The following is a 94929-nucleotide window of genomic DNA, read 5'->3' on the forward strand; positions in this document are numbered from 1 at the left end:
GAGCCGCGACTTCCTTTCGGACGCGATTGCGGACTATAATGCGCGTTTTTCTACGAATTTTTCGACGGACGGGGATTCCTTTCAGAATTATTACAAGGATCTTTCTCAGCGCATGAAGAAGCGCGAGATCGATTTGCTCATCGTCGTCAATATGTTCCTCACGGGCTTTGACGCGACGACGCTCAACACGCTTTGGGTGGACAAGAACCTCAAGTACCATGGGCTGATTCAGGCGTTTTCACGCACGAACCGCATTTTGAATTCGGTCAAGACGTTTGGCAATATCGTCGCTTTTCGCAATCTGGCGAAAGCGACGGACGATGCGATCTCGCTTTTCGGTGATGAGAATGCCGAGAGCGTCGTGCTGCTGCGAGGTTTTCGTGACTACTACGACGGCTATGACGATGCGAGCGGCCGTCATCACAAGGGCTATGCGGAGCTTATCCTAGAGCTGCGCGAGAAGTTCGCTGTCGGTGAGCCGATCTTGGGCGAGCAGACGCAGAAGGATTTCGTGCGCATCTTCGGCAACATTCTGCGCCTCAGGAACATTCTCACGGCGTTTGATGATTTCGAGGAGAATGATCCGCTCCTGCCACCGCGCGATTCGCAGGATTACCAGAGCATGTACTTGGACATTCATCGCGAGATGACGGGCGCGGGAAATGCGGAGAAGGAGAACATCAACGACGATGTCGTGTTCGAGCTGGAATTGATCCGGCAGGTGGACATCAATATCGACTACATTCTGCTGCTTGTGGAGAAGTATCATGCATCGAACGGCATGGATCAGAGCATCATCGGCGCGATCGACCGCGCGGTCGGCGCAAGTCCCGAGCTTCGGAGCAAGAAGGAGCTGATCGACGGCTTCATCAAGACGGTCAACACGAGTACGAAGGTGATGGAGGACTGGCGCACCTATGTCGATGCGGAGAAGGAAAAGGCGCTCGAAAAAATCGTGCAGGAGGAGAAGCTGAAGCCCGAGGAGACGGAGAAGTTCGTCCGAAGTGCGCTGCGCGACGGCAGGTTCAAGACGACGGGCACGGCGATTGATACGATCCTGCCGCCCGTTCGCCGCTTCGGCGGCGCTCGCGCCGAGAAGAAGGCGGGCGTCATCGAAAAGCTCAAGGCGTTCTTTGCGACTTTTATGGGGCTGGTGGAGGAGTGAGGGAACCGTCTGCAAAAAACAGGTGCGGTCTGTATTGAAACCATACAGACCGCACCTGTTTTTTATTTTTGTCCGTTCGTCAGAACAGATCCTCCATCAGGCGGATTTCGTAGATCGTGCCGTCTTCGTAAGTGTAGAAGATGAGGGTGGAGTCTATGCCTTCATAACTATAGGCATAGTTCATAGGGGTGCCGTTTCCTTCAAGTCCCTCGGGCAGCCAGCCGAAGGCGCGCTCGATGTCGGCTGTGGTGCTGCCGACGTGCAGGCCTTGCGGTGTTTCGATGCCGTTGTTGGCGGTAGTGTTGATATCCATGACGCTGTCTCTGTCCGTGCGGATGAGGATTTTGAATGAGTTGCCGTAATAGTAATAGAGAACTTTTACGTCGGAATGGTTGGGTCCGATGTTCGTATACATGCTGCTTTCCAGGCGGTCGGGTGTGCCGTAGATGCTTTCCACGTAGGCGCGGGAGCTGCCGATCTTGAGGCCGCCCAGAGAGAGTGCTTCTTCGGGCAAAGCGGTTGCCGAAGAGAGGTGTGTAGGGAGCAGCAGGGCGACGAGGAGCAGGAAGCGAGCGAGTGCTTTTGCTTTCATGAGAAAGATCTCCTTTTATCAATCTATAGAATACGCGTCGATGAAAAGCTGCGGAGCGTCCGCGCGCTCGATGGTGAGCGTGAAGTCGCCGGAGGCGTAGGGGGCGAGAGCGTAGGGCGAGTAGAGGAAGACGAGTTCGCCGCGCGTGCCCATGTACCAAGAGAAGGTGTCGAGAGCTTTTTCTGCGGGGTGAATCCGTTCGAGCTGCTCGCGGATGTCGAAGGCGAACAGTTCTTCCTCACGTCCTGGGTATTGAGCATGGAAGGCGGCAGCAAGGGCTTGGAGCAATGCTTCGCGGTTCGTGACGAGGGCGGCGAGGGGGACTTTTTTTCCCGTTCGTGTATCGAAGGTCGTGCCGCCTTCGCCGTGCATCGGGTGTATGCCGCCCGAGTAGGTGATAGCGAAGCTGCAGAAGCTGATCATCTGTTCGTCGACGCGCCCCCACTTCGTGATGACAGAGTAGTCGAAGTAGGAAGTCTCTTTGAGAACGCCGTTATCACGATCCTCTTTCTTGTATTCGTAGGCGAAATCGAAACCACGCTTCGCATCTTGCGCTTCCTGCCTGTTCCAAGCGTCGAGACCGCGTGCGAGCGGGGCGCGTGCACTGCCTTTGATGCGCAGCAGGGGGTGACTGCTGTAGGTCACGCACTTACCGTTGGCGTCGTAGGCTTCGATGCGATGGTCTTCGACGAGGAGCCACGGCACGGGAGCCTCGACGGAGCGTTCCTCGTCTTTGTCGTCGGCGGCCTTTGCCGGGAGCGTGGATTCTTTGATCGTATCCTGCTGCGCTGCCGCATGGACAACGGATGCAAGGGGCAAGTTGTCTGAGACAGGCGCAATGGGAGCGAGCAGGAGGACGGCTGCGAGGGAGAGTGCATGGATTTTCTTCATGGGATGAACCTCCTTTTTGATGGCTCTGCATATACTTTGCTTTTTCTCGTGTGCAAAATCGTGCGCGAAGTTGCAGCAAGACTTCGTTTAGGCTGCTGTTTATCGGTTGACAAGCCATCGGGAATGTGTTAGTCTCCCCTAGAACAAGGGGGTTGAATATGCAAAACAACGGTTTGCCAGTTGATCGCTCGCGCAGTTTGCTGCATCGCGCCAATCAGGCTTTTTTCTTTGTCGGCGGCTTCGGCGTAGCATCTTGGGCGCCTCTCGTGCCGCTTTTGAAGGCGCGACTCGGTGTCGCTGAGGATGTACTTGGACTCTTGCTTCTTTGCATCGGCGTCGGCTCACTGGTGACGATGCCTTTTGCAGGAGTATTGGCCGGGCATTTCGGCTGCCGCCGCGTGATCGCTGTCGATTCGCTCGTCTTTGCGGCGCTTCTTGTGGCTCTTGCCATGGTGGACAATATCGTTCTAGCTGTACCGACACTCCTTTTGTTCGGCTCTTCCATGGGAATTATTGATGTCACAATCAATATCCATGCCGTGCGCGTCGAGCAGCTTTTGAAGAGGCGCGTGATGAGCGGCATGCACGCGCTTTGGAGCGTGGGCGGCTTCATGGGGGCGGGACTTTTCGGCGTTTGGATGGCGCTCGGATTCACGCCCTTGGGCGCGACGGCGTGTTCGGCAGGCATCATCGTGCTCTTGGTGCTCGCCTTCGCGCGATTTTTGCTCGCGGGCAGGAGTGCGCCCGAGGGCAGGGCGCTCGCCGTGCCGCACGGCATCGTCGCCTTTGTCGCGGCGGTCGCCGGTATATCCTTCCTCGTCGAGGGCGCTGTCATGGACTGGTCGGGTGTGTTTCTCACGGAGGTGCGCGCGATGGACATGTCTCTTGCGGGCACGGGCTTCGCTGTCTTTTCTGCGGCGATGCTTCTCATGCGGCTCTTGGGTGATGCGATTGTCAATCGCCTGGGTGCGCGCCGCGTCGTATTCTTCGGTTCGGTCATCGCCATCGCGGGTTTCTTGCTCGTGATCGTTTCGTCCTCCGCGTGGCTCATCTTCCCCGGCTTCTTCGCGATCGGTTTCGGCTGCGCGAACATCGTGCCGATTTTCTTCTCATTGATGGGAAAGCAGCAGGATATGACGATCAATGCGGCGGTCGCGGCGGTGTCGACGTGCGGTTACCTCGGCGTGCTCATGGGGCCTGCCGCCATCGGTTTCATCGCGCACAGTACGAGCCTTCTGGCGTCGTTCGTTCTCTTGGCCGTGCTGCTCTTCGTGCAGCTCCTCATTGGGCTGCATGTGTTCCGCAAGGTGGCGTGAGAAAAAATTCATCGGCGCGTGCCTATAAAGGCGGCGCAAGGGCAGCAGAAAAAGCTCTTGCGCCGCCTTTTCGCTTATGTGCGATGCTCTTTGATGCATGCGAGGAAGGCTTCGCCGTAGCGCGCGCACTTTCTTTCGCCGACGCCCTTGACGTGCAGGAAGTCGTCGAGCGTTTCGGGCAGAATGCGGCACATGTCGCGCAGCGTCGCGTCGGAGAAGATGACGTAGGGCGGCACGCGGTCGCGGGCGGCGAGTTCTTTTCTGAGCGCCCTTAGGTAGTCGAAGAGCGAGATGTCGACGGGCTTTTCCTTCTGCTTCTTTGGGAAGTTTTGGAAGACTTGCTCCTTGCCGCGCAGTACAGCGTAGGCGGGTTCTGCGAGCTGCAGCACGGGGTATTCGCTCTCGGTGAGAGAGAGATACCCCGTGGCGATGAAGCGTTGAATCGAGCGCTTGATCTCGGCGAGCGTCTGCTCCTGCATGATGCCGTAGGTCGACAGTTCGTCGAGGTGCAGCGTGCGCACGCGCTGCTCGGCGGAGCCTTTGAGCACCTGCGCTGTCAGCGTCATGCCGTAGCGTCCTCTCATGCGGTAGACGCACGAGAAGATTTTCTGCGCATCAAGCGTCACGTCGCGCCGCTCGAAGTCGCCCTTGCAGCTGCTGCAGTGATCGCAGGAGGCGGCGGGAGCGCTCTCGCCGAAGTAGCGCAGGATGAAGGCGCGCAGACAGTCGGGCGTGTGGCAGTAGTCCGACATCTTCTGCAGGCAGCCAAGCTCGTGCGCCTTGTGCGCCGCGTCCTCGGTCGAAACGTCGATCAGATACTTCTGCGTCATGACGTCCTGCGGCGAAAAGAGCAGGATGCACTCGCCCGGCTCGCCGTCGCGCCCCGCACGGCCCGCTTCCTGATAGTATGATTCGATGTTCTTCGGCATGTTGTAGTGGATGACGAAGCGCACGTTCGACTTGTCGATGCCCATGCCGAAGGCGTTCGTCGCGACGATCGCCTGCACGTTGTCGTAAAGGAAGTCGTCCTGCGCCTTTGAGCGCTCTTCGTCGATGAGCCCTGCATGGTAGGGGCGCACGGCGAATTTTTTTTGCTGCAAGAAGCGGCTGACGGCGTCCGTCTCCTTGCGCGTCGCGCAGTAGATGATGCCGGCTTCTTCGCGATGCGTGCGCAGGTAGTTCGCGATGAAGTCCTTGCGGTCGACGCCTGTGAGGACGCCGAAGAAGAGGTTCGGCCGGTCGAAGCCTGCGACGTGCACGGCGGGGCGGCGAAGTGCGAGGAGTGAGATGATGTCGTCTTTGACGCGCGGCGTCGCCGTCGCCGTGAAGGCGCCGATCAAGGGACGCTTCGGCAGACGTTCGATGAAGGGCGCGATGGCGCGATAGCTCGGGCGGAAGTCGTGCCCCCACTGCGACAGGCAGTGCGCCTCGTCGATGGCGATGAAGGAAACGGTCTGCTCTTGCAGCAGGGATTGGAAGAAGTCGGTTTCGAGCCGCTCGGGCGCGACGTAGACGATCTTGTACGCGCCTTGCGCGATGGCGCGAAACCTTTCGCGAGCCTCCGCCTGCCCGAGCGAGCTGTTGATGAATGTCGCAGGTGCGCCGGCCTCTGCGAGTGCGTCGACCTGATCTTTCATCAGCGAGATCAAGGGCGAGATGACGAGCGTGACGCCCGGGAGCAGCAGGGCGGGCACTTGGAAGCAGATGGACTTTCCCGCGCCCGTGGGCATGATGGCGACGGTCTCGCGGCCTTCGAGCAGGCTCTTGACGACCGTCTCCTGCGCAGGGCGGAAGCTCTTGTAGCCGAAGGTCTGCTGCAGGATCTGCAGCGCACGGGCGAAGTTTTGCTCAGGCATTGGGGATACTCCCTTTCCTTATCCTTTATTCTACACCTTTCGCGAAAAATCGTTAAATCCCTTTAAAGCTCAGCGATTTCTTATTGTTAGACGAGGGAACGGGCAGTATAATAAGCAACATAAGTGAAAGTATATCCCTCGGGGAGGAGAGAGACGATGAAGAAATGGTGCAGGAAGCCTTGGTCGCTTTTATTGGCGGGAGCTTTCCTTTACAGCGTGTCATCCGTGGGAGCGGCGGCTGACCTTTCGCTTGCGGGCGCGGTCGAACTTGCGCTTTCGCAGAATGCGGATCTGAAGATCACGAAGCAGGCGGAGGAGTCGGCGCTTGCTTCGCTCGGCGAGGCGAAGAGCGAAAAGGGCTTTTCCGTCAGCGCTTCGGGCGGCTATTCTGTCGGCAGAAATTGGAATGATCGCGGCAACACGACGTCGTCGGGGCTTCAGGCGTCCGTCAAGAGCGGCATCAATATCTGGGACGGCGGCAAGGCGAGCGGCGGCATCGACAGCGCCAAGATCGCCATCTTGACGGCGCGCCTCAAGACGGCACGCGCCGAGGAGAAGCTGCGTCTTTCCGTCATTGAGGCGTATTACAACGCGCTGCAGGCGAAGAAGACCGTCGGTGTGAACAAGGCGTCCGTCGACAATTATCAGGCGCATTTGACGAACGTCGAACAGCTTTTCTCGGCGGGCAGCAAGGCGCGCATGGACGTGCTGCGTGCCTCCGTGGAGCTTTCCGATGCACGCCAGACGCTCATCAAGTCGGAGAACGACTATGAGATCAGTCTGGCGAAGCTTAGGAATCTTGTGAACATGGACAGGGATGAGCCGCTTCGCCTCACCGATGATGCCGTATACAGCCCGTTCGCCCCTGCACTTTCCGACTGTCTCGCCTTCGGCGCTGAAAATCGCAAGGAGCTTTGGATCGACAGCTACGACGTCGCGCGCAAGGAGCTCGACATTGAGGTGGTCAAAGCGGGCTATACGCCGCAGATCGACTTCTCGCTGAGCGCGTCGGCAAACAAGGATTTCGAGCCGACTTCATCGGACAGCCGCGGCGTGACGGCGGGCATCAATATGAACTGGAACATCTTCGACGGCGGCAGGAAAAAGGCGCGCATCGAGGCGGCGGAAGCGGCGCTCGATGCCGCGCGGCTGCAGCTGGAAAAGGACAGGAACGATGTGGACTACGACATCCGCGCGGCGTACTTTTCGATGAAGGAGGCGGAAAACCGTCTGAACTCGACGCAGGACGCCGTAGACAAGGCGAAGGAGGACTACTTCATCGCACGCGAGAAGTACCGCGCGGGTGAAGGCATCATGCTCGACGTCATCGACGCGCAGCTTGCGCTCTCGAAGGCGGAGATGAACCACATCAGCGCACAGTACGACTTTGCGCGCGGCAAGGCGCAGGTGGAAAACGCCATGGGGCAGAGCCTCACGGAGAGTGAGCAGCGTGCGGCGGACGCCATGGACGCCGTGCCGCTGGCGAGAGCTGAGATCAGCCGCAAGGATGCGGTGCACGCCTATGAAGAGAACGAGAAGGCGATGAAGGAGCGTCAGGACAGGACGGTCATTCCTTTCCCCGCGTCTGAGGCAGCGGCGGCGAAGCAGTCTGCCGTGCAGAAGGAAAGGGCGGCAGGCGCGAAGGTTTCGAATACAATGAATACAGCGAACGCGGCAAATGCGACGAATGCAGCTGATACGGACAGTGCAGCGAATGCGGCGGCAGCGGCAGCCGGAAATGGAGGGCGGGCATGAAGATTTTCGGCAAGGACATCACCTTCGGCACGAAGGCGAAGATAGCAGTGACCGCGCTCGTCCTCGCTGGCTGCGCTTTTGGCGGCTACAGCTACTATGAGGTGCAGCAGGCAGAAAAGGCCATGCGAGAATCTGCGGGCGAGACGGCGACGGTCGTGCGCATGGAGATGAAGTCCACCGTGTCGGCGACGGGCACGATCATTCCTGTCGATTCCGTCGAGGTCAGCTCGAAGATCACGGCGCGCATCAAGAATGTGCTCGTCAAGGAAAACGACATCGTGACGGCAGGCGAGACGGTCGCGACACTCGATGCCAAGTCGCTCGCAACGAAGCGCGATCAGGCGCAGTTCAAGGTCACGAACGCCAAGGCGAAGTACGACCGCGAAGCCTACCTCTACAGCATCGGCGCGAATCCGCAGACGACGTTCGAGGACGCGCAGTACAACTACGATGCTGCCAAGAGCGTCTTGGAAGAGACGGAGTCCGATCTCGCTGAGACGATCATCCAAGCGCCGATCAGCGGCATCGTCGTCGGCAAGCCCAAGACGGCGGGTACGATGGCGACGGCGGGCACAGACTATCCGACTGTCATCATGCGCATCGCCGACCTCTCGAAGAAGCAGATCATGGCGAAGGTCGATGAGACGGACATCGGCAATATCAAGGTCGGCCAGCAGGCGACGTTCACGGTCGATGCGCACTCGGGCAAGACCTTCACGGCACGCGTCGCGAAGATCAGCCAGACGGACACCGCGAATACGTGGCAGACCGTGTCCTCGTCGAGCACGACGACGACTTCTACTGCGAGCGTCATTTATTACTATGTGACGCTCGATGTCGACGACCCCGAGAACCTGCTGCTGCCGGCCATGACGGCGCGTCTTGAAATCGAGACGGCGACGAAGCCCAGCGCGCTCGCCGTTCCCATCGCCGCATTGAAGACGGACGCCTCGGGAACATACGTCGTCGTCGAGATGCCCGACGGCACGAAGGAGAACCGCCCTGTCAAGACAGGCATCTACAGTGATGACTATGTGGAAATCCTCGACGGTCTCATCGAGGGCGAAACCGTGTCGATTTCCTACACGGCGACGCAGCCGCAGGTCATGATGATGGGCGGCGGCGGCCACCCGCCGATGTAAGTGCGGAAAGGAACGATCATGGAGCAAAAGGCGAAGGAAGAGCGAGCGGCGCAGGAAAAGGCGACGATCGAGCTTCGGGGCATCAAGAAACTCTATCCGATGGGCGATCAAATCGTCGCCGCGCTCGCGGGCGTTGATCTTACGATACGAAAGGGCGAGTTCGCCGCCCTCATGGGGCCGTCCGGCTCGGGCAAGTCGACGCTCATGAACATCCTCGGCTGCCTCGACCGCCCGACGGAAGGATCGTACAAGCTCGACGGCGAGGAGGTCGCGCACCTCTCGGACGACGCGCTCGCGCTCACGCGCAATAAGAAGATTGGCTTCGTATTTCAGAACTTCAACCTGCTCTCGAAGAGCAGCGCAGCTGAAAACGTCGCCCTGCCGCTCATCTATGCGGGCGTCGGAAGAGGCGAGCGGCGCGAGCGCGCCATGCACCTCTTGGAAGCCGTCGGTCTTGCCGACCGTGCCGACCATCAGCCCAACGAGCTTTCGGGCGGTCAGCGCCAGCGCGTCGCCATCGCGCGCGCCCTCGTCAACGATCCGCACATCGTCATGGCAGATGAGCCAACGGGCAATCTCGACACGAAGTCGACGCATGAGATCATGGAGCTCTTCGAGAAGCTTCATGCCGCCGGGCGCACGATCATCCTCGTCACGCACGAGCCGGACATCGCCGCTTGCGCGAGCCGTCAGCTCCTCGTGCGCGACGGACTCATCACGCGCGACGAGGGCAGGGGCGTCAAGATGGATGTCGTATAGGAGGGAAGTCGCTTGTTGATTTGGGAAAGCATCACCATCGCCCTGCATGAGCTCTTTGCGAACAAACTGCGCTCCGTCCTCACCATGCTCGGCATCATCATCGGCGTCGCCGCCGTCATTGCGATGGTCTCCATCGGCATGGGCGTCAAGAGTAACGTCGAGGACTCGATGGCGAGCCTCGGCAGCAACATGCTCATCGTCACGCCCGGCGCGGCGAACTCGGGCGGCATTCGCGGCGCGGCAGGATCGCGCGAGTCGCTGAAGTACGACGATGCCATGGCGATCAAAAAGAAGATCAAGAACATCGACCACGTTTCGCCCATCGTGCAGCGCTCCTATCAGATTGTCTACGGCAATCAAAACTGGAATACCGTTGTCATGGGCGTGACGCCCGAGTACATGGCGATCCGCTCGCTCACGCTGACCGTCGGCACCTTCATCTCGCAGACGGACAACGACAAGCGCCAGCGCGTCGCCGTCATCGGCCCGACCGTCGCTAGGAATCTCTTCGGCAGTGAGAACCCCATCGGCAAGAACATTCGCATCCACAATCAGCCGTTTAAGATCATCGGCGTCCTCGCGAGCAAGGGACAGTCCTCCATGGGCCAAGATCAGGACGATGTGGTCATCGTTCCTCTGATGACGGAGCAGGAGCGTCTTCTCGGCATCACGCACATCCAGATGATCAACCTGCAGGTCAGCGAGGCCTCGAAGATCGTCCAGGTACAGAGCGAGGTCGAAACGCTGCTGCGCCAGCGTCACCACATCCTGAATGGCAAGGATAACGACTTCACCGTCAACAACCTCACGAGCCTCGTCGAGACGGTGACGCAGCAGACGACGATGCTGACGATCCTCCTTGGCAGTATCGCGGGCATCTCGCTCCTCGTCGGCGGCATCGGCATCATGAACATCATGATGGTCTCGGTCACGGAGCGCACGCGTGAGATCGGCATACGGAAGGCGCTCGGCGCGACCTTCGGCAACATCATGCTGCAGTTCCTCATCGAATCCGTCGTCATGGGCGTCGTCGGCGGCATCCTCGGCATCTGCCTCGGCTGCGCCATCTCCGTTGCCATCTCTCATGTCGGCGAATTCAAGACCGTCATCACGGCGACGCCGATCCTCGTATCCTTCTCGTTCGCCGTCGGTATCGGTCTCTTCTTCGGCATCTATCCGGCAAGAAAGGCCGCGAAGCTCGACCCGATCGACGCGCTTCGCTACGAATAAAGTGAAGTGATCTGCATGCGTTCGTTATTATCGCGCGATGTGTGAAGAGCGGCAGAGCGTTGCTGCATGAAGAATCCCCCGAGAAATCTTCTCGGGGGATTCTTCATGCAGTCAAGGATGCGTCCTACACTTGGATCTTGGCGACTTCGCCTTGCAGACTTGTGGCGATTTCGGCGAGACCTTCGCTTGCATCGGCGATATTCTGCAGGGACTGCGTCTGCGTCTCCACGGCGCTGTTGCCCTCCTCACTCGTCGCGGCGTTTTCCTGTGCGAGCGCCGAAAGGCTCTCGATCACTTGGGAAACGGAGTGGCTTTTGTCCACGATATTCCGCGTCGAGTCGTTCATCCTCTTGACGACCTGCTCCGTCTCTTCGACGGCTTCGTCGATGCGGCGGAATTTTTCCTGCGTTTCATCGAGACTCGTGCGCGTTTCGTCGACGAGATGCCGGGACACTTCCATCGTGTCGACCGCCTCTTGAGATTTCTCTTTGAGTCCGCCGATGATGGCGCTGATTTCGTCGGTGAAGCTGCGGCTCTGCTCCGCGAGCTTGCGGATCTCGTCCGCGACGACGGTGAAGCCGCGTCCTGCCTCTCCGGCCCGTGCTGCTTCGATGGCGGCATTCAGGGCGAGAAGGTTCGTCTGCTCGGAAATCGACTGGATCATCTGGCTGGCCACTTCGATCTTTTCCGCGCTCTTGTTCGTCTCGATGACGACGCGAGCCACTTCTTCGGTCGCTCGGGAGGTTTCTGCCGATTTCTTCATGACATCGGCGAGGATGGCGATACCTTCATCCTTGCGCTGGCGCACGGCGGCGGTTCCTTCATTAATTTTTTCGAGAATTTCCTGATTGCCGTCGAGCAGGGTCTGGATTTCGTCCAGGTGATCGGAAGCCTCCTGCGTGTCCTGCGCCTGCTTCGATGCACCGTCGGCAATGTTGTGGATGGCCGTCGTCACGTCGCGTGCGCTGTTGGCCGTGCTTTGCGTCGTAGCGGTCAGTTCCTCGCTCGTGGCGGCGACGGATTGGGAATTGCCGTTGATCTTTCCGACGATGTCGCGCAGGCTGTTCGCCATTTTGCCGCAGGCGCGTGTGATGATGCCGATCTCATCGCCGCGCTCCAGGTATTTCGCGAGGTGCATATTTTTCTCTTTCTGCAGATCGAGTCCTGCAAAGCGCTCGATCATGCCCGCCATATCCTTTAGAGGTGCGGAGACGCGCTTGTGGATGAAGAAGCTCATGAGCGCGATGAGACCTGCACCGCAAGCTACTGCAATCAGCAGCGATATGAGGACGAGTGCCTTTGCCTCATGCGTGAACATCTCGTTGGAGACGGCGACGAGCGCCCCCCAAGGCTGTTCGATGCCCTTGAGCTTGATGGGGTTGAAGATATAGGTGGTAGGAAGCCCCGTGGATTCGGAGGTGCGCTCCATGGAGAAGAGCTCCTGGCCGAAGAATTTCTGTCCTTCGCTTTCGCTTACGCCCAGCATTTCATAGACGTTCTTGGAGACCGCGTCATCTTTTAGACCGTGGGCAAGCAGCGTTCCCTGCGGGGTAAAGACGGCGAAGAAATTGTTCGGCGTGCTGATCGCCGCCATGTCGCTCTGGAAAGGGGCGGCGTCGAAATCCACCGTGACGGCGCCGACGAAACGACCGTCCTCGATGAGAGGGAAGGCGATGGTCAGCATGTAGGTGCGCTGGGTCGGCGTGACATCGTACCAGTAGGGATCGGTCAGCGTGATTTTCTGCGTCTTGCGCGGGGATTGATACCACTCGTCCGTCTCATAGCCGGCGAGCGGCGTGATCACGATGTCGGAGCCTTCCTTGCCCGCATAAGGGATGGCGCGCCCCGTGGCGTCGGAAGCGGGGGAGTTCACGAATGCGGCATCTTTGCCATCGAAGGCGTTTGGCTCGAAGCAGATGCCTGAACCGACGATGTCGTCATTGGAAGCGACGGTCGAGCGCAGGGCGGTGATCAGATCGTCACGATTGCGCTGCTCGGGCGGCAGAGACAGAATCTGTTGGACGCGCGATCTCAGATCCTGTCCCGATTGATAGATGGCAGTGTAGCGCGTCTCGATGGCGGCCGTCTTCATGCCGACCTCATTGTACTTTTCCCGTATGCCGTCTTCAATCATGGTGTTGTACGAGCGATAGCCGATGAAGCTCATGAGAATGGCGATCATCAGTGTGACGCCGAGGAAGATGACAACATTGACTTGCAGTCCGATGCCGTAGCCGCCCTTTTGTGGGGTTTCCTTTGTTTTGTTCATGTTGTACAGCTCCTTTTCGGGGAGGCGCGTGCATTTTTCGTCAAGAAATGCGCCTCCTAATTTAGTTGATTTCGTCTACTACTTTACAAAGACGGAATCTGGAATCTTTTAATATTATATCATATTTTTCAAAAAAGTGGCACTTGAATATAATTTAATAATAAACTTTAGCGATACGAAGCGCTCCTACCCGAGCAAGGGGCTTTCGCCAAGCTTGTCGAGCAGCAAATTTGTTTCCATGACGCTCTTCTTGTGCGTGAGCGCGAAGATGAGGACGCTGTCCCAGCTATTCTTGGCGTAGAGCTGCGGCAGATGAGCCGCGTGCAGCAGACGGCTCGTTTCCTTGAGGTCGAGTCCGAGCGCGAGGGCGAGCGCCAGAAGTTTTGCGCGCGAGGGATTCTTGTCGCCGGAAAAGATATGGTAGGCGTATGTGGCTTCGAGTCCCGAGGCGCGGATGACATCGCTTTTCGTTCGATTCTTCTGCGAGAGAAGCTGCGCGAGATAAGGCTCCTCTTTTTCGTTGGAAAAGCACTATTGACAACTTAGCGAAAAAGGTTTACATTGAATCCGTAAATGTATTTCAACAATAGTCCGAATATTGCCTATATGAAGGAGAGGAGGGGCGGTACGGCGGTCTATAGACTGACGGACAGAAGGAGAGTGATTTGCGATGGTTACATTTTTGGTGGCATTGCTTGCTTTGATTCTGGGCTACGTCATCTACGGCAGGGTTGTCGACGTGATTTTCTCGCCTACGGACAAGCCGACGCCTGCATTGGTGCACGATGACGGTGTGGATTACATTCCTCTGCCGACGTGGAAGGTCTTCATGATCCAGCTTTTGAATATCGCTGGTCTCGGACCGATTTTCGGCGCTTTGCAGGGGGCGCTTTGGGGGCCGTGCGTCTACTTCTGGATCGTTCTCGGCACGATCTTCGCGGGCGGTGTGCACGACTATATGTCGGGCATGATTTCTCTGCGTGAAGATGGCAAGAGCATCTCGGAGGTCGTCGGTAATCACATGGGCAAGACGATGCTCTTCATCATGCGTATCTTCTCGGTCGTGCTTCTCGTCCTCGTCGGCACGGTCTTTGCGACGGGGCCTGCTATGCTCATCGACGGCAAGCTGTTGTCGCTCGGTTCTATCGGCGCGATCAAGATCTGGCTCATCATCATCTTGATTTATTACTTCCTTGCTACACTTTTGCCGATCGATACGTTGATCGCGCGTTTCTATCCGCTTTTCGGCGTCTGTCTCATCGTCATGGCGTTCGGCATCATGGGGGCGATGCTTGCGGGCGTCGGCGGTCACGTCATGCCGGAGATGGTCTTGGCGAACCTCCATCCGAAGGATATGCCGATCTGGCCGCTGATGTTCATCACGGTCGCCTGCGGCGCCATTTCGGGGTTCCACGCCACGCAGTCGCCCATGATGGCGCGCTGCCTGAAGGATGAGCGTCTCGCGCGTCCCGTTTTTTACGGCGCGATGGTTTCTGAGGGCTTCATCGCTCTCGTCTGGGCGGCGGCAGGCGTGACCTTCTACGAGAGCACGGGCGGCCTCGGCGCCGTGCTTGCCTCGGCAGGTCCCGGTGGCGTCGTCTACGATATCTGCGTCGGCTTCCTCGGTCCCGTCGGGGCGGCTCTCGCGTTGCTCGGCGTCGTGGCCTGCCCGATCACTTCGGGCGATACGGCGTTCCGCTCGGCACGTTTGACAATCGCCGACTGGTTCGGCCTTGAGCAGAAGTCGACGAGCAGACGTCTCGCGCTTGCCGTGCCGATCCTTGGTGTCGGTGCTGCTCTTACACAGATGGACTTCTCGATCATCTGGCGCTACTTTTCATGGACGAACCAGACGCTCGCTATGATTGTCCTGTGGACGGGATCTGTCTACCTCTATCGTACGTTCCGCGGCAAAATCTACTACATCATCGGCATGATTCCTGCGACCTTCATGTCGGCTGTCACGGTGACGTACATCCTGCAGGCGAAGGAAGGTTTCGGCCTTTCGACAGATGTTACATATCCCGTCGGTATTGCCACCGCTGCGCTCTTCTTGTTCCTCTTCCTGCGCACGACGGTGCTGCGGCATGAGTGAAGAAATTTTCTGTCTGTGCGGCAGACGAGGACGAGTCGTGGAATGCTAAAGACGAACAGCAAGCCGAAAGTTGCCGAATCGCCCGAAAGATTCGGCAACTTTTTTCGCGCTCTACCCAGAATTTCTCGCGCGGTGTATAATAGGGAGGTAGATTTCTTAGTTGATTTACAGTCGAATGGAAAAGGAGAGCGGCGAATGAAGCGAGATGTGATACGGGAAAAGGCAAAGGAAACGCTGGCGCTGGAAGCGGCGGCGGTGAAGAAACTGACGGAGAGTGTGGATGAGGAGTTCTGCCGTGCGGTTGAGTGCGTGCTGGACTGCACGGCTCGCATCGTCGTCACGGGCATGGGAAAATCCGGGCATATCGGACGCAAGATTGCCGCGACGCTTGCGAGCACGGGAACGCCTTCGTTCTTCATGCATCCAGCGGAGGCGTTTCACGGCGACCTCGGCATGGTGACGGACAAGGATGTAGTCTTGGCGATTTCCAACAGCGGCGAGGTGCAGGAGGTCGTGAAGATCCTGCCCGTCATCCATCGCATCGGTGCGACCATCATCGCCATGACAGGCAACCGTGCTTCGCAGCTCGCCGAGTACTCGGACTACGTCATCGACATCGGGCATGAGCCAGAGGCTTGCCCCTTGGGACTTGCGCCGACAACGAGCACGACGGCGACGCTCGCCATGGGCGATGCCATCGCCGTCGCTGTGATGTCCGTGCGGAATTTCAAGAAGCAGGATTTCGCGCTCTTCCATCCGGGTGGCGCACTCGGCAGACGGCTTCTCCTCAAGGTGCAGGACGTCATGCACACGGGCGAGGAAAACCCTGTCGTCTCGGGGGAGAAGACGGCGAAGGATGCGCTCTTTGTCATGACGGAGAAAGGCTTGGGCGCTGTCTCTGTCACGGATGCAGCGGGCAAGTTCATCGGGCTTCTGACCGACGGCATCATTCGCCGCGCACTCGCGAAGGACTATGCTTTCCTCGATGAGCCTGTGCACGAGATCATGTTTACTGAGCCGCTGACGATCCATGCCGATGAACTGGCGACGGCGGCGCTCTCCGTCATGGAGAAGCACGAGCCGCGCCCCGTGACGGTGCTGCCCGTCATCGACGAGAAGGGGGCGCCGGTCGGCATGATCCATCTGACCGATCTTTTGAAGCAGGGTGTGGTTTGAGCCGCATCCTGCCGTTGGGAATGGATGTGCCATAAAGTGTCGGGGCGTGTCGCTGGTACGTTGAGAGAATGGGTTCGTAGCGCGAGAATTTTTCGATAAATTCAGGATATGATAAGTTCTGCCTATGATAATATTTCTAAGAAATCACTAGACAAATGAGCAAAAAAATTATACAATATAGTTGTTTATGGGATGAAATCAGAGGAAGTAATATCCTCGTCCCGAGAACCATCAACAGGGAGGCATGGTTATGAATATTCATGAGTACCAGTCCAAGCAAGTCCTGCGGGAATTCGGCGTCAATGTGCCGAACGGCCTGCCGGCGTTCAGCGTGGAAGAGGCGGTCGAGAACGCGAAGAAGCTCGGCGCCGCTGTCACGGTCGTCAAGGCGCAGATCCACGCGGGTGGCCGCGGCAAGGCGGGCGGCGTCAAGATCGCCAAGTCCGTTGAAGAGGTCGAAGGCTACGCGAAGGAGCTGCTTGGCAAGGTTCTCGTCACGCATCAGACGGGTCCTGAGGGCAAGAAGGTCGGTCGCCTCCTGATTGAAGAAGGCTCGAACATCAAAAAGGAATACTATCTGAGCTTTGTCGTTGATCGTGCCACGGCGAGGATCGTCATGATGGGTTCTGAAGAGGGTGGCGTCGAGATCGAGAAGGTCGCTGCCGAGACTCCGGAAAAGATCATCAAGGAGTATATCGATCCGGTCATCGGACTTGCTCCGTTCCAGGCGACGCGCATGGCGTATGCCATCAACATCCCGGCTCCTGCGATTCGCAAGGCGGCGGCTCTGATGGAGAAGCTTTACAATGCGTTCATTGGCAAGGACTGCTCGCAGGTTGAAATCAATCCGCTCGTCGTCACGGCCGAGGATGATGTGATCTGCCTCGATGCGAAGCTGAACTTTGACGACAGCGCATTGTTCCGCCATCCCGACATCGTCGAACTGCGCGATGAGACGGAAGAGGATCCGAAGGAGCGTGAAGCTGCGGCTGCCGGCCTCAACTACGTCAACCTCGGCGGTGATGTCGCATGCATGGTCAACGGCGCAGGCCTTGCCATGGCTACGGTCGATATCATCAAGCATTACGGCGGCGAGCCCGCCAACTTCCTCGATGTCGGCGGCGACTCCGAGCCTGAGAAGATCGCGAAGGCGTTCAACATCATGCTCGAAGGCGGCCAGGCGAAGGGCATCTTTGTCAACATCTTCGGCGGTATCAATCGCTGCGACAACATCGCGAACGGCATCATCGAGGCTGCGAAGATCATCTCCAAGGACGGCAAATCCCTCCCGGTTCCTGTCGTTGTCCGTCTTGAGGGCACGAAGGTCGAAGAAGGCCGCGAGATCCTGAAGAACACGCCGATTGCCAACGTCTTCCCCGCACCTACGATGGAGGGCGGCGCCGAGCAGATTGTCAAACTCGTTGCTGAGGCGAAGGCTTAAATCGAAAGGGAGGTCAAACACATGTCAGTTTTGATTGATAAAGATACAAAGGTCATCGTGCAGGGCATCACGGGCAAAGCGGCGACGTTCCACACGAAGCAGATGCTCGACTATGGCACGAAGATTGTCGCAGGCGTAACGCCGGGCAAGGCGGGTCAGAAGGTCGAGGGCGTTCCCGTGTTCAATACGGTTGCGGATGCTGTGAAGGCTACGGGCGCGACGGCTTCGGTCGTTTATGTTCCACCTCGTTTTGCGGCGGACAGCATCATGGAAGCGGTTGATGCCGGTCTCGATCTCGTCGTCTGCATCACGGAGCATATCCCTGTCCTCGACATGGTGAAGGTGCGCCGTTACATGGAAGGCAGGAAGACGCGTCTTGTCGGCCCGAACTGCCCGGGTCTTCTGACATCCAAGCAGTCGAAGCTCGGCATCACGCCGGCTACGGTCAGCAAGCCCGGTCATGTCGGCGTCATCTCGCGCTCCGGTACCTTGACGTACGAGGCTGCTTTCCAGCTCACGAATGCGGGCATCGGTCAGACGACGACGGTCGGCATTGGCGGCGACCCCGTCAAGGGCACGGACTTCATCGACGCTCTGCAGCTCTTCAAGGATGATCCCGAAACGTTGGCCGTTCTGATGATCGGCGAAATCGGCGGCACGGCGGAAGAGGACGCTGCGAAGTGGATTCAGGCGAACATGAAGGATAAGCCGGTTTCTGCCTTTATCGCAGGTCGTCAGGCGCCTCCGGGCAAGCGCATGGGTCATGCCGGCGCGATCATCTCGGGCGGCAAGGGCACGGCGGCTGACAAGGTCGCGGCTCTGAATGCTGCGGGCATTCCCGTTGCCGATACGGTCGCCCACATCGGCGAGACGATGGTCAAGCTCCTCAAGGAGAAGGGTCTCTTCGAGAAGTGCCATACCTGCTGAGTTTTGGCGGGATAAATAGCGAGACGCCACTGCGGTTTGCGGTGGCGTCTCGTTCTTGTTTTGGGCGGTCGTCTCTGTCGACGTTTGGTGTGACGGGGTTCGTGGCATGAAAAAGCCCGGGATGTGCATAGAGAGCATGCACATCCCGGGCTTTTCATGTTTCTTGCTTAATAGTAGTAGCCATCCTCGTCGTAGGTGCTGCCGTCTGCACCCTCGGCGCTGACGGAGTAGTTGCCGTCCGCATCCACGGCTACGGCAGCGACGTTGCCCTCTTCGTCCGCTACGGCGTAGACGTAGTTGCCGTTCTCATCGTACCCTTCATACTCGTATTCGTCCGCCGAAGCGACGCCTGCCGTGCCGAGCATGATGGCGCAGGAAGCCATGACTGCAAAAGCTTTGAACCAGTTTTTCATAAATAACATCCCCTTTTTATGTGTGCCTTGCTCTATTCTTTTTCTAGTGTAACAGGAAGGTGGATGCTTTTCAACGAATGGGAAAAAAGTGTCGAGATCTTGCATGAAAGTGGTCATTTGCCTCATTTTTCCATGCGCTCGACCTGCGGCACATGCAGCAGGATGCTGAACCAGCCGTCCTTTTGCTCCGTGAAGAACTCGGCGCCGTACTTTTCCGCGAAGAGCAGAAGGGAGCGCGTGCCGTAGCCGTGGCCAGGCAAGGAATCTCTGCTTCTGGGCAGGCCGTTTGCGGCGAGTGGTACGGGCGTGCTGCGGCGGTTCTCAATGGAGAAGAAGATACTGGCACCCTTGGTACGCGCGAGGAGACGGATGGCTCGCTGCTGCTGCGGCTCTTCCTCTTCGGCATGGATGGCGTTTTCAAAGAGATTGCAGAGGACGAGCGAGAGATCGACTTCCGCGGCAAAGGAGGCGGGGAGGTCGATTCGAGCCTCGACGGCGATGTCCTTTTGGCGCGCTTGCCGCACATAGACGGAGAGCGCTGCATCGATCAGGGGATTGTTGGCGAAGTGCTCGACGCGCGTCGCATCGATCTGCCCGCTCATCCTTTGGACGAGACGCATGGCGGCATCATCTTCGCCGCGCGAGATGAGGTCGGCGAGCATCTGCGCATTGTGTCGGAGGTCATGGCGCACGATGGAGAGGCGCGCCTGCTTTTCCTGCAGGGTGCGCGTATACTCGCCGATCGAGTTCATGCGCGTCAGGAGCGCGAGATTTCGTTCCGTCGTTGCTGCCTGCTGGAGGATGTACTCAAGGCCGCGCCATGCGGCGAGAGCGATGAGCACGCCGCAGACGAACAGCAGAACGCGAGGGAAGAGGTAGCGGGAGGCAAGGACCTCAGGCGAGGTGGAGAAGTAGACATCGTGAACGAGCATGAGAAGCGGCAGCGGGCAGATGTAGAGCCAGAAGCGATCGGTGCTGATCGTGGAAAAGCGCAGGAAGATTTGTCGGAAGAAGGGGCGCACGACAGGCAGTACGGTGAGATAGATCGTGAGATTCAAGGCGCAGTAAGTGGCGAAGTGGTCGAAAAAGTCGCTTTCGCTGCTGAACGTCAGCACGAGGAGAATCGCGATCGTCGAGACTGTGCTGCTGAGAATGAACTGCGTGCCGAGGATGAAGATATGCTGCGCGGCGTACGGTCGGATCATGCAGAGGTTCAGCAGAAAGTAGGGAAGAAAGCCGAAGAAGATGTAAAAGAGTTTGAACGTATGAAAGCTGTAGGACAGAACGCCGGAAAAGAAGAGCAGCAGAGAAGCGGCAAGCTCCGCAAAGAAGATAAAGGCATAACCCTGCAGCAGCCGTCGCCGTGCCTTCGGCGCAAGGATGGTGCGAAATGGCAGGTAGCGCAGGTAGACGGCCGGCAGGAGCGAGAGGAGGAACAGGAAGGTGTTGAAGACGACGGCAAGATTGTTTTCGTTCAAGACAAACCCTCCAGACTGTTTGCTTATGTATGGTTTTGTGGTATTATACGATAGAAGTCGTACTTCGTCAAATGAATGACGGAGTCATACGGAAACAGAAAGGCGGGAAAGGATGCGCATTGCTATTGTCGATGATGAGGAAGAGGTGCGCGAGGTGGCGCGGCGCTATCTGGCGAAGATGCTCGCGCGATATTGGTCGAAGGAAACAGCCGTCGTGCAGCTTGACCTCTTCGATTCTGCCGAAGCGCTTCTGGAGTGCCTTGATCGACAGTCCTACGATCTCGTGCTCCTCGACATCTGCATGCCCGGTCTTGACGGCATGGAAGCGGCGCGTCGCTTGCGTGCCGAAAGTGCCGACATCGGCATCATATTCCTCACGACGAGCGAGGAGCATCTGATGGAGGGCTATCGCGTCTTTGCTGACGGCTACTTCCTCAAGCCTTTGGGGTCCGATGAGGAGGCTTTTCAGGCCTCCCTGCGTCATGTCTTCGCACGCCGCGATCAGTCGGCGCACGTTCTCAGCGTGGAATACAACGGACGCGCCTTGGAGATCCCCTTCCAAAAGATTTTCTATGCGGACATCGAAGGCGGCAGGCTGCACATCGTCCTCGAAGAGCGCGATTTTCACCTCTCGCGCCCTTTCACTTATGAGTGGAGCGCGGAGCGGCTGCTGCGCGACAAGCGCTTCCTTGAATGTTACCATCGCATCATCGTCAATATGGACAGAATCGAGCGCATGGAAGAGGGGGCGTTCGTGCTCACGAGCGGCATGAAATTGCCGATCAGCCGCAGGCGGTACGGTGCGGTCAAGGTAGAGTATATGCAGTATATGCTGAATAAGTAGCAGCAAGTTGGGGGCTTAAGATATAAGTTCCATGGGTCTTTCTACTGGCATATCTGTGACCACTTTCGTGCAAGAAAAAGCCACTTTCTGCAGATTCTTTGCAGGAGGTGCTTTTTTTTTGCTACAATTTAAGCGAAGGGGAAATTCGGCAAGGATGTTCGATAGCGGGCTGAGGGTTTCATCTCCTTGCCCATTGCCGTACTTTTCCGAAAAAATATAAAAGGAGAGGGTAATATGAAGAGGAAGATGATGTTGACAAAGAGGTTACTGCTGCCGTTCATCGCCGTTCTGGCGATGTTCCTCGTCGCGGGCTGCGGCGACAAGCCAAAGGACACGGCGGACAAGGCTGTCCTCGCTTATGCGGAGCTTTACGCTTACGGTGACACGGACAAGACCGAGGCGGCGGGCTTGACGAAGGAGCAGAAGGAGAAGATCAGTGAGGCGCTCCTGACTGAGGTCGATCAGCAGTTCCAGAGCATGATGCTTTCCGAGGACAATGCGGTCGCTGTCACGAATTACTATATTGCCGATCGCAAGGCGAACATCACGCTCAAGGCGAAGGTCAAGAAGGACGACAGCGAGCATCCCGTTGTCGAGCTGACGGCTACGCCGGTCGACAAGGCGGAGTTTGACAAGATCATGCAGACGAACGAGGATCTCGTCGCCTTGGGGGTTGTCCTCGGTCTTGCACAGCAGCAGGGCGTCGACGTCCGCAAGGATCCCTCTTATCAGCAGGGAGCGATGGACGTCTTGCGCAAGTTCATCGACGAGATTCCTTACGACGATGAAAAGACGCTCGATGTGCCGTGCGATATGGTGAAGAGCGACGACGGCAAGACGCTGCACTGGGCGCCGAAAGATCCGAAGGCGATCCAGAAGTTCCTCGACGGCGAGAAGTAAGGCGCTCGTATCTCCGTGAGGGAAGAGCGGTTGCTTTGTATGAGCAATATGCAGCAAGATAAAGGGAATCGCGAAGGAGGGAATATGATGATGAATCGTTTTTGCCGCATACTGCGACAGGCTTTCGCGGTTCTTTTACTGACACTCATCCTTGCGGGCGGCTATGGTGAAGCGGTGAAATCGAGATGGTGTTTTGCCGCTTCCCATGACCTTGCAGGACTCGAAGATCGCGCCGTCGATATTGAGCCGTCGGATGGAAGCGTTTCCGTTACGCTCAGTGAAAGCGAAATGGAACTCCTCTCGTCCGTGCGCTGCAACCTGCTCTATCTCGACGAAAATGTCGTTATCCACCTCGGCAGCGATGCGAACATCGACGCCGATTGGGACACGGGCGTCTTTCGTGACAACTTCGACGGTACATGGCCGATGCTCGACGGGCACCCTGTCTACATCGAGCTCACCGAAGAAGGCGACGATTACAACCTCTATTCCATACCCATCAAGCTCAACGGCGAGGAGTGCATCCTGCAGGTTTCCTACAACTACAACGATGAGACGTATCACATCCTCGGCGCGTACCGCGAGCTTGAGGAAAGCGGCATGAGCGATCAAGAGCTGATTCCCTTGAGGGAGGGCGATATGGTCACGACGATCCATTTCGCGAAGCCCGTTTCCGACAATGATGATGATGAACTCGCTGCTGTCGAAGCCGAGACCTTCCAAATCGGCAGTCATCCTGCGGTCGAGGACGAAGAACTCGGCGACGGCACATACGGCTATATATTTGAGTTTCTTGCGCCGACGGGTGAAAGCGCCCTTTCGGAGATCGCCGTATTCAACATCGAAGGCGGGAACATCACGACATTTGATGAATGAGCGGCAGACCTTCTGCCGCCAGTATTATTCCAGTATATAGATCATATAACATCCTAAGGAGAGATTCATTATGAGCAAAAAAAGTCCAATTCTTGCAGCGATTCTTGGCTTCTTCGTTCTCGGCATTTTCTACAGCACGGGCTTCAGCAAGCAGGGCATCATTGCCGTTGTCGGAATGATTGTCGTCAGTTGGCTTCTCAGTTTTTTTGTCAGCCCGGAAGTCTCTGTGATTGTCAACCTCGTCGGTGCGTTCCTCGGCTACAAGTGGGCGAACGATCACAATGCATCAATCGAGGGCGGCGGTGCGATGTAAGGAGACGCAGCATCCAGTTTGCGTCTTTTGGCGCATCTTTTGCATCGTTTCGAGCAATCTCGAAACGATGTGCTTGTAACCGAGTCTGGTCGATAAAAAGCGTGCAGCGGAATCGAATCTGCTGCACGCTTTTTGCATGTTGATTTCATGGGAGCATCGCTCTGTCAGTCTTCCTGATCGACGAACCTCGACGCGAGCAGCTTCTTCTCCTGTGCGATTTTGTTGCGTTGGATCTGGCGCGACCAGAAGATACTGGGAATAGCGACACCGATGGCGATGCCGGCGATGATGCTCGCGGCTTCGACGCCGTTTCTAAGCGCCGTGAGCAAGAGCGAGGTGCTGACCTCGTTGATGTTTAAGAGTGTGAAGAAGAAGCGGTAGAGGAGGACACCGGGAATCAAAGGAATGGCGGAAGGGATCGTCAGCACGATGTTCGGCGTGTGAAACCAGTGAATGGCAAAGAGTGCGAGAACGCCGACGAAGGCGGAGGCGAGGAAGGTGCCGGCCGCTTGGCTCATGCCAAGTTCGAACATACAGATGTTCCGAAGGAGGATCGTGATGATGCCGCCCGTGGAGACGACCCATAGCAGCCGGCGCGGCACGCTGAAGATCAGGGAGAAACCACCGGCTGCGATGGCGGCGGCTAGCGGGTGGTAGAGGTAGATCTCGCCGGGACTGAGGCTCACGGTCGTGAATGAACTGACGTGTCCAAGGCGCAGGGCGATCGCCATGCCGAATGCCGTGCTGCAGACGATGAGGAGCGTGTCGAACGCCCGCGTCATGCCCGAGGTGATGAAGTGGTTCAGAAGGTCATTTGCCGCGTTGATCAGAGGAACGCCGGGCACGATGAAGAGCGTGCAGGCGACGATGGGCAGCATAGGCGTCGCAGACAGATTGAGGTTTTGCAGCAGCACGGCGGCGAGCGTCGCAGTAAAGGCGGCGATGGCGATGCCGGCGTAGACGTTGAAGCCGTGCTCGTTGCAGAAGCGCCGTGCATAGAAGCCGAGGAAGGCACAGAGCGCCGTGATGAAGAAGGCGGCGAGGTCGCAGCCGAAGAGAGCGCACGAGCCGGCGCACGCGAAGCCTGCACCGAGCGCCGTCAAAAAGCCGCTGTAGGGGGATTTTCGTTTTTCCAGAGCTTCCATCTCGCGTTCGAAAAGTTCGAGCGACCAGGCGTCGCGCATGGCGCGCCAGATCATGCGGCTGACGGCGGAGAGAACGAGCATGTTCACGCGGTGCGTGCGGCACTTGCTGAAGCGCGTGTAGGTGCGCTCCTCGTCCTTGATGTTGAGCATGATGGTCGTGTAGGCGATGTGGCAGCTGACGTTTTCCGCAGGGATGCCCATGTATGCCGCCGTGCGCATGATATACTGCGAGGTGCGGTCGGAATCGGCGCCGTTTTCCATCATCGTGCGTGCGACGAGGAGGATCAGATGCATCTTGTAGATGATCTGGGAGAAGGGGTGCGTGAGAACATGTTCTTTCGTTTCTGCCATGGGAAGACTCCTTTCCTGTGCAAGGGGTGGTGCAAAAGCTGCTATGCCTTAAAGGTATTTTATGATAATGGTTTGGAATATTGTGACGATTTTTCATAGACTGCCCAGCGGGCAATCTATGAAGCGGTCAGTCCTCCTGATCGACAAATCTCGACGCGAGCAGTTTCTTTTCCTGTGCGATCTTGTTCTTGCGGATCTGACGTGACCAGAAGATGTTTGGTATGGCGACGCTGACGGCGATGCTGATGATGATGGTCGCCGCCTCGATGCCGTTTCTGAGTGCGCCCAAGAGGACATCCGTGCTGACATCGTTGATGTTGAGGAGCGTGAAGAGCAGGCGGTAGAGCAGGATGCCGGGCACGAGAGGGATGGCGGACGGCGTCGTGAGGACGACGTTCGGCACGTGAAAGCGATGGATGGCGGAGAGCGCGGCGATGCCGACGACGCCGCCGCCGATGAGCGTTCCCGTCGCCTGACTGAGGCCGAAGTCGAACATGCAGATGTTTCGGAGCAGGACGGCGACGGCGCCGCCGACGGATACCGCCCAGAGGACGCGTTTCGGCACATTGAAGAGCAGCGAGAAGCCGCCCGCCGAGATCGCTGCGGCAATCGGATGGTAGATGTAGATGTCGCCGGGACTGAGGCTGATCGTCGTGAATTCGGTGATGCGTCCGAGGTGCAGTGCGATCGCCGTGCCGAACGCCATCGAGCCGATGATGAGCACGGTGTGGAAGGCTCGTGTGATGCCCGCCATGATGAAGTTGTTGAGCATGTCGTCTGCTGCATTGATCAGCGGCACGCCGGGTACAATGAAGAGGGCGCAGGCAACGATGGGGTGCATGGGCGTCGCGGAGTGGACGACGCTCTGCGAGAGCGTCGCCAAGGAGGTCGCGACGAAGGCGGCGATGGCGATGCCCGCATAGTTGTTGAAGCCGCGCTTGTTGCAGAGGATGCGTGCGTAGAAGCCGAAGAAGGCGCAGACCGCCGTGACGAAAAAGGCGATGAAGTCGCCGCCGAAGAGCAGGCACGAGCCGCCGCAGGCGAAGCTGGAGCCGATGGCGGTCGCAAAGTTCGAGTAGGGATTCTTGCGGCTTTCGACGGTTTCCAGTTCCTTTTCAAAGCGTTCGAGCGACCAGTTGTCGCGCATGGCGCGCCAGATGACGCGGCTGACAGCGGCGAGGACGGTCATGCTCACGTTGTGCTTGCGGCATTTTGTGAGTTCCGTGTAGGTGCGCTCCTCGTTCTTGACGTTGAGGAGAAGCGACGTATACATGATGTGGCAGCTGACGTTTTCGGCAGGGATGCCCATGTAGGCCGCCGTGCGCATGATGTAGCGCGTCGTGCGGTCAGAGTCGGCGCCGTTCTCCATGAGGAGTCTGCCGACCGTCAAGATCAGGTGCATTTTGTAGGTGATCTTGTAAAATGGGTCTTTGAATACTTGTTCAAGGGATGATTGCATAGTTTGTTAACCTCTTTGTTTAGGAATGTTCGTGTGCTTTATTTTTGTATGTGGGTATAGCTTATTTTGTCGTTAGCGTGTTAGACGAAATCGTACTTCTATTTTGCCTTAAATCTTATTCAATAGCAAGGAAATATGATATTATTTCTAAAAAAAGGGGGCGCAAGCGCCCCCTCATCGTGTTCATGGCAGAAGATCTGCCGCGCTGTCTTCGTTATTTTCCTGCGCCCGTGAAGTCGTAGAGTTTCTCCGCCTTGTGAAAATGGGTGTGCAGCAGTTCGTGCGCTTTGCCTTCCAAGGGTGCGCCGAGGAATTCTTTGTAGATGTGCACAACTTCGGGATTTTCATGCGATTTTCTCACGGGGAGATTCTTGTCGATCTCGTAGAGAGCCTTCATGCGTTCGGCACGGCGTGCATTCGTCGTATTGAGCGGCTGTCCGCCGCCGCCTTGGCAGCCGCCGGGGCAGGCCATGACTTCGATGAAATCGTAGGGGCTTTTGCCGGCCTTGAGTTCATCCATGATGTGCTTGGCATTCTTGAGCGTGTGCGCGACGGCGACGCGCACCTTGCGCTCGCCGAGGTCGACGGTCGCTTCCTTGATGCCGTCCATGCCGCGCACGGCGAGAAAGTCGATGGAGGGGAGCGTCTTGCCCGTCGCCTTTTCGTAGACTGTGCGCAGCGCGGCTTCCATGACGCCGCCTGTCGTGCCGAAGATCGCGCCCGCGCCCGAGCATGTGCCGAGCGGGCTGTCGAAGTCCTCTTCGGGCAGATCGTGGAAGGTGATACCGATGTAGTGGATGAGTTTGGCAAGTTCGCGCGTCGTGATGACGATGTCGACGTCCTGATGGCCGTCCCTGCCCATCTCGGGACGCGCGGCTTCGAACTTCTTCGCCGTGCACGGCATGACGGAGACGGTCACGATGTCTTCGACGGGGATGCCCGACTGCTTCGGATAGTAGGTCTTGGCGACAGCGCCGAAGATCTGCATGGGCGACTTCGCTGTCGAGAGGTGGGGCAAGAGGTCGCTGTAGTGTTTTTCGACGTAGTTGACCCAGCCGGGGCTGCACGAGGTCATCATGGGAAGCGTACCGCCGTGTTCTAAGCGATGGATGAATTCATGCCCTTCTTCCATGATCGTGAGGTCGGCGCCGAAGTTCGTGTCGAAGACGCGGTCGAAGCCGAGGCGCTTCAAGGCGGCGACCATCTGTCCTGTGACGATGGCGCCGGGCGGCAGGTGGAATTCGTCGCCCAAGGAGACGCGCACGGCGGGCGCGACCTGCACGATGACGTGCTTCTTCGGGTCTTGCAGGGCGTCGAGGACGCGCTGCGTATCGTCTTTTTCCGTGATCGCTCCCGTCGGACAGACGAGGCTGCACTGGCCGCAGAGGATGCAGTCGGTCGCTTCGAGCGGGCTGTCGTAGGCGGTCGTGACGGTGATCTTGTCGCTTCGTCCAGCGAAATTCAAGGCTTCGATGCCCTGCACGTCCTTGCAGGCACGGATGCAGCGGCCGCATTTGATGCACTTCGTCGGGTCGCGAGCGATGCTCGGGTTGTTCGCCGCGTCCTCTTTGCTTTCGACGACGATGGGCAGTCCCGTATGGCCGATGTTGAAGCGACTGCAAAGCTCCTGCAGGTCACAGCGGTGGTTGCGCGGACAGTTCAGGCAGTCCTGGTTGTGGTTGGCGAGGATGAGCTGCAGGATGGCGATCTGCGTGTCGCGCACGATCTGCGTGTCCGTATGGACTTCCATGCCTTCCCAGACCTCGGTCGCGCACGCTGCCATGAGGCGGCGGCTGCCCGTGACCTCGATGGAGCAGATGCGGCAGCGAGCCTTGACGCGCTGATCGGGGTGGTAGCAGAGATGCGGGATATTGATGTGCACCTTGCGTGCGGCATCGATGATCTTCGTGCCCTTGGGGACTTCGACGGGGATGTTGTTGATTTTCAGGTGTACGAGTTCTCTTTCTTCTGCCATCAGTGTACGCCTCCGATCCGGAATGTTTCAGGGAAGAGCTTGAAGGCGGCGGAAAGGGCGTTTTCGGCGCTTTCGCCTAGGCCGCAGAGGGCGGACATGGGCATGATGCGCGCGATCATCTTCATGTTTTCGAGATCCTTTTCCGTCGCTGTTCCTTGCGCGAACTTTTCCAAGATGAGCTTGATGTGGAGGACGCCCTCGCGGCACGGCGTACACTGGCCGCAGCTCTCGTGCGAGAAGAACGCCTGCGTCATGCGCAGAAAGTCGAGGACGCTCGTGCGCTCGTCGACGACGAGAATCGCGCCCGAGCCTACGGTCACGCCGGCCGCCTTGAGGTCGTCGTAGGTGTAGGGGACGTCGAGGATGGATTCGTCGGCGATCTTGCCCGACGCGCCGCCGAACTGGATGAGGCGGATTCGTCGGCCGCCCTGGATGCCGCCCGCAAGGTCATAGATGATTTCGCGCACGGTCGTACCGAAGGGGATCTCAAAGACGGCAGGACGGTTGACGTTGCCGCCGACGGAGACGAGCTTCGTGCCGAGGGATTCGCCCGAGCCGTAGCTGATGTATTCCTTCTTGTCGTCGAGGAGGAGATGCGGCACGATGGAAAGGCTCTCGACGTTGTTGACACACGTCGGCAGTGCGAAGAGACCGCTCTGCTTGATGAAGGGCGGCTTCATGCGCGGCCGGCCCGCCTTGCCCTCGATGGAGCGGATGAGAGCCGTGCCCTCGCCGCAGACGTAAGCGCCCGCGCCTGAGCGGAGGTGGATGTGAAAGTCGAAGCCTTCCTTGCCGAGGATGTTCTTGCCGAGGAAGCCGCAGCGCTCCGCCTCTTCAATGGCGTTCTTGAGGCGCGAGCGAAGGTGCGCGTATTCTTCGCGCAGGTAGATGTAGCCATCCTGTGCGCGGATGCTCCAGGCGCCGATCGTCATGGCCTCAATGAGGTTGAAGGGGTCGTTCGTGATCAGTTCACGATCCTTGAAGGTGCATGGCTCGCCCTCGTCGGCGTTGCAGATGATGACTTTGTGCTCGCCCTTGACGGCGCGCGCCTGCGACCACTTGCGTCCCATGGGGTAGGCGGCGCCGCCGCGCCCCTTGATCTGGGCTTCGGAGAGAAGGGAGGCGATGTCCTCGCCGTCCATTGTCACGGCCTTTTTGAGGGCGTTGAAGCCGCCAATCGCCAGGTAGGATTCGATGGACATGGGATCGTAGCGGTGGAAGTTCTTTGTCATGAAAGAAACCTTGCTCATATAGTCTCCTTTCGTGTGGATGTCGTTTTGTTTCCGGTCCTTTTTGTGCGCCTCGCAGAGAAAAGGCGCGGCTGCAAGGGGTGGAGCGCTCTTGCAGCGCAGGTTCGGTGAAGATGTGCAGGCCGCTTACTGCAGCGTGTGCAAAAGTTCCTCGATCTTCTCGCGGCTGTCAAGATGCCCGTAGACTTCGCCGTTGACGCGCACGGCGGGCGCGATGTCACAAGCGCCGAAGCACGGCGTCTTTTCGAGCGTGAAGCGTCCGTCGTAGGTGACTTCGCCGATGTCGATGCCGAGGAGGCTCTTGAGCGCAGAGAAAAGCGTTTCGTTCTCGTTGATGCGACAGACGACAGAGTCGCACACTTGGATGGGGTATTTGGCGCGCGGCACAGGCGACAGGCTTGCGTAGAAGGTCAGACAGTCGTAGATCAGAGAGATCTTCAGCGGCAGTTTCTCCGCCACGTAGTAGGCGGCAGGCTCGGGCACATAGTGGCGCTCGAAGAGGTCCTGCACGTCGAGCAGGATGCCGACGATCTGCGTCGGGTCGTAGGAATGAGCCTCAAGCACGCGGTCGATCTTCTCGCGCGTCGCGAGTTCGAGACTCTTGGGGTCGGCGTTCATGGCAGCATCTCCTTTTCTTGGAAAATATGTTTTCTTTTATCATTATAGAGGAGAACGGAGATTCATTCAAGAGAAAGGGGTACATGAGTATGTTTCTCCGTCCGTTTGTGCTATAATGTCTGCGATATCATCTGTTTGACTTTCGGAGGTGCAGCTTGGTCTCCTTTCTCATCATTTTGATCACCGTTCTTGCAGTGTTCACCGTGGCGGCGCTTTGGGCGCTGCGCTATCTTCTCGCCGAGCGTGCGCTGTTTATTTGTCGCGTGCTGGTCGGCGTCGTGTTCACCGTCGCGTCGGCATCCTTCTTCTTGCGGCGCAATCCGCTCGCGGCGTTTCTTTCGGACGGTGCGACGATTTCTCTGGCTTCTGTCTTCTTCCTCTCTTTGATGTTCTTGTTTTTCTTTGTGTTGGCAGCCGTCGTCCTTCGTGCCGTCTATCGCAGGACGCTCGCCGTTCCCGAGGATGCGGGGCGGCGCAGGGTCTTGAAGGCGGCGGGCGCGTATCCTGCGGCGGCGCTCGGTGCGGCGCTCTACGGCAATCTCTACGAGCGGAATGCGACGGTTGAGCGTCGCTACGACATCCCCGTTGCGGCGCCGGCACTCGCGGGCTATACGGTCGCCCAGCTCAGCGACGTGCATCTCGGCATGTTTTTCTCGCTTGAGCGGCTGAAGAGCCTTTTGCAGCAGGTCGCCGACGCTGCTCCCGACGCACTCTTGCTGACGGGCGACATCTTCGATCATCCCGATTGGACGGTGGACGCCGTGCGCCTGATCGACGGCTTTGCCGCCGCCTTTCCTGACGGTATATGGTACTGCCACGGCAATCACGAGCATATACGCGGCATTGCGCTCGTAGAAGAAGCGCTGGCGACGTCGAAGATTCACTTTTTGAAAAATGAGGCGCAGTGCGTGAGGCAGGGAGCGCAGCCGCTCTACTTCGCGGGCGTCGACTACCCGATGTCGGAGTACAGGAAAAGGCTCGATGCCGAGGCATTCCAGCGCGAGAAGGCGATGTACGCGAAGGCGGCGCTCGAAACGATTCCAGAAAACGCCGTGACCGTGCTGCTCGCGCATCATCCCGAGTTCATCGATGATGGCGCTGAGTACGGCGCACGTCTCGTGCTCACGGGGCACACGCACGGCTCGCAGTTCGGCATCTTCGGCCTGCCGCTCTTCCCTGTGTTCAAGTACACGCGCGGCATCGTCGAGAAGGGGAAGACGACGGGCTACGTCCACTCAGGCAATGGCAGTTGGTTTCCGTACCGCCTCGGCTGCCCGCCCGAGATCGCGTACTTCGTCTTGCGCGCTTAGGAGGAAGCAATGAAAATACTCGTGACAATACCGCATTACTATGCACATGACCCACAAGGCATCTATGCTTCGAACGGCGACCCTGAGCGCAAGGCAGGGAATCTTCGTAAACTCATCGTTCATCTGAAAACCCTGTTTGAAAGTCCGCAGGCATATTGCCGCTACGATCTGCAGAATGCAGACGGCTCGCGCTTCACGGATGCCGATTTGCAGGCGGGCAGGCCGATTGCACGCTCTTTGGCAAACTACTATGCAGCGAACGAGGCGCTTCATACCAGGGTCGATATCGTGCTCTCGACGGCGGGCGAGCGTCATGTGCTCGATCGGCTTGGCTTGCCGCAGGGCATGTACGAACGAAGGGATTTTCCCGATGTCGATCCGAAGCTCCTGGGGTTCACCTGTCAGGATGTACTTAAGGAGAGACGCGGCGAATACGACTACTACTGCTACATGGAGGATGACCTCGTCGTGCACGATCCACTGTTCTTCCAAAAGCTCGCGTGGTTCGATGCGCTCTTCGGTGCGGAAGCCGTGCTTTTGCCGCATCGCTTCGAGTACAATGAGCAGTGTGTATTTCCCAAAGGGTATGTGGAGACAGACGGTTTTGAGGCGGGAAGCGAGCTTGTGGAGCGTCTTTCCTTCGCGCAGAAGTACATCGACTTTGCCGAGCGTCCCGTCTTGATGGCTTCCATGCCCGGTGGCAACGTGCGCTTCGTCAAGGCGCGCAATCCACATTCAGGCTGCTTCTTCCTGACGGCGGAGCAGTTCGAGCACTGGCTGAGCCGTCCTTACTTCGGCGAGCGTACGGGGGAGTTTTCCTCGACGTTTGAGAGTCCCGCGACGTGGGGGCTCATTCGCACCTTTGGCGTCTACAAGAGCGATTTTCCCATGGCGGCATTCTTTGAGATCGAGCATGCGGGTGCGCGCTTCCTGGGGCAGAGTCTTTCCAAGGAGCCGCAAAAGCGCATCAATGAGGAATCGTTTGCGCGGGAAGGCATCCATTTTTCGTTTTGATGCAGGAGTAAGACAAAGGAAAAGCCCGCTTTCGCGGGCTTTTTTTATGTCAATATTTCCCGCCACCACCGCCGTGGCTTTCATCGCGGCTCGAAGTGTCTTTTCCTTGCTTTTTGGGCTTTTCGTGCCGTGTGACGTTCATGTAGAGGAAGGAGTCGCGGTTTTCTGTCAGATGCAGTCCTTCGTGACTCAGATAGGCGTCGGCTTCCGTTGCCGAGGTGACGTTGCTCATCGAGGCGATGAGGCTGCTGCGCACGAGGTAGAATACACCGCCTGCGAGCACGACGGCGATGCCTAGGGCGATGAAGCTGAAACCTGCCTTGGGGTCGAAGGGTTTGCCTTCCTTTTCATAGTAGGTGAGCATTTCATCAGCTGCAGCGGCGTAGGCTTTGAATCCCGCCGCATAGTCGTCCTTCTTGAACGACGGCAGGACCTTGCCCGAAAGGTAGTCCGTACCGATGTCGTCGGTGATGCGGCTCTTCATCTTCTTGTCTGTCGCGAGATACCAGTCGCGCTCTTTCGGCGCGACAAGGAGAACGAGGGCGCCATTTTCCGTGCCTACTGCGAATTTGTCAGCGAATCTGTTCGCGACTGTGCCCGCTTTCTCCCCCTTGAGGTCTTTGACTGTGTAGACGACGATACGCGCTTTGTGTGCCGTTCCGATGTCGGCAAGCGTCTTTTCGAGTGAGGATTCGTCCGCATCGCTCAAGAGTCCCGCATCATCCATGACGCATGCGTCCGCCTGTGCGCGACTCTTTTCAGCCGCCTCGCTCAAGGCGGGGGCGGCGAGTGCGAGCAAAAGGATGAGGGAGAGGAGGACGGCGCTGAAGAAGTTTCTTTGTTCACGTTTCATGTGCAGCCCTCCTCATATTGTTCCCAAAAGGAATTTCGCGATGAAGTAGAGAATCGGCACGCTGATGAGTGAGGCGGCGAGGGGATAGAGCGTCGCCTTCCGCTTGTCGATGGGCAAGGAGCCGATGACCTTGCCTGTCTGTCCGTTCATCATGAAGGTGTAGGGCTTGCCCTCGTACTTCGTTGTGAGAATCCAGACGGGCACCATAGCGTAGCTGACGGTGCCGTCCTCTTTGATGATGCACGGCTCGCCATCGAGCGAGCAGCGGTCGTAGCCTTCGACGGTGCTTTCGAGGACGCCGAGGGCGCTTTCCGTCACGCGCTTGTCGGCGCGCGGCGCGGAGGCCTCGGCGTCGACGTCGTACTTCTCAGCGAGGAAGCCCGTGAAGTAGGCGGCCGAGAAGGGCACGAGTTCGCTGTAGTTGAATGGTTCGATGCTCTCCATGTAGGTATCGTCCATGCGTTCGCTGCCGTCGACGGGAATGCGCTCGAACTTCATCGAGCCTGTGCGCTCGCAGTCGTAGACGCTCGTTTCCGTGATGATCTCGTCCGCCGTCTCGTAGATGTTGTCCCTTTCCGCGCGGAAGGAGGCGCTTGCCATGATGGCAGAGTCGAAGAGCCAGAACGGCACGTACATCGCCTGGATTTCTTTGATGCGGTTGTTCGATTTGAAGGAGTCGGGCAAGAGGTAGCGCTTCTCGTAGAACTTTTTGAGGGCAGCGATGGCTTCGTCCTTCGTTTTCTTGAATGGGATGACGAAATCGGGGCGCAGCATGCCGGAGAATTGCTGCGGCAGCATGTTTGGGCTGCCGCAGTAAGCGCATTCCGTCGCCATCGTGTTGCCGTCAGAGACCAGCTCCGCGCCGCACGATGAGCATGTCTGCACCTTCATGGTGGCGGCGTCCTGCTCATCCCATTCGCCGCCTGCATTCTCTGTGTTCCAGCGCGAGTCGCGCGCTTCTGCGGCAAGACGCGCCTTTTCCTGCTCGCGCTCGAAGAGCGCTTCGACGGTCGCGATCTCAAGCTCCGTCGAGCAGTACTCGCAGGTCACATGGTCGTGACCGGGCAGGAGGGAGAGCGGTGCGCCGCAGTTGGGGCATTTGTAGCTTACCGATGTATCGGGCATTTGCTTCACCTCACTTACTCGTTGGAATATTGCTTACTGCAAGTCGTTCTCGTCGAAGGCGTCGCCGCACTCGGGGCAGAACTTCGGCGGATTCGTTGGATCTTTGGGCTGCCAGCCGCATTTGTCGCAGCGGTAGAGCGGTGCACCTGCGGGTTTCGGCTTGCCGCAGTTCGCGCAGAAGCGGCCCTGGTTTGTCGCGCCGCAGCTGCACTGCCAGCCGTCTGCTGCCGGCTGAGGCTTGCCGCAGTTCGCGCAGAACTTGCCCGTATTGCCCGACTGGCCGCAGCTGCAGTTCCAAGAGCCTGCAGGCGCGGGCTGTGGCTTGCCGCATCCCGCGCAGAACTTGCCCATGTTGCCTGTCTGACCGCACGAGCAGTTCCATCCGCCGGTGGCGGCTTGTTGCTGCGGCGGCTGCGGCGACTGCTGTGGCGCGAGCGGGTTGCCCTGCGGCGCTTGGCCGCCCGCAGGGCCGAAAGCACCCATGGCTCCGGCGCCGGCGTTTCCCGCCATGCCCATGCCCATGAAGCCGAAGGCGCCGCCCATGCCGGCTTCGTTGCCCGCTGCCGTGCGCATGGCATCCGCCGTCGCCGTCGCGAGGCGGCCGGCACGCAGGTTTGGGTCACTCATGATGGCGCTGTCCTGGATCTCCTTGATGCGCTTCTCGTCCTCTTCGTCCGCCTTGACGCTCGACACGCCGAAGGAAACGATCTCGATGCCGCGCTTTTTGCCCCAGTCCTCGGAAAGCTCTGCCGACAGCTCGTTCTTGATGTCGCGTGTGTAATTGATGAGCTGCGTGTAGCGGATTCCTTTGGCGGCGATGCGCCCGAAAGCGGGCTGCAGCGCCGTCAGAAGTTCACTCTTGAGCTGGGAGTCAATTTCGCTTTTCGTGTAGACGTCCTCGACGTTACCGCAGACGTTCGTGTAGAAGAGGATGGGGTTTGTGATGCGGTAGCTGTATTCGCCAAAGCAGCGGATGTTCACGTTCATCATGTACTGGCCGATCATCGTCTCGAACTGGATGGACTGCGGCGTGCCGTACTTGTTGCCCATGATCTCTTTCGTATTGAAGTAGTAGATGCGCTGGTCTTTCGGCGCATCGCCGCCGAAGGTGAAGCGCTTGCCAATGTTTTGGAATACCGCTTTGAGGTCGCTTGCGAGGTCGCCGCCGAAGATCGTCGGCTCGGTCGAGTTGTCGTAGGTGAATTCACCGGGCTGTGCGCAGACCTCGACGACCTTTCCCTGCTCTACGATGATCATGCACTGGCCTTCGTTGACGGCGATGATGGAGCCGTTCGAGATGATGTTCTCCTCGCCCGAGGTGTTGGAGCTGCGCCCGCGTGCGCTCGCACGCTTCTGCCCCTTGGCGACGAGCGAATCTTTGTCGAGGCTGTCGCAGTAGAAAAACTCTTTCCATTGATCGGACATGACGCCACCGGCGGCGCCCATAGCAGCTTGGATCAAACCCATGATGCATCTCCTCCTTCGTATGACTGTACAACTATACAAGTGTATCTATGAAACTAATTCTATTGTGTGAACAAGAAATCCTTGTGGAAAGGTCGGTTTTACTCTGGGTATTTTGGTGGAATTTTCTGATGTTTATTCTTTTTGCAAATGTAGAAGAAATGGATATAATATAGAAGAGACGACGTGTTTCGTCGTGGGATTTTTTGTCGGACGAAAAGACTCTTTAAGGGAAGGCGGTCATTCGATTGAAGAAGATTACGGTGCTCTACATGGAAGGTTGTCCGTATTGCCGCAACGCGGCGCGAGCGATGGACGAATTGGAAAAGGCGTATTCGGCCTACGAGGCGGTTCCCGTCGAATGGATCGAGGAAACTCGTGAGAAAGAGAGGGCGCTGCCTTTTGCCAAGGATTATTACTATGTACCTTCGATGTTCGTAGATGGTGTGAAGCTTTATGAGGCGAAGCCCGGCGAGAGCTATGAAGAGTGCAAGCGTTGTGTCGAGGCGGTCTTTCAGGCGGCTGTAGATTGATGAGTGGAAATGGGGCAGTGTTTTTTACGCAATGTTTCGGGCATAGAAAAATCCCATCTCCATAAGCAATGCGTTTTCGCGTTGCTTATGGAGATGGGATTCTATCGTGTCGCTGGTGAGTCTACGCCATGGCGTTGACCTTGCGGGCAAGGCGCGACTTCTTGCGGGCAGCGCAGTTCTTGTGGAACACATGGTTCGCTGCAGCCTGATCGATCGTCTTGCAGGCAGCCTTCAGGAAGGACTTCGCTTCATCAGCGTTTCCTGCCTCAACGGCGTCGAGTACATGGCGGGAAGCCGTACGAACGCGGGACTTCTCCGCAGCGTTCTTGGCGCGGCGCTTCTCATCCTTCTTGACGCTGCGGATGGATGCTTTGATGTTCGGCAAATGTTTCACCTCCCTTGAAGGAAATTATACTGTAGTATATTAGCATGGATGGGGGGAAAATGCAATATTTAATTTTGTGGCAGGGAAATTGGAAATAACTGCGAATGAATAAAAGGGACTCAATAGCCGGATCAAGGGAGGTACTTCGATGAAGAAAACAATCGTCATAGGCGCAGATCATGCGGGCTATCCCATGAAGCAGTTTTTGCTGCAGCAGTTGACGGAAGCGGGCTGCAGCGTCGAGGATGCGGGCACGTATGATGAAGCGTCCTGCAACACGCAGCCTTATGCGCAAAAGGTGGCGGAAGAGGTGGCGAAGGGCGAAGGGAAGCTTGGCATCCTCGTCTGCGGCACGGGTGCGGCGATGTGCATCATGGCGAACAAGGTCAAGGGAGCGCGTGCCGTCGTCGTGCACGACCTGTTTACGGCTCGTATGACGCGTACGCACAATGACGCTAACATCCTCTGCATGGGGCAGCGCGTCATAGCGAACCATATGGCCTGGGAGATAGCAAAGACGTGGCTCTCCTATGAGCCGCTTGGAGGCAAGTATGCTGAGCGGCGCGAAACCATCGCAAGGTATGAGGAAGAGCATATGAAATGACGAGGGTCTGTGCGCATTGCCGGAAAAAGTGGGAAGTTGTAAAAATAATGCTTGCGCCCCCTTTCATAATCGTGTATAATATCCCTTGCTGGTGCATGAGCACCGCATGATTCCTCGATAGCTCAGTAGGTAGAGCGCCTGACTGTTAATCAGGTTGTCGCAGGTTCGATCCCTGCTCGAGGAGCCATTCTCGGCGCGTTGGTCAAGTGGTTAAGACACCGCCCTTTCACGGCGGCTTCACGGGTTCGAATCCCGTACGCGTCACCATAAGGCAGAAGCAGCACCGTCCAGTCGGGCGGTGCTTTTTTGTGTGCTTCCTTGGATGATTGTTGAAAAAGATAGAGAAAAGCATGCGTTAATTTTAATGAAGAGGATGCTCGCCTTTTAGGAAGGATTTTTTCTTTCCGCGACGAAGTGTTTCAGCGAACAGAGAAGATTTGACATTTTTTGAGAGAAATTCGCGAGGAGGGTGAGGAACTGCTATGCTCGTCGGTAGTGTTGTTTGTTCTATGGCGTTTTATTGTCAGCGCTGCGGCAAGATTCATGTGCACGATGTGCCGTATTTTCTCGGCGTAAAGCGCTTCTCTCTTCGCTGTGCAGGCTGCGGGCACGAGCAGGCGCTGCTGGTGCGTGGGGACAAGGGCTGCTTTGAGGTCCATGTGCCGTGCGTCGCCTGCAATAAGGAGCATGTGATTGCCTGCAGTCTCGCGCAGCTCAGGCACATGGATCTTGAGAAGGTCTATTGCAGTCGAGATCGCTTCGAACTGGGCTACATCGGAAAGCGCCGTCGCATCGAGGAACTTTTGGCGTTCAATCAGGCAGAGTTTGACAGGCTTCATCCTGCTGACGGCGCAAATTTCATCGGCAAGCAGCAGCTTCTTCTTGAGGCGGTCAACCGTGTGCATGAGTTTGTCGCTGCGGGCGATGTCGTCTGCCCGTGCGGCAGTCATGATTTCATCGCACAGGTCGATGGCGCGTCCGTGTTCCTAGAGTGTAGGAATTGCGGCAGCAGCGCCGTGATTCCTGCTGAGAGCGCGGCCGATCTTCGCCGTCTCCTGTGCGGTTCATCGATCCGTTTCCTGGCGCCGACGGTGCACAACAAGCGCTAGAGAATCAGAGACCTCGCAGAGACGAAAGGTATGTTTGTGAAGATAGAGACTTGCGGTGCAATCTTTGCAAAAAGATGGTCGCAGGTCTTGTTTTTTTACCGAAAAAGGATTTTCATCGAATATCGTCGAAAAGGTGTTAAAGAGTAAACTATTGTTTATGGGTTTATGCGTAGCCGCTTCTTGATGAAAGCAAGGGAGATGATGAAAATGAATACTTGGAAAAAACGTGTGGCAGCCGGACTCGCAGCGGGCGTGCTCGCCTTCGGAGGAAGCTTCGCCCTGCAGCCTGCTCCTGTGGCGGATGCGGGTTGGGGCGATCTCATCGGTACGGTCATAGGCGGCTTCCAGGCAAAGGCTGAGGCGGAGAATCAAATCAAGGAACTCGACCAGACGGAGGAGGGGCGGCAGGCGCTTTTCGCCTCGTACCAAGAAGAGCTTGGCGTAGAAGAATATTCTCCGTGGGAGGGACTTTGCAGCCGTGCGATTGAACGCGTTTCGGCTGGTATCGCTAAGAGCGATCCTTCTGTCCGCGACAAGCCGTTTCTTTGGTTCATTAATCAGGACGACACCTTCAATGCCTTTTGTTCGCTCGGTCATGTGATGTCGATCAACCGCGGACTTTTCTATTATCTGCAGAATGAGGACGAAATTGCCGTCGTCTTGGGGCATGAGATGGGGCATGGAATGAAGAACCATGTGGCGGATGGTTGGCGCAAGAAGATCGACGTGGCGATCGGTGCGCAGGTTCTTGCCGATATGACGAATGCGTCGGCGGTTAGAAACGTCGTGCTCAATACGGTTGTCACGCAGATCAACCAGGTGTCGATCGGCCGTGCGCACGAATGGGAAGCAGACGGACTTGCACTCAAGTACATCACGGACGCGGGGTACAATCCCGGTGCTGCAGCCGCCGTCTGGCAGCGCTTCATGGAGCAGATGGGCGACAATCGGCAGAATTTCGTCAGCGAGATGTTCGATCCGTCCGATCATCCGACGAACAAGGAGCGCCGTGACAAGTACATGCAGAGCGTCAAGGAGTACAGCGGCGGTCATGTCGAGGTCAAGGACGGCGTCGTTTATGTCAAGGGCAAACAATTCGTCGTTCCCGCTGAGACCGACAATATGTCGAGCGCCGAGCGCGCCTACTTCGTGCAGGGAAACTTGGCGGCGGCATACCACAACGGGCATAACAAGGAGAGTGCCTATGCGGACGGAAACGTCGTCATGCTCGGCGCACAGCCGGTCATGACCTGCCTTAGAGGCGACGACTCCGCAGCGGTGCTCGCCGAGAAATTGAATCAGGTAAAGTGAGGAAGATGTATGGATTTCAAGCGTTATCTCAAGGAATATCCGAACAAGGAGGGGCGTTTCGGCAAGTTCGGCGGCGCCTACCTGCCAGAAGAACTCGTGCCTGCTTTTGCGGAAATCAACGAGGCGTATCTGACGATTTGCCATTCTTCGCAGTTCATCAATGAGCTGCGGCGCATACGCCGCGAGTTTCAAGGGCGGCCGACGCCCGTCTACCACTGCGAGCGCCTTTCGCGCAAGATCGGCAATTGCCAGATTTATTTGAAGCGTGAGGATTTGAACCACTCGGGTGCGCACAAGCTCAATCACTGCATGGGCGAGGGGCTTCTGGCGAAGTTCATGGGCAAGAAGCGCATCATTGCTGAGACGGGCGCGGGACAGCACGGCGTGGCGCTCGCGACGGCGGCGGCCTTCTTCGGGCTCGACTGCACGATCTACATGGGCGAGGTCGACATCAAGAAGCAGGCGCCGAATGTGGCGCGCATGAAGGTGCTCGGCGCGAAGGTCGTGCCCGTCTCGCGCGGTGCGAAGACGCTCAAGGAAGCTGTCGATGCGGCTTTTGAGGATTATCTGGCGAACTATAAGGAGACGATCTACTGCATCGGCTCTGCTGTCGGACCACATCCGTTCCCGATGATGGTGCGCGATTTCCAGACGGTCGTCGGCATCGAGGCGCGCGAACAGTTCAAGGAGATGATGGGGTTCCTGCCCGATGTCGTGACGGCATGTGTGGGCGGCGGCAGCAACGCTATCGGCATGTTCGTGCCGTTCCTCGACGATCCTGTGGAGATCGTCGGCGTCGAGCCTCTGGGGCTTGGCAAGAAGCTCGGCGATCATGCGGCGTCCATGTCGTATGGCGAAGAGGGCGTCATGCACGGCTTTGACAGTATCATGCTCAAGGACGCGGCGGGCGAGCCGGCTCCTGTGTATTCGGTAGCAAGCGGACTCGACTACCCATCCGTCGGCCCCGAGCACGCCTTTTTGCGCGAGATTGGGCGCGTCAAGTACGATACGGCGACGGACGAGGAGGCGATCGGCGCCTTCTTCAAACTTTCGCGCTACGAGGGAATCATCCCCGCGCTCGAAAGCTCTCATGCGGTCGCCTACGCCATGCGCCGCGCCAAGGAGATGGATACGGGCTCGATCCTCGTCAATCTCAGCGGCAGGGGCGACAAGGATCTCGACTACGTCATTGAGAAGTACGGTACGGGCGAGAAGTATCTGGAATTTGCTTGAACGCTTGGATGAAGGAACATTAAGAGGCCTTTGGGAATTACCCACAGGACTCGCATGCAAAAAGGAGCTGCTTTACGGCAGCTCCTTTTGCATGCGGGTCCTGTCTATGCTCTTATAGTATACTTCTTTCTATACACATGCTTTTCTGCTGGAAAAGTTAGATTGTACGACTTCTTACCGGGCTGACGGTTTTTGAGCTGGGAGGTTCGATATGATGGTGAAGGGCTCGAAAATATTCATGAAACATGGTATGCTTCTATATAATGAAAGTATCCCGATGCCCAGACGAAGGAGATGGTTTGTTTGGTTTGGAATAAGCTGAAAGATTTTTTTGATTTGCATGGCGACATCGCGTCGATACGGGAAATTACAGATCGGATCAACGCCGGCGTGCGATTTCGGGGGACGAATCTCTGTGTGCTGATATTGGCCATCTTTATCGCCTCCATCGGACTCAACATGGACAGCACGGCGGTCGTCATCGGCGCGATGCTGATCTCTCCGCTGATGGGGTCGATCTTGGGTATCGGCTATGGCCTTGCCCGGTATGACAGCACATATATCCGCTCTAGTGCAGGCAGTCTGTTGGCCCAAGTGCTCATTTCGGTTGCCACATCGGCACTTTATTTTTCCCTTACGCCCATAGCTACACCTTCGTCGGAACTGCTTGCACGGACATCACCGACCATCTGGGATGTTTTGATCGCTGTTTTCGGTGGACTGGCAGGCATCATCGGTATAACACGTAAAGAAGGTGGAAATGTCATCCCCGGCGTTGCGATTGCGACGGCTCTCATGCCTCCTCTCTGTACCGCAGGATACGGCATTGCTACGGGTGTGACTGCATATACCGTAGGTGCGTTATATCTTTTCTTCATCAATAGTTTCTTTATCTGTTTGACCGCATTCAGTGTCCTGAAAATCATTGACATTCCATCCAAGATCAAGCGGGACTCCGTGGAATTTTCAAGACAGAAACGCTACCTGCTGACATTTGCCATACTTGTCACATTGCCCAGTTGTTTCTTTGCGTATCAGAGCGTGCAGGAAAATCTGGAGAGCGAGCAGGCGAAGATTTATATCGAGGAGAATTTCAAAGTGCCGCCTCATCTGGCGATCTCCTATACCTTGGATAGTGAGAAGAAAATATTGACGGTATTTACGATTGCCGGAATATCGGAGGATGATTTGACGGTATTGACGGAGAAACTGCATGAAAAGGCATATCTCAAACCTTTCCGTCTGGAGGTTTTTTCTGCAGAAACGGTGGAAGAGCGGGAAAAGATGGAGGCGATGATCGATCAGAGACTCAGCGAGGTTGAAAAAAGAGCCATTCCTTCCGTACAGGAACAACAGACAGTGACCGCACTCAAATCTGCTCGAGAGGAAAGTGAAAAGCAGGGCACTTATATATTGGACTGGAATCGTGAGGCACGTATCGTGTTCCCGGAAATCTCCCGCATCGCCGTTGGGAGTGTGCGCGGCCCTGCTGCGACTGCAGATCCATCGGATTCTCTGAGTGAAATGCCGATTGCTTTTATATACTTGAAGGCCAATATGGACGAAGCGTTGCGTGCTCGTTTGACCGAATGGATTTCCACTAAGGCGCAGCGCCGTGTACAGGTGCAGTTCTTCCCCGAATCCACACAGGCAGAGGGAAAAACGTAACGATATTGCCGAGTCAATGTTCAACGAGTCGTTGGGCAGACGCCAAAAAAGCCCGCCCAGTCCCCGTGAGTAAGAGGAATGGGTGGGCTTCAGTTTGTGAAATCTCGTGTTCGTTTCGACGGTGCGGTGTGAAGAAGGTCGTGTACTGCAGCTTAGAGCAGCTCGTCCTTGGCGACGTCGTAGAAGGCGTGCTCCGCCTTGATCTCGCGCTTGCCTTGGCGAATCCTCACGTTGTCGTCGAACTGTGCGACCTGAGTGTCCCAGTTGAAGAGGCCGCTGTCCGACTGAATCGTGACCTTGGGGCGCTCAAGGAAGACGTTGCCTTCGACGACAGCCTCGTGCGTCTTGCCGATGACATGAGCCTTGTCGCCCGTGAGTTTCAAGCCGTCCTGTGAGACGCTGACATTGCCCTCGCACCAGACCTCGAAATCGGGGGAGTTGACGCCGCTCTGGGCATCGAAAGCGCCGTTTTTCAGGTACTTGAGCGCCGTCGCAAGGTCGACCTCGGCATGGTCGGCCTGGAAGGTGCAGCCGTTGGCAACGATGCGGATGTTGCCGTCGAAGACGCAGCGTCCCGAGGAGAAGTCGAGACGGTAGGAATCAAAGGAGAAGTTCGGTGCGGCAAGAGCCGTCGCGCTCAGGGTGAGCAGAACGAACATCATGAGAACCGAAACAAGGTTTTTTTTCATAAAGACGCTTCCTTTCATGGGCGGGAAAAGTATTTTCCATGCAGGTCCTTTTTCTATCATACAGCATGAAGGCGGGTTTTTCCAGCGAATTTTCCTTAAAGGCTAAGTTTCAGCAGGATAAAGCAGTGTTCTTGCCGTATTATTTCATCATATAATGGAGGAGAAGCAGGAAGAGGAGGCGGACAAATGACGATACGGGAAAAACGTGAGGCGTTGGAGTATGAAATACTTTCCCCCCTTGCGGCGAAGAGCAGGGAGAGCCGGCGGCGAGCACCGATCGTACCGTGCCCTTTCCGCACGGACTTTCAGCGCGACCGCGACCGCATCCTGCACTCGAAAGCGTTCCGGCGTCTGAAGCGCAAGACGCAGGTTTACATCGTCTCGGGTGATCACTACCGTACGCGCATGACGCACAGCTTGGAGGTGTCGCAGATCGCCCGCACGATCGCGCGAGGGCTTTGCCTCAACGAAGATCTGACGGAGGCGATCGCACTCGGTCACGATGTCGGTCATACGCCTTTTGGTCATGCGGGCGAGGCAGCGATGGCGGAGATCATCGGACACTTCGCGCACAACGAGCAGAGTCTGCGCGTCGTCGAGTATTTGGAGCGCGATGGCGCGGGTCTCAATCTGACCTTCGAGGTCAAGGACGGCATCGTCAACCACACGGGAAAGCACTTGCCGAAGACACTTGAAGGGCGCATTGTGCGCATTGCCGACCGCATCGCCTACCTTTGCCACGATTACGACGACAGTCTGCGCGCGGGTATGCTTGAGGCGGGCGATCTGCCGACGCTCGTTTACGCGAAGCTCGGGCATACGACGTCGGAGATGATCACGGGCATGGTCTCCGACCTCATTGTGCATTCAGAGAAGCGGGAGGACATTGCGCTCTCTCCTGCCATGCAGGAGATCATGGATGCTTTTCGGGCCTTCATGTTCGAGCATATCTACCATTCGGAGCGGCTGGCGCGTGAGAGGAAGCAGGCGGTATTCGTGCTGCGCGAGCTTTACGCGCACTACATGGAGAATTTCGAGGAACTGCCCGAGGAGTTTCGCCGCTATGAAACGCGCTGGGGCAGGCAGCAGACCGTCGTCGACTATGTGGCGGGACTCAGTGACAACTATGCCGTGCATACGTTCGCACGCATCTTCATGCCACCCGTCGGCTTTTCCGTGCCGGGCGATGCGTGATTTTCAGGACGGAACTTTTGTGGTTTTTGGTGCTTGTACCGCTGCAGCAGATTTCGGCAAAATTTTTTGGCGTAACGGAAAAAAAGAGGATATTTTCAATTTATAGGGAATATAAAATTTAGTGGAATTTGAGTGGATGTTCCGCGTGGCTCGTTCGTTTCAAGACGGTAGAAAAATCACAGAAAATCAAGGAGAGGGAGCAGCGAAGGGTGAAAAAGCATGAGGAATGAGGCGATGGACGCCTTTGTCGAGCGCGTACGCGCAGATTCCGACATCGTTGCCGTCGTTTCCTCCTATGTCGCGTTAAAGAAAAAAGGAAATCGTTATTGGGGCTGCTGCCCGTTTCACCACGAGAACACGCCGTCTTTTTCGGTAGTTCCCGAGCAGGGATTTTTTTATTGTTTCGGCTGTCACGTCGGAGGAAACGTATTCAAGTTCCTCTCGCTTATCGAGAACATCCCCTATTTCGAGGCAATCAAACTGCAGGCGGAAAAGCTCAATATTCCTTTGCCCGAGAGAGAGAGAAGCGCAGCGGAAATCGCGCGTGACAAGAAGGTGGAGGAACTTCGCCGCGTGCATGAGATGGCGCAGGCCTTTTTTCACAACTGTCTGACCAAGACGCATTACGGCGAGGCGGCGAAGGCTTACCTCGCGGGGCGCGGCATCGGCGAGAGCGTCATCGAAGCTTTCGGCATCGGCTATGCGCCGCCCGCGTGGGACAAGCTCGCCGTCGCCTTCGAGAAGCGCGGCGTGTCTGCCACACTCCTTGAAGAGAGCGGCTTGGCGGCGAAGCGGCAGAAGGGCGCGGGTCATTACGACCGCTTCCGCAATCGCGTGATCATCCCGATTCGCGACGCGCGAGGGCGCGTCGTGGCGTTCGGCGGACGCATCTTGGGAGACGGCGAGCCGAAGTATCTGAACTCGCCCGAGACGCTGATCTTCAACAAGCGACGTCTGCTCTTCGGTCTCGATCGCGCGCATCGCGCTATCGCGCGCGCGGGATTCGCCGTCGTCGTCGAGGGCTATATGGATGCGATTTCCGTCGCGGCTGCGGGCATAGAGAACGTCGTTGCCTCCCTCGGCACAGCTTTTACTGCAGAGCAGGCGAAGCTTCTGCTGCGCTATGCGCCGGAACTGCGCTTCTGCTATGACAGCGATGCGGCGGGACAGGAGGCGACGCTTCGCGCGCTTTCCGTCGCGCGCGCGGCGGGGGCGATGGTCAAGGTGCTGCGCGTGCCCGACGGCAAAGATCCCGACGAATACATCCGAAAACATGGCGAGGCGGCTTTTCGAAAACTCGTCGAAGCGGCGCTTCCCTTCATCGAGTACCGCATGGTGCGCGTATTGGAGACGGCGGACAAGGAGAGCCTGCAGGGCAGGCTCGATACACTCGCGGCGCTTCTGCCCGTGCTCGCCGAGGTGAAAAGCCCTGCGGAACTTGATGGCTATATCGTGCGCACGGCGCGTGAACTGACGCTCGACGAAGGGCTCATACGCGCCGAGCTTGGCCGGGCGGCAGGATCTTCTGCGCCGCCCGCTGCCGTGCGAGAGACGACGCGACGCGCCTTCAAAAAGGCGGACGATATTCTGCAGCGTGCAGGGCGGATCGTGCTTCGGACAGCGTGGCATGATCCGGCTGTCACGGAGCATATTGTCTCCCTCGTGCCGTTCGAGGCTTTTTCGACAGAGGAACAGTCAAAGGCACTCGCGTGGCTCTATGGACTTCATCTTGCGGGCGAGAGGCCGACGGATGCGCGTGCGCAGGCGGAGCTTTCCGAGGCGGTCGCGACGGAGATCAGTCGATCGCTTGCCGAGGACACGGGGACGATGGACGCGCTGGAGGCTTACGATGACTCCATGAGACGCTTGCGCAGGACGTATCTTGCGCAGCTCTTTGAGGAGCATACGCGGCGCGCTGATCGATGGGAAAAGGAAAATGATGCGCGGTTCTTGCAGGAATTAGCGCAGATTCAGCGAATAAAGAACGAAATGGAAGGGCTATGAGCAAAACAAAGGCATTTTCCCAAGCGGGCGTCCTTGCCCGACATGACGAAATGAGCAGCAGAAAGGAGGCGCGATTCCATGGCTGAGAAAGCGAACAAGACGGTTCTCGACGTGGAGAAGAAGCCGACGCAGAGCTCTGCCATCGTGTCGAGCCTTCTCACAAAAGGGCGGGGCAACGGCGGCGTGCTGACTTACGGCGAGCTGATGACGGCATTGCAGGAGCAGGAACTCACGCCGGATGAAATCGACGACCTTTACGAGACGTTCAGCAACAAGGGTATCGAGATTGTGGATGATTCGAACCGTGCACAAGCGGAGGTAGACGAGGACAAGGCTGAGGAAGAAGTGGATATCGATCTCAGTATTCCCGAGGGCATCAGCATCGACGATCCCGTGCGCATGTATCTGAAGGAGATCGGCCGCGTGCCTCTCCTTTCCGCAGATGAGGAAATCGCTCTTGCCAAGCGCATGGAAGCGGGCGACGAGGAAGCGCAGAAGGAATTGGCGGAGGCGAATCTGCGTTTGGTCGTGAGCATTGCCAAGCGCTATGTCGGCAGGGGCATGCTGTTTCTCGATCTCATACAGGAGGGGAATCTCGGCCTCATCAAGGCGGTCGAGAAGTTCGACTACAACAAGGGCTACAAGTTCAGTACCTATGCGACGTGGTGGATTCGGCAGGCGATCACGCGGGCTATCGCCGATCAGGCGCGTACGATCCGCATCCCCGTCCACATGGTCGAGACGATCAATAAGCTCATTCGCGTTTCACGCCAGCTCCTGCAGCAGCTTGGCCGGGAGCCGTCGCCCGAAGAAATCGCCGAGGCTATGGAGATCAGCGTGGAGCGCGTGCGCGAGATCATGAAGATTGCGCAGGAGCCGGTTTCCTTAGAAACGCCGATCGGCGAGGAAGAGGACTCCCATCTCGGCGACTTCATCGAGGATCAGGACGCGCCTGCGCCGGCGGAGGCCGCATCCTTCATGCTCCTCAAAGAGCAGCTCGAAGAAGTCCTCGACACGTTGACGGAGCGCGAGGAACGCGTCCTGCGCCTGCGTTTCGGTCTGGACGACGGCAGGGCGCGCACGCTTGAAGAGGTCGGACAGAACTTCGGCGTGACGCGCGAGCGCATCCGTCAGATCGAGGCGAAGGCTCTCCGGAAGCTGCGGCATCCGAGCCGCAGCCGCAAGCTCAAGGACTTTCTCGATTGATTGGATGCCGAAAAAGATGAAAAGGGGCGGTGACGGTGCCAGAACTCGATGAGCGTCTTGCGGCCGTCGCCGCTTTCGTGCCTTTGGGTGCACGCCTTGCCGACATCGGCACCGATCATGCGAAACTGCCGCTCGCTCTCGTCGTTGCGGGAAAGATTGTACACGCGATCGCCGTCGATGTGAACGAGGGGCCTTTTGAGGCGGCGCGGCGAGCCGTGCGGACGGCAGGGCTGGCGCAAATGGTCGAGGTGCGCCTCGGTGATGGTCTTGCGGCGCTTGCACCTGGCGAGGTCGACAGCGTCGCTGTCGCGGGCATGGGAGGCTCGCTGATCGCGCGCATCCTCACGGACGGTGCTGCCGTGCTGCAGACGCTGGAAACCCTCGTCCTGCAGCCGCAGAGCGATGCGGCGGAGCTTCGCACCTGGCTCTATGACAACGGCTGGCACGTCGCGGAGGAAAGCCTTGTGCGTGCGGGCGGCAGGCTCTATGAGATCCTTCTGGCAAGGCGAGGGAAAAAGGAGAAGCCAGAGCCGATCCTCTTGGAGATCGGCCCTTGCCTTTGGCAAAAGAAGCCGCCGCTCTTGAAAGAACATATCGAGCAGCTGCTTTCTCGTGTGTGCCGTGCGAGAGAAGGCATGGGAAAGAGTGCGCGTGCAAGGGAAGGGGCGGCGTATCGCGCGCTTGGAGAAAAGGCCGCCGCATTGGAGGAAAAGCTTATATGGTAAAGTTGCAGGACGTCATGCAGGCGATGGAACGCATCGCGCCGCGCCGCTTGGCAGAGGAGTGGGACAACCCTGGCCTCCTCGTCGGCTCGCCGCACGATGAAGTGAGGAAGATCCTCGTCGCGCTCGATGTGCGCGAGGAAACAGTGGAACGTGCAATCGAGGATGGCTGCGATCTGATCGTCGCGCACCATCCTCTTATTTTTCGTGGACTCAAGGCGGTGCGCACGGACGATGCGACGGGACGCAAGATCGCGCGTCTGATCAAGGCAGACATCGCTGTCTTTGCCGCGCACACGAACCTCGACAGTGCGGCGGGCGGCGTCAACGATGTGCTCGCTGAAAAGCTGGAATTGAAGGGAGTTGTGCCGCTTGCCGAAGGCGCGGCAGACGGCGAGCCGGGTCTTGGGCGCATCGGCTCGCTCGATGCGGAATTCTCCTTGGATGATTTTGCTGCACGCGTCAAGGCGAAATTGGGGCTTTCGTCGATGCGCATTGTGCGTGCAGGTGCTCACAGGATTTCCCGTGTCGCCCTCTGCGGCGGCAGCGGTGCAGAGTTCATCGGCAGGGCGGCGGCCAAGGGCGCCGACGTCTATGTGACGGGCGATGTCAAGTATCACGATGCCGAACGCGCCATAGGTCTTGGGATCCATATTCTTGATGCCGGGCATTTCGCGACGGAGCAGCCGATCGTTGCCCGTCTTGCTGAACGGTTGAAGAAGGAACTTGGCGATGGTGTGGAAATTGTCGCCGAAACAAAATCTAGTGATTTTTTCAAGTTTATTAACTAGATGTATGATAAATGGAGAAAATAGAATTAGTGTTCTCTTATAATAATTGTTTGCATGTGCCTCGAATCGTTTGACAAATCCTTGGGCAACTGGTATAATGGTCACGTTGTGAGTTTGCTGAGCATCCGGGCAATCGCGGGCGTTTCGCCTGAGGAAAGTCCGGGCTTCAGAGGGCAGCGTGCTGGATAACGTCCAGCGGGGGCAACCCTAGGGAAAGTGCCATAGAGACTTAGACCGCCGCACGGCATAGCCGTGTTGGCAAGGGTGGAAAGGTGCGGTAAGAGCGCACCAGCAGTCAGGTGACTGGCTGGCTAGGCAAACCCCACGCGAAGCAAGACCGAATAGGGAAGGGATGAGGCGGCCCGCCGACCTTCCGGGTAGCGTCGCTTGAGCCGTCCGGCAACGGGCGGTCCAGATAAATGATTGCCACTGCCGTAAGGCAGCACAGAACCCGGCTTATAGGACGCCCAGCGAGCAAAACAACGAGGAGCTAATACGCATCAGCGAAGAAAAGCCGAATCCAGCTCAGGAGCGGGGGAACCATAGTTTTTGGGGTGAATGATGAGGCGGCAGAAGGACGGCAGGGATAAGGTTGCTTTCCAGTCGCGTCAAAAAGGGTGTTCTCTTCCCTAACCCGGCAGCTAACCTCGTAGGCGAAATCAGAGAGGGAGTGTCTATTTGAGTAGAGTAATGCGTATTTTCGTGCTGACCATGGTTTTGATGTGTGGGTTTTCTGTTGCGGGGGCTTCGGCTTTCCGGATCGGAGACCAGGGAAGCGATGTAGCGGAGATTCAGGGACGGTTGGCGAGCCTTGGATATGACGTGGCGGCGGACGGCGATTTCGGCCCCGCAACGGCAGAGGCGGTCAAGGCTTTCCAGAGTGCGCATGGCCTTGAGGCGGACGGCCTCGTCGGCTCAGCGACGTACTCGGCGCTTCTCGGCAAGGGTATGCCGGAAGTGAGCCGCGGCTCGAACTATATTTCGCGCCGTATCATCTCGGATTCGATGCAGTATCTCGGCGTGCCGTATGTATTCGGCGGCACGACGCCGAGCGGTTTTGACTGCTCGGGCTATGTGCGTTATGTGTTCGCCAACGCCGGCATCTATCTGCCGCGCATGGCGGATGAGCAGTTTGAGGTGGGTACTCCCGTTTCGACCGACGAGCTTATCCCTGGCGATCTCGTGTTCTTCACGACGTACACTTATGGTGCATCGCATGTCGGCATCTATCTCGGTGACGGCAACTTCATCAACGCATCATCGAGCCGTGGCGTGGCGATTGATTCGCTTTACAGCTCGTACTGGGGGTCCTGCTACATCGGGGCTCGCAGGGTAATGTAATCTTTTTTGGGGGAGGCTGCAAGCCTCCTTCTTTTTTTGTGCGCATATATAGGATGTCCGGCGTCTCAGCCTATGAACTTGACAAATATCCTAGTCCTATGGTATTCTTTCTAGCAGAAGAGCAGTCTTTGGGGCGGGGTGGAAGTCCCCACCGGCGGTATAGCCCGCGAGCCTTTTGGCAGATTCGGTGTGATTCCGAAGCCGACAGTATAGTCTGGATGGGAAAAGACGTGCAAGTTGCGTTACGGAGACTGTGAAAAGAGTGTTCTTTTTGCGGTCTTTTTTTGTGCAAAGAACAGGAAGGAGGTGGAGAGATGCAGCAGGACGAGGACTTTATGCGCGAGGCGCTCCTGCTCGCTGCGAATGCGCGTGGCCGCACCTCGCCCAATCCGCTCGTCGGTGCTGTCATCGTGCGTGAGGGGCGCATCGTCGGCGCAGGCTGGCATCGCAAGGCGGGCACGCCGCACGCTGAGGTGCATGCGCTCGCCATGGCAGGCGATCTCGCGCATGGTGCGACTGCCTATGTGACGCTGGAACCATGCTCGCACCACGGACGCACGGGACCGTGCGCCGAGGCGCTCGTCAAGGCAGGCGTCAAGCGTGTCGTCGCAGCCATGCTCGACCCGAATCCGCTCGTTGCAGGCAAGGGCAAGGCGATGCTCGAAGCGGCGGGCGTCGAGGTGACGGTCGGCGTGCTCGCCGAGGAGGCGCGGCGGCTCAATGAAGCATATCTCAAATGGGTGACAGAGAAACTGCCGTTTGTCACGCTCAAGACGGCGATGACGCTCGACGGCAAGATCGCGACGGCAACGGGGAAGTCGCAGTGGATCACGGGCGAGGCGGCACGTCAGCGCGTGCATGAGATGCGCGATGTGGCGGACGCCATCGTCGTTGGCATCGGCACGGTGCTCGCCGACGATCCATCGTTGACGACGCGTCTGGCGGACGGTACGGGCAGGAATCCCGTGCGCGTCATTGTCGACAGCCGCGCGCGCACGCCGCTCGCAGCGAAGGTCGTACAGGACGGTGCGGCGAAGACGCTCATCGCCGTGACATGCGCCGCGCCCGAGGAGCGTTGTGCAGCTTTGGAAGCGGCGGGCGTCGAGATCGTCCGTGCGGGCGAGGGTGAGCGTGTCGATCTTGACGCGCTTATGCGCCTGCTCGCGGCGCGCGACCTGACCTCTGTATTCGTCGAGGGCGGCGGCACGCTGAACTTTTCGCTCTTGGCGGCGGGTCTTGTCGACAAGATTCATGCCTTTATTGCACCGAAGATCGTGGGCGGCAGGGAAGCTCTGACGCCCGTCGAGGGCGCGGGATTCGCCGAGCTTGCCGATGCCGCACTTCTGACAAGACTGACGGCGGAGCAGGTCGGTGCGGACATCCTCCTCACGGGCTATGTGGCGAAGGGAGCGAGGTAGCCTTTGTTTACAGGAATCATTGAAGAGGTCGGCGCATTGGAGAGCCTTGCGGGCGGTGAGATCACCATCCGCGCGAAGAAGGTACTCGAAGACGTCGCGCTCGGCGACAGCATCGCGGTCAACGGCATCTGCCTGACGGTCACGCACTTCGATGCGGCGCACTTCACGGCGGACGTCATGCCCGAGACGGTCCGACGCACGTCGCTTGCAGAGCTGAAGCGCGGCAGCCGCGTGAACTTGGAGCGCGCCCTGACGCTTCGAAGCCGCCTTGGCGGTCACATCGTCAGCGGCCATATCGACGGCGTGGGCACGATCGCCGCCATGCAGGAGGAGGGAAATGCCATCCTCTTGACGGTACGCGCAGGTGCCGACATCCTGCGCTACATTGTGGAGAAAGGCTCAGTTGCGCTCGACGGCATCAGCCTTACGGTCGCGCGCGTGAGTGCGGCGGATTTCACGGTCAGCCTCATTCCGCATACGCGCGAGATCACGAACCTACGCGAAAAGCGCAGCGGCAGTCGCTTGAACATCGAGACGGACATCCTCGGCAAGTACGTGGAGAAACTTTTTCCGGGAGTGCGCACACAGGGAGAAAGCGATGCGCCGAAGAGCGCGGGCAAAATAACTATGGATTTCCTGCGACAGCAGGGATTTTAAGGGAGTGCGGAATTTATCCGTACTTCCCAGAGATAAGGAGATGCAGCAATATGTCAGATTTTGCAACGGTGGAGCAGGCAATCGAGGATATCAAGTACGGCAAGATGGTCGTCGTCGTAGATGACGAGGATCGCGAGAACGAGGGCGATCTCATCGTCGCGGCGGCGACGGTCACGCCTGAGGATATCAATTTCATGGCAAAGTACGCGAAGGGCCTGATCTGCACGCCGATCGACGGTAAGCGACTCGACGAGCTGAATATCGGACAGATGGTCGTGAACAACACGGACAATCACGAGACGGCGTTCACGGTTTCCATCGACGCCTACAATACGGATACGGGCATCTCGGCTTTCGAGCGCTGCCAGACGATCAAGCTTCTGCTCGATCCGAAGGCAAGGCCATCGTCCTTCCGTCGTCCCGGCCATGTGTTCCCGCTGCGCTCCGTCGAGGGCGGCGTGCTGCGGCGCACGGGCCACACCGAGGCGACAACGGATCTCGCACGCTTGGCAGGATTCTATCCCGCGGGGCTTTGCTGTGAGATCATGGCGGACGACGGGCACATGATGCGCACGCCCGAGTTGAAAGAATTTGCGAAAGAGCATGGTCTCAACATCATCACGGTCAAATCGCTCATCGAGTACCGCAAGCGCACGGAGAGTTTCGTCAAGCAGGTTGCCGACGTCGACTTCCCGAGTCGTTACGGTCACTTCCGCATCAAGGCGTATGAGAGCACGCTCGACGGCAAGTGCCACATCGCTGTCGTCAAGGGCGATGTCGCGGGCAAGAAAAACGTGCTCGTGCGCGTCCACTCCGAATGCCTGACGGGCGACGCGCTCGGCTCGCTGCGCTGCGACTGCGGCGACCAGCTCGCCATTGCCTTGAAGAATATCGAGAAGGAAGGCGAGGGCGTCGTGCTCTACATGCGCCAGGAGGGGCGCGGCATCGGCCTCGCAAATAAGATGCGTGCCTACGAACTGCAGGACAAGGGCGCGGATACGGTCGAAGCGAACGTCGAGCTGGGCTTCGCGCCCGATCTTCGCGACTACGGCATCGGCGCACAGATCCTCTCCGACCTCGGCCTCACGAGCATCCGCCTCATGACGAACAATCCCGCCAAGCGCGCGGGACTTGAGGGATACAATCTCGAAATCGTCGAGCGTGTGCCGCTCGTCGTCAAGGCGAACAAGTTCGACAAGCGCTACTTGAGCGTCAAGAAAGTCAAGATGGGACACCTTTTGAACGACGAAGATCTGGCGAAATGATAATGACTTCGTGGTTTGAATCATGGGAGAAAAATAATGGAAACAATTCTATTGGTGCTTCTTGAAGAATATGCTGATTGGGAAGCTGCGTATATCTCGTCGGGGGTTCACCTGCTTGGTCAAGGAAAATTTGAAATCAAGACGGTTTCGCTTTCGACACAGAGTGTGCGTTCCATCGGTGGACTTCAGACGATACCAGACTATACGATAGATACTGTGCCAGACGATTATGCGGCATTGCTTTTGATTGGAGGAATGCGGTGGCGTGAAGAACGCGCACGGAAACTGTTTCCTCTGGTAACGCATTGTTCGCAAAATGGCAGATTGTTAGGCGGTATTTGTGATGCAGTAGGATTTTTAGCTGCGGCGGGTGCTTTGGATGCTGTGAAGCACACGGGAAACAGTTTGTCTGAGCTTCAGTGGGGAGATTCGCAGTATAAAGGTGCGGCGCATTTTCAGCCCAAACAGGCGGTTTGTGACAAGAATACGGTTACAGCCAATGGTTCTGCACCGTTGGAATTTGCCCGAGAAGTTTTGCTTGCATTGCATGTTGCGGATGAGGCTCTGGTTGAGGACTGGTATGCTCTACATAAATTAGGGTACTATAATACGGCTATGCATAATCGTTTTGTAACGATGATGCAGAATTAAGGAGAGATAATCATGGCAAAGACGATCGAAGGTTTCATTACAGGCAAGGGACTTCATATCGGCATCGTGGCGGCGCGTTTCAATGAGTTCATCACGAGCAAGCTCTTGGGCGGTGCGCTCGATGCGCTGCATCGTCATGAGACGAAGGAGGATGACATCGACGTCGCCTGGGTGCCGGGCGCGTTTGAGATTCCGATTGTTGCCAAGAAGATGGCCGAGAGCGGCAAATACGATGCCGTGATTTGTCTCGGTGCGGTCATTCGCGGCGCGACGACGCATTATGATTATGTCTGCAATGAAGTGTCGAAGGGTGTCGCGCAGGTCGGGCTTTCGACGGGCGTGCCGACGCTCTTCGGCGTCCTGACGACGGAGAATATCGAGCAGGCGATCGAGCGCGCGGGCACGAAGGCGGGCAACAAGGGCGCGGACTGCGCCTTGGCGGCGATGGAGCTTGCAAGCCTGCTGAAGAAGATCGGCTGAGGGGGCGAGGTCATGAAAATCGGCATCATCAGCGATACGCACGGCTGCGAGAAGCGCTGGCAGCTTGCCTACGAGAAGCACTTTTCCGACGCCGACCTCATCATCCACGCGGGCGACGTGCTCTACCACGGCCCGCGCAACCCGATGCTCGAAGATTATAACCCCGCCGGGCTTGCCGATAAGATCAACGAGAGTGTGCCGCCCGTCCTTATCTGCCGCGGCAACTGCGATTCCGAGGTCGATCAGCTCGTGCTCAAGACGCCGATCCAAGCGCCTTACGCCTATGCTTTTGCGGGCGGCAAGCGCATCGTCGCGACGCACGGGCATCTCATCGAGAGCGACGCCGCCAAGGATGAGGCGGCACAGACGATGCGCGCCGACGTCTTCATCACGGGTCACATCCACACGAACGTCCTCGAAAAGCGCGGTGCGACCGTGTTCGTCAATCCCGGCTCGCCGTCTCTGTCAAAGCGCGAGGACGGCAGGGCGACCATCGCTTTAATGACCGATGAGAAAATCACGATCCTCGACCTCGATACGGATGAGGTGCTGATGGAATTGAAATTTTAGATATGTGCGCCGATAATCGGCGATGTTGTCTGGGAAATGTGCACATTGTGGTGTAGAAAGCTTGTCATGCCGCACACAAAAGACGCTCCGTTGAGGAGCGTTTTTGTGTGCGATTTTTGTTGCCTTGAAGCGAAAAAATTCGTACAATGGAGAAAAGGGGTGAGAATATGGGCGACTACAAGATCAAGCCGTGGGAAGAGTTGACGATTCGTGATGATTACATGTTCAAACTCGTTATGAGGCGCAGGCGCATTTGCAAGAAGATGCTTGAAGGAACACTTCGCATAAGGATTGAGAAGATTCGGTATCTGGAAACGGAAAAGTCTATAACAGCACCTTATCGAAGCAAGGGAATACGCCTGGATGTCTACGTCAAGGATGAGAGAAATACAGTCTATAACATTGAGATGCAGATTCGGCGACTGGAAGGAGATGCGCTTTTCAAAAGGACACGATATTACCAGTCCATGATGGATGCCGATCTTCTCGCGGCGGGAGCGGATTACGATGAATTGAATAAAACAATCATCATATTCATCTGTCCCTTCGATCCCTTTGGTGAAGGGCGCTATATGTATACGTTTGAAAATATTTGTCTGGAAAATAAGAACCTCAATCTACTGGATGGTGCGACGAAGATTTTTCTCAATACGAAAGGACAGATCGGCGATATTGATGATACGATTCGCGCATTTCTGCAGTATGTTGACGGTGTAGTCACAGATAACAGCTTTGTGCAGGAGGTCGAAGAGGAAATTCGAAGAGTCAAGCTTGAAGAAGGAGAGAGGGTGAATTACATGACATTTGCCATGAAGATGATGGAAGAACGCAAAGAAGGACGCAAGGAAGGACAGCGGGACGAGCGTGTGGCAATTCTACGGCGACTTGTTACGCAATCTCAAATTCCTGTCGAACAGGCTCTTGAGATGATTGGCATACCGCAGGCGGAGCATCTTTCGTATAAGAAGATGCTCCATGCGAAGCTGTGACAGCAGTGTGCGGACAGGTGCAGCGGCACGGTTCTCGTGTGCATTATGGACCGTATCCGGGCTATGCTCGAAAGTGAAAAGCCACCAGCTGTACGGGTGGCTTTTTTCATGCGGATTGTCTCGGCTTGTGGAGATTTTCCTGAATATTTGTGCAGACTTCTCGCTTTTTGAGAGGATTTCTTTCTCTAAAAGCGAATTAGATAAATACGACGGAAATTAGAAAAAGAGGCAAGGGGGAAGGATGGATGGCAATCAAATTGCAGGCGATTCTTTTTGATACGCGCTCGATTCAGAAGTATATCTTCGCGAGCAACCGCCTCAAGACGAATATCGGGGCGTCGTTCTTGGTGGAAAGCGCCTTTTCTCGCGAGTTGCTTCATGTCTTGCGCGAGCGTTTCGGCGAGGGTGAAGTCGATGATGTGACGTGGCGCGAGGTGGAGTCTCCCGATTGGACGAAGATGGAGCAGAAGTGCCGCATCGGCTATATCGGCGGTGGCAACGCTCTCGTGCTGTTTTCTGAGGGAACGACGGATGAAGAACTCGTCGAGGTGATCAAATCCTTCACGAAGCGGCTGCTGTGGACGACTCCAGGACTGCGCACGGGAGCGGCGCGCGGCGAAATGGTGCTCGAAGCGGACGGCGCCTATCGCGTGACGCGCGTGAAGCGTGCGGATGGCGAGGAAGAGGCGATCGACGATCTCACGCATCTCGTCCGCAAGCTCAGGGCGCAGCAGAACTTGTTCTTTCCTGCCGTATCGCTCCCCTATACGGGATTGACGCTTTCGTGCGAGGCGAGCGCGGAAACGGCGAATGCCTACGATGTGGACGATGTGCGCAAGGAGAGCCGCTTCCTTTCGTGGGAAGTGAAGAGGAAGCTCTTGGCGGCACGTCAGAAGGGGGGCGTCATCGCACCCGCTGAGGAAGCGCTTCTCGACAAGCTGCGCAGCATCCTGAGGACACAGGCCTTGGCGGGTGAGACGTTGCCGCCGTCGCGAGTCCGCGCTATGAGTGATCCCGAGGAATTGGCACGAGAGCTGCAAAAGTATGCGTTTCCTTCCGAGTTCGAGAAGCTCGGGCAGAGGGAGACGGAAGACTACATGGCGATTGTCCATATCGACGGCAACAACATGGGCGAGAAGTTCCGTGACTGCAGCACACTGACAAAGCGCAAGAACATGTCGCGCGCCGTGTACTGGAAGACAGTTCTGGCGTTCTGCATGCTCCTGGCGGACATCTTAGGCGATTATGCGGCGATGCAGAAGCATCTCTCACTGGAAGAAGCTGACGACGGCAAGATGCTTCTGCCGATCCGCCCCATCGTGCTCGGCGGCGACGATATGACCTTCGTCTGCACGGCGAAGTACGCGCTCTCCTTCACGCGTACGATCATGGAAGCGCTCAATGACCTTGGCATCGACACTTGCGGCGGCGTCAGCATCCTGCCGACCGCCTATCCGTTCTTCCGCGGCTACGAGATTGCCGAGCAGCTTTGCGGTGCGGCGAAGTCGAAGATGCGTGCCATGCGCACGGAAGAAAGCTCGTGCTGGCTCGACTTCGCCATCCTGCACGGCGAGCAGCCGCCGACCTTGGAGCAAATCCGCGAGCAGCAGTACAGCGGCAAGTGCGGTGCGATGCACTTCGGCCCCTATCGCGTCGACGGTGATGCATCGAAGCCCGAGTACGTCGGCAATCTCATCGAGGCCGTGCGTCAGCTCGTGCAGGGTGAGGGACGCATGCCGATGAACAAGATCAAGGAACTGCGTGCCGTATTGGCGGCGGGCAGACATGAACATGCGCAATTCATGGCGCAGTATCACCGCTTGATTGCAAGTGGCGGAGCGATGCGCCTGCCCGAGATCGCGGCTTGGTCGTCGTACCGCGAATCCTTGTGGCAGGAGGGAAGGACGCCTTACGTCGACGCCATCGAGATGATCGACTTCTATGTGCCCGAGGAGGTGCAGCATGGCTAAAAAGAAGAACGCAAAGGAGGCGCGCGAAAACAAGAAGAAAGAGCTGCTGGTCAAACATGCCGAGAGTCGCAGACAGCAGATGGAGATGAACCAGCAGAAGCAGCAGAAGCAGCAGGCAGCGCAAAGGCTCGCTCCGAGCGAGAGCAATGCGGCGGACGATGGCATGCCGACGCTGGAAGAACAGCTCAAGCGCGTGCCCAGGAACGTGCAGTCGTTTCCTCCCGTGCGACTCCCAGAGCATCCCCTGGTTAAGTCCAAGGAGATTCGCTTCGACGAATTTACGCTGGAAGTCACGGCGCTTTCACCGCTGCATCTCGGCTCGGGTCGCGCCGATGTCAACGTCGATGCTGAGGTCGTGCATGACCGGGCGGGACTGCCCTACTTCCCCGGAAAGCGGCTCAAGGGGCTCATTTACGAGAGTGCGCTGGAAGTCCTTGAGATGTCCGAATTGGCGGGTTTGAACCTCTTTACAGAAGAGGAAATGGAGGAGCTTTTCCAGCATAACGTGCAGAGCGATACACAGCTGACGATACCGAACCTTCAGCTTGCGTCGGAGGAAGCAGCGCGGCAGATGGAAGAAGACTGGCTTTACCTGCAGCAGCACTATCCCGACCTCGTCTCTGCGCAGGATGTTCTTTCGCTCTATACCTCGCTGCGCTATCAGACGATGATTGACCGTGAGACAGGTACGGCTGCCGAAACGTCGCTCAGGAACATCCGCGTCGTCGATGAAGGCCTCGTTTTTTGCGGCACGGTACGCCTCAAAGGAGGAACGCGGAAAAAGCTCACGATTCTTGCGCTGGCGCTGCGCAACCTCTCGCAGGCGGGCATGAAGCGCAATCGAGGCTTCGGCCGCATATCGTGCGCGATGCTGCAGCATGGGAAAGATATACGGAGCGTCCTCGTCAATGAAGCGCTGAAAGGGGGCAAGGTTTGAGATGAAAAAGATCCGTGTAAAAATAGAGACCCTTTCGCCGATCGTGCTGACGACGCGCACCAATACGACCGTCATGACATCGTCGCACGATTTCTTCAGCGGCACGCTCGTGCGCGGTATGCTGGCCGAGCGCTACATTGAAGCGAAGAATCTTGGCAGTCAGGCGCAGGAGGACGAGAATTTTCTCGGACTCTTCTTCGACAAACTGCGCTTCGTCGCCGCCTATCCCGTGCGTGCGTTGGATGGAAAGCGCGCCTCCTTTGTGCCCGCTTCGGTGCAGCGCCTCAAGGACGGAGAGGCGGTCAGGGACTTGCTCGCAGATGCTCCCGAGGCAGGGTACAAGACATTGCGCGGCTTTGCCGTGATCGAAGACGGCGGCATCGAGAAGGTGGATGTCGCAAAGAACATATCGCTGCACATGAGCCGCAGTAACGTCAAGGAACGGCAGGGCAAGGAGAGGGGAAGCTCGTCCTTGGAGCGTCTTGCGGGACGTTCGCGCGACGGCGCGATCTACAACTATGAAGCTGTAGAGAAAGGCGTGCGCTTCGAAGGCGAAGTCTTCGGTGAGGATGCGGCGTTGGAAAGCTTCATGGACGCCTTGGGAACGGCTTCATGGACGGCGCAGGCGGGGCGTGCGCGCCATGCGCAATACGGCGCCTGCCGCGTACAGCTTGAGCCGGTGGAATTCATGCCTGAAAGCGTCGAGCCGGATGCGGACAATCGCATCAATTTGCGCCTCGAGACGCCGCTTCTCGCGGCGGATGACCTCCTGTCGAGCGCTGCTGCGGCTCTGCAGCAGATCGTTGATCGTCTCAACGAGGGCACTGCGGGAGAGTTTTCCCTCCACGTCTACGATCCAAAGCGGAGCGCAGCACAGGGAGATGTGGAAAACACGGTCTTTGCCGATTTTGTCGAGGTGGACAACTTCGTAGGCATCTGGGGAATGAAGCGCCCGCGCGCCGTTGCCCTTGCGGCAGGAAGCGTCTTTGCCGTAGAGAAGGAGAGCGTGTGGACAGAGAGCGACAAGGAGCGACTGCAAAGACTGCTGTACGATGGCGTCGGCGCACGCACGGAAGAGGGCTTCGGTCAGCTTCGCCTCTGGCATCTGCAGCCGCTTTCCCTCGCGAAGAGGATGCAGCAAAAGGAACGGCGTGCAGTCAAGTCGCCCGAGGTGCGCAGGCGGGCGAAAGAACTCCTCCTCTGCGCGGCGCAGCGGAAGATGGTCGTCTATGCGGCGGAAGATGTGCAGAAGCTTACGGGGGGTAAAGGGGTATCGCACTTTTTCGCACGACTCGATTCGATGTGGATGCGTGGACGGGCAAACATGCAGGGAGCATTGCGCGAGAAAATCCGCAGTCAGAAAAGCAATGCGTCGACGCCCTTTGCCAGGAATCTAGAGGCGATCAAGTTCAACGGGCGCTCCTTGGAGGAACTTTTGATGAAGGCGAATCTCGCCGACATGCCCTACAACAAGGAGCGCCGTTGGAAAAAAGAACTGGGCGAAGATCTCGAGGCATTCCTGGAAGATGTAGGCGAGCCGGACTTCCTGACGAGCGACACGGCGAAGAACGCGCTCTTCTATGCTTACTGGCACAATTTCTTCCGCTTCGCGAGAAAGGCAGCGGCAGGAAAAGGAGGCGAGGAATGATGACGGTGAACGAAGAAAGCGTCAAGGGCAAGATCATCCTCGAAGGCACGCTCGTCCTCGCTGCGCCGCTCCTCATCGGCACGGGCGGCAATGGCGCAGGGCAGGATGTCGATGATGAGGTGCTGAAGACGAAAGGCGGGCAGCCGTTCATCCCCGGCACATCGCTTGCCGGGGCGCTGCGAGAGTTCATGACAGCGGAAAATGCGCTCGGCATGCGTCTGCTCTTCGGCACAGAAGCCGCGTATGAAAGACAGCATAATGCGGCTTGGCAAAGCTCCATCCGCATCGACGACGTCAAGCTGAACAACGTGGAAATCGTCGTGCGCGACGGCGTGAGCCTCGACGAGATCACGGGCACGGCAATCGAGCATCATAAGTTCGACTACGAGGCGGTGGGCAGCGGCGCGACGGGGAAGTTCTTCGCCGAGATCACGCAGCGCGGCATCCATGAGAGGTACGAGGACGCTATGAAGGAGGCGGTTGACCTCTTGGCGCATAGGCTCGCGGCGGGGTTCTCCTTGGGCGCACATACGGCGAAGGGGTTCGGCGAAGTACATGTGAGGGATTTGAAGGTCTATCGCTACGATTTCAAAAATCCCGCTCACGTCAGAGCTTGGCTTGGCTCAGAGGGAAAGAGCGAAGCTCTCGTCGAGCCGGAAGTATACGAACGGCAGAAGGGCTTCTATGCCAAGGATGACTGCGTGCTCGAAGCGAAGTTCGCCTTGAAAAGCTCGCTTCTCGTGCGCGACTATGCGCGTGCTATGGAGGTGAAGACGGCAGAGCGCATGGATGATAAGGGGACGTCCGTGCAGGCGCTCATGCTGCGCGAAAACGATCATTGGCTGATTCCCGGCGCGAGCATCAAGGGGGCGCTGCGCCATCGTGCGGCAGAGATCCTGCGAAAGCTCGATATCGACAGCACACTGCTCGACCGCATGATGGGGCCGTCGATCGATCGCATCAAGGAGAAGCCTGACGAGAAGTGGAAGAGCCGTCTGCTCGTTTCGGAAGTGCGTCTGGAAGACGGTGTTGCAGCAAGACTGCAGACACGCGTGCGGATCGACCGCTTCACGGGCGGCAAGATTCCTACGAGCCTCTTCACAGAGGCTCCTGTATGGCAGACAGAAAAAGAGCGCGCGGTGCTTTCCATGCGCCTTGTCCTGCATGAGCCGAAGGAAGAGGAGCGCGCCTGGCAGATCGGCCTTCTGCTCCTTTTGCTCAAGGAATTGTCACTCGGCAGACTGGCGCTCGGCGGCGAGAAGGGCATCGGCCGCGGTGTGCTTAAGGGAAGAGGCGCCGTCCTGCATTATCATGGTGAGAAAATTTCCTGGGATGCGACGCCCGGCGCCTTGACGGATGAAGAGCGGCGGAAATTGCAGGGATTCGTCGAAGCCCTGCTGAAAAAGAGGGAGGCGAAAGCTCTATGAGCATCGAACTGGCATTGGAAGATCAGATGTGCATACAGCAGGGAAGCTCAGAGAGGCTCGCCGTAAGTCTCGAGAGGAATGAAACCGCCCTCTGCGAAAAGCTCGAAACGCTCGGCATGAAGGAAGCGAATGTCGTCGTCTGGCAGGTGCACGGCATCACTTGGGGACGCTGGCAGAACGGCTCGCTCAAGCTGGCAGGCGATGCGGCGAAGAAGTGCAGCCTGTGGCTGGAACTGCGCGTATTCAACGAGGAGGAAGAGCTTCATTTGAAGAAGAGCGGCGACATGTGGCTCGGGCGTTGGCGCAAGGACGGCGCGGGCGAGGCGACGGAATACGTTGACAGCATCTCACGCTTCTGGGGCGAGAGAGTAGAGGCAGCGGATGCGCCCGAAGGATATATGAAGCTCGAAGATGCAGCGCGAAAGCTCAAGCAGATTTTGCCGCAGGCCGAAGAGCATGCGAAATACTACGGTCTGGTGATGCGCAGCTATATTGGCTACGAGGCGACGGGGCAGGCTGGCTATGCGGACTATCGCTATGTGCGCATAGCGGCGGCGGATGTGGAAGGAGGTATGGAAGATGGCAATGCGAGATGAAAAAGCCACGGCATCGTACAACTTCGTGCCGCTGCCAGCGACGGTCATCCGCTCGCCCATCGACGGCGGTGCGAAGAATGATGCAGAACGGCAGGAAAACTACAAGAGATATGTGAAGGAACATGGCAGGCTCAGCGGCTATATTGAGCTGAGCTGCCGCACGATGACGCCCGTTTTCATCGGCACGGGCGACAAGGAAGGCGCCTTCTTTGCGCCTGTCGGCAAACCCGTCCTGCCGGGCAGCACGCTTCGCGGCATGGTCAAGAACATCTTCAAGATCGTGACCTGCGGCGCGATGCGCATGATGAAATCCGATGTTGTGGGCGGTCAGCGTCAAGATTTCGATGTCGACAATCGGAGACTCTATTTTCGCACTGTAGCTGCGAAAAAGAACAGTCTCACGAAACTCTATGATGAAGAATTGCTCGAAAGGACTGATACGGATGAAGATGGCGAGCGGATCAGCATAACGAAGGCAGAAGCAGCGTTTCTCGTCCATGACAGCCAAGATGGAAACCATTACATGTGCCGTGCCGAATATCGCCATAAGAAGGTCGAAGATAAAGGTTTTCTTAAGCACAATGCAGGAAAGATTCTTTGGGAAACGTACGAAAGGACGGGAGAACTTCCCTGCTTTACCGGCGCGATGTTTTCCAAGAAGCGCTATACCGTGCATTTCAATCCAGACTGGAATGACCGAGTGCTTGTCACGCCGGAGGTTATAGCGCAATACAAAGAAGATCTTTTGCGCAGCGATGTCTTGGATTTGTTCAAGCTGGCGCGCAAGAATGAGGAGGCAAGGAACTTTACGGGAGATGATCGCTATGATTTCGTTGTGCCTTGCTTTTACAAGAATGAAAATGGCACGGTGAAACATTTCGGGTTTGGGCAGTTCTATCGTATTTGCTACCCTTATCGGCTTGGTGAGGCAGGGCATATTCCCGAGATCCTTCAGTCGAAAGCCGTTGATTATGCGGATGCTCTTTTTGGTCGCACGGAGCTTTGGGGCAGCCGTTTGTTCTTTGAGGATGCCGTGCTCAAAGAAAGCAAGGGATTTGAAGGGCAGCATTACTCGAAAACCTTGGGCGAGCCGAAACCCACGTCGTTCCAGCTCTACATGGAGCAAGAAGATGGAAAAAATCTCAATCACTGGGACACGGAAAATGCTGCGATTCGCGGCTATAAGCTGTATTGGCATCAGAAGCCGGGTTTTCGCTGGCAAAAGAGCGGCGAGGTGAAGGAAAATGTCGACCGCAAACTGCGCCCCTTGAAGGCGGGCAATGTGTTCGAGGGTAGAATACGCTTCAAGAACCTCAGCGAAGTGGAGCTTGGCGCATTGCTCAAGGTCTTTTCGCTCGCGGCAAAAGATCGCGAGCTTTGCTTCAAGATCGGACAGGGCAAGGGCATCGGGCTCGGCAGCGTGCGCATCGATGCGAAGCTCGTTCTCGTGGACGAAGTGCATGGCTATGAGCAGCTTTTTGCGGCGGACGGCGACTGGAACAAGGCGGAAAAAGAAACTTCGATGGAAGCATATCTGAAAGCCTTTGATGATGTCATCGCACAGCTCGGCAAAACGGAGCGGGCGCGCTATGAACTGTCACAGCAGGCTCTGCTCGATCTCCTCGATTGGAAAGCTGTAGAGCAGAAAGATTGGGCGGCAAGGACGCGGCAGATGACCTTGGGCAACAGGGATTCTTCTGATTGTGACGAAGTTTCCGACGCTGAAAAAAAGCAATTCCGCAATCGTTGGGTCTTGCCGATGGCGAATGAGGTATACAATGAAGGGATAGGCAAATGATCGGTGCTGTTGTCTATCGGCTGCGGGCAGAAGATACTGCCCGTGTGCCAGTTTTTCACGGACGTTGGCTGCATGGGCTGTTCTTCAAGATTATGGAAGGATATTCGGCGGAGCTTTCCACCTATGTCCATGAGACGCTTAACGTAAAGCCGTTCACCGTGTCGCTCCTCAAGTGGCGGCAGGAAAAAGACGAGGGCGGCTATCGTGTGGTTACCAGGGGCGAGAGCCTGAGCTGGCGCGTCACGGCGCTTCGGGAGGACGTATTGCAGGCGGCGCTCCATGTTCGCACGGGCGAGGTTCTGCAAGCGGGGAATTTGCCGCTTCGCGTCGAGAAAGTCAAGGCGGACGGCACAGAGGATTCGGGCGTCGTCGATGAGATGGAGCTTGTCGGTGCGGCGCTCCAAGCAGGACGCATCGCGGAGATCCGTCTGCGCTTCCTCTCGCCCGTCGCCTTTCGCCGCGACGATAAGGACTATCCGACGCCTGATCCCGTCTTCATCTTTTCGTCGCTTGCCGACAAGTGGCAGCAAGCCGCCATGCCCGTGGAGATGGATCGCGCCTGGGTTCGCGAGGCGGCGGCGAGGGCGCTTCTGGCAGAATGGCACGGCAGCTCGCGCCGCGTCTACTTCGGCGGCGACCGCGGCATGCTAGCGTTCTCGGGCAGGTTTAGCTACGATGTCACGGCTTTGAATGAAGAAGAGCAGCACGCACTCCTTCTCCTCGCCCAATTCGCCAACTTCTCCGGCGTCGGCAGACTCACAGGACAGGGATTCGGCGAGACGCGGGCGCTGTATCGGCTCTTGAGATGATCGGCATACCGCAGGCGGAACTAAAGAAGAGGCTGTAGGCGACGCTGTAAGAGCGGCAGCAAAAGCGGGAACGCTCTCTATGAGTCTTCCCGCTTTTGCCGTTTGCGGAGGAAGGAATTTCTTAGGCCATTGACAGCATTTCAATTTCATGCTATACTTCGTTACAGTGAAGTCCGAGATTTGCGAAAAGATTCCATGAGTTTTAGATTTTTTTCGTGGACAAAAGTTTCCTTGATATAGCTGGCTTCGCACCCATTTTAAGCCACTTTTTGCGACAAAAAAATTCCCTGAGGTTTGGGGAAAAGTGCAAAAGGGAGGGCGTACTAGAAAACCACCTTTTGGGTTCACTGTTTTCAAGGGTTCTGGGAGACAGTATTGCATGCAATCCATACCGCTTGCGGTATTGAAACCGCTGAACGCTTCGGACTGAACCGTAGCGCCAAAATTGCATGCAATCCATACCGCTTGCGGTATTGAAACGTTCCCCTCCATCTCCAAAGATCCGTCTTCGTGGGCATTGCATGCAATCCATACCGCTTGCGGTATTGAAACAGCAACTGCGCTCTCACACAGCAGTTTACGAACATATTGCATGCAATCCATACCGCTTGCGGTATTGAAACAAGTCGACGTCCGCAGGGCTGACGTTTTCCAGCAATTGCATGCAATCCATACCGCTTGCGGTATTGAAACTTCCCCTTGCGGGGCTTGTGCTCGTAGTAACGGCATTGCATGCAATCTATACCGCTTGCGGTATTGAAACACTTCAGTAACATCCTCAGAGAGACGAATCGTCCATCATTGCATGCAATCCATACCGCTTGCGGTATTGAAACATTACGAAGATACCCCAATGCTTGAAACACCAATTATTGCATGCAATCCATACCGCTTGCGGTATTGAAACTCCACATTGAAATCGACCCTGAAATTGAACTTGAATTGCATGCAATCCATACCGCTTGCGGTATTTTTTTTATTTTTAGCGCGTTTTTTCAAACGCGCGCTTTTTTTATGGCATAATGGAGTTGTTGGAAGATTCTTTTTGAGGAGGGATAGCAATGTGTGTTATTTATATGATGTCGAAGGATACGAAAGCAATCAAAGACCATGGCAGGCTGCTTCTTTATCGCAAGAATGAGAAGATCGCGAGTCAGCCGATTTCGCGCATTTTTAGGGAAACGCTGATAAAATGAAGTTGCCCAGATTTGCACAGATGCGCTGTGCCTATGGCGGTCAACGTCAGCCAATCATGCGGCGCACTTCGTGCTTGCATTCTTGGGACGTTTTCGCATACGAGCCGTTGCCCAATCACCTGCGTCCTTCGGACTTGGCTCTTGGACGGCTCAGCAAGGAGACAAACCGCAGGCGTAGCAGAGCTACGTCGAGGATTTGTCGACGACGAGAGGACAGCGTAGATGTGTGAAGATGGGCGGCTGAATTTATCAGTGGTTCCCTATCGTTATGGTCACGAAGCAGGCGCATATGACGATGCCGCTGGTCTATGCTCTGATGGAGGAAGGCGTCCCTATTTCTTATATGCGACACACAAGGCGCAGTGTACATGGAAACAGCGATAAAATAAAGTGTTGACATAGTTTTTCCCTTTTGTTAATATATATAGGTGCCTGACACTGAGCAGGAATCGTGCGTTGGGAGGGAAGCTGCATGACGTTGAAATCGCTGAGGGACGCGGAGCGGGTCATCGGGGTTAAGCAGGTCACGAAGGCCGTGCAGAAGAGCCGTGCGGATGCCGTTTTTTTGGCGGACGATGCGGACGAGCGCGTGACGCAGCCGCTTCTCGATCTCGCGAGCGAGATCGGCGTGCAAGTCGTGCATGTTCCCACGATGCAGGAGCTTGGAAAGGCTTGCTCCATCGAGGTCGGCGCCGCTGCGGCAGCCGTACTGAAGGAAACGATGATAAAATAAAGTCCCCCAGATTTGCACAGATGCTCTGTATCTATCGAGGAGACAAACCGCAGGCGTAGCTGTGCTACGTCGAGGATTTGTCGACGACGAGAGGACAGTGCAGATGTGTGAAGATGGGTGGCTGAATTTATCAGTGGTTCCTCGAGAGCGATGCCTCAGGTCGGTAAATGCTTCGCCTGCCGCAAGGCGAGCGGCTCAAAGAGCTGCGGCGGAGTAATTATAAATAATAAATTCTCAATATGAAGGAAGGAGGTGCATCAAATGCCTACAATTAATCAGCTGGTTCGCAAGAGCCGCAAGAGCATGCAGGAGAAATCGAATGCACCGGCACTGAAGAATTGCCCGCAGAAGCGTGGCGTCTGCACGAGGGTCTACACGACGACCCCGAAGAAGCCGAACTCGGCTCTCCGCAAGGTCGCCCGTGTTCGCTTGACGAACAGCATCGAGGTGACGGCATACATTCCCGGTATTGGCCATAATCTGCAGGAGCATAGCGTTGTCTTGATCCGCGGCGGCCGTGTCAAGGATCTGCCTGGTGTTCGCTACCACATCATCCGTGGTTCGCTGGATACGGCAGGCGTTCAGGATCGCGGTCAGGCGAGGTCGAAGTACGGCGCGAAGCGCGCAAAGAAGAAGTGAGACGCTTTTTCTGAGAAGAGATTATAGCCAGGAGGGGTAAGTATGCCAAGAAAAGGTGCCGTACCCAGACGTGACGTGTTGCCGGATCCGGTATACAAGTCCAAGACGGTTACAAAGTTTATCAACAAGGTGATGCTCTCGGGTAAGAAGAGCGTTGCCGAACGCGTCGTTTACGATGCGTTTGAGACGATCCGCGCCAAGACGGGCAAGGATCCTCTGGAGGTCTTCGAGACGGCTCTGAAGAATGTCATGCCGGTTCTCGAGGTGCGCGCACGCCGTGTCGGTGGTGCGAATTATCAGGTGCCGGTTGAGGTTCGTCCCGATCGCCGCATGACGCTCGGCATTCGCTGGCTTGTGAACTACGCAAGACTGCGCGGCGAGAAGACCATGGACGAGAGGCTTTCGGGCGAGCTCATGGACGCAGCGAACAATACGGGCGCGGCGATCAAGAAAAAAGAAGATACGCATAAGATGGCTGAGGCTAATAAGGCATTCGCTCATTATCGTTGGTAATCCCAAGCAGTATCTCAACTAGTTAAGGAGCGATAATAAGTGGCAAGAGAGTTTTCTCTGGAAAAAACTCGCAATATCGGCATCATGGCTCACATCGATGCCGGCAAGACAACGACGACAGAGCGTATCCTCTTTTATACGGGCATTACACATAAGATCGGTGAGGTTCATGATGGCGCTGCCACGATGGACTGGATGGCACAGGAGCAGGAGCGCGGCATCACGATCACGTCGGCTGCGACGACCTGCCATTGGAAAAATCATCGCATCAACATCATTGATACGCCCGGTCACGTTGACTTCACAGTCGAGGTGGAGCGCTCGCTGCGCGTTCTCGATGGCGCTGTTGCCGTCCTGACGGCCAGAGGCGGCGTCGAGCCTCAGACGGAGACGGTCTGGCGTCAGGCGGAGAAGTACAATGTCCCGCGCATGGCTTATGTCAACAAGATGGACATCACGGGCGCGGACTTCTTCAACGTCATCAAGATGATGCAGGAGCGCCTGCAGGCAAATCCGGTGGCAATCCAGCTGCCGATCGGCTCGGAGGATACGTTCTCCGGCATCGTCGATCTCATCAAGATGGAAGCGATCATCTATGAGGACGACCTCGGAAAGGTCGCCGATGAGGTGGCGATTCCCGATGATATGAAGGATATGGCCGACGAGTACCGCGACAAGCTCCTCGAAGCCGTCGCCGAAGAGGATGACGACCTCATGGAGAAGTACCTCGGCGGTGAGGAAATCTCGGAAGATGAGATCCGTAAGGCCATCCGCAAGGCGACGATCGCCTGCAAGATGACGCCGGTGACGTGCGGCTCTTCGTACCGCAACCGCGGCGTGCAGCCGATGCTCGATGCGATCGTCGACTTCATGCCCGCGCCGATCGACATCCCCGCGATCAAGGGTGTCAACCCTGATACGGGCGAAGAGGATCATCGCGATTCGACGGACGACGGCCCCTTTGCGGCGCTCGCGTTCAAGATCATGGCCGATCCTTACGTCGGCAAGCTCGCGTTCTTCCGCGTCTACTCGGGTACGCTTTCCTCTGGCTCTTATGTCTTCAATTCGACGAAGGGCAAGAAGGAACGCATTGGCCGCATCCTGCAGATGCACGCGAATCACCGTGCCGAGTTGGATACGGTCTACAGCGGCGACATCGCTGCCGCCGTCGGCTTGAAGGACACGACGACGGGCGACACGCTGTGCGACGAGTCGAAGCCGATCATTCTTGAGTCGATGGAGTTCCCCGACCCGGTCATCTCGGTCGCGGTCGAGCCGAAGACGAAGAACGATCAGGAGAAGATGGGCATCGCCCTGCAGAAACTGGCGGAAGAAGATCCGACGTTCCGTGTGCGCACGGATCAGGAGACGGGTCAGACGATCATCTCGGGCATGGGCGAACTTCATTTGGAAATCATCGTCGACCGCATGCTGCGCGAATTCAAGGTCGACTGCAACGTCGGCAATCCGCAGGTTGCGTACCGCGAGACGATCCGCAAGTCCGCGAAGGCGGAAGGCAAGTTCGTCCGTCAGTCGGGCGGTCATGGTCAGTATGGCCATTGCTGGCTCGAGCTCACGCCGCAGGAGCCGGGTGAAGGCTTCACATTCGAGAACAAGATCGTCGGCGGCGTCATTCCGAAGGAGTTCATCAACCCGATCGAGAACGGCGTGCGCGAGGCTATGGACAACGGTGTCATTGCGGGCTATCCGATGGTCGACGTCAAGGTCACGGTCTACGACGGTTCGTACCACGAGGTCGACTCTTCGGAAATGGCGTTCAAGATCGCCGGCTCAATGGCGTTCAGGAATGGTGCCGAGAAGGCGAATCCGGTGCTCCTTGAGCCTTATGTAAAGGTCGAGGTCATTGTGCCGGAAGAGTATATGGGCGATGTCATGGGCGACATCAATTCACGCCGTGGCCGCATCGAGGGCATGGAAGCGAGAAATGGCGCTCAGGTCATCAATGCGTTCGTTCCGCTGTCCGAGATGTTCGGATATTCGACGGATCTGCGCTCCAAGACACAGGGTCGAGGGAACTACTCCATGGAAGTTTCTTACTATGATGAAGTTCCTAAGAATATAGCCGAGGCTATCATCGCCAAGAACAAGGGCGAGTAACGAGGGAGGAAAAAACAATATGGCAAAGCAGAAGTTTGAGAGAACCAAGCCGCATGTCAACATCGGTACGATCGGCCACGTCGATCACGGCAAGACGACGCTGACGGCAGCAATCACGAAGGTTCTGTCCAAGAAGGGCATGGCGCAGTTCGAGGACTACGCGGACATCGACAAGGCTCCGGAGGAGAGGGAGCGCGGCATCACGATCAACACGGCGCACGTCGAGTACGAGACGGACAAGCGTCATTACGCGCACGTCGATTGCCCGGGCCACGCCGACTACGTCAAGAACATGATCACGGGCGCTGCTCAGATGGACGGCGCGATCCTCGTCGTCAGCGCCGCCGACGGCCCGATGCCGCAGACGCGCGAACACATTCTCTTGGCTCGCCAGGTCGGCGTTCCGGCGATCGTCGTCTTCCTCAACAAGGTTGACCAGGTTGATGATCCTGAGCTTCTTGAGCTTGTCGAGATGGAAGTCCGCGACCTCCTCACGGCTTATGAGTTCCCCGGCGACGATATTCCGGTCATTGCAGGTTCTGCGCTCAAGGCTCTTGAGGACGATGCAGAGCAGGAGAAGAAGATTCTCGAACTCATGGATGCTGTTGATGAGTACATTCCGACGCCGACGCGCGATACGGAGAAGCCCTTCCTCATGCCGGTTGAGGACGTCTTCACGATCACGGGCCGCGGCACGGTCGCAACGGGCCGCGTCGAGCGCGGTGAGCTGAAGCTCAACGATACGGTTGAGATCGTCGGTCTCGAAGATAAGACGAAGCAGACGGTTGTTACGGGCATCGAGATGTTCCGCAAGATGCTCGACACGGCTGTCGCCGGCGACAACATCGGCGCTCTCTTGCGCGGTGTCGATCGCAAGGACATCGTCCGCGGCCAGGTTCTCGCGAAGCCCGGCTCGATCAACCCGCACACGAAGTTCAAGGCTCAGGTCTACGTTCTCAAGAAGGAAGAGGGCGGTCGTCATACGCCGTTCTTCACGAACTATCGTCCTCAGTTCTACTTCCGCACGACGGACGTCACGGGCGTTGTCCGCCTGCCCGAGGGCACGGAGATGGTCATGCCTGGCGATAATGTCGAGATGGAAGTTGAGCTCATCACGCCGATCGCCATCGAGAAGGGCCTGCGCTTCGCGATCCGCGAGGGCGGCCATACGGTCGGCGCCGGCCGCGTGACGGAGATCGAGGGCTAAGGCAAAGGTTTCCAACATCATAAAGGCTTTTATAAGGGCTGCGGTCTCGCAGCCCTTTATAAAGGCTTTGTGTATTTATCTCATTTCCGGAATCACTGACAAGTTCAGCGCTTCCTTATTGCTCCCATGCGATGACGCGGCAGATGGCTCGGCAGAGCCGAGGGAACTGTTGCGGAGAAATGTTTGGGCCATGGAGTCCGGACGACAAGGAGGAAAAAACATTGTCGAAACAGCAGAAAATCCGTATTCGTTTGAAGGCCTACGATCACAAGGCTCTCGACCAGAGCGCGGTTAAGATTGTCGATACCGCGAAGAGGACGGGTGCTCGTGTGTCGGGTCCGATTCCGCTCCCCACGGAGAAGAACATCTACACGATCCTGCGCTCCCCGCACGTCAACAAGGATTCGCGCGAGCAGTTCGAGATGCGCACGCACAAGCGCCTCATCGACATCCTCGATCCTTCCAACAAGACGGTGGACGCACTGATGCGCCTTGACCTGCCGGCCGGGGTGGACATCGAGATCAAGCTGTAAGGGGAGGTGGAATTTATGTCGAAAGCTATTTTGGGAAGAAAACTTGGCATGACGCAGATCTTTACGGAAGAGGGCACTGTCGTCCCTGTCACGGTCGTCGAGTCAGGCAACAATGTTGTCATCATGAACAAGACCGTGGAGAACGACGGCTACAACGCTGTCCAGATCGGCTTCGGCGAAGTCAAGGAGAAGAGGGTCACGAAGCCTCTGAAAGGTCACTTCGCCAAGGCGGGAGTCGCGCCTGTGCGCTTCATCCGCGAGATGCGTCTTACTGATGCTTCGGAATATAACGTCGGTGACACCATCGGCGTTGACATATTTGCTGCCGGCGACCTCGTCGATGTGACGGGCACCTCGAAGGGTAAAGGTTTCGCTGGTACGATCAAGCGCCACAACTTCGCGCGCGGCCCCATGGGGCACGGTTCGAAGTCGCACAGAGAACCCGGCTCGACGGGCGCGATGATCAGCGGTCATGGCGGCCGCGTCTTGAAGGGTAAGAAGCTTCCTGGCCAGATGGGTCATGCGAGGGTCACGGTGCAGCGTCTTTCCGTCGTCCGTGTGGACGCGGAGCGCAACCTCATCCTCATCAAGGGCGCAATCCCGGGCCCGAAGAAGGGTCTTGTCGTGGTTCGTGCCACGGTCAAGCCGGACAAGCCGAAAAAGGCGGAAAAATAATCTGGAAGGAGGATTGCTAACTTATGCCAAAAGTAGCAGTTTATAATAGCGCAAACCAGCAGGTTGGCGATATCGAATTGAATGACAGCGTCTTCGGCGTGGAGATGAATGCCGGTCTCGTGCATCAGGCCGTCGTCATGCAGCTCGCATCGCGCCGTCTCGGCACGCATGCGACGAAGACGCGCGGCCTCGTGAGGGGCGGCGGAAGGAAGCCGTGGAGACAGAAGGGCACGGGTCGTGCGAGAAGCGGCTCGACGCGCTCGCCGCTGTGGGTCGGCGGCGGCACGGTCTTCGGCCCGCAGCCGCGCTCGTATGCTTTCCGCATGCCGAAGAAGCAGCGCCGCCTCGCGATCAAGTGCGCGCTCTCGGACAAGGTGGCGAGCGGTGATTTCATCGTCCTCGACGACCTTCAGTTCGATGCCCCGAAGACGAAGAGCGTCGTCAAGATGCTCGGCGATTTCGGCGTCGATGCGAAGAGCCTCATCATCACGCTCGATGAGAACGAGAACGTCGAGCTTTCTTCGCGCAACATCCCCGGCGTCAAGGCGATCAACACGATGGGCCTCAACGTCTACGACATCCTGAACCACACGAAGCTCTTCATCACGAAGGCTGCGATAGAAAAGATTGAGGAGGTGCTCGCATAATGGACGCACGCGATATCCTCATCCGCCCGCTGATCACAGAGAAAAGCACCCAGCTCATGGAGGAAGGCAAGTATGTCTTCGTCGTCGCCAAGAAAGCGAACAAGATCGAGATCGCCAAGGCGGTCGCTGAGGTCTTCAACGTGAAGGTCGCAAACGTGAACACGGTCAACGTCAGCGGCAAGATGAAGCGCATGGGTCGCTTCGTCGGCAAGCGCTCGGACTACAAGAAGGCGATTGTGAAGCTCGCTCCGGGCGAGACGATCGAGTTCTTCCAGGCATAAAATCGAGCAAAGGAGGTAAAAAGAAGTGGCAATCAAAAGTTTCAAACCTTATTCCGCAGGCCGCAGGTTCATGACGGTCGCGTCGTTTGACGAAATTACGACGGACAAGCCGGAAAAATCCCTCGTCGAGAGCCTCAAGAGTCATGGCGGACGCAATCAGCAGGGCCGCATGACGGTTCGCCATCAGGGCGGCGGTCACAAGCGCCGCTACCGCATCATCGACTTCAAGCGCACGAAGGACGGCATCCCCGCCCGCGTCGCGACGATCGAGTACGATCCGAACCGCAGCGCACGCATCGCTCTTCTGAACTACGCGGACGGCGAGAAGCGCTACATCCTCGCACCGAACGGCCTCAAGGTCGGCGACAAGGTGGAGTCGGGCGCAGAGGCTGACATCAAGGTCGGCAACGCGCTTCCCATCAAGAACATTCCTGTCGGCACGATGATCCACAACATCGAGCTGAAGATCGGCAAGGGCGCACAGCTCGCAAGAAGCGCCGGCAGCGCCGTGCAGCTCATGGCGAAGGAGAACGACTACGCGCTCCTGCGTCTTCCCTCGGGCGAGCTTCGCAAGGTGCACATCAACTGCCGCGCGACGATCGGCCAGGTCGGCAACCTCGAGCATGAGAATATCACGATCGGTAAGGCGGGGCGCAACCGCTGGCTCGGCAAGCGTCCGGAGAACCGCGGCGTAGCGATGAACCCGAATGACCATCCGCACGGCGGCGGCGAGGGGCGCAGCCCGGTCGGCCGCAAGCATCCGGTCACGAAGTGGGGCAAGTGCGCGATGGGCGCCAAGACGCGCCGCAAGAAGGCGTCGGACAAGCTCATCGTGCGTGGCCGCAAGTAATTCGTGGGGGAAGGCAGCTCAGGCTGCCTGAGCGGAAGGAGGATATATTTTGTCGAGATCAGTCAAGAAGGGGCCTTTCGTACAAGAAAGTCTCGTGAAGAAAATTGACGCGCTCAATGCGGCGAACGACAAGAAGGTCGTGAAGACGTGGTCGAGGAGTTCCACGATCCTGCCGGATTTCGTGGGTCACACGATCGCCGTGCACGACGGCCGCAAGCACGTTCCTGTATATGTGACGGAAGATATGGTCGGACACAAGCTCGGAGAGTTCGCTCCGACGCGCACGTTCAAGGGCCATGCCGGCGAAGAGCGCAAGACTTCGCTGAGATAAGAGCGAAAGGAGGCATTTCCCCTTTGGAAGCAAAAGCTACAGCCAAGTATGTACGGATTGCGCCGCGCAAGGTGCGTGTCGTCATGGATCTCATCCGTGGCAAGAACATCGCCGAAGCTTTCGCAATCTTGAAGTTCACGCCGAAAATCGGTGCGGACGTCATAGAGAAGGTATTGAAATCCGCCGTTTCCAATGCCGAGAACAACTTCGACATGAATGTCGACAAGCTCTACATCAAGACGGCTTATGTCGATCAGGGCCCGACACTCAAGCGCATCCACCCGCGTTCTCGTGGGCAGGCGTTCAAGATTTTGAAGCGCACGTCCCACGTTACCGTCGCCGTGGAAGAAAGATGAGGAGGAGGGAAAAGGTTTGGGTCAGAAAGTAAATCCGAACGGCATCCGCATCGGCATCGTCAAGGATTGGGATGCAAAATGGTACGCAGATAAGGACTTTGCAGACAACCTGCATGAAGATATCAAGATCCGCAAGTATTTGAAAGACAGTCTCGGCGCTGCCGGCGTCTCGAAGATCGAGACGGAGCGCTCGAAGAACCGTCTGAAGCTCACGATCCATACGGCGAAGCCCGGCATGGTCATCGGCCGCGGCGGCTCGGGCATCGAGCAGATCAAGGAAGGCCTCAAGGGCAAGACGGAAAAGACGGTCGACATCAACATCTCCGAGATTCGTCAGCCTGATCTCGACGCGACGCTCGTCGCCGAGAACATCGCGCAGCAGCTGGAGCGCCGCATCGCGTTCCGCCGCGCCATGAAGCAGTCGGTCGGCCGCACGATGCGCCTCGGCGCCAAGGGCATCAAGGTCAAGGTTTCGGGTCGCTTGGGCGGCGCGGAAATCGCCCGAAGCGAGGCATATCGCGAGGGCAGCATTCCGCTGCACACGCTGCGCGCCGACATCGACTACGGCACGGCGGAAGCCCGCACGACGTACGGACGCATCGGCGTCAAGGTCTGGATCTTCAAGGGCGAAATCCTTCCAGAAAAGAAGCAGTCCAAGAGGGCTGCCGCTGAAGGGAGCGAAGCTTAATGTTATTACCGAAGAGAGTCAAATACCGCAAGCAGTTTCGCGGACGCATGAAGGGCAAGGCACATCGCGGCAACACGGTCAGCCACGGTGAGTTCGGCCTTGTGGCTCTGGAGCCGGCTTGGATCACGAATCGTCAGATCGAAGCCGCCCGTATCGCCATGACGCGCTACATCAAGCGCGGCGGCAAGGTCTGGATCAAGATTTTCCCCGACAAGCCGGTCACGGCGAAGCCGGCCGAGACCCGCATGGGCAGCGGCAAGGGCTCGCCCGAGTACTGGGTGTGCGTCGTCAAGCCCGGTCGTGTGCTCTTCGAGATGGACGGCGTGTCGAAGGAAGTCGCCATGGAGGCCATGCGCCTTGCAGGCCACAAGCTGCCGATCCGCACGAAGTTCGTCACGCGCGAGGAGTCACTGAAAGCAGCAGAGGGCGGTGAAGTAAATGAAGGTTAATGAGATACGCGACTTGAATGCCGGGGAGCTTGTTGAAAAGCTCGCTTCGCTCAAACAGGAGCTGTTTAACCTCCGTTTCCAGCACGCTACCGGCCAGCTGGAGAATCCGATGCGTATCAAGGAAGTCAAGAAGTCGATCGCGCGCGTCAAGACGGTGCAGCGCGAACTTGAGAATCAGGACGTTTGCTTGGCGAAGAATTGATTGATATGCAGAGGAAGGAGGCTCTTTGATGAGCGAGAGAAATGAACGCAAGACGAGAGTCGGCAAGGTCGTAAGCGACAAGATGGACAAGACCGTCGTCGTCGCCGTTGTCGACATTGAGCAGCACAAGCTCTATAAGAAGGCCGTCAAGAAGACGGTGAAGTTCCAAGCGCACGACGAGAACAACGAGGCGCATGTTGGCGATACGGTGGCTCTGATGGAGACCCGCCCGCTCTCGAAGCACAAGCGCTGGAGAGTCGTGAAGATCGTCGAGAGGGCGAAATAATTTCGCCACGATCTCGAAAGGGAGGTTCATACATTGATTCAACAGCAGACCATGCTGAATGTTGGCGACAATACGGGCGCGAAAGAGATCATGTGCATCCGCGTGCTCGGCGGCTCGTACCGCAAGTATGCCAACATCGGTGATGTTATCGTGGCTGCCGTCAAGGCAGCGGCCCCCGGCGGCACGGTCAAGAAGGGCGATGTCGTCAAGGCTGTCGTCGTTCGAAGCGTCAAGGGCATCCGTCGTCGGGACGGCTCTTACATCCGCTTTGACGAGAACGCCGCCGTGCTCATCAAGGAAGACAAGACGCCGAGAGGAACCCGTATTTTTGGCCCCGTGGCCAGGGAGCTGCGCGAGAAGGATTTCATGAAGATCGTTTCCTTGGCTCCTGAAGTTCTTTGATAGGAGGCGCTATTTTGTCACAGGTGAAACTGCACGTAAAGAAAGGCGACACGGTCGTCGTCCTCGCAGGCAAGGACAAGGGCAAAGAGGGCAAGATCGTCGAGGCTCTGCCGAAGAAGGGCAAGGTCGTCGTCGAGGGCGTGAACAAGGTGAAGCGCCATACGAAGCCGAGCCAGAAGTACCCGCAGGGCGGCATCATCCAGAAGGAAGCCCCTCTGAACGCCTGCAAGGTCATGCTCGTATGCCCGGCCTGCAAGAAGGCGACGCGCACGGGCAAGAAGGAAGTCAACGGCAAGATGGTTCGCGCCTGCAAGAAGTGCGGCGAAGTCATCGACCAGACGAAATAATTGAGGAAGGAGGAGCACGGTTTGGATAGATTACAGGAAAAGTACAAGAACGAAGTTGTGCCTGAGCTCACGAAGAAGTTCGGCTACAAGAACATCATGCAGCTTCCGAAGATCGAGAAGGTCATCATCAACATGGGCGTCGGCGAAGCCGTCGGCAATCCCAAGGCTCTTGACTCTGCGGTCAACGATCTGACGATCATTGCGGGACAGAAGCCCATCCTGACGCGCGCGAAGAAGTCGCTTGCCGCCTGGAAGCTCAGGGAAGGCATGCCGATCGGCACGAAGGTCACGTTGCGCGGCACGCGCATGTACCAGTTCCTCGACAAGTTCATCAACGTCGCCCTGCCGCGCGTCCGCGACTTCCGCGGCGTGAGCAGCACGGCTTTTGACGGCCGCGGCAATTATGCGGTCGGTCTCAAGGAGCAGCTCATCTTCCCCGAGATCGAGTACGACAAGATTGACAAGCTGCGCGGCATGAACATCGTCATCGTCACGACAGCAGAAAAAGACGAAGAGGCGCGCGAGCTCTTGAAGCTCATGGGCATGCCCTTCAAGGCTTGAAGAAGGAGGTATGAACTGTGGCTAAGAAATCGATGATCGAAAAGTGGAGCCAGCAGCCGAAGTTCAAGGTGCGCCAGCACAACCGCTGCAAGATCTGCGGTCGTCCGCATGGCTACATGAGGAAGTTCGACATGTGCCGCATCTGCTTCCGCGAGCAGAGCTACAACGGCGCCATTCCCGGCGTGACGAAAGCCAGCTGGTAAACTACGAAACGTATGAAAGGGAGGATATCGGTTCCATGGTAATGACTGATCCTATTGCAGATATGCTGACGCGCGTTCGCAACGCGAACTCCGTCTACCACTCCAAGGTGGAGATTCCCGCCTCCAAGATCAAGAAGGCGATCGCCGAGGTCTTGAAGGAAGAGGGCTTCATCAAGGATTACACCTTCACGGCAGACTCGAAGCAGGGCATGCTGACGGTTTTCCTCAAGTACGGCCCCGCACGCGAGAAGGTCATCACGGGCATCAAGCGCATCTCGAAGCCCGGTCTTCGCGCTTATGCGAAGCACGATGAGCTGCCGCGCGTCCTCGGCGGACTCGGCATCGCCATCATCTCCACGTCGAAGGGGATCATGAGCGACAAGGAAGCCCGCAAGGCCGGCCTTGGCGGCGAAGTCGTCGCCTATGTCTGGTAAACGTCTGGAGGTGAAAAGATGTCGAGAATTGGCAGAGCACCGATTGAGATTCCCGCTGGCGTAACCGTCAAGATCGAGGAAGTCAACAAGGTGACAGTAAAGGGTCCGAAGGGCGAGCTTTTCCGCGAGCTTCATCCGGACATGAAGATCGCGGTCGAGGGCAATGTCCTCACGGTCACGCGTCCGTCGGACGACAAGGAGCACCGCTCCCTGCACGGCCTCACGCGCACGCTCATCAACAACATGGTCATCGGCGTGACGGAAGGCTTCAAGAAGACGCTTGAAATCAACGGCGTCGGCTATCGTGCCGCGAAGCAGGGCAAGAATCTGAACCTTTCCTTGGGTTTTTCCCATCCCGTCATTGTCGAGCCGCCCGCAGGCATCACGCTTGACGCACCCAGCGCGACGAGCATCGTCGTTTCGGGCATCGACAAGGAAGCTGTCGGCGCCATCGCTGCAAAGATCCGCAGCTATCGTCTGCCTGAACCGTACAAGGGCAAGGGTATCAAGTACGAGGGCGAGCACATCCGCCGCAAGGTCGGTAAGGCCGGCGCCAAGGCGAAGAAATAAGGCAGCTTAAAGGAAAGGAGTGACCATAGTGCTGATCAAGGCAGACAAGAACAAGGCAAGGCAGAAGCGCCACCTGCGCGTCCGTAACCACGTTTCGGGCACGGCAGAGCGTCCGCGCCTCAACGTATACAGAAGCCTCGCGAACATCTACGCGCAGGTGATTGACGACGAGAAGGGCGTGACGCTCGTCTCGGCAAGTTCGAAGGACAAGGGATTCTCGAACTACGGCGGCAACATCGAGGCCGCGAAGGCTGTCGGCGCTGCTGTCGCGAAGCGTGCGCTTGAAAAGGGCATCACCGAGGTTGTCTTTGACCGCGGGGGCTACATCTACCACGGTCGCGTCGCGGCGCTCGCAGAAGCAGCGCGCGAGGCAGGCCTCAAATTCTGACTTGCAAGGAGGTAAATGAATGGCTAGAATGGACAGGAACCATGACAGGGACCGGGACAGAAACAACGAGACTCCTGAATTTGAGGAGAAGGTCGTTTACATCAACCGCGTCGCCAAAGTCGTCAAGGGCGGCCGCCGTTTCTCCTTCAGTGCCCTCGTAGTCGTGGGCAACAAGAAGGGCAAGGTTGGCGCAGGCCTCGGCAAGGCGAGCGAGGTGCCCGAGGCAATACGAAAGGGCATCGAGGACGCGAAGAAGAACCTCATCGAGGTTTCCTTGAAGGATACGACGATTCCGCACGAGATGATCGGCATCTTCGGTGCAGGCCGCGTGCTCTTGAAGCCCGCCGCCAAAGGTACCGGCGTCATCGCGGGCGGCCCTGCGCGCGCCGTCTTGGAGCTTGCGGGCATTCGCGACATCCTTACGAAGTCTCTTGGCTCGTCGAATCCGAACAACATGGTTCGCGCCACGGTCAAGGGTCTCGAACAGCTCAAGCGTGCTGAAGCGGTCGCTGAACTGCGCGGCAAGACGGTGCAGGAACTCTTAGGTTAAGGAGGAAGTTCGATGGCAAAGGTTAAAATCACTCTTACGAGGAGCCTCATCGGTCGTCCCGAGACGCAGAGAGCCACCGTTCGTTCGCTCGGACTTCGTAAGCTCAACTCGTCGGTGGAGCGTGAGATGAACGACGCATTGAAGGGGCAGATCCACAAGGTCGAACATCTCGTGAAGGTCGAGAACATATAAGAAAGAACAAGGAGGTGCAAGCAGTATGAAGTTACATGAATTGTCCCCGGCGCCCGGCTCCAAAAAGACGCGCAACCGCGTGGGGCGCGGCATCGGCAGCGGCAACGGCAAGACCGCAGGCCGCGGGCACAAGGGTCAAAATTCGAGGAGCGGCGGCGGCGTCCGCACGGGCTTCGAAGGCGGCCAGATGCCGATCTACCGCAGGCTTCCGAAGCGCGGCTTCAACAATGTGTTCCGCAAGATTTATGCGGAGGTCAACATCGAAACCTTGAACCGCTTTGAGGACGGCACTGTCGTCGATCCCGTCGCACTCGTCGAAGAGGGCATCCTGAAGAACGTCCGCGACGGCATCCGCATTCTCGGCAAGGGCGAACTCACGAAGAAGCTCACGGTTCGCGCCAACGGCTTCACGAAGTCGGCGGAAGAAAAGATCAAGGCGGCAGGCGGACAAGTCGAGGTGATCTGATTGTTTTCAGCCCTTGCGAACATCTACAAGATTCCGGAGCTAAGACAGAAGGTCATCTTCACGCTCATCATGTTCGCCGTGTTCCGGCTCGGTACGCACATTCCTGTGCCGGGCGTTGATCCGTCAGCCATTGAGCAGCTGTTTGCCACGGGCAACCTGTTCGGCCTGTTGGATCTCTTTTCCGGCGGTGCATTCAGCAAGTTTTCCATCTTTGCGATGAGCATCACGCCGTACATTAACGCGTCGATCATCATGCAGCTTCTCACGGTTGTCATTCCGACTTTGGAACAATGGTCCAAAGAAGGGCAGGAAGGGCACAAGAAAACGACGAAGGTCACACGCTACTTGACCGTAGCGCTCGCCTTTTTCCAGGCTGTCGGCATGTCGATCGGTCTGAAGCAGGCGATCTTGAATCCCAATCCCGTCTCTATTCTGATCATCGCGATCACCTTGACGGGAGGCACGATATTCCTCATGTGGATCGGCGAGCAAATCACGGCGAACGGCGTCGGAAACGGCATATCGCTTATCATCTTTGCCGGTATCGTCGCAGCATTGCCGAAGAATCTCGGCACGATCTACAGTTATTTGCAGGCGGGGACGATCAGCTATTTCAACGCATTCGTCTTTGCCGTCATCGCTCTCTTGATGATCGTGTTCGTCATTTACATCCAAGAGGGCAACCGCAGAGTCCCGATTTCCTACGCGAAACGGGTCGTCGGAAAAAAGACGTATGGCGGAAGTTCCAGCCATATCCCGCTGAAGGTCAATCATGCGGGAGTCATCCCAATCATCTTTGCGTCATCCGTGCTGATGTTTCCAGTAACCGTCGCCCAGTTTATTGAAGTTCCCTGGGTGACCACACTCGCCGGTTATTTTGCGTGGGGCACACCGCTGCAGACAAGCATCTACGCGCTGCTCATCATCTTCTTCACGTACTTTTATACCGCGGTTACTGTAAAGATATCGGATATGGCAGAGAACCTGAAAAAATACGGTGGCTTCATCCCGGGCATACGTCCGGGCAAGCCGACGGAAGAATATCTCGATACTGTCATGACGCGCATCACGCTGGCAGGCGCGTTCTTCCTGGCATTCATCGCAGTGCTGCCGAACCTCGTCGCGGGCGCGACCCACATCGAGGGTGTGTACTTCGGCGGCACGGCACTGCTCATCGTCGTCGGGGTTGCGCTGAACACGATGAAGCAGATCGAATCCATGGTGGTCATGCGCCATTACCAAGGTTTCATGAAATAGGAGGAGTCCTTTGATGCATATCCTGTTAATGGGTCCGCCGGGCGCCGGCAAAGGCACGCAGGCGGCCAATCTCGTGAAAGAATTTGGCATTCCGCACATCTCGACGGGCGACATGTTCCGCGCCGCCGTGAAGGAGGGGACGGAGCTTGGGCTACAGGCGAAGGCCTGCATGGACGCCGGCAAGCTCGTGCCGGACGAGGTCACGATCGGCATCGTAAAGGAGCGGCTCGCGAAGCCCGACTGCAAGAAGGGCTTCATCCTCGATGGTTTTCCGCGCACGGTGGAGCAGGCGGATGCTCTTACGGGCATCCTCAAAGAGCTGGGGCTATCCCTCACCGCAGCCCTCAACATCACGGTGCCGGCAGCGGACCTCATCGAGCGTGCTGTCGGACGCCGCATCTGCAAATCCTGCGGCGCGACGTACCATGTGAAGTTCAACCCGCCCCAGAAGGCGGGGGTTTGTGACACATGCGCGGGCGACCTCTACCAGCGTGCAGATGACAGCGAGGAGACGATGAAGAATCGCCTCTCCGTTTACGAGGCGCAGACGAAGCCCTTGATCGCCTACTACGAGAAGGCAGGCGTCTACAAGGAGATCGACGGCAGACAGGCCATTGACGATGTCAAGGCCGCCATGCTCGCCGCCTTGAAGGACTGAGCTGCGTGTCCGAGAGCCACCGAACGATAAAGACGCGAGAGCGTCACGGCGGGCGCGGGTTTGGCGTCCGAGAAAATACGATGTTGGGCATGGGCAATTCCCGATGCGGAACGCTCCTTTCACGGAAGATGGACAGCTTTCGCCCAACCCAATTTCAGAGAGGGAGAAGCTCATGTCAAAACAAGATGTAATCGAAGTTGAGGGCAAAGTGCTGGAAGCGCTGCCCAACGCGATGTTTCAAGTCGAGCTGGAAAACGGTCACGTCGTCCTGGCGCACGTCTCGGGGAAGATCCGTATGAATTTCATCCGCATCCTTCCCGGTGACAAGGTCACGATTGAGCTTACGCCTTACGACCTGACGCGCGGCCGCATCACCTATCGTTTTAAGTAGACGCGGCCGCTATTCGGCAGGCAGCGCAGAAGGAGGCAAAGTCAATGAAAGTCAAGCCGTCCGTCAAACGGATTTGCGAAAAATGCAAGATCATCAAGCGCAAGGGACGCGTCATGGTCATTTGCGAAAACCCGAAGCATAAGCAGAGACAAGGTTAAGGAGGTGCTTTTCTATGGCACGTATCGCCGGTGTGGATTTACCGCGTGACAAGAGAATCGAGATTGCTTTGACATATATCTATGGGATCGGCCTGACGACCTCCCAGAAGCTTCTGAAGCTGGCAGGCGTCAACCCCGACACGCGCACGCGCGACTTGACGGAAGACGAAGTCGTGAAACTGCGCGACGTCATCGACAAGGAGGCGATCGTCGAGGGCGATCTTCGCCGTGAGCGTCAGATGGCGATCAAGCGTCTCGTCGATATCGGCTGCTACCGCGGTCGTCGTCACCGCCTGGGACTTCCCGTGCGCGGACAGAACACGAAGAACAACGCCCGCACGAGGAAAGGTCCCCGCAAGGCCATCGCAGGCAAGAAGAAGGACAAATAAAAGGGAGGGTCATTGAGTGGCAGTAAAGAAAACGACGCGGACGAAGAAAAAAGACCGCAAGAACATTGAATATGGCGTTGCGCATATCAGCTCCACCTTCAACAACACGATCGTCACGCTGACGGACAAGAGCGGCAATGCCCTCTCGTGGGCGAGCGCGGGCGGCCTCGGCTTCCGCGGCTCCAGAAAGAGCACGCCGTTCGCTGCACAGATGGCGGCAGAAGTCGCGGCGAAGGCCGCGATGGAGCACGGCTTGAAGCAGGTCGAGGTCTATGTCAAGGGTCCCGGCGCCGGCCGTGAAGCCGCAATCCGCTCCCTGCAGGCGACGGGTCTTGAAGTCAACATGATCAAGGACGTCACCCCGATTCCGCACAACGGCTGCCGTCCGCCGAAGCGCAGAAGAGTTTGATGGAGGTGCAGAAGAAATATGGCTATTGATAGATCCGCAACCCTCAAGCGGTGCCGTTCGCTCGGCATTGAGCCGGGCATGGTCGGCATCAGCCGCCAGTCCAAGCGTCAGCCGCGCCGCCAGGCCCGCAAGGTCAGCGAGTATGGCATGCAGCTCAAGGAAAAGCAGAAAGCGAAGTTCATCTACGGCGTTTTGGAAAAGCAGTTCCGCAAGTACTATGAAAAGGCGAAGACGATGCCGGGCGTCACGGGTGAGAACCTCCTCGGTCTCTTGGAGCGTCGCATCGACAACGTCGTATACCGCCTCGGTCTCGCGCAGACGCGCCGTCAGGCTCGCCAGCTCGTGACGCACGGTCACATCCGTGTCAACGGCAAGCGCCTCGATATTCCGTCCGCGCTCGTTCGTGCCGAAGATGAGATCACGATCGATGAGAAGAGCCGCTCGAATGCGTTCTTCAAGGCGCTCGCCGAGAACTACAAGCCTCTGAACCTTCCCGCATGGCTCACTGCCGACGGTGCGAAGCTCAGCGGTACGGTCACGCGCTATCCGAGCCGCGATGAGATCGACGTCCCCGTCAACGAGCAGGCGATCGTCGAGCTGTACTCCAGATAATCTCTTGCCGGTATTTTCAATATGATTGACTGCATGAGAACAATGGAGGAGGGTTATCCCAGATGATCGAGATCGAAAAGCCAAAGATCGAGATAGTGGAAATCAGCGAAGATAATCGTTATGGGAAGTTCGTCTGCGAGCCTTTGGAGCGTGGCTACGGCACGACCCTCGGCAACAGCTTGCGGCGCATCCTCTTGTCATCCCTGCCGGGCGCTGCGATCACTTCGATCCGCATCGACGGCGTACTGCACGAGTTTTCCACCATTCCGGGCGTCCGCGATGATGTGACGAACATCGTGCTGAACCTCAAGTCGCTCTGCTTCAAGATGTACAGCGAAGAGCCGCGCGTTCTTCGCCTCGATGTCAAGGGTGAGAAGGAAGTCACGGCGGCGGACATCATCACCGATCCCGACGTTGAGATCTTGAACCCCGATCTTCACATCGCGACGCTTAACGAGGACGGAGAGCTGCACATGGAAATGACCGTTGAACGCGGCAAAGGCTATGTGGCAGCGGAGAAAAATAAGAAGCCCGATCATGTCATCGGCGTCATTCCGATCGACTCCATCTTTTCCCCGATTCAGCGCGTCAACTACACCGTGCAGGACACGCGCGTGGGCAACGTCACCGACTATGACAAGCTCATCCTCGAAGTGTGGACGGATGGCTCCATCCGCCCCGAAGAGGGCGTGAGCCGCGCGGCGACTATCCTCATCTCGCACTTTAAGCTCTTCCAAAATATGGCGGGCATTCCAGAGATTGAGGAAGAGGAGGAGATTGTTCCTCCCGAGCCTGAGGAGCCGGACGCTTCCAAGGTTCTTGAGACGACGATTGACGATCTTGACCTCTCTGTTCGCTCTTTCAACTGCTTGAAGCGCGCGAACATCAATACGGTCGCAGATCTTGTCTCGAAGACGGAAGAAGACATGATGAAGGTCAGGAACCTCGGCAGGAAATCCTTGGAAGAAGTCAAGAAGAAGCTCGAGGAATACGACTTGACATTGAAGAAAGAAGAAGAATAAGAGAGGGATAAACCATGAGCTATAGAAAATTAGGGCGTAATTCGAGTGCCCGTAAGGCACTCTTCCGCAGCATCCTGGCCTCCTTCTTCAAGCATGAACGCATCGAGACGACGGAAGCGAAGGCGAAGGAAGTCCGAAGCCTCGCGGAAAAGCTCATCACGCTGGCAAAGCGTGGCGATCTTGCCGCCCGTCGTCAGGCGATTGCCGATATTGGCGATGAAGAAGCAGTCCGCAAGCTCTTTAGCGATATTGCAGGCAAGTACACGGAGCGTCAGGGCGGCTACACACGCATCCTGAAGCTTGGCCCTCGCCGCGGCGATGCCGCGCCGATGGCGCTTTTGGAGCTTGTCTGAAGACCCGCTGAAAGTAAGAAAGCAAGGAACGGGAGTCTCACCTATAAGGTGGGACTCCGCATCCTTGCTTTTTTGTTATGACATGAAAGAGGCAGCTTAATCTTTTCGGGAAATTTTCTATGAAATGTTTTGTGTAGGAAAGATGAGAGGCTTTGCGAATGGTAGAAAATGATGAAGAATTATATAATCGGACGATTCCTGCAGATGGTGCCGATGCTTTTGTGCATCACATTTTTGGCGTTCGCCGCGATGCGGTTGGCAGGCGACGATGCCGTTGACTTGATGTATGAGAAGTCGGGCGGTGTGACGGAGGAGGTCAAGGCGGCGAAGCGTGCGGAGCTGGGCCTCGATCAGCCGTTCCTCGTGCAGTACGGAGTATGGCTCAAAGGGGCTGTCACGGGGGATATGGGAAAATCGTATATCTCGGGCAAACCGGTATGGGAGACGTTCATGGAAAAGCTGCCGGCGACGCTCTACTTGATGCTTGCTTCCGTCCTCATGACGCTCGCTTTCGCCGTGCCTCTCGGTATCTTGGCGGCGGCACGGCAGAATCGCTGGGTAGATGTTCTCATTCGCATCGGCACCTTTGTCGGCAATTCTTTGCCGAATTTTTTCGTGGGGCTTTTGCTCATCTATGTCTTTGCCGTACGACTTGAGTGGCTGCCGATCTTGGCGAAGGCGGGCGATGGGCGCGCCGTCCTTCTGCCTGCGCTGACCTTGGCGATTGCCATGGGCGCGAAGTACACGCGCCAGATTCGCACCGTGGTCTTGGAGGAGCTGGCGAAGCCGTACGTCGTGGGGGCGCGTGCACGCGGTGTGAAGGAACGCACGATCCTTGTGAAAAGCGTGCTGCGCAGCTCTCTCGTGCTCATCGTCACGCTGCTCGCACTGTCGATGGGCTCTCTTCTCGGCGGCACGGCGATCGTCGAGACGATTTTCCTTTGGGACGGTGTGGGAAAAATGGCGGTCGAGGCGGTCTTGGCGCGCGATTATCCGCTGGTTCAGGCGTATGTGGCATGGATGGCGGTGATCTATGTCGTGCTGAATCTTGCGGCGGATATTTTTTACCGTCTGCTCGATCCGCGCGTCGGCTATGAAAAGGCAGGGGCATTATGACGGTGCACAGGTATCGCCCGCTGCTGCCATACGCGGCAGCTGTGAGCGTCGTGCTCATCGTCGCCGCCTGTGCACCGCTCTTGACGCCGCATGATCCGTATGCACAGGATTTGGAGCAGGCGCTTCTCGCGCCGAGCGCCGAGCATCTTCTGGGGACGGACCGCTACGGGCGCGATCTTTTGTCGCGCGTCCTCGTGGGCGCACAGACGACGCTCGGTTCGGCGCTGGCGCTGCTGCTCTTCGTGAGCTGCGCGGGCAGTTTGATCGGCGCGGTCTCGGGCTATCGCGGCGGGCGGCTCGACGCCTTTTTCATGCGGCTCGCCGATCTGCTGCTCGCGTTTCCGCAGCTTGTCTTTGCACTTGCAATCGCGGGTGCTTTCGGCGGCGGGCTTTTTTATGCGGCGGCGGCTCTCGCGTTTCTTGGCTGGGCGAAGTATGCACGCATCGCGCGCGGCTTGACGCTCTCTTTGTGTGCACTGCCGTACATGGAAGCAGCGCGCATGGCGGGCGGCAGTTCTCTCTTCGTGCTTCGCCATCACGTCCTGCCGAATATCGCGGGACCGATTCTCGTCACGGCGTCGCTCGACCTCGGCACGCTCACGATGGAGCTGGCGGGACTTTCGTTTCTCGGGCTCGGCGCGATGCCGCCGACGGCGGAGTGGGGTTCGATGATGAGCAGCGGGCGCAGCATGCTGCAGACGACGCCGTGGGTCATCTTAGCGCCGGGGGCGGCGCTCACTCTCACGGTGGCGGCGTTCAACCTGTTCGGCGACAAGCTGCGCGACGTGTTGGCACCGAAGGAATTAAGTAAGTAAGCGAGTAGGAAAAAGAGGAGGCTACAGGAAAATGAAGCTGAATAAGAAGAAATTGGTGGCAGCTTTGGCAGGGCTTTTCGCGGCGGCGATTTTCGCGGGCTGCGGTGCGGATAAGAACGAGGCGGCAGGGGAGAAAGTCTTTACCTACGGCACGATGTCGTATGGCGCGGCGATGGAGAATGCGGGCACGAACCCGCATGTTTCCTATAACGGTTGGAGCACCCTGCGCTACGGCATCGGCGAGACCTTGTTCCGCTTCAATGAGAAGATGGAGCCTGTGCCTTGGCTTGCCGAGAGCTTTGAGCAGGTCGATGAATATACGATGAAGATCAAGCTGCGCGACGATGTCGTGTTTTCCAACGGCAAGAAGATGACGGGCGAAGCGGTCAAAGCGTGCTTGGAAGATCTCGTGGCAAAGCATGACCGCGCACCGAAGAATCTGAAGCTCAAGTCCATCACGGCGGACGGACAGACCGTCACCCTCGTATCGAGCGAGAAGATGCCGACGCTCATCAACGCATTGGCAGATCCCTATGCCTGCATCATCGACATGGAAGCGGGAGAAAAGGATCGCATCGTCGTCGGCACCGGCCCGTATGTGGCGCAGAAGGTCACCGATACCGAGATGGAACTTTCGAAAAACGAGAAGTATTGGGGCGCTGTCAAGCCGAAGCTCGACAAGATCATCGTCAAGAGCATTGCCGACGGCGATACGCTGACGATGGCAATGCAGAGCGGTGAGCTTGACGCCGCGCAAGGTCTGCCCTATGCGAGTTTGGAGCTTTTCCAAAAGGACAGCGCAAAGTACAAGATCAGCCAAGCCGATACGTCGCGCGTCTATCAGGCGGCGTTCAACTACAAGACGCTCGAGCTGCAGGATGTGCGCGTGCGTCGGGCGATTTCTATGGCGCTCGATAAGGAGAACTTCTGCAAGGTACTGCTGAAGGGCAACGGTACGCCTGCGGTCGGTCCATTCCCCAAGAGCATGCCTTTCGGCGGTGATGCCGTGCGGGCGGCCGCCTACGACTTGGAGGGGGCGAAGGCGCTCTTGAAGGAGGCTGGCTACGAGGATACGGACGGAGACGGCTATGTGGATCAGGGCGGCAAGAATTTGGAGCTTCGCTATCTGACGTATCCGTCGCGTCAAGAGCTGCCGATCCTCGCCGAATCGCTGCAGGCGAATCTCAAGAAGATCGGCGTCAAGCTGAATGTCAATTCGACGGATAGCTACAAGTCATTCTTGAAGAGCGGCGACTACGATATATTCGCCAAAGCGCTCGTAGCGGCGCCGACGGGCGATCCCGAGTATTATTTCCTGGGCAATCTCCTCAAGGATGCTGTCGATAACAACGGCTTTTACTACAGTCCGCAGGTGGAAGAGCTCGCCGCCAAGCTGCACAACACCTACGGCGCCGAAGCACGCGCTGCGCTTGCCGTCGCGATGGAGCAGCAGGTCTTGGATGACTGCGCCGTTCTCTACGCATCGCACCTGCGCATGAGTCTCGTGATGAAACCGGGCATCGAAGGCCTCAAGGCGCATCCATCCGATTACTATGAGGTCAGCGCGGATTTGGAGAAGAAATCGTGAGCGATGCACCGCTCCTCGCCGTGCGGGATCTCACGGTTTCGTACGGCGAAAAGCAGGCGGTGCGCGGCGTGAATTTTTGCCTGCATCGCGGGGAGATCCTCGTCCTTGCGGGGGAGTCGGGCAGCGGCAAGAGCACAATTCTGCGGGCGGTCATGGGCATCTTGGACACGAGCGTCTGTACGGGAGAAATCCTTTGGGAAGGGACGGATGTTCTGCAGCTTGCCAAGGATGCACGGCGAAAACTTGCAGGCGAAGAGATCGCGATGGTTTTTCAAAATGCAGGCGCGTCCTTTTGCCCCGTACGCACGATCGGCAGTCAGCTCTATGAGAGCGTATGCGCGCATAGGGCGTGGAGCTATGCCGAGTTTCGCGAACGAGCCGAGGCGCTGATGGCGCAGATGCAGCTTCCGCGTGCAGTGCTCGACGAGTACCCGTTCCGCCTGTCGGGCGGCATGGCGCAGCGCGCAGGCATCGCCGCTGCGATGCTCCTGCAGCCGAAGCTCATCTTGGCGGACGAGCCGACTTCGGCGCTCGACGCGCTGACGCAGGTGCGCGTGGCGAAGGAACTCATGGCGCTTCGCCGACGCATGGGCGTCGCGATGCTTCTAGTCACGCATCACATGGGGCTGGCGTATCACATGGCGGATCGCATTCTCGTCTTGCGGCGCGGGGAGACGGTGGAGCAAGGTGCGCGGGAGGAAATCTTCCGCCATCCGAAGGAAGCCTATACGAAGGAACTGATCGCCGCCGTGCCGAGATTGTAGGTGGAATGGTACCGTGGAAATGATTTTGAAAGCCGAAGGGCTGGTAAAATCCTTTGGAAAGGGGGCAGCGCAGCGGCGCGTGCTGGAGAGCGTGGACTTCTCTGTTGCGGCGGGCGAGTGTCTGGGTATCGTCGGGCAGAGCGGCTGCGGCAAGAGTACCGCCATGCGCATCACCGCACGCCTTTTGGATGCGGACGAAGGGCGCATCTCCTTTTGCGGCAAGGACATCACACATACGCGCGGGCGCGAGCTTCGTGAAGTGTACGGCGCGATGCAGATGATTTTCCAAATGCCTGAGGATTCTTTCGACCCCAGAAAGACGCTCGGTTGGAGCATCGCCGAGCCGCTTCTGCGGCACGGTTGGAAAAAGGAGCGTCGCAAGGAGCGCGTGGCGGAGCTCTTGCAAGAGGTGGGGCTCGGAACGCATTTTGCCGTGCGCTATCCGCACGAGGCAAGCGGCGGCGAATGTCAACGCGCCACTATCGCGCGCGCCTTGACGCTCTCGCCGAAACTTCTGATCTGCGATGAGGTGACGAGTGCGCTCGACGTTACGGTGCAGGCGCAGGTCGTGCGCCTCCTGCGCCGCATCTTGCAGGAGCAGGGGGCGGCGTGCCTCTTCGTCACGCACGACCTCGCTCTCCTGCCTGCAATCGCTGACCGCGTCATCGTCATGCACGGCGGCAAGGTTGTGGAGGAAGGAACGGTGCAGGAGATCGTGCATCAGGCGAAGTCGCCTCATACGCAGGAGCTTTTGGCGGCAGATTTTTTCCGTTTGCCGCGAGAGGAAGATGGAGGGGAGACAACATAGGATGAAAACGAAGGAAATGATAGCGAGAGAAGAAGCGCTGGGAAAGCGGATTGAAAGCTACTGGGACGCGAGGAGTCCGAAGTTCTCTGCCGTGCGGCGAAGGGAACTCGAAGGCTCCGACGCTGCACGTTGGCAAAAGTTCATAGCGTCTCATTTGCCCGAGAAAAAGCCGCTGCGCATCCTCGACGTCGGCACGGGTGCAGGTTTCTTTGTTGTGCTGCTTACGCGCATGGGACATGAGGTCACGGGCATCGACATGTCGGCGGGCATGATCGATGAAGCGCAGAAGAACCTCGCGGCGTTCGGCTGCCGGGCCGATCTTCGGAAAATGAACGCGCAGCAGCTTGACTTTTCGGACGAATTCTTCGATGTCGTCATCAGCCGCAACCTCACATGGACGCTGCCCGATGCGATGGAGGCGTACCGCGAGTGGCATCGCGTGCTCAGGGCGGGCGGCATGCTCTTGAATTTCGATTCGGATTACGGAAAGACGACATTTTCGGCGGCGGATGCTCGGGATTCTGTACACACGGGCATCGGAGAGGCGCTTCTCATTGAATGCAACAAGATCAAAGACGAGCTTCGCGTCAGCACGCACCGCCGTCCCCTTTGGGATGCAGATCTTCTTGAAAAACTCGGTTTTTCCGTGCAATACGACGCCGACATCGCGCCCCTTGTGCATGGTGACGAGAGCCTTCGCTATGACGATGTGCCGCTCTTCGGCATCTATGCGAAAAAGGTGCGGTGAGCGACGTAGGGGGAGAGAGGCGGCTCATTTCCTTGTCGTGCAGGAGACTTCATAGTATAATAAAAGAAACAAGATGGGAGAGAAGCTATGACTTGGAGCGAGAACGAAGAATGGCGGCAGAGGTTCCTAAAGGTTCTGGCAGGATTCCGCCTGCTCGATGACGACTTCATGACGGCAGTCTTCCGCAGTTTGGCATGCGTCGACCTGCTCCTGCAGATCATCTTGGATAAGCCGCAGATCAGGGCGACGAAAGCAATCGTGCAGGATACGCTGAAGAATCTACAGGGTCGCAGCGTGCGATTGGACATCCATGCATGGGCGGACGGGCAGGAATTCGACATTGAGATTCAGCGAGGCGGCAGAGGAGCGGCAAAGCGACGAGCCAGATACAACGCGAGCCTGATAGACGCCAATGCCCTGCATGTGGGCGAGGATTACAATGAATTGCCCGAGTCGTATGTGATCTTCATTACGGAGACGGATGTGCTCGGCGAAGGGTTGCCGATTTATATAGTTCGGCGCACGATTGAAGGAAGCGGCAAAGTTTTCGATGATGGATCGCATATTATCTACGTCAATAGCGCGATGGCAGATGAAGATACTCCGCTGGGCAGGCTGATGCACGACTTTCACTGTACGCGGCCGGAAGACATGTATTATGACGTGTTGGCGGAACGAATGAGGTACTTCAAAGAGACGGAGGAAGGAGCGAGCGCTATGTGTGAAGCGATGGAAAAACTCGCAAGGGATTTCGCAGGAGAACTTGCGAAAGAAGCCGAGGCACGCGGCATGGAGCGCGGCATGGAGCGCGGCATGGAGCGTGGTCGAGAAGAGCGAAACATTGCAGTCGTCCTCGGGATGCTGAAAGAGAAGCTGCCGCTGGAAATGATCGCGCGTGTGTCGGACATCTCCCTGGACAAGATTCGGGAGATCGGCAGACTGCACAGCCTGCTTTGAAAAAGACATGGGGCACGCAGATGATGCAGTCAAAGATTACACAAATTTTCTTAATGTGAGTAAACTACACGCACAAACGTCCACTTTGTGGACATTATGCGCTGCCCTTACAGAAGCTTAGCCAATCGGTCTACGCCTGCGGCTTGACCTCTTGGGGCTTCGTGGTAAAATTGGGAGAATAGTTTTAAGGGGTGCTGTCGATACAGCGCTTCTTTTTTTGTATAGATCCACATATCTTCATGGAAAACAATTGACTGTTAAATTTTAATGGGATATAATGGGACTATAAATCTATGAGTACCGAACGCCTGAGCTTCATGGGAAAGGGAGAGAAAGTCATGTTCAAGAAAGGGAATTCAAAACGCTGGAAAGCGCTTTCGCTGGCGGTTGCTTTGTATGTGGGGGGGGGACAACTGTCTTTTGAACATGTTGATGCTGCGGATGTGACGGGCGGGGATGTGACGTATAACACGGGGGACACGCTACCTGTTGATCCGATTGCGGGCGGAGCCATCACTCCTTCTTCCACGGATCCTGGAAATGTATATAGTAATAAACTGACGATTACTGGACTTAATATCAATGGACGTCGCCTATACGGTGGTTATACATCAGGACTTGGATTAGTTACAGGCAACGAAGTCATCCTGAAGGACACGATGGCGAGCGGGTCTCATGCGACTATTTACGGCGGATGGTCGGAAAAGAACAATGCGACAGGCAATACGGTCACGTTGACCGGAGCGGCTGGTGGAAATACGAACTATTATCTGAGCGTTTACGGAGGCGGCGGAACTGGCAGCGGCAAGGATCATGTGACGGGAAACCTCCTGCAGGTGAAGGGCAAGGGGAACGAGGTCTATAATGTCGGAAACTTTGAAAAGATGAAGTTCGTCCTTGATACTACCGTTGCAGCAGGAAATACGATGCTTCGCGGTATCAATACCGTCCAAGCATTTGATTGGGACAAGGTCAGCGTGGGCAATGCCTCGACATGGGGAACCGGCAGTGCGGGATCAAAACGCATCGTTCTTTATACGGGTTCCACACTCACCTTGAA

Annotated in this window: 102 protein-coding genes, 2 tRNA genes, 1 other RNA gene, 1 pseudogene, 1 CRISPR repeat array and 2 riboswitches; of the genes and pseudogenes, 90 read left to right on the top strand and 16 right to left on the bottom strand. The window is 57.2% G+C overall.

What is annotated here, in order from left to right; translation table 11 throughout:
- Positions 1-1165 (top strand): annotated as a pseudogene (locus HMPREF1153_RS01020) (type I restriction endonuclease subunit R); the annotation flags it as partial.
- Between the two features lie 79 nt (positions 1166-1244).
- Here the strand turns inward: HMPREF1153_RS01020 and HMPREF1153_RS01025 are convergent.
- Together HMPREF1153_RS01025 and HMPREF1153_RS01030 are read right to left on the bottom strand one after the other, a co-directional pair.
- On the bottom strand, positions 1245-1757 hold the full coding sequence (locus HMPREF1153_RS01025; protein ID WP_009645145.1) for a hypothetical protein: 513 nt from the start codon (positions 1755-1757) through the stop codon (positions 1245-1247).
- Between the two features lie 18 nt (positions 1758-1775).
- Complete coding sequence (locus HMPREF1153_RS01030; protein ID WP_009645141.1) at positions 1776-2648, bottom strand: RsiV family protein; 873 nt, start codon at positions 2646-2648, stop codon at positions 1776-1778.
- 158 nt (positions 2649-2806) lie between these two features.
- Here HMPREF1153_RS01030 and HMPREF1153_RS01035 point away from each other — a divergent pair, with 158 nt between their 5' ends.
- Positions 2807-3964: an MFS transporter gene (locus HMPREF1153_RS01035; RefSeq protein ID WP_009645135.1), complete on the top strand. Its 1158-nt coding sequence runs from the start codon at positions 2807-2809 to the stop codon at positions 3962-3964.
- 74 nt (positions 3965-4038) lie between these two features.
- Here HMPREF1153_RS01035 and recQ read toward each other — a convergent pair whose 3' ends face one another.
- Positions 4039-5820 carry a DNA helicase RecQ gene (recQ, locus tag HMPREF1153_RS01040; protein ID WP_009645097.1) on the bottom strand — a complete coding sequence of 594 codons (1782 nt, stop codon included), beginning with the start codon at positions 5818-5820 and terminating at the stop codon, positions 4039-4041.
- 156 nt (positions 5821-5976) lie between these two features.
- Between recQ and HMPREF1153_RS01045 the strand changes: the two genes are divergently transcribed.
- The 4 genes from HMPREF1153_RS01045 to HMPREF1153_RS01060 are packed head-to-tail and all read left to right on the top strand — an operon-like array spanning position 5977 to position 10706.
- Positions 5977-7575 (top strand): TolC family protein, encoded by a 1599-nt coding sequence (locus tag HMPREF1153_RS01045; RefSeq protein ID WP_009645161.1) that lies wholly within the window; start codon positions 5977-5979, stop codon positions 7573-7575.
- Positions 7572-8717, top strand: coding sequence for an efflux RND transporter periplasmic adaptor subunit (locus HMPREF1153_RS01050; protein WP_009645150.1), 1146 nt, complete (start codon positions 7572-7574; stop codon positions 8715-8717). The genes HMPREF1153_RS01045 and HMPREF1153_RS01050 overlap by 4 nt, the downstream gene beginning before the upstream one ends.
- 18 nt (positions 8718-8735) lie before the next feature.
- Entirely contained in the window at positions 8736-9476 is a 741-nt protein-coding gene (locus HMPREF1153_RS01055) for an ABC transporter ATP-binding protein (protein ID WP_009645082.1), read from the top strand.
- Between the two features lie 12 nt (positions 9477-9488).
- Positions 9489-10706: an ABC transporter permease gene (locus HMPREF1153_RS01060; RefSeq protein ID WP_009645137.1), complete on the top strand. Its 1218-nt coding sequence runs from the start codon at positions 9489-9491 to the stop codon at positions 10704-10706.
- 124 nt (positions 10707-10830) lie between these two features.
- Here HMPREF1153_RS01060 and HMPREF1153_RS01065 read toward each other — a convergent pair whose 3' ends face one another.
- Entirely contained in the window at positions 10831-12975 is a 2145-nt protein-coding gene (locus tag HMPREF1153_RS01065; protein WP_009645070.1) for a methyl-accepting chemotaxis protein, read from the bottom strand.
- 252 nt (positions 12976-13227) lie between these two features.
- Here HMPREF1153_RS01065 and HMPREF1153_RS12865 point away from each other — a divergent pair, with 252 nt between their 5' ends.
- The 5 genes from HMPREF1153_RS12865 to sucD all read left to right on the top strand — a co-directional run bounded on the left by HMPREF1153_RS12865 (position 13228) and on the right by sucD (position 18614).
- On the top strand, positions 13228-13521 hold the full coding sequence (locus tag HMPREF1153_RS12865) for a hypothetical protein (RefSeq protein WP_198003301.1): 294 nt from the start codon (positions 13228-13230) through the stop codon (positions 13519-13521).
- Positions 13522-13645: 124 nt separating this feature from the next.
- Positions 13646-15070: a carbon starvation CstA family protein gene (locus HMPREF1153_RS01075; protein WP_009645118.1), complete on the top strand. Its 1425-nt coding sequence runs from the start codon at positions 13646-13648 to the stop codon at positions 15068-15070.
- Between the two features lie 195 nt (positions 15071-15265).
- Positions 15266-16246 carry a KpsF/GutQ family sugar-phosphate isomerase gene (locus HMPREF1153_RS01080; protein ID WP_009645107.1) on the top strand — a complete coding sequence of 327 codons (981 nt, stop codon included), beginning with the start codon at positions 15266-15268 and terminating at the stop codon, positions 16244-16246.
- A 250-nt stretch (positions 16247-16496) separates the two neighbouring features.
- Entirely contained in the window at positions 16497-17687 is a 1191-nt protein-coding gene (sucC, locus tag HMPREF1153_RS01085; RefSeq protein WP_009645122.1) for an ADP-forming succinate--CoA ligase subunit beta, read from the top strand.
- Positions 17688-17708: 21 nt separating this feature from the next.
- Entirely contained in the window at positions 17709-18614 is a 906-nt protein-coding gene (sucD, locus tag HMPREF1153_RS01090; protein ID WP_009645156.1) for a succinate--CoA ligase subunit alpha, read from the top strand.
- 167 nt (positions 18615-18781) lie between these two features.
- Here the strand turns inward: sucD and HMPREF1153_RS01095 are convergent, their stop codons facing one another.
- Together HMPREF1153_RS01095 and HMPREF1153_RS01100 are read right to left on the bottom strand one after the other, a co-directional pair.
- A complete protein-coding gene (locus HMPREF1153_RS01095; RefSeq protein WP_009645133.1) occupies positions 18782-19027 on the bottom strand; it encodes a hypothetical protein in 246 nt (81 codons plus the stop codon).
- Positions 19028-19149: 122 nt separating this feature from the next.
- On the bottom strand, positions 19150-20505 hold the full coding sequence (locus tag HMPREF1153_RS01100; RefSeq protein WP_009645142.1) for a sensor histidine kinase: 1356 nt from the start codon (positions 20503-20505) through the stop codon (positions 19150-19152).
- A gap of 112 nt (positions 20506-20617) precedes the next feature.
- Between HMPREF1153_RS01100 and HMPREF1153_RS01105 the strand changes: the two genes are divergently transcribed.
- The 4 genes from HMPREF1153_RS01105 (at position 20618) to HMPREF1153_RS01120 (ending at position 23438) form a co-directional block, all read left to right on the top strand.
- Entirely contained in the window at positions 20618-21349 is a 732-nt protein-coding gene (locus HMPREF1153_RS01105) for a LytR/AlgR family response regulator transcription factor (RefSeq protein WP_009645126.1), read from the top strand.
- A 234-nt stretch (positions 21350-21583) separates the two neighbouring features.
- Entirely contained in the window at positions 21584-22249 is a 666-nt protein-coding gene (locus HMPREF1153_RS01110; protein WP_009645123.1) for a DUF5105 domain-containing protein, read from the top strand.
- Between the two features lie 87 nt (positions 22250-22336).
- On the top strand, positions 22337-23125 hold the full coding sequence (locus HMPREF1153_RS01115) for a hypothetical protein (RefSeq protein ID WP_232208152.1): 789 nt from the start codon (positions 22337-22339) through the stop codon (positions 23123-23125).
- A gap of 70 nt (positions 23126-23195) precedes the next feature.
- Positions 23196-23438: a hypothetical protein gene (locus HMPREF1153_RS01120; protein WP_009645116.1), complete on the top strand. Its 243-nt coding sequence runs from the start codon at positions 23196-23198 to the stop codon at positions 23436-23438.
- Positions 23439-23602: 164 nt separating this feature from the next.
- Here HMPREF1153_RS01120 and HMPREF1153_RS01125 read toward each other — a convergent pair whose 3' ends face one another.
- From HMPREF1153_RS01125 to HMPREF1153_RS01145, 5 genes are all read right to left on the bottom strand, one after another.
- A complete protein-coding gene (locus HMPREF1153_RS01125; RefSeq protein ID WP_009645132.1) occupies positions 23603-24934 on the bottom strand; it encodes a threonine/serine exporter family protein in 1332 nt (443 codons plus the stop codon).
- 127 nt (positions 24935-25061) lie between these two features.
- Positions 25062-26393: a threonine/serine exporter family protein gene (locus HMPREF1153_RS01130; RefSeq protein WP_009645087.1), complete on the bottom strand. Its 1332-nt coding sequence runs from the start codon at positions 26391-26393 to the stop codon at positions 25062-25064.
- A 214-nt stretch (positions 26394-26607) separates the two neighbouring features.
- Entirely contained in the window at positions 26608-28368 is a 1761-nt protein-coding gene (locus tag HMPREF1153_RS01135) for an NADH-dependent [FeFe] hydrogenase, group A6 (RefSeq protein WP_009645129.1), read from the bottom strand.
- On the bottom strand, positions 28368-29618 hold the full coding sequence (locus HMPREF1153_RS01140; protein WP_009645120.1) for a complex I 51 kDa subunit family protein: 1251 nt from the start codon (positions 29616-29618) through the stop codon (positions 28368-28370). Before HMPREF1153_RS01140 ends, HMPREF1153_RS01135 begins: the two co-directional genes overlap by 1 nt.
- Before the next feature lie 126 nt (positions 29619-29744).
- A complete protein-coding gene (locus HMPREF1153_RS01145; RefSeq protein ID WP_009645110.1) occupies positions 29745-30236 on the bottom strand; it encodes an NADH-quinone oxidoreductase subunit NuoE family protein in 492 nt (163 codons plus the stop codon).
- 155 nt (positions 30237-30391) lie between these two features.
- On the opposite strand from HMPREF1153_RS01145, the gene HMPREF1153_RS01150 reads away from it, so the two are divergent.
- Entirely contained in the window at positions 30392-31546 is a 1155-nt protein-coding gene (locus HMPREF1153_RS01150) for a metallophosphoesterase (protein ID WP_009645074.1), read from the top strand.
- A 9-nt stretch (positions 31547-31555) separates the two neighbouring features.
- On the top strand, positions 31556-32560 hold the full coding sequence (locus tag HMPREF1153_RS01155; protein ID WP_009645076.1) for a hypothetical protein: 1005 nt from the start codon (positions 31556-31558) through the stop codon (positions 32558-32560).
- A 49-nt stretch (positions 32561-32609) separates the two neighbouring features.
- Here HMPREF1153_RS01155 and HMPREF1153_RS01160 read toward each other — a convergent pair whose 3' ends face one another.
- From HMPREF1153_RS01160 to HMPREF1153_RS01170, 3 genes are read right to left on the bottom strand one after another with little or no spacing between them, the layout of a single operon-like run.
- Positions 32610-33413: a TPM domain-containing protein gene (locus HMPREF1153_RS01160; RefSeq protein ID WP_009645111.1), complete on the bottom strand. Its 804-nt coding sequence runs from the start codon at positions 33411-33413 to the stop codon at positions 32610-32612.
- Positions 33414-33425: 12 nt separating this feature from the next.
- Positions 33426-34538, bottom strand: coding sequence for a hypothetical protein (locus HMPREF1153_RS01165; protein WP_009645079.1), 1113 nt, complete (start codon positions 34536-34538; stop codon positions 33426-33428).
- Between the two features lie 33 nt (positions 34539-34571).
- Entirely contained in the window at positions 34572-36005 is a 1434-nt protein-coding gene (locus HMPREF1153_RS01170) for an SPFH domain-containing protein (protein WP_009645134.1), read from the bottom strand.
- A 245-nt stretch (positions 36006-36250) separates the two neighbouring features.
- Here HMPREF1153_RS01170 and HMPREF1153_RS01175 point away from each other — a divergent pair, with 245 nt between their 5' ends.
- A complete protein-coding gene (locus HMPREF1153_RS01175) occupies positions 36251-36535 on the top strand; it encodes a glutaredoxin domain-containing protein (protein WP_009645163.1) in 285 nt (94 codons plus the stop codon).
- 121 nt (positions 36536-36656) lie between these two features.
- Here HMPREF1153_RS01175 and rpsT read toward each other — a convergent pair whose 3' ends face one another.
- Positions 36657-36920 (bottom strand): 30S ribosomal protein S20, encoded by a 264-nt coding sequence (gene rpsT, locus HMPREF1153_RS01180; RefSeq protein ID WP_009645094.1) that lies wholly within the window; start codon positions 36918-36920, stop codon positions 36657-36659.
- Positions 36921-37068: 148 nt separating this feature from the next.
- On the opposite strand from rpsT, the gene HMPREF1153_RS01185 reads away from it, so the two are divergent.
- The 7 genes from HMPREF1153_RS01185 to HMPREF1153_RS01215 all read left to right on the top strand — a co-directional run bounded on the left by HMPREF1153_RS01185 (position 37069) and on the right by HMPREF1153_RS01215 (position 42845).
- Complete coding sequence (locus HMPREF1153_RS01185) at positions 37069-37524, top strand: RpiB/LacA/LacB family sugar-phosphate isomerase (protein WP_009645127.1); 456 nt, start codon at positions 37069-37071, stop codon at positions 37522-37524.
- A 111-nt stretch (positions 37525-37635) separates the two neighbouring features.
- Positions 37636-37711, top strand: a tRNA-Asn gene (locus HMPREF1153_RS01190).
- A 5-nt stretch (positions 37712-37716) separates the two neighbouring features.
- A tRNA-Glu gene (locus tag HMPREF1153_RS01195) sits at positions 37717-37791 on the top strand.
- Between the two features lie 242 nt (positions 37792-38033).
- Positions 38034-38633: a hypothetical protein gene (locus HMPREF1153_RS01200; RefSeq protein ID WP_232208154.1), complete on the top strand. Its 600-nt coding sequence runs from the start codon at positions 38034-38036 to the stop codon at positions 38631-38633.
- 198 nt (positions 38634-38831) lie between these two features.
- Positions 38832-39944, top strand: coding sequence for a M48 family metallopeptidase (locus tag HMPREF1153_RS01205; protein ID WP_009645100.1), 1113 nt, complete (start codon positions 38832-38834; stop codon positions 39942-39944).
- A 9-nt stretch (positions 39945-39953) separates the two neighbouring features.
- A complete protein-coding gene (gene trpB / locus HMPREF1153_RS01210; protein WP_009645073.1) occupies positions 39954-41177 on the top strand; it encodes a tryptophan synthase subunit beta in 1224 nt (407 codons plus the stop codon).
- A 294-nt stretch (positions 41178-41471) separates the two neighbouring features.
- On the top strand, positions 41472-42845 hold the full coding sequence (locus HMPREF1153_RS01215) for a DUF389 domain-containing protein (protein ID WP_037369406.1): 1374 nt from the start codon (positions 41472-41474) through the stop codon (positions 42843-42845).
- Between the two features lie 152 nt (positions 42846-42997).
- On the opposite strand, the gene HMPREF1153_RS01220 is transcribed toward HMPREF1153_RS01215, so the two are convergent.
- Positions 42998-43534 (bottom strand): OstA-like protein, encoded by a 537-nt coding sequence (locus tag HMPREF1153_RS01220; protein WP_009645158.1) that lies wholly within the window; start codon positions 43532-43534, stop codon positions 42998-43000.
- 186 nt (positions 43535-43720) lie between these two features.
- Here HMPREF1153_RS01220 and HMPREF1153_RS01225 point away from each other — a divergent pair, with 186 nt between their 5' ends.
- The 65 genes from HMPREF1153_RS01225 to HMPREF1153_RS12195 all read left to right on the top strand — a co-directional run.
- Entirely contained in the window at positions 43721-44728 is a 1008-nt protein-coding gene (locus tag HMPREF1153_RS01225; protein WP_009645102.1) for a deoxyguanosinetriphosphate triphosphohydrolase, read from the top strand.
- Positions 44729-44947: 219 nt separating this feature from the next.
- Entirely contained in the window at positions 44948-46732 is a 1785-nt protein-coding gene (dnaG, locus tag HMPREF1153_RS01230; protein WP_009645067.1) for a DNA primase, read from the top strand.
- A gap of 78 nt (positions 46733-46810) precedes the next feature.
- Positions 46811-47938, top strand: coding sequence for an RNA polymerase sigma factor RpoD (rpoD, locus tag HMPREF1153_RS01235; protein WP_009645128.1), 1128 nt, complete (start codon positions 46811-46813; stop codon positions 47936-47938).
- 29 nt (positions 47939-47967) lie between these two features.
- Positions 47968-48663: a tRNA (adenine(22)-N(1))-methyltransferase gene (locus tag HMPREF1153_RS01240; protein WP_009645072.1), complete on the top strand. Its 696-nt coding sequence runs from the start codon at positions 47968-47970 to the stop codon at positions 48661-48663.
- Positions 48657-49451, top strand: a complete 795-nt coding sequence (locus HMPREF1153_RS01245; RefSeq protein ID WP_009645089.1) for a Nif3-like dinuclear metal center hexameric protein — start codon at positions 48657-48659, stop codon at positions 49449-49451. The genes HMPREF1153_RS01240 and HMPREF1153_RS01245 overlap by 7 nt, the downstream gene beginning before the upstream one ends.
- A 117-nt stretch (positions 49452-49568) precedes the next feature.
- An RNA gene (gene rnpB, locus HMPREF1153_RS12055) (RNase P RNA component class A) lies at positions 49569-49926 on the top strand.
- Between the two features lie 27 nt (positions 49927-49953).
- Positions 49954-50123: riboswitch (cyclic di-AMP (ydaO/yuaA leader) on the top strand.
- Between the two features lie 18 nt (positions 50124-50141).
- A complete protein-coding gene (locus HMPREF1153_RS01250; RefSeq protein WP_369791792.1) occupies positions 50142-50792 on the top strand; it encodes a C40 family peptidase in 651 nt (216 codons plus the stop codon).
- Between the two features lie 120 nt (positions 50793-50912).
- Positions 50913-51026, top strand: a riboswitch (FMN riboswitch).
- An 80-nt stretch (positions 51027-51106) separates the two neighbouring features.
- Entirely contained in the window at positions 51107-52210 is a 1104-nt protein-coding gene (gene ribD, locus HMPREF1153_RS01255; protein ID WP_009645114.1) for a bifunctional diaminohydroxyphosphoribosylaminopyrimidine deaminase/5-amino-6-(5-phosphoribosylamino)uracil reductase RibD, read from the top strand.
- A 3-nt stretch (positions 52211-52213) separates the two neighbouring features.
- Complete coding sequence (locus HMPREF1153_RS01260; RefSeq protein ID WP_009645154.1) at positions 52214-52867, top strand: riboflavin synthase; 654 nt, start codon at positions 52214-52216, stop codon at positions 52865-52867.
- Between the two features lie 50 nt (positions 52868-52917).
- Positions 52918-54132 (top strand): bifunctional 3,4-dihydroxy-2-butanone-4-phosphate synthase/GTP cyclohydrolase II, encoded by a 1215-nt coding sequence (locus HMPREF1153_RS01265; RefSeq protein WP_009645093.1) that lies wholly within the window; start codon positions 52918-52920, stop codon positions 54130-54132.
- A 36-nt stretch (positions 54133-54168) separates the two neighbouring features.
- Positions 54169-54783, top strand: a complete 615-nt coding sequence (locus HMPREF1153_RS01270; RefSeq protein ID WP_009645096.1) for a type 1 glutamine amidotransferase family protein — start codon at positions 54169-54171, stop codon at positions 54781-54783.
- Positions 54784-54795: 12 nt separating this feature from the next.
- Complete coding sequence (gene ribE / locus HMPREF1153_RS01275; protein WP_009645130.1) at positions 54796-55263, top strand: 6,7-dimethyl-8-ribityllumazine synthase; 468 nt, start codon at positions 54796-54798, stop codon at positions 55261-55263.
- A gap of 12 nt (positions 55264-55275) precedes the next feature.
- Positions 55276-55833, top strand: a complete 558-nt coding sequence (yfcE, locus tag HMPREF1153_RS01280; protein WP_009645143.1) for a phosphodiesterase — start codon at positions 55276-55278, stop codon at positions 55831-55833.
- A 167-nt stretch (positions 55834-56000) separates the two neighbouring features.
- Positions 56001-56822, top strand: coding sequence for an Rpn family recombination-promoting nuclease/putative transposase (locus tag HMPREF1153_RS01285; RefSeq protein ID WP_009645151.1), 822 nt, complete (start codon positions 56001-56003; stop codon positions 56820-56822).
- A gap of 245 nt (positions 56823-57067) precedes the next feature.
- Positions 57068-58792: a hypothetical protein gene (locus tag HMPREF1153_RS01290; protein ID WP_009645164.1), complete on the top strand. Its 1725-nt coding sequence runs from the start codon at positions 57068-57070 to the stop codon at positions 58790-58792.
- Positions 58785-59729: an RAMP superfamily CRISPR-associated protein gene (locus HMPREF1153_RS01295; RefSeq protein WP_009645112.1), complete on the top strand. Its 945-nt coding sequence runs from the start codon at positions 58785-58787 to the stop codon at positions 59727-59729. Before HMPREF1153_RS01290 ends, HMPREF1153_RS01295 begins: the two co-directional genes overlap by 8 nt.
- Position 59730: 1 nt before the next feature.
- Positions 59731-61377 (top strand): hypothetical protein, encoded by a 1647-nt coding sequence (locus HMPREF1153_RS01300; RefSeq protein ID WP_009645101.1) that lies wholly within the window; start codon positions 59731-59733, stop codon positions 61375-61377.
- Entirely contained in the window at positions 61374-62804 is a 1431-nt protein-coding gene (locus tag HMPREF1153_RS01305) for an RAMP superfamily CRISPR-associated protein (RefSeq protein ID WP_009645088.1), read from the top strand. The genes HMPREF1153_RS01300 and HMPREF1153_RS01305 overlap by 4 nt, the downstream gene beginning before the upstream one ends.
- Complete coding sequence (csx19, locus tag HMPREF1153_RS01310) at positions 62801-63400, top strand: type III-D CRISPR-associated protein Csx19 (protein WP_009645092.1); 600 nt, start codon at positions 62801-62803, stop codon at positions 63398-63400. Before HMPREF1153_RS01305 ends, csx19 begins: the two co-directional genes overlap by 4 nt.
- Positions 63384-65198, top strand: a complete 1815-nt coding sequence (locus tag HMPREF1153_RS01315) for a TIGR03986 family type III CRISPR-associated RAMP protein (RefSeq protein ID WP_009645068.1) — start codon at positions 63384-63386, stop codon at positions 65196-65198. Before csx19 ends, HMPREF1153_RS01315 begins: the two co-directional genes overlap by 17 nt.
- The gene (gene cas6, locus HMPREF1153_RS01320) at positions 65195-66007 is read left to right on the top strand and encodes a CRISPR-associated endoribonuclease Cas6 (RefSeq protein ID WP_009645162.1); all 813 of its coding nucleotides are present in this window, start codon (positions 65195-65197) and stop codon (positions 66005-66007) included. Before HMPREF1153_RS01315 ends, cas6 begins: the two co-directional genes overlap by 4 nt.
- A gap of 374 nt (positions 66008-66381) precedes the next feature.
- Positions 66382-66984: a CRISPR direct-repeat array (repeat unit 36 nt; unit sequence ATTGCATGCAATCCATACCGCTTGCGGTATTGAAAC).
- 84 nt (positions 66985-67068) lie between these two features.
- Complete coding sequence (locus HMPREF1153_RS13155; RefSeq protein WP_009645144.1) at positions 67069-67203, top strand: hypothetical protein; 135 nt, start codon at positions 67069-67071, stop codon at positions 67201-67203.
- Positions 67204-67675: 472 nt separating this feature from the next.
- Positions 67676-67936, top strand: a complete 261-nt coding sequence (locus HMPREF1153_RS01325; RefSeq protein ID WP_009645066.1) for a L7Ae/L30e/S12e/Gadd45 family ribosomal protein — start codon at positions 67676-67678, stop codon at positions 67934-67936.
- 261 nt (positions 67937-68197) lie between these two features.
- Positions 68198-68575 carry a 30S ribosomal protein S12 gene (rpsL, locus tag HMPREF1153_RS01330; protein WP_006191709.1) on the top strand — a complete coding sequence of 126 codons (378 nt, stop codon included), beginning with the start codon at positions 68198-68200 and terminating at the stop codon, positions 68573-68575.
- Positions 68576-68617: 42 nt separating this feature from the next.
- On the top strand, positions 68618-69088 hold the full coding sequence (rpsG, locus tag HMPREF1153_RS01335) for a 30S ribosomal protein S7 (protein ID WP_006191712.1): 471 nt from the start codon (positions 68618-68620) through the stop codon (positions 69086-69088).
- A gap of 39 nt (positions 69089-69127) precedes the next feature.
- On the top strand, positions 69128-71206 hold the full coding sequence (gene fusA / locus HMPREF1153_RS01340) for an elongation factor G (RefSeq protein ID WP_009645153.1): 2079 nt from the start codon (positions 69128-69130) through the stop codon (positions 71204-71206).
- Between the two features lie 19 nt (positions 71207-71225).
- Positions 71226-72413, top strand: coding sequence for an elongation factor Tu (gene tuf / locus HMPREF1153_RS01345; protein ID WP_009645155.1), 1188 nt, complete (start codon positions 71226-71228; stop codon positions 72411-72413).
- 179 nt (positions 72414-72592) lie between these two features.
- Positions 72593-72946: a 30S ribosomal protein S10 gene (gene rpsJ / locus HMPREF1153_RS01350; protein WP_006191717.1), complete on the top strand. Its 354-nt coding sequence runs from the start codon at positions 72593-72595 to the stop codon at positions 72944-72946.
- Positions 72947-72961: 15 nt separating this feature from the next.
- Positions 72962-73621: a 50S ribosomal protein L3 gene (gene rplC, locus HMPREF1153_RS01355; RefSeq protein WP_006191718.1), complete on the top strand. Its 660-nt coding sequence runs from the start codon at positions 72962-72964 to the stop codon at positions 73619-73621.
- 23 nt (positions 73622-73644) lie between these two features.
- Positions 73645-74268, top strand: coding sequence for a 50S ribosomal protein L4 (rplD, locus tag HMPREF1153_RS01360; RefSeq protein ID WP_006191719.1), 624 nt, complete (start codon positions 73645-73647; stop codon positions 74266-74268).
- Positions 74268-74549 carry a 50S ribosomal protein L23 gene (gene rplW, locus HMPREF1153_RS01365; RefSeq protein ID WP_009645115.1) on the top strand — a complete coding sequence of 94 codons (282 nt, stop codon included), beginning with the start codon at positions 74268-74270 and terminating at the stop codon, positions 74547-74549. The genes rplD and rplW overlap by 1 nt, the downstream gene beginning before the upstream one ends.
- 25 nt (positions 74550-74574) lie before the next feature.
- Positions 74575-75399: a 50S ribosomal protein L2 gene (gene rplB / locus HMPREF1153_RS01370; RefSeq protein WP_009645099.1), complete on the top strand. Its 825-nt coding sequence runs from the start codon at positions 74575-74577 to the stop codon at positions 75397-75399.
- Positions 75400-75448: 49 nt separating this feature from the next.
- On the top strand, positions 75449-75730 hold the full coding sequence (gene rpsS / locus HMPREF1153_RS01375) for a 30S ribosomal protein S19 (RefSeq protein ID WP_009645084.1): 282 nt from the start codon (positions 75449-75451) through the stop codon (positions 75728-75730).
- Positions 75731-75753: 23 nt separating this feature from the next.
- Positions 75754-76086: a 50S ribosomal protein L22 gene (gene rplV / locus HMPREF1153_RS01380; protein WP_009645138.1), complete on the top strand. Its 333-nt coding sequence runs from the start codon at positions 75754-75756 to the stop codon at positions 76084-76086.
- A 16-nt stretch (positions 76087-76102) separates the two neighbouring features.
- Complete coding sequence (rpsC, locus tag HMPREF1153_RS01385; protein ID WP_006191728.1) at positions 76103-76774, top strand: 30S ribosomal protein S3; 672 nt, start codon at positions 76103-76105, stop codon at positions 76772-76774.
- Entirely contained in the window at positions 76774-77223 is a 450-nt protein-coding gene (gene rplP / locus HMPREF1153_RS01390) for a 50S ribosomal protein L16 (protein WP_009645139.1), read from the top strand. The genes rpsC and rplP overlap by 1 nt, the downstream gene beginning before the upstream one ends.
- Positions 77213-77425: a 50S ribosomal protein L29 gene (gene rpmC / locus HMPREF1153_RS01395; RefSeq protein ID WP_006191731.1), complete on the top strand. Its 213-nt coding sequence runs from the start codon at positions 77213-77215 to the stop codon at positions 77423-77425. Before rplP ends, rpmC begins: the two co-directional genes overlap by 11 nt.
- A 28-nt stretch (positions 77426-77453) precedes the next feature.
- The gene (rpsQ, locus tag HMPREF1153_RS01400) at positions 77454-77711 is read left to right on the top strand and encodes a 30S ribosomal protein S17 (protein WP_006191734.1); all 258 of its coding nucleotides are present in this window, start codon (positions 77454-77456) and stop codon (positions 77709-77711) included.
- 33 nt (positions 77712-77744) lie between these two features.
- Positions 77745-78113, top strand: a complete 369-nt coding sequence (rplN, locus tag HMPREF1153_RS01405; protein WP_009645106.1) for a 50S ribosomal protein L14 — start codon at positions 77745-77747, stop codon at positions 78111-78113.
- 14 nt (positions 78114-78127) lie between these two features.
- Positions 78128-78460, top strand: a complete 333-nt coding sequence (gene rplX, locus HMPREF1153_RS01410; protein ID WP_009645091.1) for a 50S ribosomal protein L24 — start codon at positions 78128-78130, stop codon at positions 78458-78460.
- 21 nt (positions 78461-78481) lie between these two features.
- Positions 78482-79021 carry a 50S ribosomal protein L5 gene (gene rplE, locus HMPREF1153_RS01415; protein WP_009645131.1) on the top strand — a complete coding sequence of 180 codons (540 nt, stop codon included), beginning with the start codon at positions 78482-78484 and terminating at the stop codon, positions 79019-79021.
- 17 nt (positions 79022-79038) lie between these two features.
- The gene (locus HMPREF1153_RS01420; protein WP_009645105.1) at positions 79039-79224 is read left to right on the top strand and encodes a type Z 30S ribosomal protein S14; all 186 of its coding nucleotides are present in this window, start codon (positions 79039-79041) and stop codon (positions 79222-79224) included.
- A gap of 35 nt (positions 79225-79259) precedes the next feature.
- Positions 79260-79658 (top strand): 30S ribosomal protein S8, encoded by a 399-nt coding sequence (gene rpsH / locus HMPREF1153_RS01425; RefSeq protein WP_009645148.1) that lies wholly within the window; start codon positions 79260-79262, stop codon positions 79656-79658.
- An 18-nt stretch (positions 79659-79676) separates the two neighbouring features.
- Positions 79677-80228: a 50S ribosomal protein L6 gene (gene rplF, locus HMPREF1153_RS01430; protein WP_009645095.1), complete on the top strand. Its 552-nt coding sequence runs from the start codon at positions 79677-79679 to the stop codon at positions 80226-80228.
- 28 nt (positions 80229-80256) lie between these two features.
- On the top strand, positions 80257-80616 hold the full coding sequence (gene rplR, locus HMPREF1153_RS01435; protein ID WP_009645159.1) for a 50S ribosomal protein L18: 360 nt from the start codon (positions 80257-80259) through the stop codon (positions 80614-80616).
- A 19-nt stretch (positions 80617-80635) separates the two neighbouring features.
- Positions 80636-81166 (top strand): 30S ribosomal protein S5, encoded by a 531-nt coding sequence (gene rpsE / locus HMPREF1153_RS01440; RefSeq protein ID WP_006191759.1) that lies wholly within the window; start codon positions 80636-80638, stop codon positions 81164-81166.
- Between the two features lie 12 nt (positions 81167-81178).
- Positions 81179-81358 (top strand): 50S ribosomal protein L30, encoded by a 180-nt coding sequence (gene rpmD, locus HMPREF1153_RS01445; protein WP_006191760.1) that lies wholly within the window; start codon positions 81179-81181, stop codon positions 81356-81358.
- Positions 81359-81383: 25 nt separating this feature from the next.
- On the top strand, positions 81384-81824 hold the full coding sequence (gene rplO / locus HMPREF1153_RS01450) for a 50S ribosomal protein L15 (RefSeq protein ID WP_009645157.1): 441 nt from the start codon (positions 81384-81386) through the stop codon (positions 81822-81824).
- Entirely contained in the window at positions 81825-83081 is a 1257-nt protein-coding gene (gene secY / locus HMPREF1153_RS01455; protein WP_009645098.1) for a preprotein translocase subunit SecY, read from the top strand.
- Positions 83082-83094: 13 nt separating this feature from the next.
- Complete coding sequence (locus HMPREF1153_RS01460) at positions 83095-83739, top strand: adenylate kinase (protein ID WP_009645085.1); 645 nt, start codon at positions 83095-83097, stop codon at positions 83737-83739.
- Between the two features lie 172 nt (positions 83740-83911).
- Complete coding sequence (infA, locus tag HMPREF1153_RS01465; protein ID WP_009645081.1) at positions 83912-84130, top strand: translation initiation factor IF-1; 219 nt, start codon at positions 83912-83914, stop codon at positions 84128-84130.
- 44 nt (positions 84131-84174) lie between these two features.
- Positions 84175-84288, top strand: a complete 114-nt coding sequence (rpmJ, locus tag HMPREF1153_RS01470; RefSeq protein WP_005842139.1) for a 50S ribosomal protein L36 — start codon at positions 84175-84177, stop codon at positions 84286-84288.
- 14 nt (positions 84289-84302) lie between these two features.
- On the top strand, positions 84303-84677 hold the full coding sequence (gene rpsM / locus HMPREF1153_RS01475) for a 30S ribosomal protein S13 (protein ID WP_006191768.1): 375 nt from the start codon (positions 84303-84305) through the stop codon (positions 84675-84677).
- 16 nt (positions 84678-84693) lie between these two features.
- The gene (gene rpsK, locus HMPREF1153_RS01480) at positions 84694-85086 is read left to right on the top strand and encodes a 30S ribosomal protein S11 (protein WP_006191770.1); all 393 of its coding nucleotides are present in this window, start codon (positions 84694-84696) and stop codon (positions 85084-85086) included.
- An 18-nt stretch (positions 85087-85104) separates the two neighbouring features.
- The gene (gene rpsD, locus HMPREF1153_RS01485; protein WP_009645113.1) at positions 85105-85698 is read left to right on the top strand and encodes a 30S ribosomal protein S4; all 594 of its coding nucleotides are present in this window, start codon (positions 85105-85107) and stop codon (positions 85696-85698) included.
- 62 nt (positions 85699-85760) lie between these two features.
- Positions 85761-86720, top strand: a complete 960-nt coding sequence (locus tag HMPREF1153_RS01490; RefSeq protein WP_009645117.1) for a DNA-directed RNA polymerase subunit alpha — start codon at positions 85761-85763, stop codon at positions 86718-86720.
- Between the two features lie 14 nt (positions 86721-86734).
- Positions 86735-87073, top strand: a complete 339-nt coding sequence (gene rplQ / locus HMPREF1153_RS01495) for a 50S ribosomal protein L17 (RefSeq protein ID WP_009645152.1) — start codon at positions 86735-86737, stop codon at positions 87071-87073.
- Between the two features lie 171 nt (positions 87074-87244).
- Complete coding sequence (nikB, locus tag HMPREF1153_RS01500) at positions 87245-88189, top strand: nickel ABC transporter permease (protein ID WP_037369440.1); 945 nt, start codon at positions 87245-87247, stop codon at positions 88187-88189.
- Complete coding sequence (locus HMPREF1153_RS01505; RefSeq protein ID WP_009645140.1) at positions 88186-89004, top strand: ABC transporter permease; 819 nt, start codon at positions 88186-88188, stop codon at positions 89002-89004. Before nikB ends, HMPREF1153_RS01505 begins: the two co-directional genes overlap by 4 nt.
- A gap of 31 nt (positions 89005-89035) precedes the next feature.
- Positions 89036-90592 carry an ABC transporter substrate-binding protein gene (locus HMPREF1153_RS01510; protein WP_009645119.1) on the top strand — a complete coding sequence of 519 codons (1557 nt, stop codon included), beginning with the start codon at positions 89036-89038 and terminating at the stop codon, positions 90590-90592.
- Entirely contained in the window at positions 90589-91356 is a 768-nt protein-coding gene (locus HMPREF1153_RS01515) for an ABC transporter ATP-binding protein (protein WP_009645124.1), read from the top strand. Before HMPREF1153_RS01510 ends, HMPREF1153_RS01515 begins: the two co-directional genes overlap by 4 nt.
- A gap of 19 nt (positions 91357-91375) precedes the next feature.
- A complete protein-coding gene (locus HMPREF1153_RS01520) occupies positions 91376-92164 on the top strand; it encodes an ABC transporter ATP-binding protein (RefSeq protein WP_232208157.1) in 789 nt (262 codons plus the stop codon).
- Between the two features lies 1 nt (position 92165).
- Positions 92166-92912, top strand: coding sequence for a class I SAM-dependent methyltransferase (locus HMPREF1153_RS01525; RefSeq protein WP_009645104.1), 747 nt, complete (start codon positions 92166-92168; stop codon positions 92910-92912).
- Between the two features lie 87 nt (positions 92913-92999).
- A complete protein-coding gene (locus HMPREF1153_RS01530) occupies positions 93000-93869 on the top strand; it encodes an Rpn family recombination-promoting nuclease/putative transposase (protein WP_009645080.1) in 870 nt (289 codons plus the stop codon).
- Positions 93870-94207: 338 nt separating this feature from the next.
- On the top strand, positions 94208-94929 hold a 722-nt coding region (locus tag HMPREF1153_RS12195; RefSeq protein WP_009645071.1), incomplete at its 3' end, for a hypothetical protein.

The organism is Selenomonas sp. CM52 (genome assembly GCF_000292955.1).
GTDB lineage: Bacteria > Bacillota > Negativicutes > Selenomonadales > Selenomonadaceae > Selenomonas.

Coding starts and splice junctions, on each gene's coding strand:
- HMPREF1153_RS01025 (WP_009645145.1), bottom strand. CDS start 1,757: ATGAAAGCAAAAGCACTCGCTCGCTTCCTGCTCCTCGTCGCCCTGCTG.
- HMPREF1153_RS01030 (WP_009645141.1), bottom strand. CDS start 2,648: ATGAAGAAAATCCATGCACTCTCCCTCGCAGCCGTCCTCCTGCTCGCT.
- HMPREF1153_RS01035 (WP_009645135.1), top strand. CDS start 2,807: ATGCAAAACAACGGTTTGCCAGTTGATCGCTCGCGCAGTTTGCTGCAT.
- recQ (WP_009645097.1), bottom strand. CDS start 5,820: ATGCCTGAGCAAAACTTCGCCCGTGCGCTGCAGATCCTGCAGCAGACC.
- HMPREF1153_RS01045 (WP_009645161.1), top strand. CDS start 5,977: ATGAAGAAATGGTGCAGGAAGCCTTGGTCGCTTTTATTGGCGGGAGCT.
- HMPREF1153_RS01050 (WP_009645150.1), top strand. CDS start 7,572: ATGAAGATTTTCGGCAAGGACATCACCTTCGGCACGAAGGCGAAGATA.
- HMPREF1153_RS01055 (WP_009645082.1), top strand. CDS start 8,736: ATGGAGCAAAAGGCGAAGGAAGAGCGAGCGGCGCAGGAAAAGGCGACG.
- HMPREF1153_RS01065 (WP_009645070.1), bottom strand. CDS start 12,975: ATGAACAAAACAAAGGAAACCCCACAAAAGGGCGGCTACGGCATCGGA.
- HMPREF1153_RS01075 (WP_009645118.1), top strand. CDS start 13,646: ATGGTTACATTTTTGGTGGCATTGCTTGCTTTGATTCTGGGCTACGTC.
- HMPREF1153_RS01080 (WP_009645107.1), top strand. CDS start 15,266: ATGAAGCGAGATGTGATACGGGAAAAGGCAAAGGAAACGCTGGCGCTG.
- sucC (WP_009645122.1), top strand. CDS start 16,497: ATGAATATTCATGAGTACCAGTCCAAGCAAGTCCTGCGGGAATTCGGC.
- sucD (WP_009645156.1), top strand. CDS start 17,709: ATGTCAGTTTTGATTGATAAAGATACAAAGGTCATCGTGCAGGGCATC.
- HMPREF1153_RS01095 (WP_009645133.1), bottom strand. CDS start 19,027: ATGAAAAACTGGTTCAAAGCTTTTGCAGTCATGGCTTCCTGCGCCATC.
- HMPREF1153_RS01105 (WP_009645126.1), top strand. CDS start 20,618: ATGCGCATTGCTATTGTCGATGATGAGGAAGAGGTGCGCGAGGTGGCG.
- HMPREF1153_RS01110 (WP_009645123.1), top strand. CDS start 21,584: ATGAAGAGGAAGATGATGTTGACAAAGAGGTTACTGCTGCCGTTCATC.
- HMPREF1153_RS01115 (WP_232208152.1), top strand. CDS start 22,337: ATGATGAATCGTTTTTGCCGCATACTGCGACAGGCTTTCGCGGTTCTT.
- HMPREF1153_RS01120 (WP_009645116.1), top strand. CDS start 23,196: ATGAGCAAAAAAAGTCCAATTCTTGCAGCGATTCTTGGCTTCTTCGTT.
- HMPREF1153_RS01125 (WP_009645132.1), bottom strand. CDS start 24,934: ATGGCAGAAACGAAAGAACATGTTCTCACGCACCCCTTCTCCCAGATC.
- HMPREF1153_RS01130 (WP_009645087.1), bottom strand. CDS start 26,393: ATGCAATCATCCCTTGAACAAGTATTCAAAGACCCATTTTACAAGATC.
- HMPREF1153_RS01135 (WP_009645129.1), bottom strand. CDS start 28,368: ATGGCAGAAGAAAGAGAACTCGTACACCTGAAAATCAACAACATCCCC.
- HMPREF1153_RS01140 (WP_009645120.1), bottom strand. CDS start 29,618: ATGAGCAAGGTTTCTTTCATGACAAAGAACTTCCACCGCTACGATCCC.
- HMPREF1153_RS01145 (WP_009645110.1), bottom strand. CDS start 30,236: ATGAACGCCGACCCCAAGAGTCTCGAACTCGCGACGCGCGAGAAGATC.
- HMPREF1153_RS01155 (WP_009645076.1), top strand. CDS start 31,556: ATGAAAATACTCGTGACAATACCGCATTACTATGCACATGACCCACAA.
- HMPREF1153_RS01160 (WP_009645111.1), bottom strand. CDS start 33,413: ATGAAACGTGAACAAAGAAACTTCTTCAGCGCCGTCCTCCTCTCCCTC.
- HMPREF1153_RS01165 (WP_009645079.1), bottom strand. CDS start 34,538: ATGCCCGATACATCGGTAAGCTACAAATGCCCCAACTGCGGCGCACCG.
- HMPREF1153_RS01170 (WP_009645134.1), bottom strand. CDS start 36,005: ATGGGTTTGATCCAAGCTGCTATGGGCGCCGCCGGTGGCGTCATGTCC.
- HMPREF1153_RS01185 (WP_009645127.1), top strand. CDS start 37,069: ATGAAGAAAACAATCGTCATAGGCGCAGATCATGCGGGCTATCCCATG.
- HMPREF1153_RS01200 (WP_232208154.1), top strand. CDS start 38,034: ATGGCGTTTTATTGTCAGCGCTGCGGCAAGATTCATGTGCACGATGTG.
- HMPREF1153_RS01205 (WP_009645100.1), top strand. CDS start 38,832: ATGATGAAAATGAATACTTGGAAAAAACGTGTGGCAGCCGGACTCGCA.
- trpB (WP_009645073.1), top strand. CDS start 39,954: ATGGATTTCAAGCGTTATCTCAAGGAATATCCGAACAAGGAGGGGCGT.
- HMPREF1153_RS01215 (WP_037369406.1), top strand. CDS start 41,472: ATGGTTTGTTTGGTTTGGAATAAGCTGAAAGATTTTTTTGATTTGCAT.
- HMPREF1153_RS01220 (WP_009645158.1), bottom strand. CDS start 43,534: ATGAAAAAAAACCTTGTTTCGGTTCTCATGATGTTCGTTCTGCTCACC.
- HMPREF1153_RS01225 (WP_009645102.1), top strand. CDS start 43,721: ATGACGATACGGGAAAAACGTGAGGCGTTGGAGTATGAAATACTTTCC.
- dnaG (WP_009645067.1), top strand. CDS start 44,948: ATGAGGAATGAGGCGATGGACGCCTTTGTCGAGCGCGTACGCGCAGAT.
- rpoD (WP_009645128.1), top strand. CDS start 46,811: ATGGCTGAGAAAGCGAACAAGACGGTTCTCGACGTGGAGAAGAAGCCG.
- HMPREF1153_RS01245 (WP_009645089.1), top strand. CDS start 48,657: ATGGTAAAGTTGCAGGACGTCATGCAGGCGATGGAACGCATCGCGCCG.
- HMPREF1153_RS01250 (WP_369791792.1), top strand. CDS start 50,142: ATGCGTATTTTCGTGCTGACCATGGTTTTGATGTGTGGGTTTTCTGTT.
- ribD (WP_009645114.1), top strand. CDS start 51,107: ATGCAGCAGGACGAGGACTTTATGCGCGAGGCGCTCCTGCTCGCTGCG.
- HMPREF1153_RS01265 (WP_009645093.1), top strand. CDS start 52,918: ATGTCAGATTTTGCAACGGTGGAGCAGGCAATCGAGGATATCAAGTAC.
- HMPREF1153_RS01270 (WP_009645096.1), top strand. CDS start 54,169: ATGGAAACAATTCTATTGGTGCTTCTTGAAGAATATGCTGATTGGGAA.
- ribE (WP_009645130.1), top strand. CDS start 54,796: ATGGCAAAGACGATCGAAGGTTTCATTACAGGCAAGGGACTTCATATC.
- yfcE (WP_009645143.1), top strand. CDS start 55,276: ATGAAAATCGGCATCATCAGCGATACGCACGGCTGCGAGAAGCGCTGG.
- HMPREF1153_RS01285 (WP_009645151.1), top strand. CDS start 56,001: ATGGGCGACTACAAGATCAAGCCGTGGGAAGAGTTGACGATTCGTGAT.
- HMPREF1153_RS01290 (WP_009645164.1), top strand. CDS start 57,068: ATGGCAATCAAATTGCAGGCGATTCTTTTTGATACGCGCTCGATTCAG.
- HMPREF1153_RS01295 (WP_009645112.1), top strand. CDS start 58,785: ATGGCTAAAAAGAAGAACGCAAAGGAGGCGCGCGAAAACAAGAAGAAA.
- HMPREF1153_RS01300 (WP_009645101.1), top strand. CDS start 59,731: ATGAAAAAGATCCGTGTAAAAATAGAGACCCTTTCGCCGATCGTGCTG.
- HMPREF1153_RS01305 (WP_009645088.1), top strand. CDS start 61,374: ATGATGACGGTGAACGAAGAAAGCGTCAAGGGCAAGATCATCCTCGAA.
- csx19 (WP_009645092.1), top strand. CDS start 62,801: ATGAGCATCGAACTGGCATTGGAAGATCAGATGTGCATACAGCAGGGA.
- HMPREF1153_RS01315 (WP_009645068.1), top strand. CDS start 63,384: ATGGCAATGCGAGATGAAAAAGCCACGGCATCGTACAACTTCGTGCCG.
- cas6 (WP_009645162.1), top strand. CDS start 65,195: ATGATCGGTGCTGTTGTCTATCGGCTGCGGGCAGAAGATACTGCCCGT.
- HMPREF1153_RS13155 (WP_009645144.1), top strand. CDS start 67,069: ATGTGTGTTATTTATATGATGTCGAAGGATACGAAAGCAATCAAAGAC.
- HMPREF1153_RS01325 (WP_009645066.1), top strand. CDS start 67,676: ATGACGTTGAAATCGCTGAGGGACGCGGAGCGGGTCATCGGGGTTAAG.
- rpsL (WP_006191709.1), top strand. CDS start 68,198: ATGCCTACAATTAATCAGCTGGTTCGCAAGAGCCGCAAGAGCATGCAG.
- rpsG (WP_006191712.1), top strand. CDS start 68,618: ATGCCAAGAAAAGGTGCCGTACCCAGACGTGACGTGTTGCCGGATCCG.
- tuf (WP_009645155.1), top strand. CDS start 71,226: ATGGCAAAGCAGAAGTTTGAGAGAACCAAGCCGCATGTCAACATCGGT.
- rpsJ (WP_006191717.1), top strand. CDS start 72,593: ATGTTTGGGCCATGGAGTCCGGACGACAAGGAGGAAAAAACATTGTCG.
- rplC (WP_006191718.1), top strand. CDS start 72,962: ATGTCGAAAGCTATTTTGGGAAGAAAACTTGGCATGACGCAGATCTTT.
- rplD (WP_006191719.1), top strand. CDS start 73,645: ATGCCAAAAGTAGCAGTTTATAATAGCGCAAACCAGCAGGTTGGCGAT.
- rplW (WP_009645115.1), top strand. CDS start 74,268: ATGGACGCACGCGATATCCTCATCCGCCCGCTGATCACAGAGAAAAGC.
- rplP (WP_009645139.1), top strand. CDS start 76,774: ATGTTATTACCGAAGAGAGTCAAATACCGCAAGCAGTTTCGCGGACGC.
- rpmC (WP_006191731.1), top strand. CDS start 77,213: ATGAAGGTTAATGAGATACGCGACTTGAATGCCGGGGAGCTTGTTGAA.
- rpsQ (WP_006191734.1), top strand. CDS start 77,454: ATGAGCGAGAGAAATGAACGCAAGACGAGAGTCGGCAAGGTCGTAAGC.
- rpsH (WP_009645148.1), top strand. CDS start 79,260: ATGGTAATGACTGATCCTATTGCAGATATGCTGACGCGCGTTCGCAAC.
- rplF (WP_009645095.1), top strand. CDS start 79,677: ATGTCGAGAATTGGCAGAGCACCGATTGAGATTCCCGCTGGCGTAACC.
- rpsE (WP_006191759.1), top strand. CDS start 80,636: ATGGCTAGAATGGACAGGAACCATGACAGGGACCGGGACAGAAACAAC.
- rpmD (WP_006191760.1), top strand. CDS start 81,179: ATGGCAAAGGTTAAAATCACTCTTACGAGGAGCCTCATCGGTCGTCCC.
- rplO (WP_009645157.1), top strand. CDS start 81,384: ATGAAGTTACATGAATTGTCCCCGGCGCCCGGCTCCAAAAAGACGCGC.
- HMPREF1153_RS01460 (WP_009645085.1), top strand. CDS start 83,095: ATGCATATCCTGTTAATGGGTCCGCCGGGCGCCGGCAAAGGCACGCAG.
- infA (WP_009645081.1), top strand. CDS start 83,912: ATGTCAAAACAAGATGTAATCGAAGTTGAGGGCAAAGTGCTGGAAGCG.
- rpmJ (WP_005842139.1), top strand. CDS start 84,175: ATGAAAGTCAAGCCGTCCGTCAAACGGATTTGCGAAAAATGCAAGATC.
- rpsM (WP_006191768.1), top strand. CDS start 84,303: ATGGCACGTATCGCCGGTGTGGATTTACCGCGTGACAAGAGAATCGAG.
- rpsD (WP_009645113.1), top strand. CDS start 85,105: ATGGCTATTGATAGATCCGCAACCCTCAAGCGGTGCCGTTCGCTCGGC.
- HMPREF1153_RS01490 (WP_009645117.1), top strand. CDS start 85,761: ATGATCGAGATCGAAAAGCCAAAGATCGAGATAGTGGAAATCAGCGAA.
- rplQ (WP_009645152.1), top strand. CDS start 86,735: ATGAGCTATAGAAAATTAGGGCGTAATTCGAGTGCCCGTAAGGCACTC.
- nikB (WP_037369440.1), top strand. CDS start 87,245: ATGAAGAATTATATAATCGGACGATTCCTGCAGATGGTGCCGATGCTT.
- HMPREF1153_RS01505 (WP_009645140.1), top strand. CDS start 88,186: ATGACGGTGCACAGGTATCGCCCGCTGCTGCCATACGCGGCAGCTGTG.
- HMPREF1153_RS01510 (WP_009645119.1), top strand. CDS start 89,036: ATGAAGCTGAATAAGAAGAAATTGGTGGCAGCTTTGGCAGGGCTTTTC.
- HMPREF1153_RS01520 (WP_232208157.1), top strand. CDS start 91,376: ATGATTTTGAAAGCCGAAGGGCTGGTAAAATCCTTTGGAAAGGGGGCA.
- HMPREF1153_RS01525 (WP_009645104.1), top strand. CDS start 92,166: ATGAAAACGAAGGAAATGATAGCGAGAGAAGAAGCGCTGGGAAAGCGG.
- HMPREF1153_RS01530 (WP_009645080.1), top strand. CDS start 93,000: ATGACTTGGAGCGAGAACGAAGAATGGCGGCAGAGGTTCCTAAAGGTT.